Raw genomic sequence first — 115,343 nt, 5'->3', positions numbered from 1 at the left:
ACCAGCCCGATTACTCCCGTGCAGCACGGGTCGTTCACGAGACCATGGGCGGCCATGTCCCCGAGGTATGGATATCTGATCGGTATTCAGCCCAGCAATCTCACGGCCATCGACATCAAACCTGCCTTGCACATTTGGCGCGTGATACAGCCTTTGCGCTGGAACATGGCGAGGATGATCTCCCTCTTCGCTTCCAGCTTTGGTTTGGCCGTGTGTTTGATTTCGCCAGAGCCATAAGCACATTCGCTGCGTCTACCGTCGCAAGCAAGAAGCGCAAATTCGATAAACAGCTTGCCGGGCTTCTATGCGCCCCGACTTCGTGCGACCTGGCCCAAAAGCTCCAGGCCAAGATCGGGCGGGCCCGCGATCAGCTGCTGACGTTTTGCGACTATCCCGGAGAAGTCGATGTCACCAACAACACATCTGAGCGAAAGCTCCGTCCATGGGTCATTCAGCGAAAGGTGACAAACGGATATCGCGCCATGTGGGCCGCCCAAGCCGAGGCGGATGTACGCACGACCATCGACACCGCCCGCCTCAAAGGCGCAAACCCCTTCCAGGTCATCGCATCCGTCCTGGCATAGGCCGGTAGAAGAACCGGAAATCACGAATTCGGGGGTGGGTAATTACAAGATGAATCTTTCGGTTCAAAATAACCGACTCATGAAAGGCTTCTACCTTCTCGAACCCGGCGCGAACACTATCCGGCAGCTGAAATCCTACAGCATCGTAGAGCTTTTCCACGTCACTCAGCGTCGAAGGTGTCTCATTTTCAATGCTGGCCTCAATATGCCTAATCCTCGTTGCATATTGAACTGATTCCCGACTTAGTCGCTCTGCTACAATCTGGGCATCCGACGCCTCTTTAACTAAATCATTGTAATGATCTTCGACTTTGAATGATGATATTTGACTCTTCAGAGTCGGTCCGGAAAGTTGTTCATTTTGAACAGAGCCTTCGCAGCATGAGGCGGATAGACGCGAGTTTGAGAAAGGCGAGCGCGTTGCGCGACAGGTTCTCGAAGTCCTTGGCTAGCCTGCGGCATCGCCCAAGCCACGCGAAAGTCCGTTCGACCACCCAGCGTCTCGGCAGAACCTCAAAACCCTTGACGATGTCGGATCGCTTGATGATCTTGATCGCCAGCCCGGGCATGGCCTTCTTCTGACCCTTGGCGAAGACAGGTCCCTGATAGCCACCGTCCGCAAAGAGTTTCTTCAAAAACGGATAGCGCCCGAACAACGTCTTGATGACCAGCAGACCGCCGTCGCGGTCCTGGATGTCGGCTGGATGAACCAGCGCATGCAGCAGCAGACCTACCGTGTCGACAAGGATATGCCGCTTCTTACCCTTGACCTTCTTCCCCGCATCATACCCGCTCGGGTCGATACAAGCCCCCTTTTTCCGCGCCTTTGACGCTCTGGCTGTCGATGACCGCCGCCGTCGGGCTAGCCTCGCGTCCCATCGCCTCGCGGCATTTCACATAAAGCTCCTGATGAATACGGCCGAGTGTGCCGTCCCAGTTCCAAAGGTCGAAATAGCTGAACAGGGTGCTCTTCGGCGGCAAGTCCTTCGGAACAGCCCGCCATTGGCAGCCGGTGCTGAGAACATAAAGCAGGCCGTTAAGAACCTCGCGCACATTGACCTCACGCCTGCGGCCACCCCGCTTGGCAGGAGGTATCAAAGGCTCGACCAGCGCCCATTCCGCATCCGTCAGATCGCTGGGATAGCGCAGACCATCCCGATTGTATTTCCCACGGTTCGCTTTCGTCCACATAGCCTCCATCCCATCGTCGAATCAAATCAACGGCATCGAATCACAAACGATTCATATCATTCAACTTCTTTGCGGACCGACACTCAGGTCTTCAGCTCTTTGTACAGCCAATACATGCGCAGCAGTTATAGATGCGATAGATTTATGGCTTGGATTGTCCCTAATCGAAGCCTTTGCTTGTTCGGCGATTTCTTTTTGTTCGATTTTTGCCAATTCAAAATCTCGAACTATTGTCCAGTCCAAGCCAAAGAGATAACTCAATGCTGTATTTGCGGTCGAATCAGCAACTTTAGTGGATGTCTTGGAAGGTGACGCGAAACCGCCGTTGCCGCGTCGACGGGCAAAATATGGAAATAAAGTTCGAAACGTGGGACCACCCTTTGCAAAGATGGACCCATCCCAATGGATGGGAAGCTCGAACATCTCGTGTCCTAGCCAGAAATTCCAATCTCTGATCGGCGTAAAGGGCTCAAGGAGGTCACCCTCTGTGTGCAGCGGCGTATTTGGAGGCTCATCAAACTTCACAAAAACCCGATCACGCTGATGAACATTGCGGGTCACATGTGCAACCGTGCCCGAGATACGAAATGATCCATTGAATGACGCTCGCTTCAATTCTTTGGAAGTGAACGGAGTGCCTTTCGTTACATCAGCACCCAGCAAAAAATGAATTATCTCGATTACGCTGGATTTTCCTGCGCTATTTCGAGATTGCCTATCGGTGGAAACGTCACTTTGATCTGCGAGCAGGACATTGAAGCCAGGTTTGAACGTGATGGATTTAAATGAGGGAATTGAGCTACCGATAGAGATGATCATTTATCACCGTCTCTTCGCACTCGAAGTAAGCCATCATCTAATTCGATCATATTGACCGAATACAGGAACGTCAGTGCTAAAGTGAACCAGTCAAACCCAAGAACCTTATTCCTAGCTCTACGTGCTGCGCTCACACGTTCCCAAACCTCGCTAACTGAACGAGGCGTCTCGTTGATGATGTTCAGAATTTCTCCACCGACAGTGATAAGCGCTCGGTCTGCTGGCAAAAATTTACTGGGTAAAATCATCTTCAACTATCCGGATTACTACTCTTATCTTTATCCTCAAAAATAACGCATGATTCAAACATGCTGGATAAAACAATACAGCTGGCCTCATATCTAGAATCATGCTCAAGGATGTACCCCGCCAATTTTTCACTCAGATTATCCAAAATATTCTGTGGACTTAACCCTTGTAACTTCATGTCTTTATAACTTTTATTTAAGAATACCGGAACAAACTCAAGCACGTTTTCGTCTGGATAGTCTGCAAGTATCTTTTCCACTTCAAGAGTGAACATATTCCACATTCTAAATGTATTTCTCCACTTTATTGGAATATTGTTAAACTCCATTTTGTCTAAAGGTACTGGTCTAATTGATGAGTTGTCCGGTATATTATTATTATTATAATACTCAGATATTTTTCCAATTATTCCCATAATACATTCAGGCAGGCGATTGACATTATCTGTGCTCAATGAGCGAATGCCGAAGAGCTCATCCATGTCATCTGGAGACAGCTCCGTAAGTAACTCCCTGTATTTTTGAAGGCCGAAAACGCCAATTTCTATATCTTTAAATTTTTCCTTCATATCAACAATCTTTTTTGTGACATCTGAAGGAATTTCTATAAGATTATGAGTAAACACCCATTCTTTCATGTGTGGGTTTTTTTAATCGCTAAGTCAAAATCTTCGGTTATTTTCTTTATTACATACCTTACATTGAAACTTTTGCCATTATCAGCGCCGTAGCATTGGTAAACTGCGTTTTTGCTTTGGAGATAGCCGTCCATCCCTCCATCGCCTAAATTACCATGTGCGCCTACTGGTATGTAATCGTTTGGATATAAACGGCCCATGAAGTCTGCATGAAATTTCTGAAACTCCGTGCGGCTACTTCGTCTAAGTTTAAGCTCCAACATTTCACGCCAATTAATTCCCACAATATGCCTCACATTCTTATCCGCATAAAATAAGTATTAATGCGGGCTTTCTTGAAGGCAAGTGGGCGCAACACGAGAACATTGAGATAGACGGAATATCGTCCGTCTGACGCCGAGTCCCAACGTATGTGGCGATGAGTCCCAAAAACGTGGTGTTTGTCCCAACGTATGTGGCGAAAAACAAAAAAATGGCGCGCCTCTCCGGTTGAAGATATGAACACTTATGTTCTTGATGTCGCTACCCAATTATTCGCGGTGTAGATGTCCGTGTGATTTCCGACTTGGTGGTCGATTTGGGTAAACTTCTGGATCGGATCGCTCCATCAAATCGTGGGATCGAACAATCCGGAAGAGCCAGGCCGCCTCTCGTGACGAAATACCGTTGTCAATTGCTGCGACCGTTCGACGGTCGTCCGCCTTCATCCGTCGGATCGTTTCAGCGCCCTTGCCACGGTTTCTCGAGCATGAACCATGCAATGACGGCATGCGCTTCTCAAGCGGATCGCCAACTGCTCTTCTGCGAGCGATAGGCGGGACACGAGTGGGTTATGGGTATCCGCGCGTCCATGTTCTGTTCAGACGGGATGGGTGGCCGGTGTGTTCGCTGTTTTGCTCCGGATTAGTTGAAAATGGCGAACTGGCGGAGACATAGGCGCGAACCATTATCTCCTTAATATATCTATGTGAACAGACTTGCAGGAGCGCGCTATCGGGGCGGCAATGGCGGAAATTCAAAAAAATACAATTATTTCAAAATTTAAATTGTTGACATAACTACAAACAAAAATGATCCTCCATGTCAGTACAGGAAGTAACATTGCTTTGGGAGGAGCGCATGTTAGCCATCTCTTTAGCCCTGAATGGCATCGTTCTTGGCTCCGTCTTGTTGCTTTTCAGTCTGGGACTGACACTGATTTACGGCGTGGGCAGGATCGTGAATTTCGCGCATGGCGCTCTCTTCAGTATCGGCGCGATGCTCGGAGTCTGGATGTCGGGTCAAGGCATGCCACTCTGGGCGACGCTGATCGCCACCCCACTTGTGGTCGGACTCCTCGGCGTGGTCCTTGACTGGGCCATTCTCGCCCGGATCCGCGACCGGCCCATGGTCGACAGTCTGTTGCTGACCTTCGGATTGGCGCTTTTCATCACCGGCGTCCTTTATGAGTTTGGTGGACGCAACGTTCAGATCATGCCTATCCCGCAGTCGCTGGATGGCGCCATCGGCCTCTTCGGCCTCACACTACCGGTGTATCGCGCCTTCGTGTCTGTCCTTGGCATAGCCCTTGCCGCCGGCCTCTTCCTGTTCCTCAAGAACTCAGACTGGGGCTTGCGGGTTCGAGCAGCCAACGACGATCCTGAGATGGGCGCCTGTCTCGGCATCGATCGCGAGATGCTGATGCACTCCGTTGTCGGCGTCAGTGCCGCACTCGCCGCAATTTCGGGCGCCGCCGCCGCTCCCATCTTCACCGCCTACGCAACGGTTGGCGACAAGATCCTGATCCTGGCTTTCATGACCGTAATCCTGGGTGGGCTCGGAAGCCTACGCGGAGCCGTCGTCGCCGCCTATGTCGTCGGTTTGATTATCGTCTTCGGGGAGGGGTATTTCGGTGGCCAGATGGCGCTCATGCTCTTGTTCGTCCTCGTAATGGCCATGTTGATCAACTGGCCTCGTGGCTTTTTCGGGGAGGGGAGAACCGAATGAACAGTACCACCGTAGTGAAACAGCAAGCCCGGCCGTTGGGGCGACCGACTTCGCGTCGCCCGCTGATCGTTGCTCTTGTTGTGATCGCCGCACTCGGCGCGACCCTGCCGCTTTGGACCGCTGAAGAGCCGTTTTTGCTGATGCTGGCATCGCATGCCGTGATTGCCGCCGTTGTCGCGTTGAGCCTCGATCTTCTCACAGGCAACACCGGTCTGCTCTCCTTTGGCCATGCTGCCTGGTACGGTTTCGGCGCCTATGCTGCCGGGCTGATATCGAAGCTGCTGACGCCCGAGATGCTAATTATCCTCCCATTCGTGGTGCTTATGGCAACCGTGATAGCTCTCAGCATAGGAGCAATCCTCATTCGCCAGATCGGCAAGACCTTCGCCATCCTGACGCTGGCGCTCAGTCAAATATTTTATGCGATGGTCTTCGTCTTCTCGTCATCTACGGGTGGCGAGGATGGCCTTCAGGGTATTCCTCTGGTGACATTGGCGGGCCAGCAGATCGTCAGTTCCGACGCATGGTTCTGGCTGCTCTATACCGTCCTGGTACTGTCGCTTGCCGGAGTGCTATATCTGCGAACCACGCCGCTCGGGCGGGCGTGGCTGGCCATCCGCGAAAATACCGAGCGCGCCCGCTTCATCGGCATCGACACGGGTCTATTGAAGCTGATCGCATACACCGTCTCGGCGGCTATCGCATCACTCGCCGGTGCACTTTTCGTGCTTTTCAACGGCGCGGTCTCGCCGGACATTCTGCACTGGTTCGAATCCGGCAAGATCCTGATGTATGTGGTGCTCGGGGGCATGGGGACGATCATAGGGCCGGTCTTCGGCGCTGCAATCTTCACCTTTGCCGAGCACTATATTTCGAGCTTTACCGATGCCTGGCTCATCTATTTTGGCGGCCTGTTCGTCATCATCGTGATCGTTGCGCCCGGCGGCATCTTCGGAATATTCGGCAGTCTGTATCGCAAAGTTACCGGCAAAACGGGAGATGCGGCATGACTTTACAAATCAACGGAGTTTCCAAACGTTTCGGCGGGCTCAAGGCTGTCCATGAAGTGACCACTTCAATTGGCAATTGCACCATCCATTCCATCATCGGCCCGAATGGCGCTGGCAAGACCACGCTTTTCAATCTCGTCACCGGCGCGTTGGCTCCTGATGCGGGCAAGGTGTATTTCGACGGCAAGGACATTACCGGATGGGCTCCCAACAGGCTTGCCGGAATCGGCATCGCCCGCACATTTCAGCGCACCAGTATTTTCAAGGATCTGAGCGTACAGGAGAATGTAGCGTTGGCGGTCCGCTCTCGCAGGGGCATGAACCAGTCGATCCTGCGCTCCGCGAGCCTGGAAGCGGAAATCTCAGACGAAGTCTACGCTATTCTCGACAATGTCGGACTGATGGGTCGGGCAACCATGAAGGCCGGGGCTCTCGCCCACGGAATTCAACGAGCCCTCGATATCGCGATCGGCCTGGCGCTCAAGCCGCGAATAGTCCTGATGGACGAACCGCTGGCCGGCATGTCGCGGGGCGACCGCGAAACGGTCGCTGGCATCATCATCAAACTCAAGGAGGATCTGGGCCTGACCGTCGTTGTCGTCGAGCACGACGTGGGTATGGTCATGCGGCTCTCCGACACCATCACGGTCATGCAGCACGGAATGATTATTGCCGAGGGAACACCTGCGGCAATCCGAGAAAACGAGGCTGTCAAGAACGCCTATCTGCACGGGAGTTTCGCGGCATGAAACAGGCGCTGACTTACCAAGACGTATCGGCCTTCTACGGCAACAGCCAGATACTTCACGGGATCAATCTGGAAGTCCTCCCAGGCAAGGTCGCCTGCCTTCTCGGCCTCAACGGAATGGGCAAGACCACAACACTCCGCACGACCATGGGGCTCGTCGACCGCATAGATGGCGCGATCACCCTGAATGGAGTTCCGCTGACCGGGCCCACCCATCGCCGCTCCCGGCTGGGCGTGACCCTCGTGCCTGAGGACCGCAAGGTCTTTGCCAATCTCACGGTTGACGAGAACCTGCGCGTTGCCATCCGCAAGCCGGTGACCGGGACCGGTTTCACCATGGAGGATGCAATCCGCATTTTTCCGCGGCTTGGCGAAAGGCTCGCGCAAAAGGGTGGCACGCTGAGCGGGGGCGAACAGCAGATGCTGGTGGTCGCCCGTGCCATGCTATCCAATCCGCTTTACATGATGCTGGACGAGCCCACGGAAGGCCTCGCTCCGAGCTATGTCGACGCGATCCGCGATTCCATCATTGCTGCGCGCGAATTGGGCATCGGCATCATCCTGGTCGAACAAAGCCTGCCTCTGGCTCAAGCGGTGGGCGACGATTTCTACATTATCGAGAACGGGCAAATCATCGCGTCACTGACTCGCGCCGAGGTGGAAGCCGATCCTGAGCGCCTGTCCAACATGCTCACGGTGGAATGACGATGGCCAGCATCCGGGCAGACAGCCAAGAAAACATCCTTGTCCTGACAATCGACAACCAGCCGAGCCGCAACGCGTTCACCCATGCCATGACGGCGAAGCTGGGAGAGTGCCTTCATCAAGCCGAGAACGATCCGAAAACAAGGTGTGTTGTCATTACGGGTGCGGGAGACCGGGCTTTTTCCAGCGGCCATGACCTCAACGAAATGTTGGCTGACCGCGACAATGCCTCCGACGCAACTCTCAACGCCCCGTTCCTGCAGCCACGCACCATGCGCACCCCCACAATCGTTGCGATCAACGGCCACGCTCATGCCGCAGGCTTCATTTTGTCGCTGGCCTGCGACATCCGTGTCTGCGAGGAACACGCCGATTTCGCAGCCCCCGGGGCTCGCATCGGACTGCTGCCCATCGGCGGTCAGATCAGTTGGCTGCCGCACATCATCCCGCTCGGTGCGGCCTATGAAATCCTGGCGACCGGTCGTCGCGTCGGCGCGGAGGAAGCGCTGCGCCTCGGCCTCGTCAACCACGTCGTGCCAAGCGGCGCCGGAGTTGAAAAGGCAATGGAGATTGCTTCCGCTATTGCTGCAAACTCGTCGAACGTCATCGCCTCCATCAAGGTCGGCTTGGGGATACTGATGCGTCAAGGGACGGATGAGGCAGAACGCTTCGAGTGGTCCGAAGGCCGGAGGCTGCAAAGCGAACCAGACGCCGAGGAAGGCATGAGAGCTTTCCTCGACAAGCGATCCCCGAATTTCTCTTGATGCTCTATGGAATGGCGAAAACATGAAAACTGAAATCGAATCCAAGTCCCTCCTGGCAAAATATGGAATTACAACGACCAACCCACAGCTCGCCACTGTCGCGGCGGAGGCGGTCGCATTGGTGGGCCGCGTCGCGAAGCCCTGTGCGCTGAAGGTTGTCTCGCCCGATATCGCGCACAAGGTTGCTGCAGGCGGCGTCATGCTCTCGGTCACGACTGATTCCGCCGAAGCTGCATTCGACGCGATCGTCGCCAATTGCCGGCGCACGAATCCTGGAGCGCGGATCGACGGCGTTCTTGTCGAGGAGATGATAGAACATGGCCTTGAGGTATTCATCGGCGCGCGCGTCGACCCGCAATACGGGACGGTGATCCTTTTGGGGCCCGGAGGCTCCAATGTCGAACAGGGTCAGAAGCCCACGGCGGCGCTGGCTCCTTTGACGCCGGACCTCGCCGACGAAATGATCGACGCCGCATTCCCTGGCGCCTTCGACGGGGACATGGCGTTCTCGCGCAAGACACTCAAAGACTATGTCATGGCGGTGGCCGGCGCGAACGGCCTGATGATGAAGGAGGCAATCGGCGAGCTCGATATCAATCCGATCATCATCAATGGTGCCGGCGCGATCGCAGTGGATGCGGTCTGCGACGATCTGCCCGACGCACTCGGGGCGAGACGCATGTCGCAAGCCGACGTCGACGCGGCGCTTGACGCCAGGCGCGCCCGGCTCAATGACCTCGATGCCCTTTTCGATCCCGCCTCGATCGCCTTTGTCGGCGCGTCGACCCAGAAGGAAAAGCTCGGCTACCGGGTCATCCGCAATATGCTGGATTTTGGCTTCAAGGGAGACATCTACCCGATTCATCCCGCAGCAGAAGAAATCTGCGGTCTCAAAGCCTACAAATCGGTCTCGGACGTCCCCGGCAAGGTTGATCGCGCCTATGTCGCGGTGGCCAGCCACCAGGTGCCCGATGTTCTGCGCGACTGCCGCGAGAAGGGCGTCCGTGTTGCCCAGGTACTGACCGCGGGCTTCTCGGAATATTCGTCCGAAAGCGGCGACATCGAGCAACGGATGCTCCATGAAGTTCGAACCGGCGGCATGCGCATGGTCGGCCCGAATTGCATGGGGACCTTCTCCGCCGCAGCGCGTATTCCCCTTGCGGCGCCCCGCTATTGCCCCACAGAACCGGGAGGCATCACCTTCTTCTCTCAGAGCGGCACCTTTGCCGGGGACGTGAACCGCCGCGCCCAGGTGATGGGTCTGCCGCTCGGACGCGTGCTGTCCTGCGGCAACTGCGCCGACATGGATCTGCTCGACTATCTTTTGTATGCGGACCGCGACCCCAACACCGAAATCGTCGCGTTCTATGTGGAATCGCTCGCCGAACCGGGTCTCTTCTTTCGGGCGGCACAGGGGATGAACAAGCCGGTCGTCATGCTGCGCGGTGGGACCACGGAACAGGGACTGACGGCAGCGTCAAGCCACACCGCTGCGCTCGCAACCGACAGCGCTCTCTGGCAGGCGGGACTTGACCAATCTGGCGTGCTCCAGGTCGATACGATCGATGAGTTGATGGACGCGCTTCTGGTGCTTACGGCGCATCGCAGCCTTGCCGGCAACAGGCTCGGCATCTTCGGCTCGGGAGGCGGGGTCAGCGTCACCTCATCGGATGCCGCCGCGCGCGTGAACATGGCGATCCCTCAGCTCGACGCCACGACCCAGGAAGGCCTGCAGCGTTTTGGTGTGCCCGGTACCAGCGTGTCCAACCCCATCGACATCCCGGTCTGGGGGCTTCGCGAAAAAGGCCGCTACATCCTTGAGGAAATCATAAACCTCCTCAAGCTCGACCAGAATGTCGATGGCATCATCGTCTATGTCGAAATGGGGTCGATCATGGATTTCGCCGACAGTGACGAGGATGGTCTTGGCCAACTCAGGGAAATTTGCGCTTCGATCGCCCGCGCCCGGCTCGATGGGCCGGCCATTTCCCTGGCGCTGCGCAGTTCGGGCGACAAGCTGCAAGATGATTTTGTCCGCGATCAGAGGGTAAATCTGCTTGAGCATGGGATCGCCGTTTTCGCCTCGACCGGACGCGCGGTGTTGGCTCAATCCATGCTCCTGAGAGCAAGCAAACGGAGAAGATGATGCAAGGTGGTGACAACAACGTGACGTCGGTTCGCTTTGGACTTTCGCGGAGCGACGCCACGCAGACCGTCATGAATGCCTTTGTCGCACCCGCCACGAAGGTCCAGACGCTTCCCGAGCAACTCGCCGACGCGCTTGTCGCCATGATCGTCCGCGGCAGTTTCAAACCGGGCGACAGGCTTCATGAACTCACACTCGCAGCACGCTTCTCGGTGAGCCGGGGTCCCGTCCGCGAAGCGCTGCGCATTCTCGAGCGGGAAGGTCTTGTGACCATGCCCCCCGGCGCGGCGCGTCGGTTACCGTTTTTACCCGGAAGAGTGTTCGGGACATCTTCGCGGTTCGCGCCGCACTGCTTGCCCTGTGCGCCGAGGATGTGGCGAGGAGACGCCCCGCCAAAGTGTTGGAGGTCCTCGATGACGGAACCCGGGTGCTCACCAAGGCGCTCGAAAGTGGCAATGCCGACGAGTTCATAGTCGTAGTCTACCAGCTCAGCATGTATCTCTCCGACATGGCGGAAAACGATCTGGCGCGCCAGATCCTCACCTCGCTCGGTCGCCAGACACTCTCGGTCACCCGGCGGGCGCTGGAAAACGCAGAACATCGCCGAAGCTGGGCATCAAACTGGAATGGCATCGTGCATGGAATTCGCGATGGAGATCCCGTCCGAGCGGGCCACGCAACAAGTCATCTCGTTGAAACCATGCGCGATGCCGCGCTCGGCGCTTGCGACGACACCAATTCCGAATGCGCGATGAAGGAAACAAAGAAAGGCGCCTAGCGCGCGGCTTAACGATTCTGCGGGACGGATTGCCCCGCCTGCTTCCTGTCGGACCTCTGGGAGAGGCCGGCCAATAAGAAGACGAAAGTGTAACTTAAACAGGAGGAAACGATGAAATACGGAAATCCATTGAAAGGTGTGCTCGGAGCATTCGCCGCTGTCGTGGCAGCCACTGCGATCATGCTGCCTTCGACCGCCATCGCGGAAGATATTGTTATCGGGATTTTTGTCCCGACCACGGGTGCTCTCGCGCCTCTGGGGACTGACATGCTGAACGGATACGAACTCGCCGCCAAAGGCGCGACGGTCAACGGCAACGCCATACGCCTCGTCGTCGAAGATTCGGCTGCAAAAGCGGATGTGGGCTTGCGCAAGGCGCAAAAGCTCGTCCTTGAAGACAAGGCCAAAATCCTGGTCGGCGGCGCAAGCAGCGCCGTCGTGCTGGGGATCAACGCGCAAGGGGCCCGCCTGAACGTGCCGATCCTGAGCACCAATTCGCAGGCCGTCCAGACGACGGGTGAACAGTGCAGCAAATATCTTTTCCGCACTAACCCGAACGACGCAATGATGGCAAAGGCCAATGGCATCCTGATGGAGGAACGCCCCGAATATTTGCAGAAGAAATGGTTCGTGGTCTTCCATGATTTCGTCTGGGGACAGAGCAACAAGGCGGAATTTGCCAAGATCCCCGGCATCAACATCGTCGGAGAAGCAGGCAGGCCGCTGGGAACGGCCGACTGGTCCAGCGCAATTTCGCAGATTCAGTCCAGTGGCGCCGATGCCATCTATATGGCGCTGGCGGTCGGCGACGACATGCCGTCCTTCATCGGCCAGGTTCGCAGCTTCGGCATTGATGCGTTCATGCTGCCGCCGCTGGGTATGCCCGACTCGATGCTTCAGGCGGTTGGCGAAAATGCGGCCGGCATGACAGCAGGCGGATTGTTTGCAAGCTGGATGAGCGAAGACAAAAACCCGGCGATGAAGAAATTCGTCGAGGACTACGTTGCCGCTTACGGGATTGTGCCCGGTCCCCAGGCGATCCAGGCCTATGCCGGCATGCAGTTGACAATAGAAGCGCTGAAGCAGGCCGCCAGCCTTGACACCGACGCGATCATTTCGGCGCTCGAAACGACCAGCGTCGATAGCGTTATCGGCAAACTTCAGATCCGCAAGGAAGACCATCAGGGCATGGTCGGCACATATATGGCCGAAGCGACCATGCTTCCCGATGCGCCCCATGGGGCGAAAATCGGCTGGAAGGTCATCAAGGACATCCCCTGGGATGCCATAAAGATCGACCTGGCCGACACCGGCTGCAAAGGCCTCTGAACGAGCCGTTAAGGCGGAGATCATCATGTCTGACAAAGCCCGATCGATCTTTCTGATTGTGTTCTGCCAGGTCTCCGCCATGACCTTATGGTTTTCCTCGAGTTCTGCGTCGGCCTCCCTGTTGGAGGCCGGCCGGATTTCCGGTCAGCAGGCAGGCTTGCTGACCGGAGCCGTCCAACTGGGATTTGTCTCTGGCACTCTCGTGAGCGCCTGGTTCGGGCTTTCCGACAGGATCGATCCCCGGAGGCTGTTCTCAGCCTGCGCCCTGGCCGGCGCAATCGCCAATATCGCGCTTCTCCTGACAGGTTTCGACAACGCTGCCGCGATCCTGTTGCGGTTCATCACCGGCGTCGTTCTCGCCGGGGTCTATCCGGTTGGCATGAAACTGGCGGCCGGATGGGCCGGGCGCTCGATGGGGCTGATGATTGGCGCGCTTGTCGGCGCCCTGACCCTGGGCTCGGCGCTTCCCCACCTTTTTGCATCCGTGGGCGAGCTTGGATGGCGCGCGTCGTTTGCAATTTCATCCGCCTGCGCGACGCTCTCGGCAATCACCATACTGTTTGCAAAACTCGGCCCGGCGCACCAGACCAGCGCCCGCTTCGTTCCCGGTGAAGCGCTTCAGGAACTCCGCCGCCCGTCCGTGCTTCTCGCAAACGCCGGTTACCTCGGACATATGTGGGAGCTTTACGCAATGTGGGCCTGGATCGGCGTCTTCCTCACCTGGGGTCTCGATCAGGCAGGCAGCACGCAAACTGTCAATCCGGGACTTCTTACCTTTGTAGTCATCGCCAGCGGTACGGTCGGTTGCGTCGGCGCTGGCCTTCTTGCCGACCGGTTCGGCCGCACGGCGATCACCATCGTTGCGATGGTGATCAGCGGTCTTTGCGCAATCTCGATCGGCTTGTTGCCGGCTGCGGGCGTCTCCCTGCTGGTTTTTGTCGCAATCATCTGGGGCGTCACCGTGGTTGCGGATTCTGCTCAGTTCTCCGCTGCGATCGCCGAACTCTCTTCACCCCGGCTGGTCGGATCGATGCTCACCTTGCAAACCTCAGCCGGGTTCTTGCTGACCTTTTTCACCATTCAGGCCATGCCGATCCTCATCGATCTTCTGACCTGGCGCTACACGTTCGCCGTTCTCGCGATCGGCCCGTTCCTGGGCGCTCTCGCCATGTGGCGGCTGCGCCGCGAACCCGACGCGGCAATGATTGCCGGCGGCCGGCTTTAAACCCAACCAACCACGAAAGAACGCATCATGACCTGGGAAACTCTGCTTCTCGAAAAACCCGCCGATGGCATTGGCCTCGTCACGCTGAACCGTCCGAAACGGGCCAACGCCATGAGCCAGATAATGCTCAAGGAACTGAGCAGCCTTTGCGAGGAGATCGAAGCCGACGACGATATTCGTGCCGTGATCGTCACCGGGGCAGGCGCCGCGTTCACCTCGGGCTTCGATCTCAAGGATCAAGCGGCGGCAATGCCGACGGGTGTCAAGGATTGGGTACCGCTGCTTGAAGCCGACTTCAAAGGCATCATGTCGTTTTGGAATCTATCCAAGCCCAGCATCGCAGCCGTCAACGGTCCCGCACTCGCAGGCGGCTTCGAGTTGATGCTTGGCTGTGATCTTGCAGTCGCTGCCGAAGGCGCAGTCTTCGGAGAGCCGGAACTCAAGTTCGGCGCAGGAATCGTCTCGCTTTTGTTGCCGTGGTTTGTCTCCCCCAAGATCGCCAAGGGCGTAATCTTCACGGGGGAAGATTCGATCACCGCGCAACAGGCGCTGGATTGGGGGCTCGTCAACAAGGTGGTGACGCCGGAAAATCTGATGCCAGAGGCCATGGCCCTGGCGCATAAACTCGCGCAGATGGAGCCGATGGTCATCAGGCGCACGAAAATGGCCTTCAATCGAACCTATGAGATCATGGGCATGCAGGAGGCTTTGCGCGCCGCGCTGGATATCGACATCATAATAGAAGGCGAGGGTGCCGAGCTCAAACGCAGCTTCCTCAAGGTGGTGCGGGAGAAAGGCATGGCCGCAGCCCTCGCCTGGCGCGAAGAGCGCCTCGCCTCAGGCGCGAAATGACAACAGCGCTCAAGCTACGGGAACGCCGACCGCCGTTCGCCGGCGGGTTTATGGCTCTTGCAGTCCTTCTCGTGGCGCGGACGTCGGTGTCGTTCCAGTTCCAGAGCGTCGCACCGCTCAACGCGCTGCTGGAGGCGCGCTTTCCTTTGAGCTTGTCAGGGCTCGGGCTTCTGCTCGGTCTATACATGGCGCCGGGCGTTATCATCGCCCTCTTCCTACCCACTTTCACGGCCCGGTTTGGCAGGACGCCATCGATCTGTGCGGCGTTCGCCCTGATGGCGTGCGGCGAATTCCTCTTGTGGAGAGCGACTGGCCTCGAACAGGCAATGGTCGCCAGGCTGATCGCCGGGACCGGCGGATGCGTCATCTATATTGCCACGATTAACATGGTCGCAGACCTGAAAACCGTTATTCCAAGTGCTGCCCGAATGGGCCTCATCGCAGCCGCCTGGCCGTTCGGAAATGCCATGGCGCTTGCTCTTCTTGGCTGGCTCAGCCACATCGCCCCGGAGCTTTCAACCGAGGTTCCTTTCGCGCTGATCATTGTCTCGCTTGCCGCGACGGGTGTTTTGCTGATCCTCGACCGCGAGCAAGGTGCGCTCAACCATTCACCTCCCTCGATTGTCCGATGGAAAAGGATACTCGGGCAGATCTGGAAGTTCGCTCTTGCCTTCTCGCTCTACAATATAGCCTTCATTATCCTCACCGGATTTTCGGGCCGGATCCTTTTGGATAAAGGAATCCAGTCGTCGGTGGCCTCATCTATTGCTGGCATACCAATGTGGATGTTCCTCCTTTCCGTTCCCTTCGGCGGCGTCTTTGCGGGTAAAAGCCATGCCGGCGACCGGATGCTCGTCGCCTTGGGCTGTGTTGGAGGTGCGATTGCGGTTCTCGCTTCCTCCATCGGCAGCTACCAATTGCCACTTTATGCCATCGCGGGTCTTCTTGGCGGACTGCCGACTGCGCCGCTTCTGCAACGGGCGCGCACAGCGTCCGACGAGGGAACCGAGATGACCTACTCCGCTCTGTTCTTCGTATTTTTTGTCGTCCTCATTGTGCTTCCCCCGCTCGCAGGCCGCGTCGCCGACCTCACAGGCAGTTGGACCATTCTGTGGATCGTCGCAGCGCTGCTGTTCATCGCCGCCGCCCTCTTTCCGGCGGCCACCAGACAGCATCCCGGACCGGCAATTTAACTGTCAATCAAACCCTGAAAATCCGAAACGGAGCAATTTAGCATGACTGAACGTTTTGACGCGCTGGTAATCAGCAAGACCGACGAAGACAAGTCTCAATCGGTCGCATGGACGTCCCTGACGCTTGATGATCTGATGGAGGGAGACGTCACTGTCCGCGTCCGTCACACCACGATGAACTACAAAGATGCCCTCGCCATCACCGGCAAAAGCCCGGTTGTGCGCCGCTATCCAATGATCCCGGGCATCGATTTCGCAGGGGAAGTCGTCCAATCAAGCGATCCGGAATTCTCGCCCGGAGACGAGGTGATCCTCAATGGATGGGGTGTCGGTGAAACCCATATGGGCGGCTATTCGCGCTATGCGCGGGTCAGGGGCAAGTGGCTACTCAAGACCCCCGAAGGCCTTTCGGGCGCCGATTGCATGGCGGTGGGCACCGCCGGCTACACCGCTGCGCTTTGCGTGGAGCGGCTGCGAGTACTCGGCGTAACGGCGGACCGCGGGAAGATCCTTGTCACTGGCGCTGCCGGCGGCGTCGGTTCGTTCGCGATCGCATTGCTTGCTCAGCTTGGTTATTCAGTCACGGCCTCGACCGGCCGCCCCGATGAGAGCGCGTATCTGACAGAACTCGGCGCGTCGGAAATCATTGATCGCGCCGAGTTTTCAGACAAGGGTCGACCTCTCGGCAAGGAGCGCTTCGCAGGCGCCATCGATTCGGTCGGCAGCCATACGCTTGCGAGCGTAATTGCCCAGATCGGCTATGGCGGGAGCGTTGCGGCCTGCGGTTTGGCACAAGGTTTCGACCTGCCTACTACTGTCATGCCGTTCATCCTTCGTGGCGTAACCCTGGCCGGCGTCGATTCGGTGATGGCGCCGCGTGAAACACGCATCAATGCGTGGAGCCTGGTTTCCAGCACCATTGATCGAACGGTTCTTCAAAAGATAACGCAAACTGCAAATCTGGATGATGTGACTGATTTCGCTGACGATATGCTCGCCGGGAAAATCCGGGGACGCGTACTCCTTACCGTTGGATAAACGACCAAACATTAACCAGCACCTAGAAAGGAGCTGTCATAGCCAAAGCCACGGTAAAAATATCAAGGCAGCAGCGCAAGACAGTTGCGCGCATGCAACCCCGACTGAGAGTGTGGTTTGGCTGAAGGGCCTTCCGTAGTGCCAGATGAAAATGACGTATCGCGGGTTCGTAGTTTTGCACTGGAGTGGCTAGAAATTGGCGCACCTTGGCGAAGGAAAATGCGAACATCTATCTCATTGAACTCTTAAGGTGAATCCATGTGCCTGTAGGTCGTATTTCACGGACGATTATTCTACCTGTCGCGCGACACCGGTGAAAACTGGTGCCTTGGGTCACGAAGTCAGATCAGAGACGCCGGTCGAAATCGAACTGCGTGCCAATGCGACCGTAAGTCCATGATCTGGAAGGGACAACAGATAACCTGCGGGCATGGCCCGTTATTTGGTTCGGTTAAGCCGTTCCGTGAGTTTGCGGAAGATCGGGTTGCGGGCAACGCTGTAGCCAAGCTTCTGCCCGGCGCGCGACCCCATGACTAGATCCATCAGCGGTGCACTGCGCATCACTGCGTCGGTGCGCACGAGCCGTTCGTCCTGCCTTCCTTCGCGGTCGGCCAGGATGCGCTTGGCCGCGTTGTGCCCCGGAGCGCCGGAAACGCCGCCGCCAGGATGGCTTCCCGATCCGCACAGGTAGTAGCCTGCAATCGGGGTGCGATAGTGAGCGGCTTCCGGGATCGGTCTTTTGTCGAAATTGTTCTCCAGACCGATCATCGAGCTGTGGAAGATGTTACCGCCGGTAATGTTGTAAGTGCGCTCCAGATCGAGCGGCGTGATGATGTGCCGCCCGAGAATATGCTCGCGCATGTTGGGTGCGTAGCGGAAATACACCTCCAGCACCTTATCCGCCCATTCCTCCTTGCGACTGTCCCAGTCACCATGCGCCAGGTTGAATGGCAGTTGCTGGACACCGAGTGAGACCGTGTGATGGCCCGGTTCGCACAAGCTGGGATGAGTGACGGACGGGATCAGCGTCTCGACCACGAAATCCGATGGGAACTCACCTTTTTGCTGGGCTTCCCAGGCAGCTTCGTAGAGCGTTGGCGATGCGCCCATGATGATGAGGCCCTGATGCTGTGGGCCGGTCTTCCCCGGCTCGAAGCCTACATAATCCGGCAAGGCGTCGGCGAGCAGATGGATACGGGCCATCGAGCCGCGAACGTCAATACTTGCTGCCTTCTCCTGGATCGGGGAGGCGAGGACGCCGGGGGCGAGGAAATCACGCAAGGAGCGCAGAGGATCGGCATTGGACACTACGAGCCCGGCTTCAATGACCTCGCCCGTGTCAAGTTCCACCCCGCGAGCCTTTCCGTCCTCAACGACAAGCCGGCGGACCCGACAGCCGGTTCGAATGGAACCGCCATGAGCCTCGAGACTGTTGGCTAGGGCGTCTGAAATCATGCCCATGCCGCCTTTCGGCAGACCATACTGGCCGTAGTTGCCCTCGAATTCACCCTGCGCATGATAGCCATAGACATAGGCGGTGCCACTCGTACGCGGCCCCCCCAGGTGGAAACCATGCCCATGAACATCATAAAGCCGCGCAGCCGGTCGCTTTCAAAGTAGCGGCCGAGCAGGTCCTCCGCCGACATCACCACGAACTCTTCGAACAGGTCGGCTTCTCCTGCCTGTTCGAAGACTTCTCGCAATTCCTCGGCCGATGGCGGGTCGCTCATCAGCAGGGCGCCGGTCAGTTCACCGAAACGCCGCAACCGCAGGCCGAAGCGCATAAAGTTCTCGCCATCGCGCTTGTTGTGCTTTTCGATAGAGCGCAGGGTTCGGTCCACGTCACGCCACATCATCACATGGTCGCCGTCTTCCCACAGCCCCATTTCCAGCATGTCAGGCGCTACCGATTCGAGGCCGTACTTCTTCAGTTCGAGGTCGTCGACCACCTCGCGGCGCAGCATCATCTGGATATAGGAGCAGGATGAGAACGTTCCGCCGGGAACAAGCTCCTCGCTGACGCAAGCGCCGCCGATAATATCGCGTGCCTCCAGAACCTGAACGCGCAGCCCGTTCCGGGCCAGATAGTTTGCGCATACCAGACCGTTGTGGCCGGCCCCGATGACGATGGCATCCATTGGTGCAGAGCTGTTGTTTGCCGAAACCATGTGAGCAGTCCTTCCAAAGCGGCTATTCAAGCCGGGTATCACAATATATCGCCTAGTGAGGGTTAACGTCCGCTAAAATTGCCGTTTCTCCGGTTGAGACGCTCCAATACCGCGCGCTCTTTAGCCGCCATTTCAAGTGCTCCGCAGCTACACTGCGCCAGTACCGAAAAACGGATATCAAAAAGGTTGACCATATGCAGATGACAACAATGCTGATCGTATTTTCCGGCAAGGGCGAGCAGATCGGTCATGCCGAAGGTTTCGTTTCCTCGGCCGCCGATGGCATCGTCCTCGAAATCGATGTTCCCGGCATCCCCGGCGCCGAGCTCTCGGCCCCCTGCAAGAAGGCTCGTTTCGAAACTGTCGTGATGGCCCGCAACAACCGCACTGTCGAGGCCGGGCGTGTCCTTTTCCCGGAGATTGAGAGTTATCTCGACGTAGTCACGCCCGATACCGGCCTCGTCGTCGGCGTCGAGGACGGCAAGGAGATCGGCTCGATCATGTGGCACATTCGCGGCGGCGGCGGCATCTTCGCTGGTGCCAAGGGCGTCGTAACCGGTAATTTCATCGGATATCCCGACGGAACCTTTGTCGATCATCAGATCTATCGCGTCATTAAATCCTAGGACTGGTCCTGGAGTCCAAACCATCTGTTGCATAGGTGAAGGCGTCGGCTCTCAAAGCCGGCGCCTTTGCCTATGTGGCAAGGCGCCGGTCCACTAATGGTTCACTATACCGCCTCTTTTGCTGCCTCCGACCGCTTGCCGGTTGAATTATCGACATAACGATAGGCGATCAGGTAGAGCACCGTGAGAACGGCCATCATGACCAGGATAAGCCCGCCCACGGCAGCGGCGCGGTCAAAGCGATATTCCTGGAAAGCCAGTTTGTAGAGATGGGTCGCAAGCACTTCGGACGACCTCCCAGGCCCGCCCTTGGTCATGATCCATGTCATGTCGAAGAAGCGGAAGGTCCAGAAGAAATCCAGCAGGCATGCGGTCAGCATCACCGGCGCGAGATGGGGCAGGGTAACCAGGCGGAACTTGTCCCACGAGGAGCCACCGTCGACCTCCATCGCCTCGTAAAGCTCGTCAGGTACGTTCTGCAAGGCTGCCAGGAGCACCAGCGTGAGGAACGGATACCAATTCCAGATGCTTGCGGCGGTCACGGCGGCTAATGCGGTGGAGGGCTCTCCGAGCCAATTCAATGTCCAGCCGGCTAGCCCGACCTCCCTCAGGAACGAATTGAGAAGACCGAACTGGTCCTGATAGATCAGAATCCACAGGATCGAGACTGCCGCCGGCGGGAACAGCCAGGGAATGAACTGCATCCCGCGCCAGAACGATTGCCACGTCTTCGCCGAATTCAACAGCAGCGCGAAGGTCAATCCGATCATCAGATGGCCAAGCACGGTTCCGCCGGTGAAGATGAAGCTGTTCAAGGTCGACGTCCAGAACACGTCGTCACGCAACGCCCAATCGTAGTGCTTGAGTCCGACGAAGACTTGTTCGCCACGCCGGACCTGGAAAAAGCCGGTATAGACACTGGCGATGAGCGGAAAAATGCCGGTGATAATCAGAAACAGGAAGGTCGGGACGACGAAGAACGCCCATTCGCGCCGATACGCCTTGTCCAGGCGCTTTTTCGCGTTGCGGGTCTCGCCGGAAACGTCGCTCGGGCCAGCTGATGCCTGTGCCGTCATTTTACACCTCCCGCCACCATTCCGCGGATGAAGACGCCTTGGAACAGCCCGAACACCACGAGCAGGGGAAACGCCGACAGAAAGCTGGCGGCCATCAGCACTTCCCAACTGATCGTGTAGTGGCCGATCAGCAGGTTGAGGGCGACCGTGATCGGTCTTGCCGCCAGTGAGGCGGAAAACGTCAGCCCGTAGAGGAATTCCTGCCAAGCCATCAGGAAGGCGAAGATGAAGGCGGCAAGTATCCCGCCCCAGCTCAGCGGCAGCGTGATGCGGAAAAAGCATTCCAGCGAATTGCAGCCGTCGATGCGTGCGGCCTGCTCGATATCCTCTGGTACGCCGTCAAACATCGATTTCAGGATGAGGGTACAGAAGGGAACGGTCAGCGTGGTATCGAGGAAGACGAGGCCTGCCCAGGTGTCGATCAGCCCGACCGAACGCAGGAAGGGAAAGTAGCTTAGAACGAGGATTTCCACCGGAATGACCTGTGTGAACAGGAGGAGCACGATCATCGTTCCCGACAGGCCGACGCGGTAGCGCGACATGCCATAGGCCGCCGGCGCTGCGAGCAGGATAGTGAAAAAGGCCGTGAACGTGGAAATGCCGACCGAATTGCGGAAAGGAAGCACCAGTTCTTCGGTCGAGAAGACCTTCAGGAGATTCTGATAGGTGGTCCGCACGGGGATGATCTGCTTGAATAACAGATCCTGAGGCGTTATGGCGATGACGATCATGTAGGCGATCGGCAACATCATCACGCCGAGCAGAATGCCAAGCATGATGTAGGTATGGTAGTTGGCTCGAACCATCCGGCGAAAAAATCCGGTCCCCTGCGGGACGACGCGATCATCCAAGGCCACAGCTTATCACTCCCTTATGACTGGCGCGCATCCGGAAGGCTGCGCGCCTTGTTCTGCCTTGGCTAGCGCGTGTAGCGGTCGCCAAGTTCGCCGTAGCTGTCATCCCAATCCTGGTAGAGATCGGCCCACTGCTTGGCGACGCGGTCCATGCCTTCCTGTGCGGTCTGCTGGTTGGCGACGACCCCGTGAAGCTCGGTGCGGAATATATCGACCGCCTGGAGCACTTGCGGCGGCATCTCGGCATAGGTGTCGTAGGCATTGGGCCTGCGCGACTGCTCAAGGGCGACCTTGAGCGAATCCGAGGTGCGGATTGTGCCTTCGCCCACCTGTTCCCAGATATCCTTGCGGGTAATCAGGAACGGCCAGGCGTCCGCTATCGCCTTCTGGGTGTCGTGGCCGGCAAGCGTCTTGACGAATTCCCAGGCTGCCTTTTTGTCCTTGGCGTTGGCACTGATGGCATAGGTGCTGTCGCCGCCCATGAGCATGGCGCCGGTGGTCTTGCCTCTGGGTAGCGGAGCGATGGCCCATTCGAAAGTCGGATTGAGGCCTGCGATCACCGCCGGCACGCCGTTCCAGTCCGGCATCATCGCCACGCGGCCGGCTGCGAAAGCGCTGCGGAGCTTTTCGAAGTCGGTCGTGGTGAAGGAGGGAACGACGCCGTGCTTGTTCACCAGGTCGACGATGAACTGGACCGTTTCCACGGCCTTCGGCTTGTTGATCTGGAAATCGCCGCCAACGCGGCCAATGCGCGTATCGTTCGCGTAGAATAGCCATGCGAGGGCAAGCCACAGCTCGGGGCCGTTACCGTCTAGGCCGAGGCCATACATGTCCGGCGCCTTGGTCAGCTTCTTGGCGAACTCCAGCATCTCGTCGATGGTCTCTGGCGCGCGATCCGGCAGGCCGGCTTCCTTGAAAGCCGTCCGGTTCCACAGCATGACGTTGGTCAGGCCAAGCGACGGCAGCAGGTAGGTGGAACCCTTGTAGCCGGTGTCGGCCCACGGTTCGTAGGCTGCCATGATGTCGTTGCCGGACGCTTTGTCCGCCTCGACGAACTCGTCGAGCGGGGCAATCCAGCCCTCTTCGGCAAAGCGGGCAAGCTGCGTCGGCACCCAGAGTTCGAACGTATCGGGAAGCGCACCCGCCTGACCAGAAAGTTCCATCTTCTTGATGTATTCGATGAAGCCTATTTCCTCGACCTTCAGGTCTAGGCCGGGGTTCGCCTTGCGGTAGTCGTCGAACACCTTGGAGAAGATCTCCGGCATTTCGGTAGAGCGCCAGTTGGCGTGCGTGAGCACGGCGCCATCCTGCGCGAACACACCCGACGGCAAGGCCGCGGCACCGAGGGCTGCGACGCCGGACTGCAGAAGCATGCGCCGCGATATAAGTGGAACTGTAAACCGAGTGCTGATCTTGTTCTTCATGGATTTTCCCCTTTTCATTATCTGGTTGCTATCAGTCGAGCCGGTCGTCATCTGATCGTCATGTCCCACGCAGACCGGATGCGTGATCGAAATTTCCAGGCGAGGCGCAGGTTTCGGTTGCCGAACGCAAGCCGCCTCGATCCAGGTTTTTTGATCGTTTCAGGCCGCCGCAGCAGCTTTCACTTCCACGCGCCTTCCCGTTGCCTTGTCGAATGCGTGCATCTCCTTGTGCCGGATGCGGAACGAATGCCGTTCTCCTGGCGTGAAGCTGATCCCTGCCATCGCCGGGACGTCGGCAATGACCGGGGTTCCATCCTGGTCATCCAGCGTGCCGTAGACGAGCTGGGTGGAACCGAGCTGCTCGATGCGCTGGATTTCCATCCTGATCTCGGTGGTGTTCGCCTTGTCCGCCACCAGTTCGCTCGGCAGCAATTGCTCCGGGCGGAACCCTTCGAGGATGCCGCCGCGGGGAACCAGGTTCATCGCCGGCGACCCGACGAAGGTTGCCACGAAGGTATCGGCGGGCCTGTGGTATATTTCGTCAGGTGTCCCCACCTGGCGCACGACGCCGTCGGAGAGGACGGCGATCCGGTGGCCGAGCGACATGGCCTCGACCTGATCGTGCGTGACGTAGACCGTCGTCGCTTTCGTCTCGGCCTGAAACTGCTGGATTTCCTGGCGCGCAGTGGCGCGCAGCTTGGCGTCGAGATTGGACAGCGGTTCGTCCATCATGAAAACGGACGGGCTGCGCACTATGGCTCTCGCAAGTGCTACGCGCTGCCGCTCGCCACCCGACAATTGCTTCGGCTTGCGATCCAGATGGCGTTCGATCCGGAACATCCGGGCAGCCCACAGTGTACGCTCCCGGATCTGCTCGCGGCCGAGCTTCATCTTGCGCAACGGAAACTCGATGTTGGCGCGAACGGTCAGGTGCGGGTAAAGAGCATAGGTCTGGAATACCATTGCCACGTTGCGCTCGCGCGGCGTCAGGTGCGTCACATCTTTACCGTCGATCTTGATGGCCCCGGAGGTAACGGTTTCAATGCCGGCAATCATCCGCATCAAGGTGGACTTGCCGCAGCCCGATGGTCCGAGCAGGACGAGGAACTCGCCGTCGCGGACCTCGAGATCGATGCCCTTTATGGCCGAGTAGTTTCCGAACGCTTTCTTGACATTGCAAATCTCAACGAAGCTCATAGCTGGCCTCCCCAGTAATGCGCCGCGGCCGCTTGGTCGGACCGAAGGCGCGGTGTTTTCAACAGCCCGCCAGTTTCCGGAATTGCGGGGTCCGCACGACATCCCGGAACGCGTCGAGGAAAATGTCGGCATGTTCGATTCCGAAGGGCAAAGGCGGCCTGATCTTCAGGACGTTGCCTTCCACGCCGCTGGCGCTGATCAAAATGTTGCGTTCGCGCAAGGCGTTGACCACGAAAAGGCCAAGCTCTCCGTGCGGTTCCTTTGTGTCCGGATCCTTGACGAAATCGAGACCGACGAACAGGCCGGCGCCGCGAATATCTCCCGCTGCATCGATGCCGTTCGTAATGTCGCCAAGGCCGATCTTGAGATATTCGCCTACCTTGTGGGCGTTCTGCGCCAGCCCGTCCTCTTCGATCACCGTCAGCGTCGCCAGAGCGGCCGCGCAACAAACCGGGTTGCCGCCGAAAGTATTGAAATAGCGGGCATTTTCCGCGAACTTGGAAAGGAGTTCGGGACGGGCGACGACGCCACCTATCGGCAGGCCGTTACCCATAGGCTTGCCCATCAACACCAGGTCCGGCACGATGCCATGCCGCGCAAAGCCCCACATGACGCCGGTGCGGCCGAAACCGGGCTGAACTTCGTCGGCGATGAACAATGCGCCGGCCGCCCGCACCGCCTCGGCTGCGGGTTTGAGGAAGCCCGCAGGATCGGAGAAAATGCCGTCGGAGGAGAAGATCATATCGGCGACGAAGGCTGCGGGGGCGAAACCATGCCGTTCCAAATCCGCGAAGGCGTCCCTGATCGACTGAGCGAAAACCTCGCCCACCTGGTCCTTGCCTATCCGGTAGGCATCGGGAGCTGGAACCGTGCGCACGTTGGGCCAGAGCGGAACTCCCTTGCCGAGGGACGGCGACATGCGCGCGATCTGCTCGGTCAGGCCATGATAGGCATTCTCGGAGACGACAATGCCGCTGCCGCCGGTATGGGTCTTGGCGATCCGCATCGCGAGGTCCGAGGATTCGCTCCCCGTGCAGGTGAACATGACGTTCGACAGTTCGGAGGGAAAGTGGCCGAGAAGGCGCTCGGCATAGGTCAGAACCACATCGTTCAGATAGCGGGTGTGCGTGTTGAGGACCGCCATTTGCCGGGAGACAGCCTCGATCACCTTCGGGTTGCAGTGGCCGACCGAGGGCACGTTGTTGTAGACGTCGAGATGCCGCTTTCCCTTGCTATCCATGATCCAGACCCCTTCGGCGGAAGCGGCATGGACAGGGGTTTCGTAGAAAAGCTTATAGGAAGGGCCCAGGACCTTCTTGCGCCGCTCCAGCAGTGCCTGGACCTCCTCGTCCAGGTTCTCGGCAGCCTCCGGATTGAAGGAATTGATCATCAGGGGCCTAGTCATGTGAATTCTCCTTGTCGCAGGCGGCTCGGAACTGGTCCGCCACCCGGCTGTTTTCGATGCCTGAAAGATGCTGAAGGGCACGCCAGGCGTAGCCGGTATTCTTGAGTATCTGGGATGCGCGATTAGGTTGCTGGGCGGCGCGGAACTCGGTGATCGTCACGGCAAGGGCGAGCCTCACCAGAATGAGTGCCGGCAAAAGCGTGATCTCTTCTTCGCTCAATGGGGAAACGGAATCGTAGCCTGCTACCACATCGCAGGCACCGGCGAAGCCCGGTTCGCCGAAGCGAAGTTGATAGCAAGCGGCGATGGCAACGTCGTTGACCCGCTGGCTACGCGTCACATCGCCGAAGTCGATGATGCCGGTGATCGTGGTCACGTCTTGCGGATCCATCAGCAGGTTGTGGCCATTGAAGTCATTGTGGATGACTTGTGAAGGTAAATCCTTGAGCCTGTCCCAGGTATCGTTCTGGAAGCGCTCCAATATGAATGCGGGCATTGCCCAGCGGTCGGACGTGTCCGAAGGCAACAAAGGCCGTACTTCAGCGGCGTTGGCAAGATCCCAAACGAGATGACGCCGATCAGCCGGATGCTCGAAATCGGCGAGGGCATTGGCGGTTCGGGCCAGTGTTCGACCTATCATCAACGCCTGCTTGCTGCTGCGCGGAACATCGAATTGCGGGATGCCATCAAGGAACGTCATCAACTGGACGACGCGCGGGGCATCGCCGGGGATATTCGCCAACCCCTGCAGGTCGCCGTTTATGGGGATCACTTCCGGCACAGGAAGGCTCGGATCGTGCATGGCGATATGGGAGCAAGCGCGCGCGCGCAGGTCGGCGAGTTGCGGCGCTTCCGCCGAATTGTAGATTTTGAGCACGAAATGGCGACCGTCCTTGGCAAGGACCTCGAGGATTTCGTCGCGCTCCGCCACAAGGCTGGAGACCTGCCCGTGAATGGACCAGAACTGGTCGAGTATGTCTGCCGCGACCTTGGCGTCGACCTGCACGGCGGCTTTGTCGCCACCGCCGTCGAACCGGTTGAGCAGGTCGTCAGCGAGCATCGTCAACCGCCTTTACGTTCATGTCGTCGAACAGCGATATAGGAATGTCGGTCGTGTGCTTGACCGTGCGCAGCGCTATCGTGCAGCTATATCGGGCGACTGCTGCGCAGTGCTCGGTAAGCTCTTCCATCATGCTGTAGTAGTGCGCCACGTCACGGGCGACGACGCGGAGGACGTAGTCGAAGTCTCCGGTAACCGCGTAGCAATCGAGGAAATACTCCCTCGACGCCACATACCGCTCGAACGGCTGCACATGGGCCGTCAACCGGCTCTTCAAGACGATCTCGGTGAGAACCAGAAGGTGCGTGCCAAGCCGTGCGGTGTCGATGCGGGTACCACGGGACAGGATATATCCCTCGGCTTCAAGTCGGCGCAGCCGGCGCCGGCAAGGCGTCGCCGACAACCCGACCGCTTCGGCAAGGCGAGCGATCGACAACGATCCATCCTTCTGCAGCCTGGACAGGATGCGCAGATCGATCCTGTCCGGCCGCTTGACGGCCGCAGCCAGCGGCGGCTCTATCCGGATGAGGTTGTCTAGGCCCGTCGCCATTTTGACGATTCCCCGCTTTACGAGAAGTTCAGCATGACGTGACGAATGGAGGTGTAGTCCTCGAGGCTGTAGATCGATTGATCCTTGCCGTAGCCGGAGTGACGCAGGCCGCCGTGGGGCATCTCGCTGATGAGCGTGAAGTGCTGGTTCACCCAAACAGTGCCATAGCGCAATCGCGCCGCCACTTTGAGCGCCGTCGATGTGTTGGATGACCAAACGGAGGAGGCAAGCCCATAGTTGCTGTCATTTGCCCAGTCGACAACCTCTTCGGCAGTCTCAAAGCGAGAAACGGCCACCACTGGTCCGAACACCTCCCGGCGGATGATTTCGTCCTGGGTGTTGGCGCCGACCACGAGGGTGGGCTCATAGTAGAAACCATCGCCAGCCGCTGGCTTTCCTCCGGTCAGAATCTCGATGTGCTCCGACGTGCCGGCACGCTGGATGAAGCTTTCGACCCTGTCGCGTTGCCGCTGGCTGATAAGCGGACCCAGTTCCGTATCGTCGGCTTCCGGGGCACCGCTGCGAATGGTGGCGATTGCAGCATTGAGCTTTTCGACGACTTTGTCGTAGACGCCCGATTGTGCGTAGACGAGACACGCCGCACAGCAGTCCTGGCCAGCATTCTCGAAGCCGGCCGTGCGCACGGTCTCCACGGCGGCGTCGAGATCCGCGTCGTTGAAAATGATGACAGGCGCCTTGCCGCCGAGTTCCAGATGGGTGCGCTTCAGCGTGGTGACCGCCGACTGAAGGACTTTCTGTCCGGTGGTGATGTCTCCGGTCAGCGAGACCATGGCCACGCCGGGATGAGAAACGAGGGCGGAGCCGACCGACTCCCCGCGGCCGGTGATCACGTTGACGACGCCTCGCGGCAGCAGTTCCGCCAGGAACTCGCACAGCCGGAGCAATGTGAGTGGGGTTTGCTCGCTGGGCTTCACGACAACCGTATTACCGACCGAAATCGGCGCGAAAACCTTCCACGCGGCCATCATCAGCGGGAAATTCCATGGCGCAACCGAGCCAACGACGCCGACGGGATCGCGGCGAATAATTGACGTATGGTCCTGCACGTACTCGCCCGCCGCACTGCCGCTAAGAACACGACAGGCACCGGCAAAGAAGCGGATCGCATCGATGATGGCCGGCATTTCGCCGTTCAGCATGCCCGAGTACGGCTTGCCGCAGTTGAGCGATTCAAGGCGAGCATAGACCTCGATGTTCTTCCTGAGGTGATCCACGACTTCCAGCAGGAGTTCAGAGCGTTGGCGCGGCGTGGTGAGGGACCAGGACCGGAACGCCTCGCGCGCCGCCGCAACGGCTGCGTTCACCTGCTCGCTATTGGCTTCCTTGACGGTGATGAGGGTTGCGCCTGTTGCCGGGTTCAGAACCTGTTCAGTTGCGCCTGCCCCGTCAACCAGCTCGCCATTGATGAGCAGCTTCGTCGAGAACGTCGGTGTAGTGGTCATATCCATGCAATGTCTCCCTGACCGATTTCCTAGGAAGCGGCATTGGCGATTGCCGAATGACGCCACCCGATGCACTTAGTCTGGCTCGGTGGGGACAAAAGGGAAAATCCGAAATGCCTGCTACGAGGTATCGGTTTTATGGATAGGTCAGGAATCAGCGCCTGGCGTTGTAATCCTTGGCAACGGTCTTGAAAATTTCGGCCTGGTCCGTGTCGGGCGAACCTTGCCGCCACACGAGACCGACATCGAGCGTTGTAGACAGGCCATCGATCGAGCGGGCCTCCAGCCTGTCGCCCTCAAGAGTATAAGGGCGAAAAGCCAGATCGGGCATGATCGCGACACCCGCATCCGCACCAACGAGACTGCGCACCGCCTCTACCGAGGTTGTACGCAGGAACACCTTATCCATGAGTTGCTCGCGCCCCAGCCAACCAGATATCGATTCCATCAGGTCATCGACCGCTAGAAGAACGAGTTTTTGGCCACGCAAATCCGATGGCCGAACAAGGCTTTTATCAGCCAAAGGGTTTTTGGGAGAAACCCAAACCCTGTACCGCGAGCGCATGAGTGGATCGCGAGAGAGGGCGAAGGGCTCCTCGATATTGGAGGTGACCATGAGCGCCAATTGCAATTCGCCGCTTATCAGAAGATGCTCTATGAACCTTCGGTGGTCCTCTACCACCTCAACTGAAACATCAGGAAAGACACGCCGGAACCGGGCAAGAATATCTGTAAGAAAATAGCCAGCTACGAGACTGGTTACTCCAAGGCGCAACACGCCCGATACCTGCTTGCTCTGCACCGTAAAGGCGTCTTGCGCATCCTTGATCGTAGCAAGGATAAGTTTTGCGTAGCGCAGGAACCTGTGTCCCTCGTAAGTAAGGGCAATTCCGCGCGCATGGCGCTCGAAAAGCATGGTGCCGACTTGACCTTCGAGTTGGCGAATACTCTCAGTGATCGCCGACTGCGATATCCGCACCGCAGCAGCGGCCCCCGAGATCGTTCCAAGTTCAGCGGCATGAACAAAGTACTGCAACTGCCTAAAAGTGAAATGCATTGCATAGGCTCCATCAAACCGTTGACCGCTTTGGCGGGATCGACGCCCACGGGCAAGCGTCATCCTCAAGCTATCGGATCAGCCGATATATCGTCTCTTGTAAAAAATGCTACCCCCAAAGGGAATGAGGGCTTTACCCTCTTCAGAGTCGTTGGCGTCGGCAGCGAAGCTGGGACAGTCGCGCATGATGAAGGCGAAGTGACCGCAAAAGATATCCTTACGGTTGCGATCCTGCGCTTTGATCGATGCTCCCGACAAAATGGAGCCGGCAGGTCGCCTGCTCGATGGCGACCCCAATTCCTGGGGCGGCCACGGCAAATGCGTGTGGGGAGGCGATCTTGAACGAAGCAGACTACATCGTCATTGGAGCCGGCTCTTCGGGAGCTACCATTGCCGCGCGCCTGTCCGAGGATGGCCGTACTCGTGTCGTCCTTCTGGAAGCCGGCGGGTCGGATAAGAGCCTTTTCATCCAGATGCCGGCGGCCAGCTATCTCTATGCGATCGGAAACAAAAAATACGACTGGTGCATAAAGGGAGAAGCCGACCCCACGCGCCATGGCCGCCGCGATGACATGCCTCGAGGCAAGACGCTGGGCGGATCGAGTTCGATCAACGGAATGCTTTACGTGCGCGGCCAGCCGCAGGACTTCGACGACTGGGCCACACTGGGCAACCGCAACTGGGATTTCCAAAGCGTCCTGCCCTTCTTTCGCAAGGCGGAGGACAATGAGAACGGCGAGGATGAATATCACGGTGTCGGCGGGCCGCTCAAGGTTTCCAACCTACGTACCAGCCATCGTATCTCCGAGGCGTTTCTGGAAGCGGCAGTGCAGTGTGGGTTGCGCAGAACCGCCGATATCAACCGGCCGCCCAACGATGGGATCGGCTTCACGCAGGCGACGCAAATCCGCGGTCGCCGCTGCAGTTCGGCCCGTGCCTATCTGTGGCCCGCCAAGTCGCGCAAGAATCTCGATGTCCGCACCCATGCCTGGGTCAAGCGCGTCCTGCTCGACGGAAAGAAGGCGACAGGCGTCGAGTATGAGCAGGGTGGGCGCACCTGCACGCTCCGCGCACGGCGCGGCGTGATCCTTTCGGCCGGCGCATTGGCGTCGCCGCAGATTCTGATGCTTTCAGGCGTTGGCCCGGCGCAACACTTGCGGGAACATGGAATAACGCCGCTGCACGACCTTGCCGGTGTCGGCAAGAACTTTCAGGATCACCCCGGAACCAATCATACCGCATACGTCAACAGGCCGACCTACAACGTCCAGACGAACCTGATCCATAAGGCGATCTTCGGCGCACAGTGGTTGTTTCTTGGTCGCGGCCCCGGCAGTACGCCCGACACCCACGTCATAGGCTTTACCCGTTCCAAGCCAGAGCTAGCGCGCTGTGATATCCAGTATCATTTCACCCCGGTGGGATATGACTTCGGCGAAGACGGGCCGATCATGTTCGACCGACCGGCCGTGACCGGCATCACCAACATCCATCGGCCGTATTCTCGCGGTGAGATTACGCTTCGCTCCGGCGACTTCCGTGACCAGCCCTGTGTTCAATCGAACCTTTTTGGCGACGAGCGCGATATCGACACGCTAGTCGCCGGCGCCAAACTGATGCGGCGGATATTCAGCACGAATCCATTGGCGTCCTTCGTCACCGGCGAGATGTTCCCGGGCGCCCGGGTCCAGAAGGACGACGAATGGCGCGATCACGTCCGGCGTACGGCAATCGGCATTTATCACCCTGCCGGCACCTGCAAGATGGGCTCCGATGCAATGGCCGTCGTGGACGATCGCCTGGCGGTGCATGGGCTTGAGGGCCTCTATGTAGCCGACGCCTCGATCATGCCGATAATCGTCAGCGGGAACCTGAATGCCAACTGCATCATGATCGGGGAGCGTTTGGCACATTTCCTGCGAGAGGGCACCATCTGAGCGCTTTGATGGTGTCGGCAATCGACCTGCCCATCGAAGCCACACGTTAAACGGAAGTCATGGAAGGGAAAGAAAATGACAAATCTGGAGGGTAAGAAGGCCATCGTAACCGGGGCCAGTTCGGGCATCGGCAACGCTACGGCGCGTTATTTATCCGAGCAGGGCGTGGAGCTTGCCATCATCGGCAGAAGCGAGAAGAAACTCGCTGCGCTGGCAGGCGAGCTACCCGCAAAGGCCACGGCGATTGCCGGTGACATGGCCGATCCTGCGTCAATTGCCAAGGCCAGCGAACTGGCATGGGCTCAGTTGGGCAGCGTTGATGTCCTTGTCCATGCCGCAGGCGTCCTGACGCCCGCATCGATTGAAGACATGACGGTGGAGCGGTGGCGTGAGCAGATTGACGTTAATCTCTCGGGCTCTTTCTACATGATGCGGGAATCGGGCCTGCGCATGAAGCAGCAGGGACATGGCAGCATCGTCAGCATCGGCTCCGACCTGTCGTTCAAGGGCGCGCCTATGTATTCCCATTACTGTGCGGCCAAATCCGGCGTGGTGGGCCTGACACGCGCCTTTGCACTGGAACTCGCGCCAACCGTGCGTGTCAATTGCGTATGCCCCGGCCCGATCGACACACCGATGATGGAATCCGAATTCGAATGGTTCGGCGGCAGCCAGCAGACCCGCGACGAGATCATCGGCAAAATTCCGTTGAAACGCATGGGCGCTCCCGAAGAGATCGCCGCCTTCATCAGTTTCGTCGCATTTCAGGCAAGTTTCTCGACCGGTAATATCCTCAGCACGGATGGCGGAACGACTATCTGAACACCGACCAATCTCAAATCATCGAATTTAGCGAAGCCGCGCCGGAGACGGTCTCCAGCGCGGGAGAGGAAACGAAGACATGACGGCCTTGAACATAGCGATCATACCGGGCGATGGTGTGGGGGTTGAGGTAACCTCGATTGCCTGGGAGGTTTCGCTTGCCGCTGCCAGCAAGTGCGGGATTTCCTTGTCGAGCACGTCGTTTCCCTGGTCCTGCGACTACTACCTCAAGAACGGGTTCATGATGCCGGAAGACGGCATCGACACGCTGCGGCGTTTCGATGCGGTCCTGCTCGGTGCGATCGGCTGGCCGGCCAAGGTTCCCGACGACGTTTCCCTGCACGGACTGCTGCTGCGAATTCGCAAGGAGTTCGATCTTTACGCGAATATTAGGCCGCACCGCCTGCTGCCGGGAATAGTAGGTCCGTTGCGCTCGAAAGAAATCGATATCCTGTGCATCCGCGAGAACACCGAGGGAGAATATGCCGGCGCTGGTGGTCGGATCCATCGCGGCACTCGGGACGAGGTTGCCGTCGAAACCTCGATCTTCACCCGACAAGGCGTCGAGCGAATCCTCCGCTACGGATTCGAGATGGCACGCAAGCGCGGGAAGCGCCTTGCGTCGGTCACCAAGTCGAACGCACAGCGCCATTCGATGGTGTTCTGGGACGACGTCACCCGGCTTTTGGCCACTGAATATGCCGATGTCGAGGTGCATAGCTATCATGTGGACGCCCTGGCCGCGCGGATGATCATCGCGCCCGAGACATTGGATGTCGTCGTCGCATCCAATCTGTTCGGTGACATACTGTCCGATATCGGCGCGGCCATTCAGGGTGGCTTGGGTTACGCCGCTTCCGCCAATGTCGATCCGACCGGCCGATCCCCTTCGATGTTCGAGCCGGTTCATGGTTCAGCGCCCGATATCGCCGGAAAAGGACTTGCAGAATCCGATGGCGGCGATATGGTCTGCAGCCATGATGTTCGAACATCTTGGCCAGCCCGGTTTGGCGGCGACGATCACGGGGGCGTTGGAAAGGGTCTGCGCCCGTGGAATCGGAACGGGCGCCGAAACCGCCGGTACCGAAACCATTCGCGCCGAAATCCTCGGCGAAATATGATGCCCATACGGGATTTCTCAAAAACGTTATCGTGAAGGACAGACACCATGGCATTGAAGGATAAATCACTTTTCAGGCAGGCCGCACCGGTCGGCGGAAAATGGATTGAGGCCACCGCAGGCCCCGGCCTGGACGTGGTCAACCCGGCGACGGGTGCGGTGCTTGGGCGCGTGCCGCAACTGGGCGCCGGCGAGGCCCGCGAGGCGATCGAGGCTGCGAAGCGGGCCATGGAACCGTGGAGCGAGCGCACGGCCAAGGAGCGTTCAGGCCTGCTGCGGCGCTGGTTCGAACTGATCATGGCCAACAAGGACGACCTCGCCGAAATTCTCACCCTTGAGCAGGGAAAACCGCTGACCGAGGCGGCAGGCGAGATCACCTACGGAGCAAGTTTCGTCGAGTGGTTCGCCGAGGAAACACGCCGCATCTACGGGGATATCATCCCCGGCCATCAGAAGGATAAACGCATTCTGGTGATGAAGCAGCCGATCGGCGTGGTGGCGGCGATAACGCCGTGGAATTTCCCGAACGCCATGATCACGCGCAAGGTCGCGCCCGCACTCGGCGCGGGCTGCGGCGTGGTGCTGAAGCCGGCCTCACAGACACCGTTTTCAGCGATAGCGCTTGCCGTTCTAGCCGAGCGCGCGGGTATTCCCCTCGAGCTTTTCAGCGTAATTACTGGCCCGGCGCGTGAAATCGGTGGTGAAATGACCGCGAATTCCCTAGTGCGCAAAGTGACCTTTACCGGATCTACCGAGATCGGTGCGGAACTGATGCGCCAGAGCGCGGCCACGATCAAGAAGATGGGACTGGAACTGGGCGGCAATGCGCCTTTTGTGGTTTTCGATGACGCTGATCTCGATGCCGCGGTCGAAGGAACGCTGATCTCCAAGTTTCGCAACAACGGGCAGACCTGCGTTTGTGCGAACCGGATTTATGTTCAGGACAGCGTTTTCGAAGCCTATTCCGCCAAGCTATGCAAGGCGATTGCCGAACTGAAAGTGGGCGACGGAATGGAGCCCGGCGTAGTGTTAGGTCCATTGATCGACAAGGCAGCGGTCGAGAAAGTGGAGGAACACATCGCGGACGCACGATCCTTGGGCGCCAATTTGATGCTTGGCGGAGCGCGACACGAACGTGGCGGAACCTTCTTCCAGCCGACGGTGCTGACCGACGTGACAGCCGACATGCTCATTGCCAGGGAGGAGACATTCGGTCCCGTGGCTCCGCTGTTTCGTTTCACGGATGAAGCCGACGTCATCCGGCAGGCGAACGACACGGAGTTTGGGCTTGCTTCCTATTTCTATGCCAGCGACCTGTCGCGTGTATTCCGGGTCGCTGAAGCGCTCGAATACGGGATGGTCGGTGTCAACACAGGGTTGATTTCAACAGCCGAAGCTCCCTTTGGAGGCGTCAAGGCCTCAGGGCTCGGACGAGAAGGCTCCCGCTACGGAATGGAAGAATTTCTGGAACTCAAATACGTATGCCTAAGTGTTTAATGCCACGCGCGGTGGAGATTTTCCGTGAAGAAATAGGCGGCGAGCCCGAAGGGCGTCGAGGGGTGGGGCAATGGTGAGAGCGACGACGACATAACGGCAACCGGTCGAAGGACCAACGATCCGGGAAATCTGAACATGTGCACGTGCTTCGGGCACGACCAAGATGAATAGATCCAGATCAGCGGACTGCCATTAGGGCCCTGCGGACAATCGTTCCGCTTTAACGAGGCCGGAACGATGACCGCATCCCGACTTTGAAGGTTGCTAAACGTCGAAGAAGTTCCTGCCAGGCCGGCGCCATCCAATGATGCACAGGTGTGAATGTAACATTTTGAAGCAACTTGCAAATATTTGTAAGATTTTGAAAATCATAAATTCAATTAGACTACTTGTCGCCGATCAATTTGCGCGTCACAGTTTCTATATGAACAACATGAAGAATTTGAGAGCGCAAGCAAGATTAGTTGCGAGGGCCGCGCAAGGGATACTTGGGCCTCGCTCGTTGAGTCGAGTTGTCAGCGATCATATTGCTTTTTTCGAGTTCCTTAGGGAAGGCGGCGCAACGTGGGACCAGATTGCCTCGCTCATGGCAAGTGAGGGTTTGCGTTCGCGTAAGGGTAACGTCGTAAATGCCGGCGTGCTGCGGGCACTTTGCTCGCGGGCGGCGGCACATGCGTCATCTGGAAGACGCCGGTCTGAACCAAATCTACGAGCTTCCTGGCACGCTACAGTTGAACAGCGCGTCACTCCGCCAGTGGTGCCGACGGGCTCAAAATCAACAAGCGTTTCGCTGGCGGACACGATAGCTCGCACTGCACGAATTCGCGGAATTTCATCGAACGAAGGGGTTAGTAATGACGAAACTTGTGATCAAGGGAACGCTTTCAGGCCTCGAAATGGGGATTGGGAGCGATGCCCGGGAGTTCGGCTATACGCCGCGGGCGCTGGCTGAGCAGTTGCGGTTTGTTGCGATGGATTACCTTATCCTTGAACGGGACTATGCGGCGTCGCAGACGCGCGGAAATGTGTTGAAGAGCATCGCCAACGTCACGGAAGGTAATCCGGAGACGATCGGCCTGCGAGGCTTTGGCCTTGAGGGGGACGCATTGGCGGCGGTTTGCGGGCAATATCCGACCGCCTCCGTCAAGCTCCATGGCGTGGAAGACTATGAGGATATCTATGTGCCGGGACGGTTGGACCTGGAAATCGCCGCATTCAAGAAAATGGCAGCGATCCACGCAAGGAAAAGCGCGCCGGTGCTGTTCAAGGCGGAGAACATGGGGACGGGGCTTGAAGGGGCGCAGGCGCCGGATGCCTTGACCAGCAAGGAGAAACTCAAGGCGCTTGGAGAGGCGTCACCAGTCCAGTTCGCGGAGGCGATCGCCCATGCGGAAGCCTTGCTGAAGCGCACGCTTCAGGTTGGCGATGGTGCGGCGGGTCGCAATCTGAAGATGGCGGATCATGTCGAGGCGCCGCCGAAATGGAAACTGATCAACCGGGTGCTCGACCTGATCTGGCCGCTGGAGAAAGGTCCGATGCATTGGCGCACGATGGCGAAAGTGCGCAACATCATCAACCATGTGATCATCTATGTCTTCGAGACGGACGAAGAAAGCAGGCTGCGCGCGAAGAAATCCGAGCGGCTGATCAGTCTTGGAACTGACAGTGACAATGAGGACTTCCGGTTCGATCCGGGCATGCTGTCGACGATTCTGACTTACCGTCACCAGGTCAACACGCTGCGGGAAGCGGTCAAGTATGTGGAAAAGCGCAAGTTCGTAATTGAGGCGGCTCATCCCTATCCTCGGCCGGAGCATGTGATCCAGCGCATCCTGCGGTTGGAGGCAAAGGTCTTCTATCCGCTTCTCGACTGGCGGCGTGAACTGGAAGCGCGGCTTCGTCTTGGCGACTACCGGACCTCGGATGCGGGGGTGCGCCGCCCGACGGGCGGCATCTACGCCGTGCCCGGCGTGCCGACGATAACGAAAGGTCTGTCGCAGGCGGCGATCGTGGCCCGGCTTGTCCGCGCCTGGCGGGTCTTTCTAAGGGAGGGCCCGAAAGCGCCGCCGAACAAGGGCGTACGCAAGAAGCCGGCGTCGAAAGGCAAGAAGTCGATAAAAGTTGATTACCCGAAATAAGTCATTAAAAACAATATTTTGAAAAGACGTTTCGGTCGTTAGGCCAGCAAGTTTTCGCGGCCATGTCAGCCTTGTTCTTGTCGCAAAGAACAAGGAGACGGCAATGACGACAGCAACGAACAACACCCCCAAAATGAAGCCCGGCGCGAAGATGCGAGTCATCAGCTTATGCACGGGGATCGGCGGGGATGTCGCTGCATTCCGGCAGGCGGGAATTTCTCACGAGATGGTGGCAATGGCGGAATTTGATCCGCTGGCGGCTGCGGTCCTGGCGCAGAAGTTTCCCGATATCCGCAATCTCGGCGACATTACAGCAATTGACAATTGGAAGGATTATTATGGACAAGTCGATCTTCTCATCGCAGGTATCCCCTGCCAGCCCTATTCCGCAGCCGGCAGGCAGCGCGGAACCAACGACACCCGCGACCTCAGTCAGGAGGTCTTGCGCATCGTCAAGACGGTCGCGCCCAAAGTCATCCTCATCGAAAACGTCCCGCAATTCGCGACGGTCGATGAGGGAAGGCCCTTCCGGGCCTTCACCAACGGACTTCGTGACTCCACCTACACGACTGGTCATCGAGTCATCGACGCGAGCGACTTCGTCGCCCAGCGCCGCAGACGGTTGTTCCTTTGCGGACATCGCGGAGATGCCGGGACCTCACCTGATGCGCTACTCGCTCTCGCGGCGGGCAGCACAGGGAGTGCTCAGGCGGGCGGAGAGGCACCGGTATCGCCTTCATCCGTCTTTGCTGGAGGGACTGCTGTGCTGCATCCGGCGCGGCTCGGCACGCTGATGGCGAGCGGTTCAGGCATGAACCGCGCGGGTATGAAGGGCCACGAAATGGACTTTCTGGTTGTCCAGGAGTTCCCGGAACGCGGCCTTGTGGTCCGGCGACCGACGCCGCTGGAGGCGCTGAGGGCGCAGGGTTTTCCGGACAACTGGCTGGACGGCCTATCCTTCCGTGGACGGCCGTTACGCGATATCGAGAAATATCGCCTCGTCGGGAATAGCTGGCCGGTTCCGGTGACGGCGGCGATCCTTTCGCAGATGGACCGGCACTGGATGAACCCGGACTGATCGGACATTATCAGTACAAGGCATGAGGGGCCGGTGCGATTGCGCCGGCCTCTTTTCTTTCGTCTGCCGAAAAACTTTGAGATCATTAGGCCACCAACTGCGAGTGGCGCTGTTGGAATGGGACTCCATGCAAAGCAAAGGAGTTTCCCATGGGCAAGACATCATCATCTTCAAAAATATCACACCCGAAAGCAGCAGCGGGGTCTGAGCCTCCTCGCATTGTCTTCGTCGGCAGCGACAAGGGCGGCGTCGGCAAGAGCTTTGTGAGTGCTCTCGTCGCCGATCTCATGGAAATCAACGGTCGTGACTTCAGGATCGTGCAGATCGACGAACAGGACAGGCTTCCATCCCTGTTCGGCGACCGGGTGACGACCGTAGCCCCGGCGCGCCTCGATGACCTGAGACGCGACCCTGCGGCAATCGTGACGGCCTTCGATCCGCTTTATTCGGCGATAGAGCGTTCGCTTGAGGACGGTGTGGCGCTGATCGTCGACATCGGTGGCCCGCAGCAGCAACTTGTAGAAGAATATTGCGGCCTGGTCGATCTGGATGCCGACTTGCTGGAAGCCGGAGAGTCTGCGACATGGCTTGTACCAGCGACGGCGGAACCAGAGGCGATGCGTGGTGCGGTGCGAACGGCCAAGGCCGTCGAGCGGGTGCTGCCATCTGTCATGCGGGGGATTGTTCTCAACGGCCGCGACGGCCCGTTCCGATTCTATCCCGGCTCGCCTGCCGATCTGGTCTGGCGTGAGGGATTGGAACCACTCTGCCACCAAGTCAATCTTGTAAAATTGCCGGCGATCGCTCCAGGGTCGTGGCTGCCATTTGAGGCTGCGGGGAAGCGGTTTGTGGATGTGGTAGCCGCCGAAATTTCCGAGATCCAGGCATGGACCGGCCGCAGTCGTCCAGCGGCCAAAGTCTTGCGCGGTGACGTTGCCGCCTTCATCGCGCATGCCAGTCAGTCGTTCAAATCTCTGTCCCTGAATGCGCGAGGACTGAGCGATGAAGCATGATTCAAAAGCGCAGACTGACTTCGATGCGCTCGTGCAAAAAGCCATCCGCGACCGAAAAGACGGCCGGGCGGAAATCGTGCGACAGCTTTCGATTCTTCCACTCGAACAACTGGCGTCCGTGCCGCCCTCGGCACTTGCCATGATCGGTCCTGAGGGCCTGGCAGCTCTGGCCGCACAACGTGGCGAGTTTGTGGGGCTTGCCCCAAAACCCTATCCGGCAGCTACGAAGGCGATAACAACCCCTCCGTCTGTTGCAGCTACAAATCCCGGATTGTCAGCGAAATGGAGACTTCTGTCTCCAACGGCTCTGATCTGCATCGGGATCATTCTTGCCGCCCTGTCGTTCGATCGGGTCCTGGCAACGGTAGTGCCTTCAACGACCGGAGGAACGTTGTCGAGGAATGCGATGGAGTGGCCGCGCTGCTTGCGGCTCGACAGACGCACAGACGGCTGTGTTTACCGTACGGGCGGCAGCCGGCTTTCGCTCGTCAGCGCTGCTGAACTGCTGCACATCGATGTTCCCAATCTCGCTGACCTGAACCGGCATCTGGCAGGCAGCTCCAGTATGCCGCTCCCTGCAGGTTCGCTCATTGTTGTCTTGCGTGACCGGTCTCGCTTGTCAGGGAGGTCATCATGAAGCTTCATCCATTGACACCGCGCCAGCCGGTCCTGCTGGCCAACGTCTCACAGGCGGTCGCCACCATTGTTGTCACCTGTGCGCTCTTTGCAGCGATGATGACGGTGTTGCCACCTATTGCCTGGCTCGGACATCTGGACGAAGCAAGAGGTACCAACATGGCCTTTCTGTTTGGCCTCGTGCGAGACTACGTGGCGCATTCGTTCAACCGGAATGATCTGCTCGGCGCAATGATCCAACTGATCGATCTTCCGTTTGCGCTGGCCTCTGCGCTTTCCACATTCGGCGTCGGTTTGCCTGTTGGCGTCCGGGGTACCGCGGCTCTGCTGGTCGGGGCAATCGCCGGTCTGGAAGCAAGGCAGGCCGTGCTTGCCGATGTCCTCGCCGAGCCCCTCGTGTCCCACGTCAATGGGCCACAACTCGTTGCCGGAAAAGCTGCAATACGCAGCTTGTCAGCAGCCTGGGCAAAACGGTTTGGTGGCGCCGATTCCGGCGTCGAACTTGTTGCCGGTCTCACCATGCCGCGACCGCTCGAAGCGGAACATATACTGCTGGCCGGCGGGACGGGTGCTGGCAAGACGACGGTGATGGAAACCATCATGGACAGTGCGATCAAACGCGGTGACAAGATCCTCGCGCTCGACGTCAAGGGCGATGTAACCGCCCGCTTCCCTATCGACGATTTCTGTCTTCTGGCACTCGACGATGCCCGCAGCAGTCGTTGGATGCTTGGTCTTGACATAGTTACGCCGGAAGACGCGGCGGAACTGGCGACAGAAATCATCCGGGAGACGAACGATCCATCATGGTCGGCGGGTGCGCGGCAAGTGCTGACCGCGATCCTCGTTCGCCTTCAGAATGAAGCAGCTAAACGCGGAAAAGTCTGGTCATGGACAGACCTAGATCAAATCCTTTCGAAACCCGTCGCGGATCTGTTCAGGCTTCTGCGGCAAAGCGATCCGGTTGCCGCGTCACTGATCAATGTCGAGCAGGATCAAACACAGCGGCAGGCGATGTCCTTCTACTTCGTTCTGGCTGCCAATGCCGGTCAGATGGCAAAGGCCTTTGCCGCCATGGGCGGGTCTTCGCGAAATGTAACAAAATCACCGGGCGTCTCAATCCGGCGATGGGCTCGCGGAGCCGGCAGTGCAAACCTGATCCTGCGCCAATCACGGCGGCAGCCTGAGCTTTCTGCGTCGATGTTCCGGATCGTGTTGAAGATCGTTGCCGACAATGCCGGCTCAATATCTTACTCAGACGGCAAAAGTCCTCCGGCCACCTGGCTCTGCCTTGATGAGCTACCACAGCTTGGACATTCGCCCGCTATACCCCGTCTTGCAGCGATCGGTCGATCCCTTGGCGTAAGGATCGTGGCGGCAATCCAGTCTCCGGCACAGCTCAAGGAAATCTATGGGGCGGATGGTGCACAGCACCTGCTCGACAACATGACGACGAAGATCGTAGGTCGGCTCGCGAGCGGCAGCACCGCGTCAGAAATTTCCTCTATATGGATCGGCAACCGAACCGTCTCCTGGATGGAGGAGACAGGCCATGGCCCGGACGGAAAGCCGCGATCGGAGCGGAAGACACAGGGAATCCCTGTCGTCGATCCGCAATTCCTTTCCGACGCTCTCGGGCTCACCGCCCGCTCGGCCAAAAGTTCGCGCATCAGAGCCCTCGTCATAGGTCACGGCAATATAGCAATGCTCAGTTGGCCTGTTGGTCTCTGGAACGCGCGGAGACCTGCGGATGTCCCGCGACAAGGGCACGGCCGCTCATGAAGAACAACGTTGACCTGGCTCCGCGCAAGCTGGCCATGATCATCGTCGATGCCTCGGGAAAAGACAGCCCGATGCTGCCCCTGAAACAGACAGCACGTCTGCCATGCCCGGGGTCGATGCGACCCCGGGCATCGAAAAAGAGATGAGCATATCGGAGCGTCGAGCATGGCGGTGCTCCGCAAGGAGGACGACGCGGGAATTCGCGCATGTCGCGACCGGTTAGCCGGGTTGCCGCAGGAGCGTCAGCAAAGCGCCTTCGGAGAAGGGACGCGGGACCGACAGCCCCCGGCAAGGCATTCCGTTCCGGACACCACAGCGGGATGGGCCTCCTTTTGGATACTAAAAAATAGACAATAAAAACATACGCTTAAAAGTCTTCTGAGGTCATTAGGCCAGCAACCTTTTTGAGCCGGGCGACCATGGAGTCATCAAGGAGATGAACCATGGTGGCAACCTGGACCCCCGCGGCGAGCGCGGACTATTACACGAAGCAGACGGCATACTACACGGGCGAAACAGGTGTTGAGCCGCGCGGTGTGTGGTTTGCCCCGGCAGGCGATCATGGCCTTGTCGACGGAGCCGTCGTTGAGGCTGCTCTATTCGATCGCCTGTTCTCCGGCAAGGATGCCGAGGGGCAATCCCTTGTCACCAATGGCGGCGGTCGCATCAATCGGGTTCCAGCTTTCGATGTGACGCTGTCCGCGCCGCGGTCAGTGTCCTTGATGTGGGCGCTCGGCGGTGCAGATACGCGATCTGCCATCGAAGCCGCGCATGCGGATGCGGTTCGCCAGACGCTCCAGCTTGTGGAAAAGGAAGCGGCGTTTGCTCGGCGCGGCCGGGGCGGTAGCCGGATCGAACGGGTCTCTTTGTCGGCGGCGGTCTTCCGCCATGGCGAAAGCAGGCCGGCAGAGCATGCCGATGGCTTCACATTTGCCGATCCGAACCTTCATACCCATTGCGTTATTCTCAACCTGGCGACGCGGTCGGACAAATCGGTTGGAGCACTGCATTCCACCGTCTTGCGCGACTGGAAGATGGCCACAGGAGCCACCTATCACGCAGCTCTCGCTGCGGGGGTGATGAAGGCAGGTCTTCAGATCGACCGTATTGGCTCCAACGGCGTCTTCGAGATTGCAAGCGTGGCTGATGAAACGATCACCTACTTCTCCGCCCGTCGTCAGGAAATTGTGGAAGAACTGAAAACAGCGGGCGAGCACGCTGAGCGGTCGGCCGCCCTTGCTGCAGCGATTGCGCGGTCTAGTCGCAAGGTGAAGGACAAGGACGGAATTGACCGGGAACTGGCCTGGCGCGATGCAACACGCCGTATCGGTTTTACGGCAGTGGCTGTCATTGAAAACCAGCGCCGATCCTTTGACGACGCAGGCCAACACAATGAAGCTGTTGCCGAACGGCTGGCAGCCATTCCCGCGAAGCTGACTGAAACCAGAAGCGTGTTTGAGCGTCGCGATGTTGTGCGCGCCGTAGCAGAAGCCTTGGTCGGCTCGGGTCTCGGGGCCGAGCGCATTGACGTGGAAGTGTCCAAACTGCTGGAGACCGCAGAGGTTGTGGAACTTGGCCGCGACCGCATCGGCCTTCCACGTTATTCGACGCCGGAGATGGTCCGGATCGAGCGCGAAGTGGTCGATATGGCCGCTGGAATGGCGAAATCCCTCAGCTTCCAGATCGATGGCGAGCGTCTTGTTGCCGACTGTCGCAAGAGAGGGCTGAGCGAAGAGCAGCAGATTGCTGTCACATATGCGACCGGCAAAGCGGGGATCGCGGTTGTCGAGGGAGCGCCCGGGACCGGCAAAACGACCTTGCTTGCACCTGCGGTCACAGCCTGGAAGACGGCCGGATACCGCGTCGTTGGTGCTGCGAGCGCCTGGAGAGTTGCAAATACCCTTCGCGACGATCTCGATATTGAGGCGCGGGCCACAGCCTCCTGGCTTGCGCGGGCAGAACACGGGTTACCGTTCCTCGATGCGAAAACTGTTCTGATCATCGATGAAGCGGGGCTCTTGGCTTCGCGAGACATGCACGGTCTTCTAACCGCCGCTCGGGTTGCCGGGGCAAAAGTGCTTCTCACTGGCGATCGCGGTCAATTGCAAGCGATCGGAGCGGGGTCAGGCCTGCGGCTTGTTGCCGAGGCGATCGAGGCAGTCCGTGTTCAAACCATTGTCCGGCAACGCGAGGCCTGGGCCCGTGATGCCGTGGCAGCCTTCGGGCGGGGGCAGGCTGACAAGGCGCTTGCCGGGTTTGCCGAGCGGAACCTATTGATTGAAGCGGATGGTGAGAAGGCCGCAGTCAAGGCCGTGGTTGATCGTGTCGACCAATACCTCGGGTCGTCAAAGCCGAACTCCTTCCTGATCGTCGCGAAAACCAATGCTGAAGTGGCGGCAATCAGCCGAGAGGTCCGCACACGCCTGCGCGAAAAACACCTCATTCGGGGCGAGGACATCGGGATCGATGCCGTTACTCCGTCTGGACATGCAAACCGCGTCGACATTGCTGCAGGAGACCAGATTCGGTTCCTGGTCCGAAATGACAGGGTCGGTGTGATCAACGGTACAGTCGGCCGAGTGATTGCTGTCAAGCCTGTTGGTCCCGGCACGGACAGAGCATTCCGCAATCATGCAACCCTCACAGTGAGGATCGGTGACAGAACCGTCCAGTTCGACAGTTCCGAACTTACAGACGAGCAGGGCCGGGCGAGACTTGGGCTGGCCTATGCCTCGACAATCTACGGTGCCCAGGGTGCGACCGTCGAGCAGACCGCAGTTCTCGTTTCCCCCGCCTTTGACCGGCATGACATCTATGTCGCGGTAAGCCGCGCCAGGGGCGAAACCGCTCTGGTTGTGGATAGTCGACGGATCGACAAGGAGATGGCAGCGGCAGATTTGAGCCTGCCTGAACCGGACCAGGATAGCCGCAGGCGCTGGCTCGGCGAGCGCATGGCAATCGCGCATATCAAACAGACAACGCTCGACTATCTGCCGAGCGAACGCGATGCGCCCGAGCCAGTGCGAAGCAGGACCTGGGAGGCTGACCATGCGCTCTGATGCCGTCTCTCAGGATCGTCCTGTGCTTCGCTATCGCCCCGGCATTCCCGTGCCAGAGCGACGCAGAAAGCCACGTCCGCGCCGAAACCATGCCGCTGAGCGGGCCATGCCGGATCTCATTCTCGACATGTCCGAACGCCCGCGCGTGTCTGCCGACGAGGTCGCGGCCATCGAAACCCATCTCGCTGATCAGATCAGCGAGCTGCTTACCCGGTGCTCCAACTCATCAGGCTGTACCGCGAATACAAACCACACAACCAACAAAGGAAACTGAACATGAACACTGCTCAACCTACACCCGCATCGGTCGCTGCTCCGAAAAACACAATCGCCAAGTCGCTTCCCAAGTCCCAGTCGCTGACAAACTGGGGCTTGAAGGATGTCATCCACGACGTGCGAACGTCTGCATTCTGTGGTCCAACCGCGGTGGCTGCGATTACAGGGCAGCCCATATCGGTGGTGCGCGATGCCTACCGCTTTGTCCGCTTCGAACACCGCTGGATCGGCTTTCCTCGCCGTCCGCCAATAATGGGAACCACCAGCGAGGAACTCGCGTCTGTTCTCAGGCTATTCGGCTTTGATGGCCATTGGGAATACCACACCGATAAGCCGACCTTGGCTGCCTACCTCAAAGCTCGCCAAGGCTATTGTCGCACACACCCGACAGCCGTCTTTTTTGGACGGCACGTAGTTGCCATCAAAGGTTGGGAATTTTGCGACACCTTTACAGACGGGCAAGTTGTCGAAGCTGATGACGCTCCCCATCGCCGCAAACGTGTAAAAGCCGTTTTTGTCATCACCGAACAAATCGCGCCGACAACATTCCCACGAAAGTGGATCTTGTGAGTGGGTTGACATGTCAACTCGCCGAAGAAAATGCCGGACATCACAGAGGCTGTCCGGTAGTCAAAAACCAGGAACAAAGCGAAGAACAGGAGATTACGGGCATGGCAAAGACACTCATGAAACAATTGGCGGCCGGTGATGTGGCTCCCACATTGCGTGTCGCTGCCTACCTGCGTGTATCGACCGGACGCCAGGCCGACTCCGATCTGTCGATTCCGGACCAGAGAAAACAGCTCTCCGGTTTCTGCACATCAAAAGTCTGGCATATTGTCGAGGAGTTCGTTGAATCAGGCGCCTCTGCGACCGATGACAACCGGCCCGAATTTCAGCGAATGATTGAACGCGCAACGGATGCCGATCATCCATTTGATGTTATCGTCGTTCACTCATATTCTCGGTTTTTCCGTGATAGCTTCCAGCTGGAATTTTATCTCAGACGGCTTGCCAAGGCTGGCGTCCGACTGGTGTCAATTACCCAGGAACTCAATGACGATCCTGCCCAGGTCATGATGCGTCAGGTGATCGCGCTCTTTGACGAATACCAGTCAAAGGAGAACGCGAAACATGTTTTGCGAGCGATGAAAGAAAACGCGCGACAAGGCTTCTACAACGGGTCACCCGTTCCCCTGGGTTACCGCGCTGTCGAGGTCGAACGACGTGGCACGAAGGTCAAGAAGCAGCTGGAAATCGACCCTGTCGATGCCGAAACGATACGGCTTATTTACAGGCTCTATCTGTATGGCGATGGCAAATCCGGCCCGCTTGGCATCAAGGAAATCGTCAAGCGGCTCAACAGTGAAGGATACCGGACCAAGCGCAATTCGAGATTTGGCGTTGGCACCTTGCACGCCATTCTGACTAACCGCGTCTATATCGGCGAATGGGTCTTCAATAAACGGGATTCCAAGACATTCAAGGACAAGCCCGTTTCTGAACACATCATGGTGCCTGTGCCCGCCATTATCGAACGTTCGGAGTTTGAAATGGTCCAACAGACCCTCAGGCAGCGCAATCCCCGCGTGACGCCGCCTCGGGTTGTGACTGGGCCGATCCTCCTGACCGGCCTTGCCACCTGCGCGACCTGTGGCGGCGGCATGACGCTCAGAACAGGAACATCGCGCAGCGGCAAGATACACCGCTATTACACCTGCTCGAACGCGGCACGTGCCGGTAAGTCCGCATGCAAGGGACGCTCCATCAGGATGGATACACTCGACACGCTGGTCGTCGACAATCTATCCGAACGATTGTTCACCTCCGAACGGCTCGCCGACATCCTGTCAGCGATTTCGGCAAATCGTGCTGCCAAGTCGGCAGAAGTTGATCAACGCATCATCCGATTGCAGAGCGAACTAACTGACACGGAAACCCGATTGAAGCGGATCTATTCCATGGTCGAGGATGGCAGTGCCGAAATGGATGACATCCTTCATGACCGTATCACTTCGCTCAAGCTTGACCGCGATCGCCTGAAGGCCTCGCTGGAGCGGATCAAAACCCATGCAGTTCCGGCTGCCAATATTCCGCCGGCAGTGATCGAAGAGTTCGGGCGCATGATGCGGGAGAACATAGCGACCGGCGAAATTCCCTTCAGGAAAGCCTATCTCAAATCCGTCGTCGACCAGGTGATCGTCGACGACAAACAGATACGGATCGTCGGTTCAAAACACATGATAGAAAGCGCCGTATTCGGCGGCAAAAAAATTTCCCAGGGTGTTCGCAGTTTTGAACGGAAGTGGCGCGCCCGAAAGGATTCGAACCTCTGACCCCCAGATTCGTAGTCTGGTGCTCTATCCAGCTGAGCTACGGGCGCGCATGCAAAGCGAAAAATCGCCTGCGAGGCCGTTCTCCTAAAACGGACCGCCGGGGATTGCAAGCGGATTTGGCGAAAAAAGCGCCCCCCGCCAAATTCGATCGCTGCAACGCACTAAAGTTGCCCGGAAACGGCGATTACCGAGCTCTCTTGGCCATCAGCGGACTCTCAGCCGGCTTTGGTTAACGTCGCAATCGGGTTCAACAAACCCGGCATATGTCCGCACACCGGGCCGGAGAATCAGCACGGGCGGCCACATGTCAATCGAGTGATCCGGGCCCAGGCAAGAGCCTGTGTGGAACACGGCAAATGCCATGCACGCCCCTTGCCGGCTCAGGCGCGGACGCGGAACGTGTCGAGCGGGACCGGCTGGTCGGGTAATTCGATCCGGAACGCGGTGCCTCGGGTAACCGTGTCGTCGAGTGTAATCGAACCGCCATGGGCGAGCACCAGCTCGCGGGCAATCGCCAGCCCGAGCCCGGTGCCGCCGGAGCGGGCCGAGCCGCGAAACGGCTTGAAAAGGTATTCGCGGGCCTTGGCCGGCAGTCCCGGTCCGGTGTCGGCCACTCGAATTTCCACCACCGAGCCCGAACGCTTTGCTGACAGCGTGATGCGGCGAACCAGGGCAGCGTCGTCGCTGGGATCGGTTTCAAACGCCTGCACGGCGTTGCGAACCAGATTATAGATCACCCGGAACATCTGCTCGCTGTCGGCCTCGATTTCGAGCGCCGTGTCGACATCGAGGATGATATCGATGCCAGGATCGGATTCCTCGATGACAATGTCACGGACTTCTTCGACCAGCGCGGCCAGATTGATGAAACGCCGCCGCGGCTGCGCCTCGCGCGCCTTGCCATAAGCCATCACTTCGCTGGAATAGCCGACGGCGCGGTCGATGGTGCGCAACAGTTTGGGCGCGAAGCGTTTGACCAGCGGGTCATCAACCATCGACAGGCGGTCGGACATCAATTGCGCCGAGGTCAGGATGTTGCGCATGTCGTGGTTGATCTTGGAGACGGCAAGGCCGAGATCGGCGAGATGGCGCTGCTCTTTCAAGGTCTGCTGCAGCCTGGTCTGCATTTGCGCCAGGTGCCCTTCGGCCGCGGCCAGTTCATCAACCGGTGGTCCGGGCACAATGATGTTGGCGGGGTTTTCCGGATCCTCGGAATAGGCCTGCATGTTCTCCGTCACCCGCTTTACCGGGCGAATCAACATCCGGTTGATGGAGAAGAACATCAGGCTGGCGGTGATCACCGAGATCAATACCGAGAGCAGGAACACGTTGCGGCCGTAAATCAGCATGGCGTGACGCAGCGGCGCATCATCAAGCACCAGGTCGATGATCATGTCGGGATCACCGCCCACCGGGCCATAGACGCGCATGATGCGGTCGCCGCCGAACAGGATCGTGTCAAAAGCATCAATGACCGCCCGCAGCGGCGATATCGAGGCCAGGTTATATTGATGAGTGACCATCGGCAGCTTGTCGACGGAAGCGATCATCCGGAACATGCCGTCCTTGCGCAGCGCAATGGCCTTGGTACCGGTCGCCATCAGCGTGTCGTCCTGGATCGCCTGCGGCAACTCCATCTCGTTGACGCCTTCGATCACCACAGCCGCGGCGCCGGCTGTGTTGAGCCGGTCCTCGAGCCAGCGCACCCTGGTGTTGGCAACCGAGGGTACGAAGATCAGCACCTCGGCGATCATCACGAACAGGATTGTCAGCCACAACAGCTTCGAGGAGAAACTTGTCGCCCCTGGCCAGAACCGGCGGGCAGGCCGTTGGGTTTCCACGTTCGACATGATCCACTCTCTCCCGGTCAGTGTTAGCCGAAACGCCGCAGAAAACGCACGAGCCCACGCACCAACGGTTTACGTGTGATCGGGCTATAATAGGAGATCGCGGCGCGTTTTCCAATCTCGGCCATGGTCGGATAGGGCGGCACGTAGCCGCGCACGTCCTTGAGCCGGAGGCCATTGGTGACGGCAAGCGCCCACATGTTGATCATTTCACCGGCCCCGGCGCCGGCAATCGAGACACCGAGAATACGCCCCTTGCGATCGACCACCATCTTGATCAGGCCGGTGGTGCGGCGTTCGGCCTGGGCCCGGTCGTTTTCCGCATAGGGCCAGCGCAATACCGAAATCCGGCCGCGTTGGCGCTTGCTTGCTTCTTCCTCGGTCAACCCGACATGAGCAAGCTCGGGATCGGTAAAGGTGACCCAGGGTATGATGTCGCGGTTTTCCTTGGCCGGCAGCCGGAACAGGATCTGCTGTACCACCAGGCCGGCGTGATAGCCGGCAACATGGGTGAATTGCAGGCCGCCGGCAACATCGCCAATGGCGTAGACGCGGGAATTGGACGAGCGCAGATTGGCGCCGACCTTGATGCCGCGCCGGTCATGCTTGATGCCAGCCTTGTCGAGCCCAAGTCCATCCACATTGGCAAGGCGACCAACCGCAACGAGCACGTCGGTGCCATCGACAGAGCCTGCACCGCTGTCGCGTTCGTAATTGACCCGCACACCGGTCTTGCCGCGCTTTTCCACCGAGGTCACCTTGGCGCCCTCCAGGATAGCAACACCCTCGGCACGGATATTGTCGAGCACGATCGCCGCCAGTTCCGGATCATCCTTGCCAAGTGCCCTGGCGCCTTCAACAACCGTAACCTCAGCGCCCAATCGGCGGTGCGCCTGAGCCATTTCCATGCCGATCGGGCCGCCACCGATGACAATGAGATGTTTTGGTGCGCGGGTGCGTTCAAACAGGGTTTCGTTGGTCAGGTAATCAATGTCGTCGAGCCCCGGGATCGGCGGTACGAAAGCCGACGAGCCGGTGGCGACAACGTAACGGCGGGCGCGGATTTCGGTGTCGCCGGCAACGACCGTGTTCTTGTCGACAAAGCGGGCTTCGGCCTGGATCACGTTGACGCCCATGGCACGATAGCGTTCGACCGAATCATTGGGGGCAATGGCGCCGATCACCGACTGGACATGGTCATGGACCTTGCGGAAATTGACCTTGACCTCGCCGGCGGACACGCCGAAATCGGGTGCCTCGGCAATGGCGTGGGCGTGCTTGCCTGCGGCGATCATCGCCTTGGAGGGTACGCAGCCATAATTGAGGCAGTCGCCGCCCATCTTGGCCTTTTCAATCAGAACCACGTCGACGCCAAAGGCAGCGGCGGCGGCGGCGACCGACAGGCCGCCGGAACCCGCGCCAATCACGCAAATATCAGGTGTCAATTGGCTGGTCATGGTCTGGCTACTTTCGATTGGATGAAATCGTGCTGGTGGTTACGGGGCTATGCGGACCCGATGCTATCAGTGCTCAGGCGGCCCGCGAACGATCACGAACCTTGCGAACTATGGTGGGGATGGCCGCGACAATTGCAAGGCCAACAAAGGCAATGGTGATCTCGGGGGTTACCAGATCGGCCACTGAAACCTCGCGTCCGGCCTCTGCCGCCGCGACGATGACGCTGTCGAGACCCTGGCCAAGCCAGGCATAGGCGAAGGTGCCGGGCAGGATGCCGAAGAAGGTCGCCGCCACATAGGGCCGCAGCTTGACGCCGCAAAACGCGGGCGCGATGTTCATGATGAAAAACGGAAACACCGGCGCCAGACGCAGCACGAACAGATAGCCAAAGGCGTTGTCGGCAAAGCCGTCGGCAAGCTTGGCGGCGAAAGGACCGGCGCGCTTGCGCAAAACATCGCTGAAGGCCGACCGGGCGGCGAGGAAGATCACCGTGGCACCAGCGGTGGCCGCCACAGCGGTCAGGGCGCCACCGAGCAACCAGCCGAACAGGAAGCCTGAAAAAATGGTCAGGATCGACGCCGCCGGGAACGAAAAGGCAACAGCGGTGGCATAGATGACGACAAAGCCCAGCGCCGAGCCAATCCGGTGATCGGCGACAAACTGCTTGAGCGTATCGCGCTGTTCGGCAAGAACGCTCAGTGACAGATATTCATGAAGCCCGGCCGCATAGCCTGCGCCCAGTCCAGCCACCACCACGGCCAGCGGCAGATATTTGCGCCAGGCCGGCTTGGGTTGTTCTTGCAGCGCATCGTGATTGCTGGCCATCGATTGTTCCATCTGCCTTGTCGGGGAATGGGCGTTCATGTGCTGTCTCCGGGTTCGGATTGGCGGCGCCGTGTCCGCGTTCGCTCTCGAAGACTGGTTTAGAGGCTGGTCCACACAAGCGCCAATGACAATCCCTCGCTAAATCCCAAAGTCGTGTGAGGTTGGCACCGATCATTCTCACGCTGGCGTGAGAGCGGCGTCATCCCCCGGCCCGGTGTCCGGGGTCAGTTACAGTGCGTTGATGCTCCAGTCATAGTCATAGCCGGCGATCGACGCGCCGGCGATGCGGGCGGCCTTGTCAGCACTCGCCAAGCTCGACCAATGCGCCTTGAGTTTACCCTTGCCGCCGAAATCGGAAGCGTACCAGGAATAGATCTTGGAGGCTGTGATGCGGTTATTCTCGATCTTCACACCGCGCGGATGATTGACGTAATCGACTGCATTCTGATTCAGTTGCGCATCAAGATTGGCGCCGGTGAAAGCGCGCGCGCCCAGATTGGGGCAGGAGTAGGAAGCACAGTTGAGCCCGTAATGCGACATCGGGTTTTTAAACAGCGCGCGGACGATTTCATGTTCGATCTCGTCCAGCGACAGTTCGACGCCATTGACGGTCATCAGCTTGGCTTTCCACGGCCCCGAACCGAATAGAAACGATCCACCCAGATTGACCTTCTTGATCGAGCTGACCGGAAATGCCTCCGCAACCACCTCCAGCGTCTTGGCGTTGTAGAGATTGATCCAGTAGGCATGCGCCTCGTTGGGCGACAATGTGACCGGATTGGTAGCCTCGAGCGAAGCGACATAGGCCTTGAGCGCTCCAAGCTTTGATTTCACACCGCGATAATCGACCTGGTTGTAGTTTTCCGCATCGGCAATGACATGAGTCTTGAGCAGCGCATCATAGGCGGAGTGGTCAACACTGCCGCTGCCAGTGGGGCGAAACCCGACCAGTGCTGCGTGGGCGGGTAGCGGCGTCAATAGAGACGCGCCTGTGAGACTGACAATGCCGGACAGAATGGCGCCTGACAGGACGGTGCGGCGATCGAGGTTCATGGTGGGCGGCATCCTTTGCTGGTAACGCTGCGCAAGCGGCGCTATATCATCGGGGTAGGGGACGGTGACCGGTTTGTTGCTCAGGACTTTGCGCGGGCCTGTCCAAGAAGCAAGACAGATGCGGCCTGGGTCACCGGCTTGTGAATGGAAGTGACCGCGCACAGCCACTGATGGGCTCATTGACTTTTGGGCCGGAACCCGCCTATAAGCCCTGCGTCCGTGGTAGCTTCCGGTTTCCGGGAGCGCTTTTTGACGGACTGAACACCCAAAACGCAGATGTTCCAAGAAGGGCCGCACACCGCGGTATTAAAATAAATGCCAAAGCGTACTTACCAACCATCCAAGCTTGTTCGCAAGCGTCGCCACGGCTTCCGTGCGCGCATGGCCACAAAGGGCGGCCGCAAGGTCATCCAGGCTCGTCGCGCCCGTGGGCGTAGCAGTCTGTCGGCTTAATCGCCGACAGCGGGCCCGCGAAGAAAGAAAATCGCGTGGCGCAAGACGACACCATCAAGAAACCCGGGCGGCTTAAAATCCGTCCGGATTTCCTCGCCGTGCAGAAGGGGACCCGTCTGCGCGGACCCTACTTCCTGCTTGAAATGCTGGACCGCGGCAAACCGGGCGAAGCCCCGCGAATTGGCTTCACCGTGACCCGCAAGCAAGGCAATGCCGTGGAGCGCAATCGGATGCGCCGTCGCCTCAAGGAAGCAGTCCGTCTCATGACGGGGGTTCCATTCAAGCCCGGACATGACTATGTGATTGTCGCGCGACGGGACACGCTGACTGCCCCATTTGACAGACTTGTACGAGCGCTGCGCGAACGGGTCGGGGAAAGCGTCGACCGGAAGCGACCACGACCTATTCGCGACGGACACACTTCCGCCGTGCCAGACAACACCAGAACGCCAGGCGGAACCAGCCCGGCCATCAGGAATGAGTGATGGAAACCAATCGCAACTATTTCGTCGCAATCCTCTTGTCGGTGCTCGTCCTTGTCGCCTGGCAATTCCTTTATGTATCCCCGAAGATCGACCGCGAGCGTGAAGCCGCGCAGGCGCTGCAGACACAACAGGCAGCCCAGTCCGCCGCGACCGGAACGCAGGCAGTCACGCCCGGCGCTGTGAGCGGTACGGCGCCTGGCGGCGACGTGGCGAGCCCGACAGCCGGAACGCCGGTTGTTGCCGGCCTGTCGCGCGAAGACGCCCTTGCCCAGTCCAACCGAATCACCATCGACACGCCAGCCCTGATGGGGTCACTCAATCTCACCGGCGCGCGGATCGACGATCTGCTGCTGAAGGAATACCGCGAGACGATTGACCCAAAAAGCCCCAACATCTCGCTGTTCAATCCGGCAGCTCTCACTGACGGCTATTTTGCTGAAGTCGGCTTTATTGCCGACGCGCAATCGGGCCCGGCGCCCGGACCCGATACCGTCTGGACAGCCGCCGCAGGTCAGGTGCTGACACCGACGACACCGGTGACCCTGACCTACGACAATGGCAACGGGCTGATCTTCACCCGCGTCGTCTCGGTCGACGAAAACTATCTGTTCAGCTTCGAGGACACCATCGCCAACTCGGGCACCGCAACTGCTTCGGTTGCCGGTTATGGCCGGATCACGCGATTCGCCAAGCCGAAAACCCAGGGCATCTATGTGCTGCATGAAGGCCTGATCGGCGTCATCGGCGAAGCAGGGCTGCAGGAAGTCGACTATTCCGACGTCGAGGATTCACCGGCGATTACACCCGCCAAGGCAACCGCCGGCTGGATGGGAATTACCGACAAATACTGGGCCGCAGCGGTTGTGCCGCCGCAGGGCGCAGGGTTTGAAACCCGCTTTGCCTATTTCAGCGACGGCCGGACGCGCTACCAGTCGGATTTCAAATCCGACGCCCAGGCCATCGCGCCCGGCAACAGCGTGACGTCAACGACGCTGGTATTCGCAGGCGCCAAGGAAGTGCCGGTTATCGAAGGTTACGAGACCGAGCACAATATCCTCAATTTCGACCTGATGATCGATTGGGGCTGGTTCTACTTCCTGACAAAACCGATGTTCTGGCTGATCGACGCGCTCTACAAAATGTTCGGTAATTTCGGCGTGGCGATCCTGGCCACCACGGTTCTCGTCAAGCTCGTCTTCTTCCCGCTGGCCAACAAGTCCTATGTGTCGATGGCCAACATGAAAAAGGTGCAGCCCAAGCTTGAAGAGCTGAAAGCCAAGCATGGCGACGACAAGATGGCGTTGCAGCAGGGCATGATGGAGCTCTACAAGAAGGAAAAGATCAACCCGGTGGCCGGTTGCTGGCCGGTGCTGTTGCAGATCCCTGTGTTCTTCTCGCTCTACAAGGTGCTTTACGTCACCATCGAGATGCGCCACGCGCCGTTCTTCGGCTGGATCCAGGATCTGTCGGCGCCCGACCCGACATCGCTGTTCAACCTGTTTGGCCTGTTACCCTATGACGTGCCGTCGTTCCTGATGATCGGCGTCTGGCCGCTGATCATGGGCATCACCATGTTCCTGCAGATGCGCATGAACCCGACGCCGCCGGATCCGACCCAGGCGATGATCTTCACCTGGATGCCGGTGGTCTTCACCTTCATGCTGGCCACATTCCCGGCTGGTCTGGTGATCTATTGGGCCTGGAACAACACGCTTTCGGTGACCCAACAGGGCATCATCATGAAGCGCCAGGGCGCCAAGATCGAACTGTGGGACAACCTGGTAGGTCTGTTCAAACGCAAGAACAAAGCAACCTGATTACGGCACTGGAGCCGGAGCTATGAAATTACCGGCCGATCCGGCGCTCGCCGCCACAGAAGCGCATGCCTTCAATCTGTTCGCCAGGCCGTGGGTATTCATCCGTGGTGTGCCGTCGCTGAAATTCCTGCCACCGGAAGGACCGCCGGAGATTGCCTTTGCCGGCCGCTCCAATGTCGGCAAGTCGTCGCTGATCAATGCGTTGGTCGGCGTCAAGGGACTGGCGCGGACATCCAACACGCCGGGCCGGACCCAGGAGCTGAACTATTTCGTGCCCGAGGGCCATTCCGGTGAGGAAGGCGACCTGCCGCCGATCGCTCTGGTCGACATGCCCGGCTACGGTTATGCCAAGGCACCCAAGGATCAGGTCGATCTGTGGACCAAGCTGGTGTTTGATTACATGCGCGGCCGCTCGACGCTGAAACGGGTCTATCTGCTGATCGATTCGCGCCATGGCGTCAAAAAGAACGATGAAGGCGTGATGGACCTGCTCGACAAGGCGGCGATGTCCTACCAAGTAGTGCTGACCAAGACCGACAAGATCAAGGATGCGGGCATACCGCGACTGGTCACCGAAACGCTGGCGGTTCTGAAAAAACGGCCCGCCGCGTATCCGGAAGTGCTCGTCACCTCATCGGAGAAGGGCGAAGGCCTTACGGAATTGCGAACGGCTATCACCGTTGCTATCGGCACCTGAATCCGGCTTAATGCGACGGAAATTGGGGCGGCTCAGGCGGCCTGATCGGCAGCCGGTTTGAAAGTCAGAGCCAGGCCATTGAGGCAGTGGCGCTTGCCGGTCGGCGCCGGGCCATCGTCAAAGATGTGGCCAAAATGACCACCGCATCGGCGACAATGGACCTCGGTACGCGTCGAAAACAGCGATTTGTCTTCCTTGGTGCGAACCGCATCGGGTTCGGCCTGCCAGAAACTGGGCCAGCCGGTGCCACTGTCGTATTTCACGTCGGATGAATAGACCGGCAGATCACAGCCGGCGCAATGGAACATGCCCTCGCGCTTTTCGGTGTTGAGATCGGAAGAAAAGGCTCGTTCGGTGCCTTCTTCGCGCAGCACGTTGAACTGGGCGGGCGTCAGCTTGGCACGCCATTCAGCCTCGCTCAGCATGAACTCAAAATCGCCTTCGGAAGCGGTGGCGGGGGTGCGGCGGGCAAACACCGACAGCGCCAGCCCGGCCACACCGGCTGCAAGCAGTGCCCGGCGGGGAAGATCGGATGTGTTGGTCATCGGCGTTCTCCTGTGTTGATTTCAGCCTAGATCGACCGGCCGGAAATGGCCAAGCACGGTTTTTCACGGCTGCGTGAAATACCTCCCGCCCGACGGTCAGGCGGGAGGCCACCCGATTGGTGCGCGAGTAATCAAGGGGCTGCCGACGCACCCGGGCAAACGCTACGCGCGCTTCAGGGTATTAGCCCTTGGGCAGCAGCACCTTGTCGATGACGTGAATGACGCCGTTTGACTGATCGACATCGGCGATGGTGACATTGGCGACGCCGCCGGTTTCATCCTCGATCATGATCTTGTCGCCCTTGTAGGTGACGTTGAGCATGCAGCCACCGACCGTCTTGACCGGGTGCGCACCGCCATCATCGTCGACCATCTTCATGATGGCTGCAGACATCGCATCGGCGGCAACAACATGGCAGGTCAGCACCTTGGTCAGCTGATCTTTGTTTTCAGGCTTGAGCAGCGTGTCGACTGTGCCTTCCGGCAGCGCGGCAAAGGCTTCATTGGTGGGTGCGAACACTGTGAACGGGCCTTCACCCATCAACGTATCAACCAGACCGGCAGCCTTGACAGCGGCGACCAGGGTGGTGTGATCGGCCGAATTGACGGCATTTTCGACGATGTTCTTGTCGGCCATCATGGCGGCGCCGCCAACCATCGGGTTTTCGGCCTGGGCCAGGCTCACGCCGGAGAGCAGAATGGCGGAAGCGGCGAGCGTGCGAAGAATGGTTTTCATGGTTCAGCCTCTTGTGTTTTGGGCCGGATAGTCCGGGCCCTGATTATCAGCCGCTTCATTTCGGCGGCGGTTACACAAGAAGAGACGGGAGCCCGGAGAATTTAGTTTCAGCCATTCGTCGTTTTTTTCCGACGTGGCAGATTTCGGCCTATTTCGAAGCCAGCGTGCCGGACAGAACCACCGGGCCGGTCGCCACGCCAGTGGGTGATCCGCCGGCCGGTTCGAGGCTGACCGCAATCAAGGCGCCAGCCGACAACTGATCACTCAGGCTGCGGTCAAGTACCAGCCTGCCGCCGTCCTCGGGCACCAACCCAAGCGAGATCGCTGCACCCTCGCCCGGCACCAGCCACAGTTCCAGCGCCTTGCCGTCATCGGGCGAGAACGCCGCCGGGGTGATCTGCAATGTACCGCTTGCCGGATCGAGCGCTGCGACAAGACCAACGGCACTGCCGGGCGCACCAAGTTCGGCAACCAGCGCGGGGGCGGTGCCGGGCGTCGAACCGCCAACAAGATCGAGATTATAGGCGCCGATCGCCGCAGCAACGGCAACAGACGCCAAAGCCACGCCGCGCCAGAACAACAGCGAACCCCAAAGGCCCGCCGGTTTCGCGGCCTCGGCAAACAGCCGTGCATCAATGCGGGCCTTGACGCCGCGGGGCGGCGCTTCAGGCGCGTAAGCATCGTCCAGCGTCGCCAGCTCGGATTGCCAGAAGCTGACAAGCTCGGCAAAGGCCGGCTCGCTGGCAATTCGCTGTTCGACACCGCGACGCTCATCAAGCGGCAGCACGCCAAGCACGTATTCGCCGGCCAGGGCATTATCGTCGGAATGGGGGGCGCCGATGCTCATCGGTTCAGGCACTCTCTCAGTTTGATCAGGCTACGGCGCAGCCAGGTTCGCATTGTATTGAGCGGCACCGCATTCTGCGCGGCCAACTCCTGATAACTCAAGCCCTCTACATAGGCATTGACGACCGCGGCCGCCTTGTCGGCTTCCAGCTCGCCAAGGCAAGCCTCGATCCGCCGACCCTCGCCGGCAAGTGCTGCCCGCGCTTCGGGATCGAGATCCGGGTCAGCCATGTCCGGCGCCTGATCATACTCCAGCGTTGCCGGCTGGCGCGCCCTGATCATGTCGATCGCCTGGTTACGGGCGATCGCCACCAGCCAGGCCATGGCCGAGGCCTTGTCGGCGCGAAAGCTGCCGGCGCGACGCCAGATCCGGACATAGACCTCCTGAACAGCGTCCTCTGCCTGAGCCCTGTCCTTGAGAATACGAAGACAAACACCAAAAAGTTTCGCGCTGGTGCTGTCATACAGCGTGGAAAACGCCGCGCGGTTGCCGAGCGCGGTGTGAACAATCAGCCCTGAAAGATCTTGCTGGCTCATAACGGGTTCAGTTTCTCCACTGCGACGACCGCAGCAACACCGGTCAGAAGCGCTCACGAATGCGCGGCCGCGGGTTGCTGTATTGCTGCATACGCGAAAATCGACGGTTTGGTTCTGGCAATCATTGAAGCCGGCACGGATTGCCGTTAAACACCGCTCCAGTTCATATAAGTGAGTGAGCTCTGCGTGCCTGTCCTGGTTCATACGCGGCGCTCGAGCCTCAAGGGGACGCCGCGCCAATGACCGATGCCACCAGCGACACCGCCGCTACACAGGCCCGCTTGCTTGCCGAGGCGCTGCCCTACATGCAGCGCTACGAGAACAAGACGATCGTCGTCAAATATGGCGGCCACGCCATGGGCAACGCTTCGCTCGGCAAGGCATTCGCGCAGGACATCGCCCTGCTCAAGCAATCAGGTGTCAACCCGATTGTCGTGCATGGCGGCGGCCCGCAGATTGGCGCAATGCTTGCCAAGATGGGCATTGAATCGAAATTCGAAGGCGGGTTGCGGGTGACCGACGCCAAAACCGTCGAGATTGTCGAGATGGTTCTGGCCGGCTCGATCAACAAGGAAATCGTCGCCCTGATCAATGCCGAGGGCGAATGGGCGATTGGCCTGTGCGGCAAGGACGGCAACATGGTTTATGCCGAAAAGGCCCAGAAGACAGTGACCGATCCCGATTCCAACATCGAACGCGTTGTCGATCTCGGCTTTGTCGGCGAACCGGTGGAAGTTGACCGGACGCTGCTCGACCTGCTCGCCAAATCGGAAATGATCCCGGTGCTGGCGCCGGTGGCGCCGGGCCGCGACGGTCACACCTACAACATCAACGCCGATACTTTCGCCGGCGCGATTGCTGGGGCGCTGAATGCCACCCGGCTGCTGTTCCTGACCGACGTGCCAGGCGTGCTCGACAAGGACAGCAAGCTGATCGACGAATTGACGGTCAGCCAAGCCCGCGCACTGATTGCCGATGGGACGATCTCAGGCGGCATGATCCCCAAGGTTGAAACCTGCATCGAGGCGCTCGACCGGGGTGTCGAAGGCGTGGTCATCCTCAACGGCAAGACGCCGCACGCGGTGCTGCTGGAAATCTTTACCTCGCATGGCGCAGGCACCCTGCTGGTGCCGTAATACCGGCCTGAACAACCAGCCCCACCCAGCAATGGCCGGAATTAGCGGCGGGTACTGGTCGATTTCGGGATCACCGGCACCACGCCCTTGATGCTGTCGCCAAGATTCTGTTCGAAACGGCGCGACTGGTCGTCAAGCGTGGCGCGGGTCGAGGGATCGAGAATGGCAATCGGCACAGAGACCGCAAGACCTGCCGCCGAGCCCACCGTATTGGAGACCGACAGCGCCGTGGTGCCGAGTTCGGCGCCAAGCCCGAGATCCTGGTCGGTGACGGTCTGGCCATCGATCAGCCGTTGTCCCAAAAGCCGCACCACTTCGGGGCTTTCGGCGAATTTGGAATGGTTGAGGCTGTCGCCGACCTGTAATGCCGAGAGATCAAGGACGGTGATACCCTCCTTTTCCAGCAGTTGGCGGTAGGCCGGGTCGGTGATGTCGATCTGTCCGAGCCGGTCGACATTGCCGGAAATTCGCCGCGACAAGGTCAGCGCGCGGTCATCCTTGGACACGAACACCGTGAACTTGGGCCGGTCCGGTCCCATATCGGCCAATTGCTGGCGGAACACATCGATGTCGAGATCGGGAGATGCCAGGATCACGTTCTGGATCTTGGACGGAATGCCATCATTGCGGATCGCCATCTGGCGGAGCGATTCAACCGTCAGCCAGGTGCCCATCGAATGGGCCAGCACGGTGATTTCGCGGATGTTCTTCTCGTTGACGGCGGCGGTGAGCACTCCCTCTAGCGCTGAGCGGGAGTAATTCGTGCTTTCCTTGTCGTAGGGATAGGCGAACACCGATCCGCGTGACGGCCAGGTGAACATTACCGGCGCGGCATCGGTCTTGCTGTCATGGGCGATCTGGGCAAAGCGGTAGACGGCTTTTTCATAGCGATTGTTGAAGCCATGGACGAAGACCAGCAAGCGGCCGCTGGGCGATTTGTTGCGCCGGTACCAATCGCTCATCGCCGTCTTGCCTTCAACCGGGCTCACCGCCAGCGTCGCAAAATCCCGCGAAGGGTCCGCTGGCAACTTCTTCGGCCACTGCACTTCACCGATCTTGCGGCTCGCTTCGGGTGGAATTGAAACCACCAATTCGTTGAAATCGATCTGGTTGCCACGCTCACCGGTGTAGAGCAGGCCCGGATTATCAGACGGGGCGCGGGTGGTGGCGACCATGATCGAAACAGAAGTCGCGTCCGCCGAGGTCTGGGCCACGGGGGAGAGCACGCCTTCGGGTGCGCTGACGCAAGCCGACAAACCCAGGACTATCGACATCACCCCAACGCACAGTCGACTGGCTGGCAATCCCTGTTTCGGCATTTGCTGCGCAGACATGAGACAATCACCCGAATTGGAAGGAATGCAGGCGCTACTGGCCGGCCAGACGCATACTGCGCTCAGACGAGCAAAAGCACGACAATACCGGCAACAATGAGGATACAGCCGGAAATTTCAAGTCTGTTGACATGTTCGCGGAAAATCAGCACCGACGAGGCGAAGGTGAAAATCATCTCGATCTGGGCCAGCGCCTTGACCACGGCGGCGGTTTGCAGTGTCATCGCCATGAACCAGCCGAAGGATGCGGTGGCGCCAACCAGGCCGACCATGGTGGCGATTTTCCAGGCTGCGCGAATGCGAGCCAGTTCGCCGGGCGCCCGCATCCACATCCACACCAGCATGACGCAGGTCTGCAGGGTAATCGCCGCAAGCAGGGTGACCGCTGCCTGCATCATGAAGTTGGGTCCACCGAGCGACAGCGAGGCGGCGCGATAGCCGACGGCGGCGATGCCGAAGACAGTTCCCGACGCCAGCCCCAGCGCCGCAGTGCGCGAAAACACCGACCGCAGCAATGCCGCCGCACCGGTTGCAGAGCGGGCTACCGAAATCAACACCACGCCAACCAGGCTGATGCCGATAGCCACCAGCGTGCCCGGGCCAATGCGGTCGCCCAGGAAGATCAGACCGAACAATGCCGCCTGCGCCGGTTCCGTGCGCGAATAGGCAGTGCCAACAGTGAAATTGCGGTGGCTGAACATCTGGATCAGCAATGCCTGCGCGGTGATCTGCGCCAGCGCGGCGAGCACCACCCAGCCAAAAAATTCGGCGTTGAGGCGCGGCAACGGATTGTCCAGAACGAACACCAGCAGTGCGACGAAGACCACGGCGAACGGCAGACCGAAGCCGAAGCGCACAAAGGTGGCGCCGGTGGTGCCCATGACTCCCTTGAGGTGTTTTTGCAGCACTGAGCGGATGTTCTGCAAGAACGCCGCGGCGATGGTGATGAGTATCCAGGTTTCCATTAAGCTGCGGGTACCACGCCGACCGGCGGTCTCGCCACATTTTTTTACCCGGCGTGCCGCTACACCCTTTTCTTCGCGCACGGGCGTGCCATAACAACTCAATGACCGAAAAGAACCTGCCCCCCGAACCCGCCTCTTTTGCCCATGTGACCGAATGGGTATTTGATCTCGACAACACGCTGTACCCGCGTTCGATCGACCTTTTTTCGCAGATCGACAGGAAGATGACCGAGTATGTGCGCAAACTGTTGACGATGGACCATGACGCGGCGCGCACTATTCAGAAAAAATATTATCGCGACCACGGCACCACATTGCAGGGGCTGATGCTCAACCACGGAGTTGACCCCAACGACTTTCTGGAGACGGTCCATGATATTGATTATTCCTGGGTGAAACCGGATCCGGCACTGGGTGCTGCCATCAAGGCGCTGCCGGGACGCAAGTTCATCTTCACCAATGGCGATACCCTGCATGCCGAGCGCACCGCGCGGGCGCTCGGGATTCTCGATCATTTCGACGACATATTCGACATCATCGCCGCCGATTTCATACCCAAGCCAGCGCCGGAAACCTATGCACGGTTCCTCGACAAGCACGGTGTCAACACGGAACAGGCGGCGATGTTCGAGGATCTGCCACGCAATCTGCTGGCGCCGCATCAACTGGGCATGCGCACCGTGCTGATTGTTCCCAACAATCTCGATGTAGTGCTCGACGAAGTCTGGGAACATGAGGGCAAGGACGGCGCGCATATCCACCATGTCACCGATGATCTGGCGTCGTTCCTGAAGACGATTGCTGCCTGACCGACGCCCGCGGAAGCGTTGTTGCGCAACGGGTTAGGCCTCTACCTTTCCGATATTTAATCTACATTACAGGGCTTTAAGTGGTGGCGGCGACTGGCAGCCACCACATTGGGGAGGCAAACAGTTCTGCCCCCAAGGAAAGGTTATCCCATGAAAAATATACTTCTCGCCACCATCGCCGCGACGCTTGTCGCTTCCGTTGCCGTTCCCGCCATGGCTGCGCCGCAGGGCGAAGGCCATCGCGGCCCACGCATCGAACGCATGATGGAGCGGTTTGACGCCAATCGCGACGGCGCCGTCATGCTCGACGAGATTGCCGCGCACCGCACCGCCATGTTCGAAAGCGCGGATACCGACAAATCCGGCACGCTGAGCGAACAGGAGATCGCCGCATTTGGCGAGATGCACAAGGCGGAACGCAAAAAGGCCCGGGACGAGCGTCGCGCCGAACGCGGTGGTGACCAGAACCAGAAGATGGGCAAGCACCACGGCAAACGTGATGGTGAAGGCCGCCACGCCGACAGGCATGAAGGCAAGCGCGGCGAAGGACGCCACGCCGACAGGCATGAAGGCAAGCGCGGCGAAGGACGCCACGCCGGCAAGCATGACGGCAAACGTGGAGAAGGCCGCCATGGCGGACCCAGCCTCGAACGCCTCGACACCGACAAGAATGGTGAAATCAGCGTCGAGGAATTTGCCGCAATGGACACGACGATGTTCGAACGGTTCGACCGCAATGGCGACAACAAGATCGACATCACCGACTTCTACGGCAAGCGCGCCGACAACAACTAAGCCGCCACGCTCAGCCGAACAAGATCAGGCCGGACCTCGCGTCCGGCCTGTTTTTTATGCCGCCAAAGGCAGGCCGTAATGGGCGGCAATCAGTCCCCAGGCCTCTTCGGCGGTATCGACAATGCTGAACAGCTTGAGATCGTCGGGTGAAATGGTACCGAAATCGGCCAGTGCCTGAAAATTGACGATCGAACTCCAGAATTCCGACCCGAACAGAATGAACGGCACCGGTTCCATGCGGCCCGTCTGAATCAGCGTCAGGGACTCGAACATTTCATCAAGCGTGCCGAAGCCGCCTGGGAAAATCGTGACAGCCTTGGCGCGGACCAGAAAATGCATCTTGCGGATGGCGAAATAGTGAAAGTTCAGGCTGAATTCGGGCGTCACATAGATGTTGGGCGCCTGCTCGTGTGGCAACACGATGTTGAGACCGATCGAGGCGGCACCGACATCGTGGGCGCCGCGGTTGCCTGCCTCCATCACGCCCGGACCACCGCCGGTGACGATGACATATTCCTGCCCGTCGCAGGCCAGCGACTGGGTCGAACACAGCCGCGCAAAGGCGCGGGCCTCGTCATAATAGCGCGACGCGGCGGTCAGGTTCTTGGACTGGGTCTCGTTCTTGGCAGCCCAAGGCTCGGTGCCCGGCTCGGGAATGCGGGCGCCGCCGAACATGACCACCGTCGACTTGATCCCGGCTTCGCCAAGGATCACCTCAGGCTTGAGCAATTCCAGTTGCAGCCGGACCGGACGGAGATCCTCGCGGCAGAGAAAATCCTCGTCCGCATAGGCCAGCCGGTAGGACGGCGACGTGGTCTGCGGGGTCTTCGGTTGCCGGTCAGCCCGGCGCTTGTCTTCACCGCTGTCGGCTAGCGGATCCCAAACCTGATTGGTGCGTTTGGCGCTCATTTGCATGTCCCTATTGTGTCAATGGCGCTGGTGCCGGAATTGACCCCGCGTGCCACCTCGCTTAGGAGATGTGCAACGGCGAAGGCGGTCCGGCGCCCTGCGCTTTGTTTTGTCAACTCTAGACGTTGAACCTTAAGGAATCGCCACGATGAAGCATGACCTGGCAGCACTTGCCTCCACCATCGAAACCGCTTTCGAAGAGCGTGACAACATCTCCACGGCCACGCGCGGCGAGGTACGCGACGCCGTCGACCAGGCGCTCAACCTGCTCGATCGCGGCGAGGCGCGGGTCGCCGAGCGTGGCGAAGATGGCGCCTGGACGGTCAATCAGTGGCTCAAGAAGGCGGTACTGCTGTCGTTTCGTCTCAACCCGATGGAAGTCATCAAGGGTGGCCCCGGCGACGCGGTCTGGTGGGACAAGGTTCCCTCCAAGTTCGAGGGCTGGACAGCCAACGAGTTTGAGCGCTCGGGCTTCCGCGCGGTGCCGGGCTCGATTGTCCGGCGCGGTGCTTTCATCGGCAAGAATGTCGTGCTGATGCCATCCTTCGTCAATCTCGGTGCCTATGTCGACGAGGGTTCGATGGTCGATGGCTGGGCCACGGTCGGCTCCTGCGCACAGATCGGCAAGAACGTGCACCTGTCCGGCGGCGTCGGCATCGGCGGCGTTCTGGAGCCGTTGCAGGCAGGCCCCACCATCATCGAGGACAATTGCTTCATCGGTGCCCGCTCGGAAGTCGTCGAAGGCTGCATCGTGCGTGAAGGTTCGGTGCTCGGCATGGGCGTGTTCATCGGCAAGTCGACCCGCATCGTCAACCGGATGACCGGCGAGATCAGCTATGGCGAAGTCCCGCCCTATTCGGTGGTGGTAGCGGGCTCGATGCCGTCATCGGGAACCATGGGCAATGGCGCAGCAGCTCCCAATCTCTACTGCGCCGTGATCGTCAAGACAGTGGATGCCAAGACCCGGTCGAAAACCGGTATCAACGAGCTGCTGCGGGACTGACCGCGGCGATGGCGGCGCTCCCCCAATCCGGCATGCGCTGGCTGCTGTTCAGCGCGTCTGGCCGGTTGTCGCGCCGGACCTACGCCTGGGCGCTGCTGTTCTGGACAGCGGTATTTGCAGTGCCGGTGTCAGCTGCCGTTTCAGCTGGCGACGACTCATCGGCGCTGGCGACCGCCGGTCTGGGATTTATGCTGACTTTTGCGGTTGCGGCCTGGTCGGTCGCGGTGATGTCGATCAAGCGGCTGCATGATGCCGGGTTGCCAGTTATCCTCGTTGTCGTGCTGCTGGTTCCTGCGGCATCGCTTTTGATGCTGATCGCCATCATGGTCTGGCCTTCGGTGAAAGGCCCGAATGGCCACGGGCCGGGGCCGGACCAACCGGGCTACTGAAGGATCAGCCCTGTCCCTGCGGCAATGGCGATCAACCGCAAGCGTCTTCGGCTCTTCTCAACTTCAGTCCCTCCCTGCCATTTGCGGAGCCGGGCAAGACGTTTGAACCACCAATCTGGTGGCTACGCTGATGGGCTATTGGCATTTCCACATAGCCCTGCATCGGGACCAATAAAGCCCCCTCCCCCAATTCCCGAACAAGGGATGCGTCCGTTCACCGGAGTCCGCCATTGTGACGTGTTGCGCAACCTTTGGTTTTGCAATATGAATATCGCAACCTATAATTCCATTTCGAGTTGTTTCAACCAGAGCAAGGAGAGAGTGCGATGAATGATTTTTGGGTGGAGTTCACGGCGGGTACGACAATTGCTCAAATTACCGCGGGGCTTGCGGCTGTTCCGGCGATCAACCCGCAACTGCAAGGCGATACGTGGTTCTTCACCGCCAGATGGGGAACAACGCAACGTGACCTGAACAATCTGAGAGGGCGAATCGAGACCGGCTCGGGACGCAACAGCGTTTCGGATATCGGCCTCCAGGGCGATTCCAAGACACTGCACAAATAGGCTCGCCTGTTGCCGTAAGCGGCATCGCAAGGGTCCGAGCTTTTGGCGCGTTGGACAGTCGACAGATTCGGGGCAATCGTCTAATCACGAGATCATGACGCTAACCGATCCCACACAGACACTTGCCGCCCTGATCCGGTGCCCTTCCGTAACGCCAGACGAAGGCGGAGCGCTGACAACGCTTTCCGCGATGCTGGCCGAACTCGGCTTTACCAATGACCGGGTGACCTTCTCCGACACCGGCACGCCCGATGTCGACAATCTCTATTCGCGGCTTGGCACCGAGGGGCCGCATCTGATGTTTGCCGGCCATACCGATGTGGTGCCGGTGGGCGACGCCGGGGCCTGGACCCAGGATCCGTTCGCCGCAGAAATCATTAACGGCGAAATGTATGGCCGCGGCGCCGTCGACATGAAGGGCGGCATTGCCTGCTTCGTCTCGGCGTTGGCGCGGTTGATTGCCCGCCGCGGTGCGCCCGCAGGCTCGGTGTCGCTGCTGATTACCGGCGACGAGGAAGGCCCCAGCATCAACGGTACCGAAAAGCTACTCGCACATGCGACAGCCAAGGGCGAGCACTGGGATGCGGCGCTGGTGGGCGAGCCAACCAATCCCGACCAGCTCGGTGACATGATCAAGATCGGCCGGCGCGGCTCGCTTTCGGGTGTACTGACAGTAGAGGGCGTGCAAGGCCATGTCGCCTACCCGCATCTGGCCGACAATCCGCTGCGCGGAATGCTGACGCTGGCAAAGGCGCTGATGCAACCACCGCTCGATGCCGGCAACGAGCGGTTTCCGCCGTCCAATCTGGAAGTCACCTCGATCGACACCGGCAACCCCTCTTCAAACGTGATCCCGGCGCGGGCCACGGCGCGGTTCAACATTCGCTTCAACGACATCTGGACCGCCGACAGCCTGGCAGCGGAACTGCGCGGACGGCTCGAACGCGCCGCCGGCGAGAACGGGCTTCGCCAGGGTCGCGATCCGGTGCGCTACAGCATCGAGTTCAGCGATCGCCCCTCGCCCTCCTTCGTGACACGGGATACGGCACTGATCGAGGCGCTGTCGGCAGCGGTGCTGGAGGCGACCGGGCGCAGTTCGTCACTATCGACTACGGGCGGCACCTCCGACGCGCGTTTCATCAAGAACTATTGTCCGGTGGTCGAATTCGGGCTGGTTGGCAAAACCATGCACATGGTCGATGAACGGGTCGCGCTGACAGATCTCGAAGGACTGACGACGATCTATGAGGTGTTTCTCGAGCGCTGGTTCGACAGCGTCAGGACGGGCTGAACTTGACCTGGGCGCTGATCCCGTCACGACATGAAGCTGGCCAGGCACTGGCCGGGCTGTTCTACCTGATGCTAAAGCGCCCGGAAGGCCTGAAGCTGTTCGACACCACGCCTGTCGGTTTCTGGCGCTCGTTCGGCGCCTTCGTGTGGACCTGGCCGGTACAATGCTTCCTGTGGACAGGCGTGTGGCGCGCTGTGCCCGAGACCCGACCTGACGGCGCCGCCGAGACGCTGGGCTTCTTTCTGGTTTCGGGCGGCTTCGATCTGGCGGCGTGGCTGATCCCGTCGATCCTGCTGCTGGCGGTGTCGCAACTATTCGGACTTGGCGACAAGTTTGCGCGGCTGGTCGTGGTCAGCAATTGGTACGGGTTGTTTTCCGTCTATGTTGGCTTTTTCCCGGCCGCACTGCGCTATCTCGCGCCGGTTCCCGATGTGCTCAGCGCAACGCTGTCGCTGATTGCCTATATGGCGGTGATCGGGCTCTATTTCCGGGTGATACGGGGCTGCCTTGAAGGCGAGGTGCTGATCTCGGTGTTCATCACCCTGATGATGGTGATGACCGGATTGACCATTTCCGAATTGGCATTCACCGCGTTGGGTGGTTAGAGCGGCCCGGTTTCCCGCGGCCGGATGCAGGCTGGGCCCGGTCAGGCCGCCATTTCCTCGGTAACGGAGAACAAAGCGTCGAGATCAAGATAGCAGATCATCTGCGTGTCGACTGGAATGATAGCCTTGGTCAGCGCACGCTCGGCTGCCGGCAGCACATCGGGCGCCGGTTGCAATTCCGCCGTGCTGACAGTGATCATGTCGGACACATTTTCGACCAGCAGACCGACCAGCTTGCCGGCAATGGCTGTGACGATAATCGCCGAACGTTCGGTCGGCTTGATCGGCGGCAGGCCGAGGCGGATCGCCATGTCGATCACCGGAATCACCGAACCGCGCAGGTTGATGACGCCCAACACATGCGGCGGGGTATGCGGCAAGGTTGTCGCAGGGGCCCAGCCGCGGATCTCGCGAACCGACATGATGTTGACGCAGAAAACTTGCGCGCCGAGATGAAACGAGATGATTCTCAAACTGTCAGATTCGGTGGCGTTGTTCTGATTATCGTGCATCAAAATTCCTCCCAGTCGTCTTGTGACGCTGCAGTTGCCTTGGCGGCCGAACCGGACCCGAAGGCGCGGGCGACCGAATTGACCATTGTTCGGACCGGCGATTGAACCGGACGTGATTGCGTATCGGCTGCACCCAGTTTCCGGGGCGCTTGTCTGGCAGGCGCGACGGCAGCGTCGACCATGTCTCCGGCCCCGTTGCCAGCAGTTGAACCGGAAAGTGTGAACTGGCGGACCAGACCATCCAGCGCCGCAGCCCCGCTCGAAAGCCGGTGCGTGACGGCCGTGGTCTGTTCCACCATGGCCGCGTTCTGCTGCGTGACCTGATCCATCTGGTTGACCGCCGAGTTGATTTCCGTCAGTCCGGTCGACTGTTCGCGCGCTGCCGTGGCGATCGAATTGATCTGTGCGTTGATATCGCTGACATGCTGGGCGATCTGGGCCAGCGCCTCACCGGTCTGGCGGACCAGAGACACGCCTGTGGTCACCTCTTCGCCGGACTTGCTGATCAGGTTCTTGATGTCCTTGGCGGCCGTCGCCGAGCGCTGGGCCAGTTCGCGCACTTCCTGGGCGACGACAGCAAAGCCCTTGCCAGCTTCACCGGCACGAGCCGCCTCGACTCCGGCATTAAGCGCCAGCAGGTTGGTCTGGAAGGCGATCTCGTCGATGACGCTGATGATCTTCGAGATTTCACCGGAAGCTACCTCGATACGGCCCATGGCATCGACAGCATCGGCCACGACCTTGCTCGACTGGTCGGTAGACTGCTTGGCCTGGCTGACCTTGTCGGTGGCCTCGTCGGCGCGCACCGACGAGCTCTTGACGGTGGCGGTGATTTCGTCGAGCGCCGCGGAGGTCTGCTCCAGCGAAGCTGCCTGCTGTTCTGTGCGGCGCGACAGGTCATCAGCTGCCGCCCGCAATTCGCCGGTGTCGCCATTGATCTCGAGAATATTGTCACTGACTTCCGAAAGCGTGGTGTTGAGCTTTTCCACCGAGGCATTGAAATCGAGCCGCAAACGGTCGAGGCTCTGCATGAACGGGGTCTGCAGGCGGACCGACAAGTCGCCTTCCGACAGGCGGTGCAGACCACCGGCCAAGGCATCGACAGCCTGCTGCATCTGCTGGCTTTCCTCGGCCTTTGCCTGTTCGCGCTCGTGGCGTTCGCGCTCGCTGAGCACACGGCTTTCATCTGCCTGGGCTTCGAGGCTGACCTTTTCGATGGCCGCATCGCGGAACACAGCAACCGAGCGCGCCATTTCGCCGATTTCATCATTGCGCTGTTCGCCGGAAATCTCGATTGAAGTATCCCCCTCGGCGAGCCGGCGCATGGCAGCGACGATCTGGTCGATCGGCCGGGTCAGGGTGCGCGAGAACCAGACCGAAAGTGCCAATGCAGCGATCAGCAAGGCCAGCGAGAGCGCCAGAATGGTATTGCGCATGGTCACCACCGCAGCACCTGATTCGGCGCTGTCGACCACAGTCGCCACCACCCAGTCGGAACCCTCGAAATCGACCTGGGCGAGAGCGATATCGGCATCGATGCCACGATAGCCGTCATAGGTGCCCGAAATCACTTCGGCGCCGTTCATGCCAGCAACCAGGTCGGGAGCCACTTTGGCTGTAAGCGCATCGTTTTCTTCGGTCTTGGCGGAATCGGTGAGCAGGAAGCCATCGGCGTTGAGCAGCACGGTTTCGCCGGTCTCGCCCAAGCCGGTGTTGTTGGCCATGATCTCGGCAATCTTACCGGTGGGCATGCGGATCATGACGACGCCGACGATGCCCATTTCTGATTTCAGCGCGTGGCCCATGAAGGCCGCTGATCCGCCTTTGGCAGCCGCATAGGGCGCATAGTCGGCAAAGATAGTCTTGTCGGGCTGGTTGGCTTCGACAATGTCGGCGAACACCTTGCCTGCACCGGTGTCCTTCATCGGTCCGGATTTCAGGTTGGTGGCGAAGTCATCGTTCTTGTTGACCGAGTAGATGATGTTGCCGTTCATGTCGACAATGTAGAAATCTTCCCAGCCGCGGCTTTCGGCCATTTCACGGAATTTGGGATGGTAGCGTTCGTGGGTCTGATCATAGGAGCTGACCGCGGCGGTATCGAGCTTCTGGCGTTCACCCGCGGGGTTCGGGTTGTCGGTGATATAGCGCTTCTGGAGCTCTGCGGTGACACCGTCGCCAAGGAACCCCCAGTCGAACTTGAACCCTTCCAGCGCGATCCGCAGCAGGTTGTTCTGAGAGGTCGCCAGCAAATCCTGCTCGACACTGGCCAGATAGGTCTGCACCTGATTTCGACGGCCGTCAGCGATGGCGACCAGGGTCTCTGCCGACTTGGCGCCAAGCGCACCGGAGGCGATCTGGAGAGCGGCAACACTGGCGACGCCGATGGAGACAATTGTCATCACGGCTGCGGCCAGCGGCAATTTGCGCGAAATAAGCATGAGCGATCCTGAATGCGAAGTGATCAGACTGTCATGTCCCCGATGTGAGAGACGTCCAGAACAGGCTTCATGCACACCGCGACGGGACGCAGCTTCTGGCGTAACCAGTTTTCTGTGGTTTGGGTTACCTTCGGGTTAATCCGGAACGGTCAGATTCGGCCTGCGGGAAACGACAGAGTTTCCACCATCGTTGCCGGTGCGCTTGGGGGCGAATGTGATCCGCCCATCGATTTCTCTAGTAGTCGACCTGCTTGAAATACAGCCCGCCGGGTGCTGCCACCGGGCCGCAGGCCTTACGGGAGCGAGCGGCAAGCGCCGCCTCGACGTCGTCGGCCGTCCATTTACCTTCGCCGACCAGCCGCAAGGTCCCGGCAAAGGAACGTATCTGGTTGTGCAGGAAGCTGCGCGCCGTGGCATGAATCTCGACCAGCCCATCGGCGGCGCCGGAGACGACATCGAGCCGGTCGAGCGTGCGCACCGGCGAATTGGCCTGACACTGGATCGAGCGGAAGGTGGTGAAATCATGCCTGCCGACCAGCCGTTGTGCGGCTTCGTGCATGGTTGCGACGTCCAGCGGCCTGGTTGACCAGGCAGCACGGTTCTTCTCCAGCACCAATGGGGCACGACGGCAGAGGATGCGGTAGACATAGTGCCGGCGCAGGGCCGAAAAACGGGCATCAAAACCATCGGCAACGGGGCTCGCGGCAAGAATGGCGACGCGCTCGCGGGCCATCTGCAGATGCGCATTGATGGCATCGCGAACTGTGTCCGCTGGCCATTGTTTGGCGAGGTCGACATGAGCGACCTGGCCGAGTGCGTGAACACCGGCATCAGTACGTCCTGCGCCTTTGACGCTGACGCTCTCGCCGCTAAAGCCCTTAATGGCGGTTTCAATTGCCTGCTGCACCGACGGGTGCTCGTCCTGGCGCTGCCAGCCGACATAGCCGGAGCCGTCATATTCAATGTCGAGCCGGTAGCGCATCAGCCGATCATCGTGCCGGGCGCAATCGAAGTACCGCGCAAAAACTCATCGACCGCAAGCTGCTTGCCGCCGGCCTTCTGCAGGCTCAACAGCCACACGGCGCCCTCGCTGCAGGCGACCAGCAGCCGGTCATCAACCACCGTTCCCGGCACAATTGCCGACGAAGGGCCTGACGGTGACGTGGCGACGATTTCGGTTGCCAGCAGTTTGACCCGTTCGGCGCGATCACCGACGTCGAGTTCAAACCAGGCACCCGGCGTTGGCGCCAGGCCACGGACATGGTTGTGCACGTCCTGTGCCGGCCGATTGAAATCGACCCGCGTTTCGGCCTTCTTGATCTTGGCGGCGTAACTGACGTCAGTCTCGGCCTGGGGCGTTACAGGCAATTCGTCAGCTTCCAGCCTCTGCATTGCCTTGGTCATCAGTTGCGCGGTGATCTCGGAGAGCCGGTCGTGCAACTCACCGGTGGTCATGTCGGTGGCAATCGCGACGGTTTGCGTCAACGCCACCGGGCCGGTGTCGAGGCCTTCGTCCATTTTCATGATCATGACGCCGGTCTCATTGTCACCGGCCATGATGGCGCGCTGGATCGGCGCCGCACCGCGCCAGCGTGGCAACAGCGAGGCATGGCCGTTCCAGGCGCCTAGCCGCGGCGCATCGAGAATGGCTTTGGGCAAGAGCAGTCCGTAGGCGACAACCACCGCTGCGTCAGCTTCAAGCGCATCAAAGGCTTGCTGCTCCGCCTCGCCCTTCAGGCTCTTGGGCGTGAACACCGGAATGCCAAGTCGCTCGGCGGCGGCGTGCACCGGCGAGGGCAACACATCAAGGCCGCGGCGGCCAGCCGGGCGGGGCGGCTGCGAATAGACCGCAACGATCTCGTGTCCTGCCGCGGCAAGCGCTTCCAGCGTCGGTACGGCGTAAGCGGGCGTCCCCATGAAAATGATGCGCATCGGCAATTGGCCCGTCCGGTTATCGCGTTGTTCAACGCCCGTGTTCAAACGGGTTTTCCAGCCTCAGGTCAAGCCCGTCGAAGTCGCGGGTGTTTCCGAACCGACCCCCGAATGAGATCAGGCGGTCACCCGGGTTTTGGCGAGCTTGGTGAACTTGCGCACCACCATGTCGCGCTTAAGCTTGGAAATATGGTCGATGAACAACACGCCGTTGAGGTGATCAATCTCGTGCTGCAGGCAGGTAGCGAGCAGGCCGTCGGCCTCGGTCGTCTGCAGTTTGCCATCGCGGTCGAGATGTTTGACGGTAACCGATGCGGGCCGCTCGACATCGGCGTAGTAATCCGGGATCGACAGGCAGCCTTCCTCATAGACACTGGTGTCATCGCCGGTGGCGACAAGTTCGGGATTGATGAACACCTGCGGATTGGGGTCTTCATCCTTGCCCGCGATGTCGATTACCAGCAACCGCCGCGGCACCCCGACCTGGATGGCAGCAAGGCCAATGCCCGGCGCTTCATACATGGTCTCGAGCATATCCTCGACGAAGCCTTTGAGCTCGGAATCGACGCGTTCCACCGGCAGGCATTGCTGGCGCAGGATCGGATCGGGCAAATAGATGATCGGCTTGATGGTCATGACGCTGAAATAGTCACTGACAGCCGTCTCGTCAATCGCAGCTCACGGCAGTTTGAATTGCCGCCGGATCAGCTTGTTCCTGTTTTGATCTGACATTTGTGCCAGAATCAGCTAGGTCATCGTCATGGATAGCTCCACCGACGTGTTTTCGACCCGGCTTTTTGACCTTGGCGGCTCCGCAGTGACGCTCGGGCACGCGCTACTCGGCCTTGCCGTTGCATTGCTGCTGCTTTTTGGCTGGCTCGCACTGGCGCTTACCCGTGCCAACCGGCTGCGCGCGCAAGCTGACGCGGCTGCCGCTGCGCGCACCGCCCAGGCCGATGCGCGGCTTGCGGAAATCCTCAAGGCACAATCGGAAATGCAGGGCCGAATGGGGACGATGGCCGAATTGTTCGGCGCACGCCAGGCCGAACTCAACCAGTCGATCGGCCAGCGCCTCGATGGCATGACCCAGCGCATCGGCACCACACTGACCGATCAGACCCGCACCACCCACGAAAACCTGAGCAAATTGCAGGAGCGGCTGGCGGTGATTGATACCGCACAGGCCAACATCCAGTCGCTGGCGCGCGATGTGGTGGGGCTTCAGGCGATCCTGTCCAACAAGCAGACCCGTGGCGCCTTCGGGCAGTCGCGGATGGAAACCATCGTCCAGGACGGGTTGCCGATGGGCGCGTTCAGCTTTCAGCCTACCCTGTCGAATGGCATGCGGCCCGATTGCACCATCGCCATGCCGAATGATGCGCCGGATCTTGTCATCGACGCCAAATTCCCGCTGGAAGCATGGAACGCCATGCGCGCGGCGGAAACAGAGGGCAGCGGCGAGCAGGCCGCCCAGAGTGCACAACAGCGCTTCCGCCGTGATATCGAGGTCCATATCCGCGACATCTCGGAAAAATATCTGCTCGCCGGCGAAACCCAGGACACGGCATTTCTGTTCGTTCCGTCGGAATCGATCTTTGCCGAGATCCACGAGAATTTCGAGGCCATCGTGCACAAGGCGCAGCGGGCGCGGGTGGTGATTGTCTCGCCGTCGCTGTTGATGCTGTCGATCCAGGTGATCCAGGCGTTGCTGAAAGACGCGCGGATGCGCGAACAGGCGCATCTGATCCAGGGTGAAGTGCTGCGGTTGATGGAGGACCTGTCGCGGCTTGATGACCGGACCCGGAAACTGCAGGCGCATTTTTCCATGGCACAGAAAGATGTAGATCTGATCCTGACTTCGTCGGACAAGCTCAGCAAGCGCGGCGCCAAGATCGAGGCGCTGGAATTCGCCCAGATTGCCGATGATGCCAAACCCGCAGCCGCCACCCGTCCGGCCCAGGAAAGTGCACCCACCACCCAGCAAAATCCGAAATTCGAACCCCGCTCCACGACGCTAAAACTCCGCGTTGTCGACGAGGATGAATAGCTCTCAAAAGCTTAAATGCCGCAGCGTGGCTGGATGCCTTCTCGCTCTGCTTGCCCGGAAATGTCAGATTTCCGTTGCGCGGTCTCTGTGTCTCGTGTGATTTAAAACACCAATGAGCTGTCCAAACGGGCGGTTCGCATCGAGAGGAATATCATGACCATTCACGCCCGGCTTGCAGCCCTGCCGACATTTCCCGGTGCGATCAGCGGTGGCGTGATGCTCGCCGCCGTCCTCGGCTTCACCCTGGCGGCCTCCACCTCGGCCATGGCCGCAGAATGCGAAGTTTCGATGGAGCAGACCTGGCTGAGCGACCTTGTCGCATCCGCTCAAGTCAGTGGTCCATGCGCAAGTGCCAGCATTGAACTTGTGGTACGCAACGGTGTTGACGACGTCGTCTGGAGCGCTTCGCACGCCGCAGCAAATCTTTTTGGATTTGACGGTGTTGCGGACGCGGATTCGATGGGTGTTGCGCTGGGTGACTGGCTTGGCGATTACGCCGACAATTCCAGTTCCGGCCGATTGCCGGAATGGCCCGAAGGGGCGGACATGCCTGACGCCGGTGAATTCCCATTCTATGTCGAGGAAGGTGTCTCACGAGACGTTTACGAGACCTTGCGTACCGCTGATTATCCGATGATCTGCTACATTCAGGGCCACGAAAGCACCTTGTGCCTGGTCCAGCAGCCCGGCGTTAGCGTCCTGACCAATGTCGGCGCGCAGTCCTTTCCGGGCTAAGGTCGCCAAGCCGGGGAGACTGCCATGATTACCGTCATCGGATCCGTCAACATGGACCTGATCGCTACCACGCCGCGTCTGCCCGAACCGGGGGAAACCGTCAGCGGGACGGATTTCTCCACGGCCCAGGGCGGCAAGGGTGCCAATCAGGCGCTGGCGGCTCAGCGCGCCGGTGCTCAGGTCAGGATGACCGGGGCAGTTGGCGATGATGGCTTTGCCGCCGAGGCGCTCGCCTTGCTTGACGAGGCTGGCGCTGATCTGAGTTCAGTTCGCCACCTCGAAGGCCCCACCGGCACGGCGATGATCCTGGTCGGCGGCGACGGCGAGAACATGATCGTCATCATCCCCGGCGCTAACGGCCATGTCGCGGTAGAGGATGCCGAGCAGGCGGTGGCGCGCATGGCAGAGGGTGACACGCTGCTGCTGCAGATGGAAATCCCTCAAGCGGCAACAGAAGCGGCGCTGGTGGCTGCGCGCGCGGGCGGTATCACGAGCATTCTCAACATCGCCCCGTTGACCGACGCGGTCGAGCGGCTGGCGCCACTTGCCGATATTGTCATCGCCAACGAGACCGAGTTTGCCCGGCTATCGGGCCGACCGGCGGAAATGCTTGATGCAGCAAGAGCGGAACTTGAGGTGCTGCACAAAGCCACCGGTCAGTGCATGATCATCACGCTGGGTGGCGATGGCGTCCTCTGGGCCCGAGACGGCGCAATCGAGCACGTGGCTTCACTCAAAATCAAGCCGGTCGACACGGTTGGCGCGGGCGACACATTCTGCGGCTACCTGGCGCAAGGGCTCGACGCCGGCATGGACTTTGCCGCAGCCATCCGCCGCGCCGCAGTAGCTGGCGCGCTGGCTTGCCTGACGCCCGGCGCGCAGCCGTCGATCCCGTTGGCAAGCGACGTCACGGCCCGGCTTTAAAGCCGGGCGAGGCGCTCGATCAGCAGATCGAAAAAGCGATCGGAGTCGACATCGCCAGCCACAAAAGCATTGTCGGGTCGGTCGGTGACATTCCACCAATCAACCACCGTGGCGCCCAGCGTCAAGTCCGATCCGGTCTCGATCTCGACATTGCAGTGGCGGCCTGAAAACATTTCCGGGTCGATCAGCCAGGCAATCACTGTCGGATCATGAAGCGGGCCGCCATCGGTGCCATATTTGCGCTCGTCGAAGCGCTCGTAAAACTCCAGCATATCGGCCATGGCGCGCGAGGCGCGGTTGCCATTGGCCCTGAGCCTGGCAACCCGCACCCGGGTAGTCAGCACCTTGTGGGTAACATCGAGCGGCATCATGGTGATCGGCACGCCGGCGCCAAAGACGGCAGCAGCGGCTTCGGGGTCGACATAGATGTTGAATTCGGCCGAAGGGGTGATGTTGCCGCCCTCGAAATAACCGCCACCCATCAGCACGATTTGGCGCAGCCGAGCTGCGATGTCAGGAGCACGGGCAAATGCCATGGCAATATTGGTGAGCGGCCCCAGCGCGCAGAGGGTGACGCTCTTTTCCGGCTCGGTGCGCAGCGTTTCGATGATGAAATCAACTGCATGCCCGGACGCCAGCGGCTGGGCCGGGTCGAACAGCTCGACGCCATCAAGCCCGGTCTTGCCGTGCACATGCTCAGCGGTCACCAGCTTGCGCTTGAGCGGCGCCTCGGCGCCGGCGAAAACCGGGATGTCGGCGCGGCCGCAGATCTCCAGGACGATCCGCGCATTAAGCGCGGTGCGGGCCAGGGGCACATTGCCGGCGACGGCTGTAATGCCCACAACCTCGAGTTCAGGACTTGCCAGCGCCAGCATGATCGCCGCGGCGTCATCCTGTCCGGGATCGGTGTCGATGATGATCTTGCGCGGCGGCATGGCGGCTCCCTGAGGTGATGCGATTCGATTTTGCCAGATGATAAAGCACGTCAAACTCAAAAGGACCCGTCAGAATGTCCAGGGATGCTGATTATTTCCTCATATATGGCATGGCGGTGGCCCGAAATTGCTGCCGTCGTCTTGGTCCGCGCACCCCGCGTGGGTAGGTTCTTGCGTTGCGGCGATCAAGTTCCCATATTGAGGGCAAGCCGGATGCCGAATGCGGGTCCGGCGCCTGTCGCTTGAGAACGAGGACAAGCCATGTCACGCATGACGCCTTTTTCAAGCCCGCTGTTGCTGGGCTTTGATACAATGGAAAAGACCCTGGAGCGCATCGCCAAGGGGTCAGAGGGTTATCCGCCCTACAACATCGAACGAATTCGCGCCTCTTCGGACGGCACCAAGGTCGAACGGCTGAGGATCACGCTGGCTGTCGCCGGCTTCCGCGAGGAAGATCTCGACGTCACCACCGAAGAAAATCAACTGGTCATTCGCGGACGCCAATCCGATGCCGATGGGCGCGAATATCTGCACCGGGGCATTGCCGCACGGCAGTTCCAGCGCATGTTCGTGCTTGCCGAGGGCATGCAGGTGACCAGCGCAGAGCTCAAGAACGGCCTGCTGTCGGTAGACCTGATCCGCCCCGAGCCGGAACGCATGGTTCGAAAAATTAACATTTCGGTTCGAGACTGAACACCATGGTTCGATCCAACAGGACATTTCCTGCCACGAACAGGAGGAAATTATTATGATTGCCAAATCAGGAAAATCCCAATTATCTGCCCAGGATCTGGCGCTGCTCGGAGCCGGGAAAGTCGGCTACATCCGCAAGATGAACTCGGAAGACGTTACGGCCCGCTTCCCCGAAGCCCCGCAGCTTGACCCGGGACTTGAACTCTGGGCGCTGTTTGGCGCCGACGGCACGCCGATCCTGCTGACCGACAACCGTTCGAGCACGTTTTATCGCGCCGCCGAAGACGAGTTGAAAACCGTCAGCCTGCACTGATCTACAGCAGCGGCCGGGGCTATGGCGCCCCGGATGCAACGGCACGAAAAAACCAGTGGAATCCCGCTCAGGCGGCGTTGGAGGCCCGCTCTTCCGTCAGGAATGCGTAGAGCGAGGCTGCGTTGTCGGTGGCACGCAGCTTGGCGACCATGTCACTGTCGCGCATCACCCGGGCGATCCGTGACAGTGCCTTGAGGTGGTCGGCGCCTGCACCTTCGGGCGCCAGCAGCAGGAAGACCAGATCAACCGGCTGGTCGTCCAGCGATTCGAAATCGACCGGCTGGTCGAGCCGGGCGAACACGCCGACAATATGATCCAGCGTCGGCAGTTTGCCGTGGGGGATGGCAATGCCATTGCCAACACCGGTGGAACCGAGACGTTCGCGCTGCAGAATGACGTCAAACACCTCGCGCTCGGGAAGTCCTGTGACTTCCGAGGCTTTGGCCGCCAATTCCTGCAACAGCTGTTTTTTGGAGTTTGCCTTGAGCGCGGGCAGCACGGAGTTCTGCGCAATCAGATCAGCAAGCGCCATATCAAAATCCTCGTTTCAAGCCCGCTTTCCGGGCCTCGTGGTTGGCTCTGCGAAAACCACCGGCGGCGCGAAGTCCAAACTCCGCGCTGCCAATGGTCTGCTTTGTACCGGCCATAACGGTCAGGATTTAACGCCGCCAGCGTCAACCCATCCGATATTGCCGTCATTGCGGCGATAGACCACATTGAGGGCATCGTTGCCCGCATTGCGGAACATCAAGATCCGATCGTCTGTCATATCAAGCGCCATCACCGCGTCGGCCACACTCATGGTGACGAGCTGCTTGGTGCTTTCGGCGATAATCGCCGGAGAATAATCTTCAGGCACTTCTTCGGCGTCATCACCAGAGGAATCCACAACTGCATAGTGAAGCTGGGTCTGGTTCTGCTGGGCGTTGGCATAATGATCCTTGAGACGCCGCTTGTAGCGGCGCAGGCGCTTTTCAACCCGCTCTGCGGCGGCATCGAACGCCGGCTGCGGGTCCTGCGCTTCGCCGGTGGCGTGTAGCACCACACCGGTATCAAGGTGAATCTTGCAATCCGCCTGGAATCTTGATCCGGATTTTTCCACGGTGACATGGCTGGAAAAGCCGCCATCGTAGTATTTCCGGACGGCACCCGTGACGTGGTCCTCGATGCGGGTCCTGAAGGACTCGCCGATTTCCATATGTTTTCCTGACACTCGCACGTTCATGGATTGTCCCTTCTCATTGTCACTTGGGGAGTTCAGTCTAGGCCATGCTTCGCGCTCATCCAAGCGCCTGACGGCGGTCAATTGCCCCGGTCCATGCAATTTTTAACTTGACATAGCCGGGCTGACGGGCGGCGGATTTCCGTTTACCCAATGCGGGGCGGCTTCTACGCTGCACTGCACATAGTGTCAAGCGCAGCCCGATTTCTGGGCAATTCAGTTGCGTTATCAAGCAATTGCCGCAGGCCTATCAAAGTGCGGCTGCGCGCGCCCGGGCGCGTTTTTCGCGTCGGCGCTGAACCGAAGATGGAATAGCCATCGCCTCGCGGTATTTGGCCACAGTGCGACGGGCGATTTCCACACCTGACTGCTTGAGCAAACCTACCAGATCGTCATCCGAAAGGACCGCGGCAGGCTCTTCCTGCTCGACCAGAACCCTGATCCGGTGACGTACCGATTCGGCGGAATGAGCCTCGCCCCCGGCATCGGCCGAGGCGATCGACACGGTGAAGAAATATTTGAGTTCGAAAACCCCGCGTGGGGTGAGCATGTACTTGTTCGAAGTGACACGGCTCACAGTCGATTCATGCATCCCGATGGCGTCGGCTACCGCCTTGAGGTTGAGCGGCCGCAGATGGTCGACCCCGTTAAGCAGGAAGGCGTCCTGCTGGCGGACGATTTCAGTCGCGACCTTCATGATGGTGCGGGCACGCTGATCGAGCGAACGCGCCAGCCAGTTGGCCGTCTGCAGGCAGTCGGAGAGAAACTCCTGCCCAGCGTCGTTCTTCTGCATCTTACCTGTTACTGTGGCAAAATAGGTCTGATTGACCAGCACCCGCGGCAACGTGTCGGGGTTGAGCTCGACCTGCCAGCCGCCATCGGAGGCCGGTCTGACGGAAACATCAGGCACGATCATCTCGCTGGAACCAGTCTCGAACCGGGTTCCAGGCTTGGGGTCAAGCGCGCGGATTTCCGCCAACATCTCGAGCAAATCCTCCTCGTCGACGCCGCACAGCCTGGTCAGGCTGGCAAAATCACGACGGGCGAGCAATTCTAGGTTATCCACCAGCACCGCCATTGCCGGGTCAAGCCGGTCCTTGCGGCGCAGTTGCAGCGCCAGCGATTCAGACAGGGAACGCGCGAACAGCCCGGCAGGCTCGAATTCCTGAAGCTGGGCCAACACTGCTTCAACCCGGACCAGGTCTGCCCCCAACCGCTCGACGGTCTCGGCCAGATCAGCCGGTACATAGCCCGCCGGATCCAGGCGGTCAGCGATCTCGGTGGCAATCAGCCGATCTGCCGGATCGACAAAGGCGAAGGCGATCTGCTCGGTGACATGATCACGCAAGGTCGGTGTCCGGGCTGCGAAATCATCAAGATCATAACCTTCACCGGGCGAGGCGCGATCGCTGCCGGGCATCGACTTCCAATTGTCGGCAAATGCCGGCGCGGCGGCGCTCTCTGCGGCATGGTCATCGGGGAAGACATTCTCATAGCGTGCGTCGATTTCGTCCCGGATCCGGTCGCTGTCCTTGCTGGAGCCCTCGCCCCAAGCCACGTCGTCGCCGCCATCATAGGCATTGTCGTCGGCGCCCGATTCTGTGCGTTCATCGGCGGGTGCCGTGCGCACGGGGTCGGTTTCACTGGCGGCAACGGAGGCGCTGGATTCAGTTCCGTCTGCCTCCGAGGTGACCAGTTCAAGCAACGGATTGCGCTCGACTTCCTGCTCGATGAAGCGGGTCAGCTCGACATGACTGAACTGCAGCAGCCGGATCGACTGCATAAGCTGCGGCGTCATCACCAGTGATTGGCTCTGACGCAATTGAAGACCGGCTGACAAGGCCATGACGACGCAACACTCCCGCTCGGGCCACTCCGGAGGGCGGCGACGCTCGCGCCACCGGTCCTCTCCTGCTTGAACACATCTTTGAAGACGCGGCCCGGCCCATCTGGCCCGAAAATTGCTTTTTATTCGTTTCGGGTCAAGTGCGGCCTTCCGACAAGGTAAAGGGCGCAGCGCTTGCTATCGCCCGGACCGGCGGATCAACCCGGCTGAGGGAGCGTACAGGCAGGTGCCCGCGTCGCTGCATCGGAAGGAACGGACGAGCAAATACCTAAAGCGAAAATTGCTCGCCGAGATAGAGCCTGCGAACATCGGCGTTAGCGACGATTTCTGCTGGCCGGCCATGGGTCAGCAAAACACCTGCATTCATGATGTAGGCGCGGTCGATCAGCCCGAGCGTCTCGCGGACATTGTGATCGGTAATCAAGACGCCAATGCCGCGGCGGGTAAGGTGGCGAACCAGATCCTGGATATCTGATACGGCGATCGGGTCGACGCCGGCAAAGGGCTCGTCGAGCAACATGAAGGTTGGATCCGACGCCAGCGCGCGGGCAATTTCCAGCCGCCGCCGTTCGCCACCCGACAGCGAAATCGAAGCCGCCTTGCGCAAATGCGAAATGTGGAATTCCGACAACAGATTGTCGAGCTTGTCTTCGCGCTTGTCGCGGTCCTTTTCGACAACTTCGAGAACCGCGCGAATATTGGCCTCGACGCTCAGCCCGCGGAAAATCGACGCCTCTTGCGGCAGGTAACCGACGCCAAGCCGGGCGCGCCGGTACATCGGCAGGGTGGAAACATCGTTGCCGTCGATTTCAATCGTGCCTGAATCAACCGGCACCAGCCCGGTGATCATGTAAAAACAAGTCGTCTTGCCAGCGCCGTTGGGGCCGAGCAGGCCGACCGCTTCGCCGCGGCGAACACCAAGCGACACGCCATCAACCACCCGCCGCGATTTGTAGGCCTTGACCAGATCGCGGACGATCAGCGTGCCTTCATACCGGCCACTCGCCGACGGGGCGAGGTCTGCATCGCCCTTGCCATCCCGACCGCCCAGCGATGAAAACAGCGCCTTGATCACTTTTTAGGTCGCGACTTCGGGTCGAGCTGGATCATGACGCGGCCACCGCAGCTGTCGAGCGTGGCCTGGCCGGTCTTCATCAGCACGGTGAGCTTACAGCCGATAAAGACGTTGTCGGCGTCGGTGAGCACGACCTTTTCGCCAGTGAGCACCAACACTTCATCCGCCATGTTGAAATTGCCCGCGTCTGCCGTGGCAGTCTGGGTGCCGGACTGGATCAACACCTTCTTGAACAGCTCAATTTCGCGGATATCCGCGGCCCCCGATGCCACCGAACCGCCACTGCCGCTCTTGGTGTAATAGACGATCATTTCGCCGGCCTGCAGGGCGGTTTCGCCCTGAACCACCTTCACATTGCCGGTAAAAGTGGCCTTGCTGGCCTCTTCGTCGATTTTCAGCAGATCACTTTCAATCTGGATCGGCTCGTCGCTGGAGAGCGCAAGCCCGGTCATCCGTTCTGCCTGCTGCGCATGGGCGGCAGGCACCGCCATGATCAGGCCAACGGCGAACATGATCGCAATCATCCCCGGCAAACGTCGAGATTTTACTATCATATCAGTTGGTCGCTCCATTCCCCGACCGGACCGCCGACGGCTTGATGGTCATTCGGACCTTGTCCTCGAAGACAATGACGCGGCCGTTATCCTGCATATTCATGGATTGTGCAACAACCGATGCCTCTCCTGAACGGATTGAAACCGGGTCGGATGTACTCATTTCGTTGCTTGCCATGTCGATACTGGCAGAGTTCATCTCGGCTGAAAAACCGGTCTCGTCAGTTACCGTGAAAGGTTGATCGAAACGGAGTGTTTGGGCTGTGCGGTCATAGATGCCGCTGATTGCCTCAAGCCGCGCATTCTTGCCGTCGGCGGCAGGCAATTCGGCGACGATTTCCTCGAGCTGGACCACATTGGGGGTAGCCAGGTCCTGGATCGCCCGCAACGCCTCTATCCGGTAGGATCGGCCGTCAGACGTCTGGCCGCTCATCACCGGGTTTTGCATCACCAGCTTGCCGTCGCGCACCGCCACCGATTCAATCGCGATCCCCTCGGGCACCATCCCGTCCACCCAGGAGACGGTGACAAACGCCACCACGATCAAGGCCGAGGCGAGCGGCAGCAGAAACTTGAGCATCCGCACGCGGCGCGAATGGATCGAGGCACGCCGGTATTCTGCGTGCGAACGTCCCGCATAAGCGCCGGCGACTGGGATATCTGAAACTGTTGACGTTGCCATAGGTTCCCGCGGTCTCGTGGGCTGCCAGCACCGGTCATCCGCACCAGGTGGCTGTTGCAGCCGGCTTCGCATCCCAATATGGTTATATTGCGAAGCAGTCGATGCAATTTGCCATGGCGCGGCGATAATGGCAAAGCATCGCCGGGTCGTCGCGATCCAGAATCCCGGACGCAATCGGAGACGTGCTTTTGACCGACCCTGAAATTATTGCCGACCGTCGCCGCATTCGGCGCAAACTCAGTTTCTGGCGGATCATCTCCGTTGTCGCGGCGATCGCCCTGGTGACAGCCCTTGCGGTCAATATCGGGTTTCCCGAGACCCGTTCGGACCATATCGCCCGGATCGACATCTCAGGGGTGATCACAGATGACGAGCCGTTGCTCGAACTGATCGACAAAGCCGCCAAAAACCAGGCTGCGAAGGCGCTGGTAATCAGCATCTCCTCGCCCGGCGGCACCACTTATGGCGGCGAACGCCTGCACGAGGCGCTGGTTGCGGCCGGCGCGCTCAAGCCGGTGGTCGCCGATGTGCGCACGCTGGCAGCCTCCGCCGGCTACATGATCGCGGCGTCGACCGACCACATCGTCGCCGGGGAAAGCTCTATCGTCGGCTCCATCGGGGTGATCTTCCAATACGCGCAGGCCAGCGATCTGCTCGACAAGATCGGCGTCCGGATAGAGGACATCAAATCCTCGCCGATGAAGGCTGAGCCGTCGCCTTTCCACAACGCCAGTGAAGAGGCCAAGGCGATGATCCGGTCGATGGTGCTCGACAGCTACGACTGGTTTGTCGATCTGGTTGCCGAAAGACGGAAGATGGACCGAGCCCAGGTGCTGGCGCTCGCCGACGGCTCGATCTTCACCGGCCGGCAGGGATTGGCAAACGGTCTGGTCGACGCGGTTGGCGGCGAAGACGAGATCCGCACCTACCTGAAAGGCCGCGGCATCGATGAAACATTGAAAATCGTCAAATGGGAGCCTGACCGTGGCTCTCCCAGCGGCTTGCTCAACATTCAGGCGGCCAGCTTAGTCGAACGCTATCTGGGCATGCCGGGACGGGTTTCCGACGAGATCGACCGGCTGTCGGGCGGCAAGTTGTTCCTTGACGGTCTGTTGTCGGTTTGGCAGGTTGGCGGGCAGCCCGCGCGGGATAACTAGGGGAGATCTCATGATAAAATCGGAACTGGTTCAGGCGGTTGCGGCTCGCAATCCGCATCTCTATCACCGCGATGTCGAAAACATCGTCAACTCGGTGCTTGACGAGATCACCGAAGCACTGTCCCAGGGCAACCGGGTCGAACTGCGCGGCTTCGGGGCGTTTTCGGTGAAAAACCGTCCGCCGCGCTCAGGTCGTAACCCGCGTACCGGCGATCCGGTGTTCGTCGAGGAAAAATGGGTGCCATTCTTCAAAACTGGCAAGGAACTGCGCGAACGGCTCAATCCCGAAAACCCGGATTGACCGCGATGGCGCGGCACCCCACATAATTGATTTGACACGTCGATCGCCGCGCTCTGAAAGAGAACGGACCTAACCATGATCAAACGCATCATCGCACTGGTGATTTTCGTCCCGCTGGCCATTGTCCTCATTATGCTGTCGGTGGCTAACCGAACAGCGGTGACGCTGGCGCTCAACCCGTTCCAGCCGGAAGACCAGGTGCTGTCGCTGACCGCGCCGTTCTTCGTGTTCCTGTTCGTGGCGCTGATCGTTGGCATGATCCTCGGCTCGCTCGCCACATGGTTCAAGCAGGGCAAGCACCGCAAGCAGGCGCGGGTCAACGCCAATGAAGCGGTCAAATGGCACACAGAGGCCGACCGCGAAAAGGCAAAAGCCAAGCAGATCGCCGCCGCCCTGCCAATCGACGACAAGCACACCGCTGCGTGAAGGCGAGCTGGATCCGTTTTCTGCTAAAACTTAGGTAATTCCGGAGCGATGTAGTGCCGGCTCTCAAGTCGTCCACGCGACAGCAGAGGGTAGCAACCATTGGTCAGCCCGGAGGGCCGCATGCCTTCAAGTCGTGAGAAGGATTTTCGTCCCGAATACACTTTTTAGCACGATGCTTGATAGCTACATTCCTGTCGACAATACGATGCCGCCACGGCGCCACCCCTATTCAATCGGCAACTCCCCGTAATTACCCACCCCCGAATTCGTGATTTCCGGTTCTTCTACCGGCCTATGCCAGGACGGATGCGATGACCTGGAAGGGGTTTGCGCCTTTGAGGCGGGCGGTGTCGATGGTCGTGCGTACATCCGCCTCGGCTTGGGCGGCCCACATGGCGCGATATCCGTTTGTCACCTTTCGCTGAATGACCCATGGACGGAGCTTTCGCTCAGATGTGTTGTTGGTGACATCGACTTCTCCGGGATAGTCGCAAAACGTCAGCAGCTGATCGCGGGCCCGCCCGATCTTGGCCTGGAGCTTTTGGGCCAGGTCGCACGAAGTCGGGGCGCATAGAAGCCCGGCAAGCTGTTTATCGAATTTGCGCTTCTTGCTTGCGACGGTAGACGCAGCGAATGTGCTTATGGCTCTGGCGAAATCAAACACACGGCCAAACCAAAGCTGGAAGCGAAGAGGGAGATCATCCTCGCCATGTTCCAGCGCAAAGGCTGTATCACGCGCCAAATGTGCAAGGCAGGTTTGATGTCGATGGCCGTGAGATTGCTGGGCTGAATACCGATCAGATATCCATACCTCGGGGACATGGCCGCCCATGGTCTCGTGAACGACCCGTGCTGCACGGGAGTAATCGGGCTGGTGGACAACAGCATCCTTGCAATGAAAAACCCAGTGTTGGGCATTTGTGCCCTCGATACGCACACCGGTTTCGTCGCTGGCGACAACGCGGGCGGCTCGAAGGCTGGCCTTGGCGGCCTGTGCTGTGGCCTGGAAGCTCGGACGGGAGCGGGAAAACATGTTCATGATCGCGCCCTCGCTCACATTAAGGCCGAAGATATCCATGAACACACCGCTCAGGCGTTCGTAAGACAATGCATGGAAACTCTTGAGGTAGATCGCCAGCGCGTGAATGCCTGGCCCGAACGGCGTTGCGGTTGCCACGGCAGGTGCGGTGGCTTTTGTTGTCGTGCCGCATTGCGGGCAATGACAGGAAAAACGCCGATGCCGGGTGACATGAGGACGGATCGCAGGAATATCGATCTCGTCATAGGCCCCGGCCAGCACCATCGTATCATCACCGGAAAACGCATGGCCGCATCTCTTGCAGGCGGTCGGTTCATGATCGCGAAACATGTCGGCAAAATCCGCCAGCACCCTATTGTGGGGTTCATGCCCGGGCTTGGCTCCACCCGGTCGTGAGTTGACGCGTTTCTCTTTCTTGTCCGTCGAGGGCGGCTTGGAAGACGTCCGAGAATCCTTGGAAGGCCGTTGGAGCCGAAGCACCATCTCGATCAATTCGTCCTTGCTCAGCTGCTGCAAATCAGTCCGATCCATATCATCATGGATTCAGACATTGTGGTGCATGGCAAGGGGGTGGGTAATTACAACTCCCCTCACAATCGTAATCCCTGAAACTGCACATTCTTTCATGTGTTGCATTTTCACCGGGTTGAGGTTTCTCTAATAACGATTTAGCCAACGCGCCAATCAAAGCTTTATAGATATCGCTTGCTCCATCGCGACGGTCAGCATTACCTGAATTGGATGGACTGCGGCCTGATAAATACTTGCTATACGCCCAACCAACTTGTCCAGTCTCATGGCGCAGCTTTGACCATTTCCCCGACCGTGAGATGATTTGAACCGTAGAGCCGTGCTTCATCCTCATAATAACGAAATGATCACTACCGGCTCCATTTCTCAAGTTTAGAAATCCGTCATTGGGAGAATTTACGACCCCGATTCCAACAAACGTTTGCTGTTCGCCGGTCATGGACAGGTCTCGCTCAACGAGATATTTGCCAAAGGCCCAGCCCGCCAAACCTGTTTCATGCCGCACTTGAGACCAAGCGCCAGACTGCCCAATAAGCTGCACCTTTGAACCGTGATCCATCGCCATGACAACCGGATAGGTGGTCCCCGGCCCGCTTCTCAGGTTTAGATATCCATCTCCGGGAGAGTGGACGGTCCGTGTTTCAGCAATCACATTTACTGCAGAAAACAAAACCGCGCCTAAAAGCACGACAATCCTTAAAACAACAGACCCCAAACCCAACCACCTATATTTTGATCGACAACTATTTACCGCGATTATTCAGTATTGAATCTGACGTAAATTGTATTGCGCACTTCCATATGCATTATCCCTTAAAGTGCGTCGGATGGAGGGGTTCGCGTCCCTCAGTTGCCCGCTTCGCCTTTGCGCAGCCGCATAATTCGTCCTCGCCTTGTCAAAATCTACGGCTGTTCCAGCGTACCCACGGTGGTAAACAACCCCCATCCAGAACAATGCACTTGCATTGCCCGAAGCACCTAACTCTGACGCCACCCGTTTAAGTTCCGAGTATTCCTGATTCCAGGCAAGAAGGCGTAAAAACGCAAACTTAACATGGTCATTTTTCGGGCTTTGTCGAAGCGCCAGCCGACAGGAATCCAGTGGCCCACTTCCTTTTGCAAGAGACCTTGTTTTTACATCCACGCCACTTTGCGAAAGACAGGTATCAACAGCAGCCTGCGCTTTGGCTTCACTCGAAACGGACATGACGCCGAGTGCTAACAGGGAAAAAATGCACGCCTTTCTGAACATACCAACCTCCAAGTACAGGATCAGAACATACTTCACTTACCGTCTGGGACTGGACCTAATGTTGCCCACGCGACGGGGAAATCACTCACAAACCGTGTCCACTTGATCGTACCATTATCGAGTACGCGGACACCAATTTCCACATCCCGACACTCTCCTTTCTCCTTGTTGTTGTGGAAACGAATGCTGCCTCGAACAACACGGCTGTATTCACCTGAAGAGATGCAATCCAAATCGTAGTGTATGGTCCGCTGTGAATATCCGTCGTGCGATTTCATGATACTGAAATCAACAGAAATACCCTCTATCTCTCCCAAGGCGTCATAATTTCCCCAGGAGGTGACGCTAACCCACCTCCCACGCAGGTAAGCAGCCAAACTATTCATTTCACTGTTGTTTGTCGGAACAATCTCACGTGGAGTAATACCAGTGGCCCATTTGGCCATACCTTCCGCCCACGCCTTTGCCAGATCAACAATTGCCTGCTCCGCAGCACCAGGAGTAGAGGGACCATCATCCTCCCCCATGCAATCAAGAATTTCGCAGGTATGCTCCCACTGTTCGCGCGCAGCAAACAATTTTGCCTCGGTTACGGACCAGTCTTCTGCCTGAACCAGGCAAGAAGAGGTCAAAACCAAAACAGCTCCAACACATAACCCGACACAGTGCCTCACTGTGTAAAAATGATAAATCATGAAATTCTCTCAAATCCATAACTTCACATTTTATATAGTAACAAAATCAATAAACTAGGCAACATCTTTTTTTGAATAAACAAATAACGCCTTACATTTTCGAGATGCTGAAATCATATATATCATTTCTTGGTGAAAATACTCAAATGGCACCCAGCTCAATCTATCCCTTCCCTAAACCCCGGCAGCCTTGGCGCTCACCACCTCGTTGAACTTGGTGAAAAACTGGCCGGCGAGCTTTTTCGAGGTTGAATCGATCAGCCGCGAGCCGAGTTGGGCCAGCTTGCCACCGACCTGGGCCTTGACGGCGTAGCTGAGCACGGTTTCCGCACCATCTTCGACAAGCTTCACATCGGCGCCGCCATTGGCGAAGCCGGCGATGCCGCCCTTGCCTTCGCCAGAAATCGTGTAGCTTTCCGGCGCATTGATGTTTTCCAACGTCACCTCGCCCTTGAAGGTCGCCGATACCGGCCCGATCTTGATCTTGACGGTGGCAGACATCTCGGTGTCGGAGCTTTTATCAAGTGACTGGCATCCCGGAATGCACTCGCGCAGCACATCGGGATCATTGAGTGCTTCCCAGACCAGCTGACGGGGTGCCGCAATACGCTCTTCGCCGTTCATTTCCATCAGATATCTTCCTCCGTGATTGCCGCGCTATCTATGCAAATCGAAAACGGCTTTGCCAAGGGCATATCGGATTGCTATGTCCACACCACACGAAACCACGAGTTCGGCGGCACTTTGACGGTGTGGCACGAGCTCCAGACTGACGGGACGGCTTCAGCGTGGCGGACAAGCGCAATCAACAGGCCCGGCGCGGCCCTGGCGGCAAGCCCGCGCAAGGGACTAAACAGGCGCGTCCGCCTGCCAAACTGCGCGGCAAGCCGGGTCATGGTCCAAAGCCCGAGGAAAAGCCGTTCCGCGACAAGTCTCATCGTGCGCCCGAGACTACCTCGCGACAGATAAAGGGCAAGCGCCCCTCGGAACGACTGGCGGCTGAAGCACAGGCCGCCACCGACAAGCGCAGCCAATCGGCACAGTCCCCGCCGATCCGCCCGCTCAACAAGCGCAGCGGTGAACTGCCCCGTCAGGTGGCGCCGCTGATTCTGGAAATCGGCGACGAGGATGGCTACCGGCTGATCGACACCGGCCAGAACGAGGCCGGCGAGGGCGAAAAGCTCGAACAATACGGCACATTGCGAATTGTCCGCCCGGAAGCCCAGGCGCTGTGGGCGCGCGGGCTTTCCGATGCCGAATGGAACAAGGCCGATGCGCTGTTTACCGGCGACACCGACGAAGACGGGATCGGCCGCTGGGCGTTTCCCAATCTGCCGCTCGGCGAAACCTGGCCGATGCAATTGCTCGGCGTCGACTTTTACGGCCGGTTGACCTCGTTCCGCCATGTCGGGGTGTTTCCCGAACAGATCGCCCATTGGCGCTGGATGGCCGAGAAGATCGCCAACGCGAACCGACCGCTGAAAGTGCTCAACCTGTTTGGCTATACCGGCGTCGCCTCGTTGGTGGCGGCCAAGGCGGGCGCGGAGGTCACCCATGTCGACGCCTCGAAAAAGGCCATCGGCTGGGCCCGTGAAAACCAGGCATTGGCCGGGCTCGAAACCAAGCCGATCCGCTGGATCTGCGAGGACGCGATGAAATTCATCGCCCGCGAGGAACGCCGCGGTAGCCGCTACGACATCATCCTCACCGACCCGCCGAAATTCGGCCGCGGCCCGAATGGCGAGGTCTGGCAATTGTTCGAGCATCTGCCATTGATGCTCGACATCTGCCGCGAACTGCTAAGCCAGAAGCCGGTCGGGCTGGTGCTGACCGCCTATTCCATTCGGGCGTCGTTCTATGCCATTCACGAGTTAATGCGCGAGACCATGCGCGGCGCCGGCGGAGTGGTGGAATCGGGCGAACTGATTATCCGCGAGAGTGGCAAGACCGGCGCGGATGATTGCCGGGCGCTGTCGACATCGCTCTATTCAAGGTGGCTGCCGCAATGAGAGATCCGAACGCTTCCGGAAGCACGCCACGGGTCGGCCTGGTCAAGGAAATTACCAGCCTGTCCAATCCGGTGATCAAGGACATTCGCGCGCTGTCGATGAAAAAGCACCGCGACGAGACCGGAACCTTTCTCGCCGAAGGGCTGAAACTGGTGATCGATGCGATTGAACTCGGCTGGAACATCCAAACACTGATCTACGCTAAAGCGCGGACCAGCACCGAGCAGGTCGAAAGGATCGCTGCGCTGACCGTGGCGCGCGGCGGACTGGTTCTCGAAGTCAGCGAAAAGGTGCTCACCGCGATTACCCGCCGCGACAATCCGCAAGCGGTGATTGCCGTGTTCGAGCAGAAACTGACGCCGCTTTCAGAGATTGCGCCCAAAGCCGACGAAACCTGGATCGCGCTTGACCGGGTGCGCGACCCGGGCAATCTCGGCACCATCATCCGCACCGCCGATGCCGCTGGTGCTTCCGGCGTGATGCTGATCGGCGAGACTGTCGATCCGTTCTCGACCGAAACCGTGCGCGCCACCATGGGTTCGATCTTCGCGATGCCGCTGGTGCGCACGTCCGAAGTGGAATTCCTGAACTGGTCAGCCAAGGACGGAGCGTTGCTGGTCGGCAGCCACCTCAAGGGCAGCGTCGACTACCGCTCGATCGATTACAAGGACCGTGCCGTGGTGCTGCTGATGGGCAACGAGCAGGCCGGCCTGCCCGACAGCATGGCATCGGCCTGCGGCAAGCTGGCCCGTATCCCGCAGACCGGGCGGGCCGATTCCCTCAACCTGGCGATCGCCACCGGGGTGATGCTGTTCGAGGCTCGGCGCCATTTGCTTGCTCTGGGGGATCTAACACCGTGACCACTTCCCGCCTGAGCCGCGCCGGCCCGATGCTGGCCATGGTGACAAGCACCGTGGCCTTCGACCAGGTCGTCAAATGGCTGGTGGAAACACGGCTGCCTTTCAACGAGCTGATACCGGTGGTGCCGATGCTGGCGCTCTACCGAACCTGGAACGAGGGCATCGCCTTTTCACTGCTCAAGGGCCTGCCGGATGTAGCGCTGCTGGGGGTGACTGCGCTTGTCGCCATTTTTGTCGTGATCTTGTGGTGGCGCACGCCGCCGGAGCGCTCGATTGCCCATCTCGGTTATGCGCTGATCATCGGCGGAGCAATCGGCAATCTGATCGACCGCGCGGTCTATGGCCATGTGGTCGACTATATCCTGTTTTACACCGAGCACTGGTCGTTCGCGGTGTTCAACCTGGCCGACAGTTTCATATCGGTCGGTGCCGGGCTGATCGTGCTCGACGAAGTCATCGCCACCATTCGCGAACGCAAGACAAGAGCATAGACCATCCGGCTTTCGTCGCTCTTGATCTCAAGCCAATCGCGGGCCAGTCTGCGCCCAACAGCATATGAGGAGTTTTCATGCAAGACCGTTTCAAGGGCATCCTGCTCACCCGTGACGACAACAAGGTACTGTCGGTCAATGTCGCCGAGCTCGGTCTTGACGACCTGATGGAAGGCGACGTCGTGGTCGAGGTGGAATGGACTACCGTCAACTATAAGGACGGGCTGGCAATTACCGGCAAGGGTCCGGTGGTGCGGCGCTGGCCGATGATCCCGGGGATCGATTGCGCCGGCACGGTGGTAAGCTCTGAAAATCCACGCTTCAGCCCGGGCGACAAGGTGATCCTCAACGGCTTTGGCGTCGGCGAGGTGCATACCGGCGCCTATGCCACCTATGCCCGGCTCAACGGCGACTGGCTGATTCCGATGCCCGAGGGCATGGATGGCCGTTCGGCGATGGCAATCGGCACGGCCGGCTACACGGCCATGCTGTCGGTGATGGCGCTGGAACGGCACGGCATTGACCCCACGCGCGGACCGGTGGTCGTCACCGGCGCCAATGGCGGCGTCGGCACGGTGGCCATCGCGGTGCTGGGCAAGCTTGGCTACGAGGTGATCGCCTCGACCGGCCGCCCCGAGGAAGGCGAATTCCTCAAGCAACTGGGCGCTTCCGAAGTGATCCACCGCGATGAATTGTCAGGACCGGCCAAGCCGCTCAACAAGGAACGCTGGATCGGCGGCGTCGACGCAGTCGGCAGCCACACGCTGGCCAATGTGCTGTCGATGACCTCCTATGGCGGCGCGGTGACGGCCTGTGGCCTGGCCCAGGGCATGGACCTGCCGGGCTCGGTCGCACCATTCATCCTGCGCGGCGTCTCGCTGCTGGGCATCGATTCAGTGATGGCGCCCCTGGCGTTGCGGCAGGAAGCCTGGGCGAGGCTTGTAAGCGACCTCGACGTCTCGAAGCTGGAAGCGCTGTCGACCGAAGTCGGCTTTGACGGCATCATCGACGCTGCCCACGCCATCATCGATGGCAAAGTGCGGGGCCGCGTGGTGGTCAATATGAAGCAGTAAAGCGCCGGATCGGTAAAATTCGATGCTTTTGCTGAAAACTTTGCTCACCGGACCCGTGTATCCATGGCGTCATGAGCACAGAACCAAGCCGACTCCAAGAAGCACTCAGCCTGGCCCTCAATCAACAGGCTGAGACTTCGCGTGACACCCAGACGGTTAGCCCGGCGGTCCGTTACCCGGTCTCCGACACGGCAACCGTCAGCCCCGGCGTCGCGCATAGTACTGCGGCACGGCCGCTGTTTGCGGCCTCGGCGGCGATGGCCGCAGCCGCTATTTCGGTCTCGTTCAATGCACCGATGGTGCTGCTCGCCTCGGTGGCGGGGATTGCGGTGTTTGCGGCGTTGCCGCTGCTCCGGCGGAAGACTGTCGGGCCGAGCCAGCGCCCGGTCGCTGCCACAACTCCCGCCTCGGCGTCGGCCGGGACAGCAGCCAAGAGCGAGCAGGAGTTCGACCGCTCCTGGGAGCTGGGGGGATTTTCGGGCCAGCTCACGGCGGTGTTTGATACGCTTGGCGACATGGTCTCGGCCTGCAATCTCGATGGCCGCATCATCTATGCCAACGACACCTTCAGCAAGATCACCGGCTGTGACCGGCCGGTCGGACTGACGCTGGAAGCGGCCGGAATCACGCCCGGAAGCCACGACGACAACGGCAATCGCGAACTCACCCTCGGCGAAGGTTCAGAGCAGACGATCTGGACCTGGCACGAAAAGGCTGCGCGCGATCCCGCAACCGGACAACTGCTGGTCCATTGCATCGGTCGCAACATCACGGCAACCCGCCGGGCTGAAGTTGAACTGGTCGAGGCGCGGGAGAAGGCGGAAGCCGCTAGCCACGCCAAGACCCGTTTCCTGGCCGCTGTCAGCCATGAAATTCGCACCCCGCTCAATGGCATCATGGGCATGACCCATCTTCTCGAGCAGACCGAGACTACCCCCGAACAGGCGAGCTATCTCAAGACCGCGCGCGAATCCGGCCAGGCGCTATTGTCACTGATCGAGGACCTGCTTGATGTCACGTCGATCGAGGCGGGACGACTCAACTTGCGCCGCGAACAGGGCAATCTTGAGGAGTTGGTGCACGGAGTTTGCGAACTGATGGCCTCGCGCGCCCATGAAAAAGACATCGAAATCGCTGTCCACATTGCCCCCGATGCACCGCAACGCATCACCTCCGACATCGGACGGCTGCGGCAGGTGCTGTTCAATCTGGTCGGCAATGCCATCAAGTTCACCGAGGCCGGTGGCGTACTGGTGGAGGTGGCGCTTGAGAACAACAAGCTCAACTTTATCGTTTCCGATACAGGTCCGGGTCTCAAGGACGAAGACAAGACCCGCATTTTCGACGAATTCGAGCGCGCTGACAACGGCCCTACACGCAAGCATGGCGGCGCTGGTCTGGGGCTGTCGATCTCGGCGCGGATCGTCGAGGCGCTGGGCGGCGAAATCGGCGTCGTCTCCAAAGCGGACCGCGGCAGCGCTTTCCATTTCACCGTGCCGCTTCAGGATTTTGAGGCAACCGACACACCGGTGATGCAGCGCGGGCCGCTTGCCGACCGCGCCGTGCTGGTCATCGCGCCGCGCGGGCCGGTATCGACGGCGATGCTGTGGAGCATCCGCGATCTGGGCGGCTTTGCCGAAGCCGCCGACGACGCGGAAACAATTATCGCGGCGCTGACCCGGCTCAACCGCTCGGGCGCATTTCTGAGCGACATTCTGGTTGATCGCCGCATCGCCGAGCACGCCGACAGTCTGCTGGCCGCGGCCCCGACCGTCCTGCCCGACACGGTAGCGCGGACGCTGGTGATTGCACCCGAGGACAGCCGCGATCTCGAAGGCCATGGCGCCCACGGTGCGGATGCATGGCTGGTGCGGCCAGTGCGTCGCACCTCGCTGATCAACGTGCTGACCAGACGGGACGACCGCGACGACCGCGACAGGCTGGCCAGCAAGCCGCGACCGCCGGTTTTGGTACGCAGCTCCGAGCATCCGACGCTCGACATTCTTCTGGCTGAGGACGATCCGGTCAACGCACTGGTGGTACGCACCGTGCTGGCCCGCCAGGGGCACCGGGTAACGGTGGTCGACAATGGTCGCAAACTGATCGAAAAGGCAATGGAGCGGCCCGGCGGCGTGGCCGGATACGACCTGGTCATCACCGATCTGTCGATGCCCGAGGTAGATGGCCGCACCGCCATCACCAGGATCCGCAGCGAGGAGGAGGTAAACCAGCTCGCCCGTCTGCCAATAATTGTACTGTCAGCGGATGGCCAGGCCTCAACCCGCGACGATCTGCTGGCCGCCGGCGCCGACGGGCACGCGGAAAAGCCGGTCGATCCGGAATGGCTGGTCTCGCTCGCCTCGGTCACCGCGCGCAAACGGGAACGCGCCACCGGCTAACCGGCTGCGAAAGCGGCTTCGAGGCACCGACACGCGGGAACCGGCATCGCTCCCTTACCCCACCCTTTTAGGGGGATGAATTGACCTGTGGAGGGGCAGTCACAATATTACCCAGAAATGGCCACAACCGGGATGGCAAATGTCACCGGGATGTCGCAGAATCGTGGTTGAACCCGTGCATCCATTAGCGGGAGAAGACCCATGGAAACGCACGTGCAACAGCCCCTGTCCACCCCTTTCCACGTACCTTTGGCCAAGAGCCAGCCGGCCGACCGAGCGCTTGGCAAAATTGGCTCGCTGGAAGTGCGGCTGGCGGCCACCAACGCCGAGATCGAAGCCGCCCAATGTCTGCGCTACCGTGTATTCGCCGAGGAAATGGGCGCGCAATTGCCGGCCGAGGCGGTGCGCGCCAAACGTGATTTCGATGCCGTTGACCGTTACTGCGACCATCTGTTGGTGCTTGACACGGCATTGACCGGCACCGCCGAAAACCAGATTGTCGGCACCTACCGGCTGCTGCGCCAGGAAGTGGCCGAGCGCCATGACGGATTTTACTCGCAAAGTGAATTCGACGTGGTCGACCTGGTCGGGCGCAATCCCGGCAAGCGCTTTCTCGAGCTTGGACGCTCCTGCGTTCTCAAGGAATACCGTACCCGCCGCACGCTGGAAGCCTTGTGGCAAGGCAATTGGGCCTATGCGCTCAATCACGGCATTGACGCGATGTTCGGATGCGCGTCGTTTCCCGGTGACAAACCGCATGCCCATGCGCTGGCGCTGTCGTTCCTCAACCAGGCTGCCGCCACCGGCGACAACTGGACGGTCAACGCCATTCCCGGACGCGGCGTGTCGCTGGACATGATGCCGGTGGAAGCAATCACCCCGCGCGCGGCGCTGGGCGCCATGCCGCCGCTGGTCAAGGGCTATCTGCGGCTCGGCGCGCTGGTTTCCAGTGAGGCTGTGGTCGACCGGGAATTCCGTACCACCGACATTCTGGTGATCCTGCCGGTCAAGCAGATCCGCGGCCGCTACATCAATCACTATGGCGCCGACGCTTCGCGGTTTTCGGCGTAAAAGCTGCCGGCCGGGTCCGTTCACCCGGCCCTGTTTTTCCCGCTCCGGGTCCGTTCACCCGGCCCTGTTTTTTCCCGCTTCAGCTCGAGGCGTTGTAAGCGGCAATTGCCGCCATGTTGACAATGTCGGAATCCTTGGCGCCCATCGAAACGATCTGGATCGACTTGTCGAGGCCAACCAGCAACGGGCCGATGACTGTGGAGCCACCCAGCTCCTGCAGCATCTTGGTCGAGATCGAGGCCGAGTGGAAGGCCGGCATCACCAGCACGTTGGCGGTGCCCGACAACCGGCAGAACGGGTATTGCTCGAGCACCTTGGTGTTGAGCGCCACGTCGGCGGCCATTTCACCGTCATATTCGAAATCGACCCGGCGCTTGTCGAGAATCTTTACCGCATCGCGCACCCGCTCCGACCGCTCACCGGTGGGATGGCCGAAGGTCGAATAGGCCAGCATCGCCACCCGCGGCTCATAACCCAACCTCCGCGCCATGCCGGCGGCTTCCTCGGCGATGTCGGCCAGTTCCTCGGAGTTCGGCATGTCGATGACGGCGGTGTCGGCGACAAACACGGTGCGCCCGCGGCACAGCGCCAGCGAAACGCCGATCATCCGGTGGCCGGGCTTGACGTCGACGCAGCGGCGGATGTCCTCAAGGGCTGTGGAATAATTGCGTGTGGTGCCCGTCACCATCGCATCGGCATCGCCGAGCGCCACCATGCAGGCGCCGAAATGGTTGCGATCGGTGTTGATCAGCCGCTGGCAATCGCGGTGCAAGTAGCCCTTGCGCTGCAATCGCGCATAAAGATAATCGGTATAGGCCTCGACCCGACGCGAGACCCGGGCATTGACCAGCTCAATGCCCGGGCGCTCGAGGTCGATACCGGCCAGCTTGGCGGTTTCGCGCATCTGCTCTTCGCGTCCCAGCAGATAGGCAGTGCCCAGCTTCTGGTTCACATAGGAAACGGCGGCGCGCATCACCTGCTCTTCCTCCCCTTCGGCGAAGACAACACGGCGCGGATGGCGGCGTACCCGCTCATAGAGCCTTTGCAGGGTGGAGGCGATCGGATCTCGCCGGGCGGACAATTCCTGGGCGTAGGCTTCCATGTTGAGGATCGGTTTTTGCGCCACGCCCGACTCCATCGCCGCCTTGGCAACGGCGACCGGAATCGCCGAAATCAGCCGCGGGTCGAAGGGAACCGGAATGATGTATTGCGCGCCAAAACGCGGCCGCACACCCTGATAGGCGGCAGCCACATCGTCGGGCACGTCCTCGCGGGCAAGATTGGCCAGCGCATGGGCGGCGGCGATCTTCATGTCCTCGTTGATGGTGGTCGCCCGGACATCGAGCGCGCCACGGAAGATATAGGGGAACCCCAGAACATTGTTGACCTGGTTGGGATAATCAGAGCGGCCGGTGGCCATGATGGCATCGTCGCGGATGCGCGCGACTTCCTCGGGCGTAATCTCCGGATCGGGGTTGGCCATCGCGAAGATGATCGGCCGCGGCGCCATCGAACGGATCATGTCCTCGGTCAGTGCGCCCTTGGCAGAGAGACCGAAAACAACATCGGCACCATCCATGGCATCAGCCAACGACCGCGCCTTGGTTTCAACCGCATGGCCCGACTTCCACTGGTTCATGCCTTCGGTGCGACCCTTGTAGATCACCCCCTTGGTGTCACACAGGGTGATGTTTTGCGGGGTGAACCCCATCGCCTTGACCAGTTCGACACAGGCGATCGCCGCAGCACCTGCGCCGTTGCAGACCAGCTTGGTGGACTTGAGATCGCGGCCGGTGAGGTGCAGCGCATTGATCAGCCCGGCCACGGCGATGATCGCAGTGCCATGCTGATCGTCATGAAACACCGGAATGTCCATGACCTCGCGCAGGCGCTGCTCGATGATGAAGCAATCGGGTGCCTTGATGTCCTCGAGATTGATGCCACCGAAGCTGGGGCCGAGAAAGCGGACGCAATTGACGAATTCATCGACGTTCTCGGTATCGACTTCCAGGTCGATCGAATCGACATCGGCGAAGCGCTTGAACAACACCGCCTTGCCTTCCATCACCGGCTTGGCTGCCAATGCGCCGAGATTGCCCATGCCGAGAATGGCGGTGCCATTGGTGATCACCGCCACCATGTTGCCGCGCGCGGTGTAATCAAAGGCGCGGGAAGGATCCTCGGCAATGGCTGTTACCGGTGCCGCCACACCGGGCGAATAGGCCAATGACAGATCCCGCTGGGTGGCCATCGGCTTGGTCGGGTTGATTTCCAGCTTGCCGGGCCGGCCGCGGGAATGGAAATCCAAAGCCTCCTGATCGGTTACCGCGGAAATCGAGCGATCTGACTTGTCCGTACCTGGCATTTTTTCCATCCCGTTGTGGGCGACCTTGTGTACGGCGCCTCATCCTGTTGTGTTTCCTGCTCTCCCACCGTTAGGGTGGTTGCTCAGGGCTGTAAAGCCGACTATCCGCAGAAGCTTACATTCCAAACGCTTGAAAAACCAAGACAGGCATCCCCTTTGAACGCCGAAAATCCGCTTACCTCCAGCATCCTGACCACCGCTGAACTCGCCACAGCGGAAAGCCGCGCCACGGCGACGCCGATGATGGAGCAATTCATCGAGATCAAGGCTGCCAATCCGGATTCGCTGCTGTTTTACCGGATGGGCGATTTCTACGAGCTGTTCTACGAGGACGCGGTGGACGCCTCGCGGGCGCTCGGCATCACACTGACCAAGCGGGGGCAGCATCTTGGCCGCGACATCCCGATGTGTGGGGTGCCGGTTCATGCCGCCGACGATTATCTGCAAAAGCTGATCTCGCTGGGGTTCCGGGTGGCGGTGTGCGAGCAGACCGAAGATCCGGCGGAGGCGAAAAAGCGCGGCGGCAAATCGGTGGTGCGCCGCGACGTGACCCGGCTGGTGACGCCGGGAACGCTGACCGAAGACAAACTGCTCGACCCGTCACAATCGAACTATCTGATGGCGCTGGCGCGGGTAAAGGGCCCGGGCGAGGCCCGATTCGGGCTTGCCTGGATCGACATTTCCACCGGCGCCTTTCATGTCGGAGAAAGCCGGCTGGTGCGGCTCTTGGCCGACATTGCCCGGGTCGAGCCGCGCGAGCTGATCCTGGCCGACAACGTATTTCATGATCCCGAAATCCGGCCGCTGATCGATCAGCTGGGCCGGGTCGCGGTGCCACAGCCCGGTGTGCTGTTCGACAGCGCCACGGCGGAAAACCGGATTGCGCGGTTTTTCGATGTCGGCTCACTCGATGGCTTCGGCAGTTTCTCGCGCGCCGAACTGGCGGCGGCGGCGGCGGCGGTCGCCTATGTTGAAAAGACCCAGATTTCCGAGCGTCCGTCGCTCGGCCGGCCCGAGCACGAGCGCGACGGCGCGCGGCTGTTCATCGACCCGGCGACGCGGGCCAATCTGGAACTGGTGCGCACGCTTTCGGGCGAGCGCCAGGGCAGCCTGATCAAGGCAATAGACAGGACCGTGACCGGCGGCGGCGGTCGCAAGCTCGCCGAATGGCTGATGGCGCCGCTGACCGACCCTGCCGAGATCAACGCCCGGCTCGACGGGGTGTCCTATCTGATCGCCGAACACCAGCTTTCCGAAGCGCTACGGGTCGCGCTCAGGGCGGTGGCGGACATGCCACGGGCACTGTCGCGGCTGGCGCTCAACCGCGGTGGGCCGCGCGATCTCGGCGCCATTCTAGCCGGGGTGACAGCGGCGCGCGACATTGCCGCGCTGTTTGATGCAAAAACCCTCCGGCGCAGTTGCGGGCGGCGGTCGACACGCTTGCCGCCCTGCCCGAAGAGATTGCAGCACGGCTTTCGCAGGCACTCGATGACGAATTGCCGCTGATGAAGCGCGACGGCGGTTTTGTACGCGCCGGCTTCTCAGCCGAGCTCGACGAACTCCGGGCTCTGCGCGACCAGTCGCGGCGGGTGATTGCCGGACTGCAGCTCTCCTATGCTGAGGAAACCGGGGTCAAATCACTGAAAATCAAGCACAACAACGTGCTGGGCTATTTCATTGAAGTGACGGCGCTCAACGCCGCGCCGCTGACCGAGAGTGACGCGGCCAAGGCGCGGTTCATCCATCGCCAGACCATGGCCAACGCCATGCGCTTTACCACCACCGAACTGTCCGATATCGAGACCCGGATCGCCAATGCCGCCGGTGAGGCTTTAACGATCGAACTGGCCGCCTTCGATGATATGGTGGGGATGGCGATTGCCAATGCCGACAGCATCAAGGCTGCGGCCAACGCGCTGTCGGTGATCGATGTGACGGCGGCACTGGCGCACCTGGCCCAGGAACAGGGCTATGCCCGGCCAAAAATCGACGACAGTCTGGCGTTCGAGATCGTCGCCGGCCGCCATCCGGTGGTCGAACAGGCGCTCAGACGACAGGCCGCACAACCGTTTGTCGCCAATGATTGCGATCTTTCGCCTCCCGACGAGAGCCATGACGGCGGCGCGATCTGGCTCTTGACCGGGCCCAACATGGGCGGCAAGTCGACCTTTCTGCGACAGAACGCGCTGATCGCCATCATGGCGCAAATGGGCTCTTTCGTGCCCGCCGGAGCGGCGCATATCGGCGTTGTCGATCGGTTGTTTTCGCGCGTCGGCGCCTCCGACGACCTGGCTCGCGGACGCTCGACCTTCATGGTCGAGATGGTGGAAACCGCCGCCATCCTCAACCAGGCCACTTCCCGTTCGCTGGTCATCCTTGACGAGATCGGCCGTGGCACGGCGACCTTTGACGGGTTGTCGATTGCCTGGGCGGCAGTCGAGCACCTGCATGCTCAAAATCGCTGTAGGGGCCTATTCGCCACACATTTCCACGAGTTGACCGCGCTGTCGGAAAAACTTCCGCGGCTTTCCAACGCCACCATGAAAGTCAAGGAATGGCAGGGCGAAGTGGTGTTCCTGCACGAAGTTGGCCCCGGTTCGGCTGATCGCTCCTATGGCATCCAGGTGGCGCGGCTGGCGGGGCTTCCCGACGCCGTGGTGGCCCGTGCCCGCGACGTGCTCACACTTCTGGAAACCACCGAGCGGGAAAACCCGGCAACACGGCTTGTTGATGACCTGCCGCTGTTTGCCGTTCCCGTCAACCGCGAACCGGTCAAATCCGCCAGCGGGCCGTCGGACCTGGACCTCCTGCTGGCGGAACTCGACCCCGACGACATGACGCCGCGCCAGGCCCACGAGGCGTTGTACGAGTTGAAAAAACGACTTGGGCAAAAAGAAAAAAGCCACCGAACCGGGCAATGACTGGTTGTGCCGGGGTTTATTCTCCAGCAAAAATCAGTAAAACAGGCGCGACTGCGCGCCCGGTCGCAGTGAGGAAAAGGAATCCTTTATGAGCCGTTTTGATGTCCTGTGCATCGGCAATGCGATTGTCGATATCATTGCCCGCTGCGACGAAGAATTTCTTGTCGACAATACAATTATCAAGGGCGCGATGAACCTGATCGACGCAGAGCGCGCCGAACTCTTGTATTCGCGTATGGGACCAGCGATCGAAGCCTCGGGCGGCAGCGCCGGCAACACCGCAGCCGGTCTCGCCAGCTTCGGTAGCCGTTCGGCCTATTTCGGCAAGGTCTCGGCCGATCAACTCGGCAAGATCTTCAGCCACGACATCCGTACCCTGGGCGTGCATTTCGATACAAAACCGCTCGACGGCACACCACCAACCGCGCGGTCGATGATCTTTGTCACGCCGGATGGTGAGCGGTCGATGAACACCTATCTCGGCGCCTGCGTCGAACTTGGTCCGGAAGACATTGAAGCCGATGTCGTCGCCGAAGCCAAAGTCACCTATTTCGAAGGCTATCTGTGGGACCCGCCGCGGGCCAAGGATGCGATCCGGCTCGCCGCCGGGATCGCCCACAAGCACAACCGCGAAATGTCGATGACGCTATCAGACCCGTTCTGCGTCGGCCGCTACCGGGAAGAGTTTCTCGAGCTGATGCGCTCGGGCACCATCGACATCGTGTTCGCCAATGCGGAAGAAGCCAAATCGCTTTATGAGACCGACAATTTCGAACATGCGGTGTCGCAGCTGCGCAAGGACTGCAAACTCGCGGCCATCACCCGCTCCGAGCACGGTTCGGTCATTGTTCGCGGTGATAAGCGCGTTGATATTGACGCCATTGAAATCGACGAGGTGGTCGACACCACCGGCGCCGGCGATCTCTATGCAGCGGGCTTCCTGCATGGTTACGCGGCCGGAAAGCCGCTTGACGTCTGTGGCAAGCTGGGCAGCCTCGCTGCCGGGCTGGTGATCCAGCAGATCGGACCAAGGCCGCAGCTCTCGCTCAAGGATGCAGCCAGCAAGGCCGGGTTCATCTGAACCAGGTTGCCTCATGCGCGTCACGTTCAAATCGCCTTAATTTGACGTGACTGCGCCTGCATTGATTGAAGCTGATTACTACTGCGTGCTTCGTGCATCCAGTCGGATGCCTGACGCGATAGGTTGAGGTGAGGTCGCGTCTCTCTACATCACATCTTCGGGCGGGCGACCAGGCCGCGGCCGGTAGGGTGAGAAGGCCCACCCAAAGCGGATCGCGCCGCCGCGCACGGCAAAGGCCGAAACCACGCCGATGGCCGAGGCTACAACCAGCGGCGCGCCAAACAGGCTGGCTGCTACAAACACGCCGGCACCGGTCAATGCCGCGGAGACATAGATCTCCGGGCGCATCAGCACCGAGGGTTCGCCCGCAAGCAGATCTCGCAGGATACCGCCGAAGGTCGCCGTCATCATGCCGGTGACAATCGCCGTGATCGGCGAGCCGGTCAACGCCAACCCCTTGGCCGCGCCCATCACCGCGAAGGCGGCAAGGCCAATGGCATCAAGCCAGAGCAGGAGGCGATAGCGGGATTCAACCAGGTGGGCAGTGAAATAGACCAGCGCGGCCATGGCGACGCAGACGACCAGGTAGGCCGGCTTTTGCACCCAGAACACCGGGGTCTCGCCGAGAATGAGATCGCGGAAGGTGCCGCCGCCAATGCCGGTTACGGCAGCCAGGAAACCGAAACCGATCATGTCGAGCTGCTTGCGCGACGCGGCAAGCGCGCCGGTGGCGGCGAATACCGCGACACCGGCATAATCAAGGCCTTCAAGCGGGGTCATGGGTCTCTCCTGCCCCGCCGTTCGGCCGGGCCCTGATCAGGCGTCTTTTTCGGCTTGCGGGTTGGGCGCGCCGGGTTCGGGAGCCATCTCCCGGGGGCCGCCCTTGGCGACACCGACCATGGCAGGCCTGAGCATCCGATCAGCAATCACGTAGCCGGGCTGAACCACCTCGATGACGGTGTTGTTGGGCACCTCCGTGTTGGGCACCTCGAACATCGCCTGGTGGAAATTCGGATCGAACTTCTGACCTTTGGGATCAAGCTTCTGCACGCCATGGCGCTCCAGCGAGGCAAGCATAGCGCGTTCGGTCAGTTCCACGCCTTCAACCAGGCTCTTGAGCCCGTTGTCGACAGCGCCGTCCTGCTGTTCCGGCACGGCGGCCAGCGCGCGTTGCAGGTTATCGGAAACCTGAAGCATGTCGCGGGCGAAGCCGGAAATCGCATAGGCCTTGGCGTCCCTGACTTCGCGGGCGGTGCGGCGACGCAGGTTTTCCATTTCGGCAGCCATGCGCAGACGCTGGTCCCTCAGATCCTCGATTTCGGCCACAAGTACCTGAATGGAGTCAGCCTCGGCGGACTGAGACGCCTCGGCGGGGTTTGCTGACTGCGGTGCGGTAGCCTCCTCCGGCTTGTCCTGTTCGCGGCCTTGGCTTTCATCGCTCATCATGTGGATGTCCTGTTCGTTACGATTGTTTTCTCAGGGAGTTGCACCGCATATCGACGTTCGGGCGGTAAAAATCAAGGCCCGACGGGATTGTTCGCAGGTTTGAAGGCGACATCTGCCGCGGCTGGGCCGGATCTAGTTGCGCACCAGCCTGGACACCAGTTGCGCGGTGTAATCGACCATCGGCACGATCCGGGCATAATTCAGCCGGGTGGGGCCGATAATGCCGACCGCGCCGACCACCTTGTCCTCGGCATCGCGCCAGGGAGCAACGATCAGTGACGATCCCGACAGCGAGAAAAGCTTGTTCTCTGAGCCGATGAAAATGCGCACGCCCGGACCCTGTTCGGCCAGCGTCATCAGTTCAACCAGGCTTTCCTTGCGCTCAAGCTCGTCAAACAGCATCCGCAGCCGGTCAAGTTCGTCGCCGGCGGTCAAGCCATCGAGCAGATTGCCACGACCGCGCACGATCAGCCGCGCTGCGCCCTTGTCCTCGGTGCCTGCCCAGACGGCGAGGCCGCGCTCGACAAGATCGCGTGACAGCACATCGAGTTCATTGCGCACTTCCTCGGAAATGCGTTCGAGCTCGCTACGCACTTCCGACAATGTGCGGCCGGCAAGGTGGGCATTGAGGAAATTGGCGGCTTCGGTCAATTGCCCGGCGGTCACGCCCTCGGGCAATTGCATGACCCGGTTTTCGACCTGGTCGTTGCCGCCCACCAGCACGACCAGAGCCCGGACCGGATCCAGCCGTATGAATTCGATGTGACGGATCATCGTGTCCTGCTTGGCGGCGATCACAAGGCCCGCGCCCCGGGTCATGCCCGAGAGCATTTGGCTGGCTTCGGTCAGCAGCGTCTCGACCGGCCGGCTGGGATCCTCGGGGCGGACCTGGCGCTCGATGTTCTCGCGCATTTCCGGTTGCAGATTGCCCACCTGCATGAAGGCGTCGACAAAGAACCGCAGGCCTTTCTGAGTCGGCAGCCGTCCGGCGCTGACATGCGGCGCGTAAATCAGGCCGAGTTCTTCAAGGTCGCTCATCACATTGCGGATCGATGCCGGCGACAGCGACATCGGCAACATTCGCGATAGGCTGCGCGACCCGAGCGGATCGCCTGAATCCATGTAGCTTTCCACCAGCGCGCGGAAAATCTCCCGGGACCGTTCGTCGAGCGTTCCGGCGAGTTCGGCCGATGTAGATGTGCTGATCATGGTCATACGCTGTGTCCTTGAGGGGTCGTCGATGCCGCTCGTCCATCTCTGAATATAGGGACATGCGGGCAAACACGGAAGGGGCATGCCACGCATGCCCGGCAGTGTACGAATTACCGGGCTCGGCGGCTACCGGCGTGGGCGCTGTTTTGCTTTGCATAATGGCGTCGGCACCGATAGAACCCGGAAAAATCAAATTCAGGAGACACATCATGCGTCCATCGGGCCGGAAAACAGATCAGATGCGGGCGGTCAGCTTTGAACGCGGCGTATCAAAACATGCCGAGGGCTCCTGCCTGGTCAAGTTCGGCGATACCCATGTGCTGTGCACCGCGAGCCTCGAAGAGCGGGTTCCGCCATGGCTGCGCAACGGTGGCAAGGGCTGGGTGACGGCCGAATACGGCATGCTGCCGCGCTCCACCGGCGATCGCATGCGCCGCGAAGCAAGCTCCGGCAAACAGGGCGGACGGACGCTGGAAATCCAGCGGCTGATCGGACGCTCGTTGCGCGCCGTGGTCGATCTGGAAGCGCTCGGCGAGCGTCAGATCACGGTGGATTGCGATGTCATCCAGGCCGATGGCGGCACCCGCACGGCGGCCATCACCGGCGCCTGGATCGCGCTGCATGATTGCCTGAAGTGGATGGAAGAGCGCTCCATGGCCAAGGTCGACCGGGCGCTCAAGGACCACGTCGCCGCCATTTCCTGCGGCATCTTCGCCGCCCAGTCGGTGATGGATCTGGATTATCTGGAGGATTCGTCAGCCGAGACCGACGCCAATTTCGTCATGACCGGGTCCGGCGGCATCGTCGAGATTCAGGGCACCGCCGAGGGCGAGCCGTTTTCGGAAGAGCAGTTGCATCAACTGATGGCGCTGGCCAAGACCGGCATCGCCGATCTGGTGGCGTTGCAGAAGTCTACTGTCGCCTGACACTGGGGAATAGAGAATGGCACACGCACCGCTGAGCGAGATTCTGGTCGCCAGCCGCAATGCCGGCAAGATCGCAGAGATCCGCGATCTGTTCGGCCCACTCGGCGTCTCGGTCACATCGGCAGCAGAGCTTGGCCTTTCCGAACCCGAGGAGACCGGTGATACCTTCGAGGCCAACGCCGCCACCAAGGCGCTGGCCTCGGCCCGGGCATCGGGCAAGATGGCGCTGTCGGATGATTCCGGCCTGGTGGTCGATGCGCTCGACGGCGCGCCCGGCGTCTATACCGCCGACTGGGCGACCATGGCTGATGGCACACGCGATTTTGCTGCGGCCATGCAGAAAGTGGAAGATGCGCTGCAGGCTCGCGGGATAACCACCGATGCCGAGCGCACTGGCCGCTTTGTCAGCGTGCTGTGTCTGGCCACGCCCGAGGGCGAGGTCAGCTTCTACCGCGGCGAGGCGCCTGGCGTGCTGGTCTGGCCACCGCGTGGAAACTCCGGCTTTGGCTATGACCCGGTGTTCAGGCCTGATGGTCATGAGCGCACCTTTGGCGAAATGACCGCCGAGGAAAAGCACGGCTGGAAACCCGGCCAGAGCCAGGCGCTTTCACACAGGGCGCGGGCCTTCAAGCTGTTTGCCGAACAGTGCCTGGGTGTGCCCGCAACGTGAGCACTCTCCTGTCGCCATTGCCAGCAACGGCGCCGAATTCTGGTTCGACGCTGGCGCCGGACACCGGCAAGCCCGGATTCGGGATTTATCTGCACTGGCCGTTTTGCGCAGCCAAATGCCCCTATTGCGATTTCAACAGCCATGTCCGGCATGCTGGTGTTGATCAACAGGCCTATATCGCTGCGTTCCGCGCCGAGATCGCTGCCATGCGTGCGCTCTCCGGCCCGCAGGTCGTTACCAGCATCTTTTTTGGCGGCGGCACGCCGTCGCTGATGGCGCCGGAAACGGTGGGTGCCATTCTCGACGCGGTGCGCGCGGCCTGGGTGGTGCCCGACGGCATCGAAATTACGCTGGAAGCCAATCCCTCAAGCGTCGAAGCGGGCCGCTTTCGCGGCTATCGCGACGCCGGCGTCAACCGGGTATCGATGGGCGTGCAGGCGCTCAATGACTCCGACCTGAAACGGCTCGGACGGCTGCATGACCGGGCTGATGCGCTCAAAGCCATCGGTCTGGCTCGGGATATCTTTCCGCGGATGTCGTTCGACCTGATCTACGCCCGTCCCGACCAGACACCGCAGGCCTGGGCCGCGGAATTGGAAGAGGCGATCTCGCTGGCCGCCGACCACCTGTCGCTCTACCAACTGACGATTGAGGAAGGCACGCCGTTTTATGGCCTGCACAAGGCCGGCAAGCTGATCGTGCCGGATGGCGATCTGTCGGCCGAACTTTATGAACTGACCGGTCAGGTTTGCGACAGCCATGGGTTGCCTGCTTATGAGGTGTCTAACCACGCCCGGCCGGGCGCCGAAAGCCGGCACAATCTGACCTATTGGCGCTACGGCGATTACGCCGGCATCGGTCCCGGCGCGCATGGGCGGTTGTCGACCGCCGACGGCAAGATTGCCACCGCAACCGAACGGACTCCGGAGAAATGGCTGTCGCTGGTTTCAGAAACGGGCCACGGCATGATCGAGACCAGCGAACTCACCCTATCCGAACAGGCCGACGAATTGCTGCTGATGGGTCTGCGATTGCGCGAGGGCATTGACCTGAAGCGCTGGCAGGCGTTGTCGGGCCGCGAACTCGACCCGGAGCGAACCAGTTTTCTGGTCCAGCACGGCATGATCGAGGAAATGGGGCCGGAGCGGCTGCGCTGCACGCCGCAAGGCATGTTGGTGCTGGATGCGGTGGTCGCAGATCTGGCTATCTGAACACTTGCATACACGGCACCGTGCGGGACGGTGATCAGCCCGCCATCCGGGCTGGACCGGTTGTTTGCGGAAGAAAACGTTCAAGCTGGCTGGCGGGCACCGGAGGCGAGTAGAAATAGCCCTGGACCAGCCTTCCTCCGAGCTTTTTCAGCGCGGCAAGCTCTTCACTGGTCTCGACACCCTCAACCACGCAGCCGAGCCCCATGTCGGAACTGAGTGCCAGCAGGGATTTGACGATCTTGTAACTGGCGGGGTTCTGGTCGAGATTGGAGACGAAACTGCGGTCGATCTTGATCTTGGTCAGCGGCAGGGCATGAAGCTGGCTGAGGCTGGAGTAGCCGGTTCCGAAATCATCCAGAGCGATCCCGCATCCAAGCAATTGCAGCATCTCGATGGCCGCCTTGGCCTGGGCGAAATCATGGAGCATCGCGGTTTCGGTGAGCTCCAGATCCAGCCGCTGCGGATCGACGCCGCTTGCCAGGATGGTACCGACAATGAGCGACACTGCCTTGGAGGAGCTGATGTCATGGGCCGACAGGTTAAATGACAACCCCACATTATCGGGCCACTGAGAGGCCGTCGCCAGGGCCTTTTTGAGCAGAATGCGGGTCAGCTCGCTGATCAGGCCTGCCCGCTCGGCGACGGGGATGAAGTCAGAAGGCGGCACATTGCCGAGCACCGGACTGGTCCAGCGCGCCAGCGCCTCGAAGGCCATGGTCTTTCCTGTGTCGATGGCGATGATCGGCTGATAGAAAACCGTCAACTCGGTATTCAGATCGGCATTCAAAAGCGCCTGTTCAATCCGGGTGTTCTGCTCGATCTCAACCATATGCTGCTTGGTAAACAGCAGCGGGTGGCCACGGTTGGTGCGCTTGCTGCAATAAAGCGCATAATCGGCACGCTCATAAAGTTCCTGCGCATGACCTGCGGTTTCCGGATAGACCGAAAAACCGATCGACCCGGATATCTGCACGGTAGCTTCGGCCAGCACGAAGGGAGCGCGCAGCGCCGCGCATATCCGTTCGCCCAGAGCCAGCAATGCGCCATCATCAGGACAATCAACGACGGTCAGGGCGAACTCGTCACCACCGAGCCGGGCGATATGGTTGCCGTCTCCTGCCTCATCGGCAAGCCGTTTGCCGACCTCGACCAGCAGCCTGTCGCCGACCTTGTGTCCGTAAAGATCATTGACGGGTTTGAAGCCATCGAGATCAATCACACCGACAGCGAGTCGCTTGCCTTCGGCCTCGCCAAACAAGCCTTCAAGGCGGGTGAAGAATTCACGACGGTTGGCGAGCCCGGTCAGGCTGTCGAGATTGGCCAGCCGGGCATTCTCCTTGCTGATCGTCTCCAGTTCGGCGCGGGCACTGACGGCGCCGGAGAAATGCCGGAACTGAACCGCCACCACCAGCAACAGCGCGACGGAAACCAGCACCAGGTTGACCGCCATGCCCATGAACGAGGTGATATCGGCGAGAGCGAAATAGGTCACGAAAACGCAATTGACGACGATGGCGACCATGATGGTCGCCGACCGCAATTGCTGCAGACAATTGATGACGCCGAGGCCGGTTATGGCGATGAAAAAGGCAATCGAGCCCTGCATATAGGGATCGCCATAGGGAAACAGCGCCAACGCCCAGCCGGTCATCAACACGGTAAGCAGAAATGCGAGTCGGGTGGTGAGCGTGAGCGCCCGATGCGCGTATTCGGCGGTCGGAACCATGTGCCGCAACCGCCACCAACCAACAAGGCGAGCACCGCAAACGGCGGTAAACCCGAGCGGAATGTAGAGCGAAAGCCACAATGGCGCGGTCGACAGGAATGTGATGGAGAGCGCCCAGGCATTGATGAGCACAATACTGTACATCAACGGAACCTGACTGGAGACAACCTCAAACTGGGCCCGGAGCAGATCGGTATTTTCCGAGGGAACCGCAATGGAACTGGAGATGCGGTCAAGTATTTTCCTGATCAAAACTGAACCGCCATCACTCTGGTGCCACAAGGAATTATTTTCGATATTGCTTTGACTATACTTTTAGTTTGTTAAGTTGAGGTTTCATGTGCGCTACGATACGCCGCCAGATTGTGCAGCCAGGGGCGTAAAACTTCCAGAACACGGCGGCAGATGCGGTCATAGAGGCAACAGACAACTGTTTGATAAAACCTGCTTCGCGTTGCATCAAAACCCGAAACATATCTTCCTTGCAGTAAGTCGCCAGGGCTACGCGCCTTCCCATGGTTAACAATTGAGGGTGGCTGAGAACTGACTCATCTTAATTATTGCCTAATAATCACTTGTTACAAAAGCCCACCAATACATGGGAGTAATAGCGAATGCTCAGAGCCTTTCAGCTGCTCAACGGCATAACCGGCAGAATCACAACGCGACTGGTCGTCATTGTTTCAATCTCGATCCTGATCACCGCTACCCTTGGATACGTCAAACTCTACGAAGTGACGGCAACCAATTCCGCCGTGCGTATCGACCGTGCGGCGCGCGCGGCAACTGCGCTTTTTGCCGAACAGCTCAACAACGAGTTTGTGGAAATCCACGCCCCCGACGGCGCCCCGCTGGCACTAAGGCTGAAAGCCGATACCGCCGACGTTTCGCTGTCTTTCCGCACTCAACACGACGCACTGCTGAAAGACATCGGTCAGATAAACCAGGGTGCTGCCAACCTGTTCAAGTTCAATCCGCATACCAGGGCATTCGACCGCTTTGCCACCACCTTTCGCAAGCCTGACGGCTCGATGCCCCCGCCGATGTCGATCAAGGCTGGTCATCCGGCTTACGAAGACCTGAACAACAACCGCCCCCACCTTGGCGAAGTGCCGGTGATGGGGCGGATGCGTCTTGCCTACCTGACCCCGATCCAGACATCACTCGGCGCGGTCGCGGGAGCGCTGGCTGTCGATGTCGGTTGGGTGGACGACCTGATTGCAGCGCGCGACGAGTTACGCACACAGGTCACGATCGCCGCCGGGCTCGTGCTGGTGCTGGTCGCCGCGCTGGGCGCCTGCTTCATGAGCACCGAATTGAAGCCGTTGCGTGTACTGGCCAAACTCGCCGACGATCTCGTCGCTGCCGGACCATCCGGCACGGTGCCCTACATGGAACGAAACGACGAAGTCGGCGCTCTGGCGCAGGGGCTCGACCGGGTTGTGACCTTGCAAGGCAAGCTTGCGCAGCTGGCCTATAGCGATGATCTGACCGGGCTAAGCAACCGCTGCCGGCATCTCAACGAACTCGAAGCCGCGCTGCGCGAGAGCCACTCAGGCGCCGGCAAATGGACGCTGGCGCATCTCGATATCGACAATTTCAAACAGATCAACGATGCCTACGGACAAACCACCGGCGACGACCTGCTGAAGCTCGCGGCTGCGCAGATCAAGGATGTTTTTGGCCCCGATGTGCTGGCCGCACGGCTGACATCGGACCATTTCGTGGTCCTGATTGGTGGCGACAATTCAGCCTCGAGGGCCTGCGCACTCACCGAAAAGCTGCTTGATGGCTGGCGGCAGCCGCACCAGTTGCCCGCCGGAGAAATCCACATAACCGGCTCTGCCGGCATCGTGCTTTTGCATCAGGACGCCGAGGACGCTGATCAAGCCAATCGGAACGCCGAACTGGCGCTGCGCAAGGCCAAGGCCAGCGGCGGCGATCAAGCTGTGTTCTTCACATCTGATCTCAACGACGCGTTCCAGGAACAGATACAGATGGAACGACTGCTGCGATCAGCAATCGAAGCCCGCGAAATCGAGATCTACTTCCAGCCGCAAATCAACCCAACTTCACGTGCTTTGACCGGCCTTGAGGTCCTGGCCCGGTGGACCCATCCGAACGAAGGGCCGATTTCGCCCGCCCGGTTCATTCCGGTAGCCGAAGCCAGCGGACAGATTGTCGAGCTGGGAACACTGATACTCGATCTCGCCTGCGAGCAGGCGGCGAAATGGCGCCGGATGCAGTTCGAGTTCAAACATATTTCCGTCAATGTTTCGCCGATCCAGCTGTGGCAGAGCAATTTCGTCGGCCTGGTCAAAGAGACGCTCGCGCGCCACGGCCTGTCGGGGCACGATCTCTGCATCGAGATCACCGAAAGCGTGTTCGTCGATCACAGTGAACACCGCATCGCAGCGGTGCTTTCCGCCATTCGGGCGCTGGGCGTCTCGCTGTCGCTTGATGATTTCGGTTCGGGGTATTCTTCGCTGGGCTATCTCAACCGGCTGCCGTTCGACCAGCTCAAAATCGACCGTAGCTTCGTCTCCGATGCCGACACCGATTACCGCAAGCAGCGGGTCCTGCGCGGCGTGCTCGAGCTTGGCCGCGGCCTCGGCTTCAATCTGGTGGTGGAGGGAACGGAAACCCTTGAAGAGGTCAAGGTGGCGACAAGCACGGGCTGCGATTCGGTTCAGGGTTTCTATTTCGCCAGGCCGGCACCGGCCTTGCTGATTCCGGAACTGGTGAACAGGATCGCCCGCACGCGACCAGCCCCCAAGGCGATCCCGGCCTGACACCCGACATCTTGCCGTTGTTTTTTGCCCCGTTCCGGCCTATCCCGTTAGGGCACGCTCGAACCCGGATACCGGCTGGCCCGCATCCAAAAAATTCAGATGGCGGCGGAGCGAAAATGACACGCAAGCACACACAGAGCCGAGCCGAAACAGACGCCGGCAAAGCCAGTGATCCGGCTGCGCAGCCTGAGCGACAATTCCGCATCGGCGCGCATGAGGTGGACGCTCGACCGCTGTCGCCGGGGCTTTATCTGGTAGCCACACCGATCGGCAATCTCGGTGACATCAGCATCCGCGCGCTGGAAACGCTCGCCGGCGCCGACATCATCGCCTGCGAGGACACCCGCGTCAGCCGGGTGCTGCTCGATCGCTTCGGCATCACCACCCGGCCTTACGCCTATCACGAGCACAATGCGGAGCGCGTCGGGCCGAAACTGATGGCCGCGCTTGATGCGGGAAAGAGCGTGGCGCTGATATCTGACGCCGGTACGCCGCTAATTTCCGATCCCGGCTACCGGCTGTCGCAAACCGCAATCGAGGCCGGCGTGCCGGTGATTCCGATCCCAGGCGCCTCGGCGCCGATGGCAGCGCTTGTGGCTTCAGGCCTGCCCAGCGACGCGTTCCTATTTGCAGGGTTTCTGCCGTCCAAGGACAAGGCCCGGCGCGACCGGCTTGGCGAATTCAAGACGGTAGCTGCGACGCTGATGTTTTTCGAAAGCCCGAACCGGCTGGCCGCCTGCCTAAAATCCGCCGCCGACGTACTCGGAACGGACCGGCCGGCCGCCGTCTGCCGGGAGCTGACCAAGGCCTTTGAGGAAGTGCGGCGCGGGCCGCTTGGCGAACTCGCCGCAC

107 protein-coding genes, 1 tRNA gene and 3 pseudogenes (2 of these 111 only partly in view) are annotated in these 115,343 nt (G+C 59.8%); 61 read left to right on the top strand and 50 right to left on the bottom strand.

Annotated features, from left to right (window positions below; genetic code table 11):
* Window positions 1-584, top strand: the 3' end of a protein-coding gene (tnpC, locus tag OEG84_RS18485) for an IS66 family transposase (RefSeq protein WP_267651873.1). 694 nt of this gene lie to the left of the window's left edge; 584 of the gene's 1,278 nt are visible here — the last part of the coding sequence; the start codon falls outside the window, past its left edge; it ends in the stop codon at window positions 582-584.
* Window positions 585-940: 356 nt separating this feature from the next.
* Here the strand turns inward: tnpC (OEG84_RS18485) and OEG84_RS18480 are convergent.
* From OEG84_RS18480 to OEG84_RS18460, 5 genes are all read right to left on the bottom strand, one after another.
* Window positions 941-1,775 (bottom strand): IS5 family transposase gene (locus OEG84_RS18480; RefSeq protein WP_267655090.1). Its coding sequence is split into 2 segments (ribosomal slippage): window positions 941-1,391 and window positions 1,390-1,775, totalling 837 coding nucleotides; the frame shifts between segments, so codons are not numbered across the junction.
* Between the two features lie 60 nt (window positions 1,776-1,835).
* Window positions 1,836-2,594 (bottom strand): hypothetical protein, encoded by a 759-nt coding sequence (locus OEG84_RS18475; protein ID WP_267655089.1) that lies wholly within the window; start codon window positions 2,592-2,594, stop codon window positions 1,836-1,838.
* Window positions 2,591-2,842 carry an ABC-three component system middle component 6 gene (locus tag OEG84_RS18470; RefSeq protein WP_267655088.1) on the bottom strand — a complete coding sequence of 84 codons (252 nt, stop codon included), beginning with the start codon at window positions 2,840-2,842 and terminating at the stop codon, window positions 2,591-2,593. The genes OEG84_RS18475 and OEG84_RS18470 overlap by 4 nt, the downstream gene beginning before the upstream one ends.
* Before the next feature lie 2 nt (window positions 2,843-2,844).
* Window positions 2,845-3,480 carry an ABC-three component system protein gene (locus tag OEG84_RS18465; protein WP_267655087.1) on the bottom strand — a complete coding sequence of 212 codons (636 nt, stop codon included), beginning with the start codon at window positions 3,478-3,480 and terminating at the stop codon, window positions 2,845-2,847.
* Window positions 3,477-3,776 (bottom strand): hypothetical protein, encoded by a 300-nt coding sequence (locus OEG84_RS18460; protein WP_267655086.1) that lies wholly within the window; start codon window positions 3,774-3,776, stop codon window positions 3,477-3,479. Before OEG84_RS18460 ends, OEG84_RS18465 begins: the two co-directional genes overlap by 4 nt.
* Window positions 3,777-4,599: 823 nt before the next feature.
* Between OEG84_RS18460 and OEG84_RS18455 the strand changes: the two genes are divergently transcribed.
* From OEG84_RS18455 to acuI (OEG84_RS18395), 13 genes and pseudogenes are all read left to right on the top strand, one after another.
* Entirely contained in the window at window positions 4,600-5,466 is an 867-nt protein-coding gene (locus OEG84_RS18455) for a branched-chain amino acid ABC transporter permease (RefSeq protein ID WP_267655085.1), read from the top strand.
* Window positions 5,463-6,476 carry a branched-chain amino acid ABC transporter permease gene (locus tag OEG84_RS18450; protein ID WP_267655084.1) on the top strand — a complete coding sequence of 338 codons (1,014 nt, stop codon included), beginning with the start codon at window positions 5,463-5,465 and terminating at the stop codon, window positions 6,474-6,476. The genes OEG84_RS18455 and OEG84_RS18450 overlap by 4 nt, the downstream gene beginning before the upstream one ends.
* Complete coding sequence (locus tag OEG84_RS18445; protein WP_267655083.1) at window positions 6,473-7,225, top strand: ABC transporter ATP-binding protein; 753 nt, start codon at window positions 6,473-6,475, stop codon at window positions 7,223-7,225. Before OEG84_RS18450 ends, OEG84_RS18445 begins: the two co-directional genes overlap by 4 nt.
* Window positions 7,222-7,929, top strand: coding sequence for an ABC transporter ATP-binding protein (locus OEG84_RS18440; RefSeq protein WP_267655082.1), 708 nt, complete (start codon window positions 7,222-7,224; stop codon window positions 7,927-7,929). The genes OEG84_RS18445 and OEG84_RS18440 overlap by 4 nt, the downstream gene beginning before the upstream one ends.
* Window positions 7,930-7,931: 2 nt before the next feature.
* Window positions 7,932-8,693 carry an enoyl-CoA hydratase/isomerase family protein gene (locus OEG84_RS18435; RefSeq protein ID WP_267655081.1) on the top strand — a complete coding sequence of 254 codons (762 nt, stop codon included), beginning with the start codon at window positions 7,932-7,934 and terminating at the stop codon, window positions 8,691-8,693.
* Window positions 8,683-10,839: an acetate--CoA ligase family protein gene (locus tag OEG84_RS18430; RefSeq protein WP_267656252.1), complete on the top strand. Its 2,157-nt coding sequence runs from the start codon at window positions 8,683-8,685 to the stop codon at window positions 10,837-10,839. The genes OEG84_RS18435 and OEG84_RS18430 overlap by 11 nt, the downstream gene beginning before the upstream one ends.
* Window positions 10,836-11,111: pseudogene (locus tag OEG84_RS25400) on the top strand (GntR family transcriptional regulator); the annotation flags it as partial. The gene OEG84_RS18430 and the pseudogene OEG84_RS25400, both read left to right, overlap by 4 nt.
* 56 nt (window positions 11,112-11,167) lie before the next feature.
* A complete protein-coding gene (locus tag OEG84_RS18420) occupies window positions 11,168-11,617 on the top strand; it encodes an FCD domain-containing protein (RefSeq protein ID WP_267656251.1) in 450 nt (149 codons plus the stop codon).
* A gap of 111 nt (window positions 11,618-11,728) precedes the next feature.
* Complete coding sequence (locus OEG84_RS18415) at window positions 11,729-12,946, top strand: ABC transporter substrate-binding protein (protein ID WP_267655080.1); 1,218 nt, start codon at window positions 11,729-11,731, stop codon at window positions 12,944-12,946.
* Window positions 12,947-12,971: 25 nt separating this feature from the next.
* Entirely contained in the window at window positions 12,972-14,171 is a 1,200-nt protein-coding gene (locus OEG84_RS18410; protein WP_267655079.1) for an MFS transporter, read from the top strand.
* A 27-nt stretch (window positions 14,172-14,198) separates the two neighbouring features.
* Window positions 14,199-15,023: an enoyl-CoA hydratase/isomerase family protein gene (locus OEG84_RS18405; protein WP_267655078.1), complete on the top strand. Its 825-nt coding sequence runs from the start codon at window positions 14,199-14,201 to the stop codon at window positions 15,021-15,023.
* The gene (locus OEG84_RS18400; protein ID WP_324288224.1) at window positions 15,020-16,216 is read left to right on the top strand and encodes an MFS transporter; all 1,197 of its coding nucleotides are present in this window, start codon (window positions 15,020-15,022) and stop codon (window positions 16,214-16,216) included. Before OEG84_RS18405 ends, OEG84_RS18400 begins: the two co-directional genes overlap by 4 nt.
* A 42-nt stretch (window positions 16,217-16,258) precedes the next feature.
* The gene (gene acuI, locus OEG84_RS18395; RefSeq protein ID WP_267655076.1) at window positions 16,259-17,254 is read left to right on the top strand and encodes an acrylyl-CoA reductase (NADPH); all 996 of its coding nucleotides are present in this window, start codon (window positions 16,259-16,261) and stop codon (window positions 17,252-17,254) included.
* Window positions 17,255-17,692: 438 nt separating this feature from the next.
* Here acuI (OEG84_RS18395) and OEG84_RS18390 read toward each other — a convergent pair whose 3' ends face one another.
* Together OEG84_RS18390 and OEG84_RS18385 are read right to left on the bottom strand one after the other, a co-directional pair.
* Window positions 17,693-18,715 (bottom strand): phytoene desaturase family protein, encoded by a 1,023-nt coding sequence (locus OEG84_RS18390; protein WP_267655075.1) that lies wholly within the window; start codon window positions 18,713-18,715, stop codon window positions 17,693-17,695.
* A complete protein-coding gene (locus OEG84_RS18385; protein ID WP_267655074.1) occupies window positions 18,706-19,422 on the bottom strand; it encodes a phytoene desaturase family protein in 717 nt (238 codons plus the stop codon). Before OEG84_RS18385 ends, OEG84_RS18390 begins: the two co-directional genes overlap by 10 nt.
* Window positions 19,423-19,616: 194 nt before the next feature.
* Between OEG84_RS18385 and OEG84_RS18380 the strand changes: the two genes are divergently transcribed.
* The gene (locus OEG84_RS18380) at window positions 19,617-20,048 is read left to right on the top strand and encodes a hypothetical protein (RefSeq protein ID WP_267655073.1); all 432 of its coding nucleotides are present in this window, start codon (window positions 19,617-19,619) and stop codon (window positions 20,046-20,048) included.
* A 104-nt stretch (window positions 20,049-20,152) separates the two neighbouring features.
* On the opposite strand, the gene OEG84_RS18375 is transcribed toward OEG84_RS18380, so the two are convergent.
* From OEG84_RS18375 to OEG84_RS18335, 9 genes are all read right to left on the bottom strand, one after another.
* On the bottom strand, window positions 20,153-21,124 hold the full coding sequence (locus OEG84_RS18375) for a carbohydrate ABC transporter permease (RefSeq protein ID WP_267655072.1): 972 nt from the start codon (window positions 21,122-21,124) through the stop codon (window positions 20,153-20,155).
* Window positions 21,121-21,981, bottom strand: coding sequence for a carbohydrate ABC transporter permease (locus tag OEG84_RS18370; RefSeq protein WP_267655071.1), 861 nt, complete (start codon window positions 21,979-21,981; stop codon window positions 21,121-21,123). Before OEG84_RS18370 ends, OEG84_RS18375 begins: the two co-directional genes overlap by 4 nt.
* Before the next feature lie 62 nt (window positions 21,982-22,043).
* Window positions 22,044-23,402, bottom strand: coding sequence for an ABC transporter substrate-binding protein (locus OEG84_RS18365; protein WP_267655070.1), 1,359 nt, complete (start codon window positions 23,400-23,402; stop codon window positions 22,044-22,046).
* Between the two features lie 159 nt (window positions 23,403-23,561).
* Window positions 23,562-24,599: an ABC transporter ATP-binding protein gene (locus tag OEG84_RS18360; RefSeq protein ID WP_267655069.1), complete on the bottom strand. Its 1,038-nt coding sequence runs from the start codon at window positions 24,597-24,599 to the stop codon at window positions 23,562-23,564.
* 58 nt (window positions 24,600-24,657) lie between these two features.
* Window positions 24,658-26,004 (bottom strand): aspartate aminotransferase family protein, encoded by a 1,347-nt coding sequence (locus tag OEG84_RS18355; RefSeq protein ID WP_267655068.1) that lies wholly within the window; start codon window positions 26,002-26,004, stop codon window positions 24,658-24,660.
* The gene (locus tag OEG84_RS18350) at window positions 25,997-27,010 is read right to left on the bottom strand and encodes a phosphotransferase (protein WP_267655067.1); all 1,014 of its coding nucleotides are present in this window, start codon (window positions 27,008-27,010) and stop codon (window positions 25,997-25,999) included. Before OEG84_RS18350 ends, OEG84_RS18355 begins: the two co-directional genes overlap by 8 nt.
* 43 nt (window positions 27,011-27,053) lie before the next feature.
* The gene (locus OEG84_RS18345) at window positions 27,054-27,614 is read right to left on the bottom strand and encodes an Lrp/AsnC family transcriptional regulator (protein WP_267655066.1); all 561 of its coding nucleotides are present in this window, start codon (window positions 27,612-27,614) and stop codon (window positions 27,054-27,056) included.
* Between the two features lie 17 nt (window positions 27,615-27,631).
* On the bottom strand, window positions 27,632-29,083 hold the full coding sequence (locus tag OEG84_RS18340; protein ID WP_267655065.1) for a gamma-aminobutyraldehyde dehydrogenase: 1,452 nt from the start codon (window positions 29,081-29,083) through the stop codon (window positions 27,632-27,634).
* A gap of 148 nt (window positions 29,084-29,231) precedes the next feature.
* On the bottom strand, window positions 29,232-30,134 hold the full coding sequence (locus tag OEG84_RS18335; protein WP_267655064.1) for a LysR family transcriptional regulator: 903 nt from the start codon (window positions 30,132-30,134) through the stop codon (window positions 29,232-29,234).
* A 338-nt stretch (window positions 30,135-30,472) separates the two neighbouring features.
* Here OEG84_RS18335 and OEG84_RS18330 point away from each other — a divergent pair, with 338 nt between their 5' ends.
* The 13 genes and pseudogenes from OEG84_RS18330 (at window position 30,473) to OEG84_RS18270 (ending at window position 47,828) form a co-directional block, all read left to right on the top strand.
* Window positions 30,473-32,071, top strand: a complete 1,599-nt coding sequence (locus OEG84_RS18330; protein ID WP_267655063.1) for a GMC family oxidoreductase — start codon at window positions 30,473-30,475, stop codon at window positions 32,069-32,071.
* A 75-nt stretch (window positions 32,072-32,146) separates the two neighbouring features.
* Complete coding sequence (locus OEG84_RS18325) at window positions 32,147-32,893, top strand: SDR family NAD(P)-dependent oxidoreductase (RefSeq protein WP_267655062.1); 747 nt, start codon at window positions 32,147-32,149, stop codon at window positions 32,891-32,893.
* A gap of 79 nt (window positions 32,894-32,972) precedes the next feature.
* Window positions 32,973-34,014: pseudogene (locus OEG84_RS18320) on the top strand (tartrate dehydrogenase).
* Window positions 34,015-34,061: 47 nt separating this feature from the next.
* Window positions 34,062-35,510, top strand: a complete 1,449-nt coding sequence (locus OEG84_RS18315) for an NAD-dependent succinate-semialdehyde dehydrogenase (protein ID WP_267655061.1) — start codon at window positions 34,062-34,064, stop codon at window positions 35,508-35,510.
* An 854-nt stretch (window positions 35,511-36,364) separates the two neighbouring features.
* Window positions 36,365-37,648 carry a hypothetical protein gene (locus tag OEG84_RS18310; protein WP_267655060.1) on the top strand — a complete coding sequence of 428 codons (1,284 nt, stop codon included), beginning with the start codon at window positions 36,365-36,367 and terminating at the stop codon, window positions 37,646-37,648.
* Window positions 37,649-37,751: 103 nt separating this feature from the next.
* Window positions 37,752-38,726, top strand: a complete 975-nt coding sequence (locus OEG84_RS18305; protein ID WP_267655059.1) for a DNA cytosine methyltransferase — start codon at window positions 37,752-37,754, stop codon at window positions 38,724-38,726.
* A 149-nt stretch (window positions 38,727-38,875) separates the two neighbouring features.
* Window positions 38,876-39,739, top strand: a complete 864-nt coding sequence (locus OEG84_RS18300) for a P-loop NTPase family protein (protein ID WP_267655058.1) — start codon at window positions 38,876-38,878, stop codon at window positions 39,737-39,739.
* A complete protein-coding gene (locus tag OEG84_RS18295) occupies window positions 39,729-40,376 on the top strand; it encodes a hypothetical protein (protein WP_267655057.1) in 648 nt (215 codons plus the stop codon). Before OEG84_RS18300 ends, OEG84_RS18295 begins: the two co-directional genes overlap by 11 nt.
* Window positions 40,373-42,157 carry a type IV secretion system DNA-binding domain-containing protein gene (locus OEG84_RS18290; protein WP_267655056.1) on the top strand — a complete coding sequence of 595 codons (1,785 nt, stop codon included), beginning with the start codon at window positions 40,373-40,375 and terminating at the stop codon, window positions 42,155-42,157. Before OEG84_RS18295 ends, OEG84_RS18290 begins: the two co-directional genes overlap by 4 nt.
* A gap of 443 nt (window positions 42,158-42,600) precedes the next feature.
* A complete protein-coding gene (gene mobF / locus OEG84_RS18285; protein ID WP_267655055.1) occupies window positions 42,601-45,216 on the top strand; it encodes a MobF family relaxase in 2,616 nt (871 codons plus the stop codon).
* On the top strand, window positions 45,206-45,490 hold the full coding sequence (locus OEG84_RS18280) for a hypothetical protein (protein WP_267655054.1): 285 nt from the start codon (window positions 45,206-45,208) through the stop codon (window positions 45,488-45,490). Before mobF ends, OEG84_RS18280 begins: the two co-directional genes overlap by 11 nt.
* A gap of 2 nt (window positions 45,491-45,492) precedes the next feature.
* Complete coding sequence (locus tag OEG84_RS18275) at window positions 45,493-46,062, top strand: hypothetical protein (protein ID WP_267655053.1); 570 nt, start codon at window positions 45,493-45,495, stop codon at window positions 46,060-46,062.
* 101 nt (window positions 46,063-46,163) lie between these two features.
* Window positions 46,164-47,828, top strand: coding sequence for a recombinase family protein (locus OEG84_RS18270; protein ID WP_267655052.1), 1,665 nt, complete (start codon window positions 46,164-46,166; stop codon window positions 47,826-47,828).
* On the opposite strand, the gene OEG84_RS18265 is transcribed toward OEG84_RS18270, so the two are convergent.
* The 5 genes from OEG84_RS18265 to OEG84_RS18245 all read right to left on the bottom strand — a co-directional run bounded on the left by OEG84_RS18265 (window position 47,799) and on the right by OEG84_RS18245 (window position 53,011).
* A tRNA-Arg gene (locus OEG84_RS18265) sits at window positions 47,799-47,875 on the bottom strand. The two genes, OEG84_RS18270 and OEG84_RS18265, sit on opposite strands and share 30 nt — an antisense overlap.
* Before the next feature lie 333 nt (window positions 47,876-48,208).
* On the bottom strand, window positions 48,209-49,678 hold the full coding sequence (locus tag OEG84_RS18260) for a sensor histidine kinase (RefSeq protein ID WP_267655051.1): 1,470 nt from the start codon (window positions 49,676-49,678) through the stop codon (window positions 48,209-48,211).
* A gap of 23 nt (window positions 49,679-49,701) precedes the next feature.
* Entirely contained in the window at window positions 49,702-51,132 is a 1,431-nt protein-coding gene (locus tag OEG84_RS18255) for a dihydrolipoyl dehydrogenase family protein (protein WP_267655050.1), read from the bottom strand.
* A gap of 73 nt (window positions 51,133-51,205) precedes the next feature.
* Entirely contained in the window at window positions 51,206-51,997 is a 792-nt protein-coding gene (locus OEG84_RS18250) for a TVP38/TMEM64 family protein (protein ID WP_324288223.1), read from the bottom strand.
* Between the two features lie 189 nt (window positions 51,998-52,186).
* Entirely contained in the window at window positions 52,187-53,011 is an 825-nt protein-coding gene (locus OEG84_RS18245) for a DUF547 domain-containing protein (protein WP_267655049.1), read from the bottom strand.
* A gap of 315 nt (window positions 53,012-53,326) precedes the next feature.
* On the opposite strand from OEG84_RS18245, the gene rpmH reads away from it, so the two are divergent.
* From rpmH to yihA, 4 genes are read left to right on the top strand one after another with little or no spacing between them, the layout of a single operon-like run.
* On the top strand, window positions 53,327-53,464 hold the full coding sequence (gene rpmH / locus OEG84_RS18240; protein WP_267655048.1) for a 50S ribosomal protein L34: 138 nt from the start codon (window positions 53,327-53,329) through the stop codon (window positions 53,462-53,464).
* A gap of 35 nt (window positions 53,465-53,499) precedes the next feature.
* Window positions 53,500-53,949: a ribonuclease P protein component gene (gene rnpA / locus OEG84_RS18235; RefSeq protein WP_267655047.1), complete on the top strand. Its 450-nt coding sequence runs from the start codon at window positions 53,500-53,502 to the stop codon at window positions 53,947-53,949.
* Window positions 53,949-55,766, top strand: a complete 1,818-nt coding sequence (gene yidC / locus OEG84_RS18230) for a membrane protein insertase YidC (protein WP_267655046.1) — start codon at window positions 53,949-53,951, stop codon at window positions 55,764-55,766. The genes rnpA and yidC overlap by 1 nt, the downstream gene beginning before the upstream one ends.
* 22 nt (window positions 55,767-55,788) lie before the next feature.
* Complete coding sequence (gene yihA / locus OEG84_RS18225; protein WP_267655045.1) at window positions 55,789-56,463, top strand: ribosome biogenesis GTP-binding protein YihA/YsxC; 675 nt, start codon at window positions 55,789-55,791, stop codon at window positions 56,461-56,463.
* A gap of 32 nt (window positions 56,464-56,495) precedes the next feature.
* On the opposite strand, the gene msrB is transcribed toward yihA, so the two are convergent.
* The 4 genes from msrB to OEG84_RS18205 all read right to left on the bottom strand — a co-directional run bounded on the left by msrB (window position 56,496) and on the right by OEG84_RS18205 (window position 59,127).
* Window positions 56,496-57,008 (bottom strand): peptide-methionine (R)-S-oxide reductase MsrB, encoded by a 513-nt coding sequence (gene msrB / locus OEG84_RS18220; RefSeq protein WP_267655044.1) that lies wholly within the window; start codon window positions 57,006-57,008, stop codon window positions 56,496-56,498.
* A 181-nt stretch (window positions 57,009-57,189) separates the two neighbouring features.
* Complete coding sequence (locus tag OEG84_RS18215) at window positions 57,190-57,744, bottom strand: fasciclin domain-containing protein (RefSeq protein WP_267655043.1); 555 nt, start codon at window positions 57,742-57,744, stop codon at window positions 57,190-57,192.
* A gap of 148 nt (window positions 57,745-57,892) precedes the next feature.
* Window positions 57,893-58,591: an anti-sigma factor gene (locus OEG84_RS18210; RefSeq protein ID WP_267655042.1), complete on the bottom strand. Its 699-nt coding sequence runs from the start codon at window positions 58,589-58,591 to the stop codon at window positions 57,893-57,895.
* Entirely contained in the window at window positions 58,588-59,127 is a 540-nt protein-coding gene (locus OEG84_RS18205; protein WP_267655041.1) for a sigma-70 family RNA polymerase sigma factor, read from the bottom strand. Before OEG84_RS18205 ends, OEG84_RS18210 begins: the two co-directional genes overlap by 4 nt.
* 239 nt (window positions 59,128-59,366) lie before the next feature.
* Between OEG84_RS18205 and argB the strand changes: the two genes are divergently transcribed.
* Entirely contained in the window at window positions 59,367-60,263 is an 897-nt protein-coding gene (gene argB, locus OEG84_RS18200) for an acetylglutamate kinase (protein ID WP_267655040.1), read from the top strand.
* Window positions 60,264-60,304: 41 nt separating this feature from the next.
* Here argB and OEG84_RS18195 read toward each other — a convergent pair whose 3' ends face one another.
* Window positions 60,305-61,597 (bottom strand): alpha/beta hydrolase, encoded by a 1,293-nt coding sequence (locus OEG84_RS18195; RefSeq protein ID WP_267655039.1) that lies wholly within the window; start codon window positions 61,595-61,597, stop codon window positions 60,305-60,307.
* A 62-nt stretch (window positions 61,598-61,659) separates the two neighbouring features.
* Window positions 61,660-62,562, bottom strand: a complete 903-nt coding sequence (locus OEG84_RS18190) for a DMT family transporter (RefSeq protein WP_267656249.1) — start codon at window positions 62,560-62,562, stop codon at window positions 61,660-61,662.
* Between the two features lie 101 nt (window positions 62,563-62,663).
* Here OEG84_RS18190 and OEG84_RS18185 point away from each other — a divergent pair, with 101 nt between their 5' ends.
* Both OEG84_RS18185 and OEG84_RS18180 read left to right on the top strand, forming a co-directional pair.
* On the top strand, window positions 62,664-63,371 hold the full coding sequence (locus tag OEG84_RS18185; protein ID WP_267655038.1) for a pyrimidine 5'-nucleotidase: 708 nt from the start codon (window positions 62,664-62,666) through the stop codon (window positions 63,369-63,371).
* A 150-nt stretch (window positions 63,372-63,521) separates the two neighbouring features.
* The gene (locus tag OEG84_RS18180) at window positions 63,522-64,166 is read left to right on the top strand and encodes an EF-hand domain-containing protein (protein WP_267655037.1); all 645 of its coding nucleotides are present in this window, start codon (window positions 63,522-63,524) and stop codon (window positions 64,164-64,166) included.
* Between the two features lie 54 nt (window positions 64,167-64,220).
* On the opposite strand, the gene OEG84_RS18175 is transcribed toward OEG84_RS18180, so the two are convergent.
* On the bottom strand, window positions 64,221-65,075 hold the full coding sequence (locus tag OEG84_RS18175; RefSeq protein WP_425602870.1) for an LOG family protein: 855 nt from the start codon (window positions 65,073-65,075) through the stop codon (window positions 64,221-64,223).
* 148 nt (window positions 65,076-65,223) lie between these two features.
* Here OEG84_RS18175 and dapD point away from each other — a divergent pair, with 148 nt between their 5' ends.
* The 5 genes from dapD to OEG84_RS18150 all read left to right on the top strand — a co-directional run bounded on the left by dapD (window position 65,224) and on the right by OEG84_RS18150 (window position 68,929).
* Window positions 65,224-66,078 carry a 2,3,4,5-tetrahydropyridine-2,6-dicarboxylate N-succinyltransferase gene (gene dapD / locus OEG84_RS18170; protein ID WP_267655035.1) on the top strand — a complete coding sequence of 285 codons (855 nt, stop codon included), beginning with the start codon at window positions 65,224-65,226 and terminating at the stop codon, window positions 66,076-66,078.
* An 8-nt stretch (window positions 66,079-66,086) separates the two neighbouring features.
* Window positions 66,087-66,467 (top strand): DUF805 domain-containing protein, encoded by a 381-nt coding sequence (locus OEG84_RS18165; RefSeq protein ID WP_267655034.1) that lies wholly within the window; start codon window positions 66,087-66,089, stop codon window positions 66,465-66,467.
* A 326-nt stretch (window positions 66,468-66,793) separates the two neighbouring features.
* Window positions 66,794-67,033 (top strand): hypothetical protein, encoded by a 240-nt coding sequence (locus tag OEG84_RS18160; protein ID WP_267655033.1) that lies wholly within the window; start codon window positions 66,794-66,796, stop codon window positions 67,031-67,033.
* 94 nt (window positions 67,034-67,127) lie between these two features.
* Window positions 67,128-68,324: a succinyl-diaminopimelate desuccinylase gene (gene dapE / locus OEG84_RS18155; protein ID WP_267655032.1), complete on the top strand. Its 1,197-nt coding sequence runs from the start codon at window positions 67,128-67,130 to the stop codon at window positions 68,322-68,324.
* Window positions 68,325-68,326: 2 nt separating this feature from the next.
* Window positions 68,327-68,929, top strand: coding sequence for a hypothetical protein (locus OEG84_RS18150; protein WP_267655031.1), 603 nt, complete (start codon window positions 68,327-68,329; stop codon window positions 68,927-68,929).
* 41 nt (window positions 68,930-68,970) lie between these two features.
* Here OEG84_RS18150 and OEG84_RS18145 read toward each other — a convergent pair whose 3' ends face one another.
* The 5 genes from OEG84_RS18145 to def all read right to left on the bottom strand — a co-directional run bounded on the left by OEG84_RS18145 (window position 68,971) and on the right by def (window position 74,447).
* Window positions 68,971-69,441 (bottom strand): chemotaxis protein CheW, encoded by a 471-nt coding sequence (locus OEG84_RS18145; RefSeq protein WP_267655030.1) that lies wholly within the window; start codon window positions 69,439-69,441, stop codon window positions 68,971-68,973.
* Window positions 69,441-71,879: a methyl-accepting chemotaxis protein gene (locus tag OEG84_RS18140; RefSeq protein WP_267655029.1), complete on the bottom strand. Its 2,439-nt coding sequence runs from the start codon at window positions 71,877-71,879 to the stop codon at window positions 69,441-69,443. Before OEG84_RS18140 ends, OEG84_RS18145 begins: the two co-directional genes overlap by 1 nt.
* Window positions 71,880-72,114: 235 nt before the next feature.
* Window positions 72,115-72,864, bottom strand: a complete 750-nt coding sequence (truA, locus tag OEG84_RS18135) for a tRNA pseudouridine(38-40) synthase TruA (RefSeq protein ID WP_267656248.1) — start codon at window positions 72,862-72,864, stop codon at window positions 72,115-72,117.
* Entirely contained in the window at window positions 72,861-73,811 is a 951-nt protein-coding gene (gene fmt, locus OEG84_RS18130) for a methionyl-tRNA formyltransferase (RefSeq protein ID WP_267655028.1), read from the bottom strand. Before fmt ends, truA begins: the two co-directional genes overlap by 4 nt.
* A 117-nt stretch (window positions 73,812-73,928) precedes the next feature.
* Entirely contained in the window at window positions 73,929-74,447 is a 519-nt protein-coding gene (def, locus tag OEG84_RS18125; protein WP_267655027.1) for a peptide deformylase, read from the bottom strand.
* A gap of 124 nt (window positions 74,448-74,571) precedes the next feature.
* On the opposite strand from def, the gene OEG84_RS18120 reads away from it, so the two are divergent.
* From OEG84_RS18120 to OEG84_RS18110, 3 genes are all read left to right on the top strand, one after another.
* Entirely contained in the window at window positions 74,572-75,858 is a 1,287-nt protein-coding gene (locus tag OEG84_RS18120; protein ID WP_267655026.1) for a DNA recombination protein RmuC, read from the top strand.
* Between the two features lie 153 nt (window positions 75,859-76,011).
* On the top strand, window positions 76,012-76,593 hold the full coding sequence (locus OEG84_RS18115; protein ID WP_267655025.1) for a hypothetical protein: 582 nt from the start codon (window positions 76,012-76,014) through the stop codon (window positions 76,591-76,593).
* Between the two features lie 24 nt (window positions 76,594-76,617).
* Window positions 76,618-77,517: a ribokinase gene (locus OEG84_RS18110; RefSeq protein WP_267655024.1), complete on the top strand. Its 900-nt coding sequence runs from the start codon at window positions 76,618-76,620 to the stop codon at window positions 77,515-77,517.
* Here the strand turns inward: OEG84_RS18110 and OEG84_RS18105 are convergent.
* The gene (locus OEG84_RS18105) at window positions 77,514-78,452 is read right to left on the bottom strand and encodes a nucleoside hydrolase (RefSeq protein WP_267655023.1); all 939 of its coding nucleotides are present in this window, start codon (window positions 78,450-78,452) and stop codon (window positions 77,514-77,516) included. The two genes, OEG84_RS18110 and OEG84_RS18105, sit on opposite strands and share 4 nt — an antisense overlap.
* A gap of 261 nt (window positions 78,453-78,713) precedes the next feature.
* On the opposite strand from OEG84_RS18105, the gene OEG84_RS18100 reads away from it, so the two are divergent.
* Window positions 78,714-79,145, top strand: coding sequence for an Hsp20 family protein (locus OEG84_RS18100; protein WP_267655022.1), 432 nt, complete (start codon window positions 78,714-78,716; stop codon window positions 79,143-79,145).
* A 55-nt stretch (window positions 79,146-79,200) separates the two neighbouring features.
* Window positions 79,201-79,458: a BQ00720 family protein gene (locus OEG84_RS18095; RefSeq protein WP_267655021.1), complete on the top strand. Its 258-nt coding sequence runs from the start codon at window positions 79,201-79,203 to the stop codon at window positions 79,456-79,458.
* A gap of 67 nt (window positions 79,459-79,525) precedes the next feature.
* On the opposite strand, the gene ptsN is transcribed toward OEG84_RS18095, so the two are convergent.
* The 6 genes from ptsN to lptC all read right to left on the bottom strand — a co-directional run bounded on the left by ptsN (window position 79,526) and on the right by lptC (window position 84,837).
* Window positions 79,526-79,990 (bottom strand): PTS IIA-like nitrogen regulatory protein PtsN, encoded by a 465-nt coding sequence (ptsN, locus tag OEG84_RS18090; RefSeq protein ID WP_267655020.1) that lies wholly within the window; start codon window positions 79,988-79,990, stop codon window positions 79,526-79,528.
* A 120-nt stretch (window positions 79,991-80,110) separates the two neighbouring features.
* Entirely contained in the window at window positions 80,111-80,683 is a 573-nt protein-coding gene (hpf, locus tag OEG84_RS18085; protein ID WP_267656247.1) for a ribosome hibernation-promoting factor, HPF/YfiA family, read from the bottom strand.
* A gap of 247 nt (window positions 80,684-80,930) precedes the next feature.
* On the bottom strand, window positions 80,931-82,526 hold the full coding sequence (rpoN, locus tag OEG84_RS18080; protein WP_267655019.1) for an RNA polymerase factor sigma-54: 1,596 nt from the start codon (window positions 82,524-82,526) through the stop codon (window positions 80,931-80,933).
* A 268-nt stretch (window positions 82,527-82,794) separates the two neighbouring features.
* Window positions 82,795-83,577, bottom strand: a complete 783-nt coding sequence (lptB, locus tag OEG84_RS18075) for an LPS export ABC transporter ATP-binding protein (protein WP_267656246.1) — start codon at window positions 83,575-83,577, stop codon at window positions 82,795-82,797.
* Between the two features lie 20 nt (window positions 83,578-83,597).
* A complete protein-coding gene (locus OEG84_RS18070) occupies window positions 83,598-84,155 on the bottom strand; it encodes an LptA/OstA family protein (RefSeq protein WP_425602869.1) in 558 nt (185 codons plus the stop codon).
* A gap of 1 nt (window position 84,156) precedes the next feature.
* Entirely contained in the window at window positions 84,157-84,837 is a 681-nt protein-coding gene (lptC, locus tag OEG84_RS18065; protein ID WP_267655018.1) for an LPS export ABC transporter periplasmic protein LptC, read from the bottom strand.
* Window positions 84,838-85,025: 188 nt separating this feature from the next.
* Here lptC and sppA point away from each other — a divergent pair, with 188 nt between their 5' ends.
* The 3 genes from sppA to OEG84_RS18050 all read left to right on the top strand — a co-directional run bounded on the left by sppA (window position 85,026) and on the right by OEG84_RS18050 (window position 86,721).
* The gene (gene sppA, locus OEG84_RS18060; RefSeq protein ID WP_267655017.1) at window positions 85,026-85,994 is read left to right on the top strand and encodes a signal peptide peptidase SppA; all 969 of its coding nucleotides are present in this window, start codon (window positions 85,026-85,028) and stop codon (window positions 85,992-85,994) included.
* Between the two features lie 10 nt (window positions 85,995-86,004).
* Window positions 86,005-86,295, top strand: coding sequence for an integration host factor subunit beta (locus OEG84_RS18055; RefSeq protein WP_267655016.1), 291 nt, complete (start codon window positions 86,005-86,007; stop codon window positions 86,293-86,295).
* 75 nt (window positions 86,296-86,370) lie between these two features.
* Entirely contained in the window at window positions 86,371-86,721 is a 351-nt protein-coding gene (locus tag OEG84_RS18050; protein ID WP_267655015.1) for a LapA family protein, read from the top strand.
* Between the two features lie 292 nt (window positions 86,722-87,013).
* Here the strand turns inward: OEG84_RS18050 and tnpC (OEG84_RS18045) are convergent, their stop codons facing one another.
* From tnpC (OEG84_RS18045) to OEG84_RS18025, 5 genes are all read right to left on the bottom strand, one after another.
* Window positions 87,014-88,291: an IS66 family transposase gene (gene tnpC / locus OEG84_RS18045; protein ID WP_267651873.1), complete on the bottom strand. Its 1,278-nt coding sequence runs from the start codon at window positions 88,289-88,291 to the stop codon at window positions 87,014-87,016.
* Between the two features lie 4 nt (window positions 88,292-88,295).
* A complete protein-coding gene (locus OEG84_RS18040) occupies window positions 88,296-89,006 on the bottom strand; it encodes an SH3 domain-containing protein (RefSeq protein WP_267655014.1) in 711 nt (236 codons plus the stop codon).
* Between the two features lie 45 nt (window positions 89,007-89,051).
* A complete protein-coding gene (locus OEG84_RS18035) occupies window positions 89,052-89,543 on the bottom strand; it encodes a hypothetical protein (protein ID WP_267655013.1) in 492 nt (163 codons plus the stop codon).
* Window positions 89,544-89,575: 32 nt separating this feature from the next.
* On the bottom strand, window positions 89,576-90,238 hold the full coding sequence (locus OEG84_RS18030) for a hypothetical protein (RefSeq protein ID WP_267655012.1): 663 nt from the start codon (window positions 90,236-90,238) through the stop codon (window positions 89,576-89,578).
* Window positions 90,239-90,412: 174 nt separating this feature from the next.
* Complete coding sequence (locus OEG84_RS18025) at window positions 90,413-90,868, bottom strand: SRPBCC family protein (protein ID WP_267655011.1); 456 nt, start codon at window positions 90,866-90,868, stop codon at window positions 90,413-90,415.
* Between the two features lie 245 nt (window positions 90,869-91,113).
* On the opposite strand from OEG84_RS18025, the gene OEG84_RS18020 reads away from it, so the two are divergent.
* The 6 genes from OEG84_RS18020 (at window position 91,114) to olsB (ending at window position 98,141) form a co-directional block, all read left to right on the top strand.
* Window positions 91,114-92,247, top strand: a complete 1,134-nt coding sequence (locus OEG84_RS18020) for a class I SAM-dependent methyltransferase (protein ID WP_425602926.1) — start codon at window positions 91,114-91,116, stop codon at window positions 92,245-92,247.
* A complete protein-coding gene (locus tag OEG84_RS18015; RefSeq protein ID WP_267655009.1) occupies window positions 92,244-93,107 on the top strand; it encodes a TrmH family RNA methyltransferase in 864 nt (287 codons plus the stop codon). The genes OEG84_RS18020 and OEG84_RS18015 overlap by 4 nt, the downstream gene beginning before the upstream one ends.
* 29 nt (window positions 93,108-93,136) lie before the next feature.
* On the top strand, window positions 93,137-93,598 hold the full coding sequence (gene lspA, locus OEG84_RS18010) for a signal peptidase II (protein ID WP_267656244.1): 462 nt from the start codon (window positions 93,137-93,139) through the stop codon (window positions 93,596-93,598).
* A 77-nt stretch (window positions 93,599-93,675) separates the two neighbouring features.
* On the top strand, window positions 93,676-94,671 hold the full coding sequence (acuI, locus tag OEG84_RS18005; protein ID WP_267655008.1) for an acrylyl-CoA reductase (NADPH): 996 nt from the start codon (window positions 93,676-93,678) through the stop codon (window positions 94,669-94,671).
* A 71-nt stretch (window positions 94,672-94,742) separates the two neighbouring features.
* The gene (locus tag OEG84_RS18000) at window positions 94,743-97,070 is read left to right on the top strand and encodes an ATP-binding protein (protein WP_267655007.1); all 2,328 of its coding nucleotides are present in this window, start codon (window positions 94,743-94,745) and stop codon (window positions 97,068-97,070) included.
* 201 nt (window positions 97,071-97,271) lie between these two features.
* Entirely contained in the window at window positions 97,272-98,141 is an 870-nt protein-coding gene (gene olsB, locus OEG84_RS17995) for a l-ornithine N(alpha)-acyltransferase (protein WP_267655006.1), read from the top strand.
* A gap of 79 nt (window positions 98,142-98,220) precedes the next feature.
* Here olsB and OEG84_RS17990 read toward each other — a convergent pair whose 3' ends face one another.
* Entirely contained in the window at window positions 98,221-100,506 is a 2,286-nt protein-coding gene (locus OEG84_RS17990; RefSeq protein ID WP_267655005.1) for an NADP-dependent malic enzyme, read from the bottom strand.
* A gap of 156 nt (window positions 100,507-100,662) precedes the next feature.
* Here OEG84_RS17990 and mutS point away from each other — a divergent pair.
* Window positions 100,663-103,427 (top strand): annotated as a pseudogene (mutS, locus tag OEG84_RS17985) (DNA mismatch repair protein MutS).
* An 88-nt stretch (window positions 103,428-103,515) separates the two neighbouring features.
* A complete protein-coding gene (locus OEG84_RS17980) occupies window positions 103,516-104,508 on the top strand; it encodes an adenosine kinase (RefSeq protein WP_267655004.1) in 993 nt (330 codons plus the stop codon).
* Between the two features lie 144 nt (window positions 104,509-104,652).
* Here the strand turns inward: OEG84_RS17980 and OEG84_RS17975 are convergent, their stop codons facing one another.
* The 3 genes from OEG84_RS17975 to hrcA all read right to left on the bottom strand — a co-directional run bounded on the left by OEG84_RS17975 (window position 104,653) and on the right by hrcA (window position 107,169).
* On the bottom strand, window positions 104,653-105,288 hold the full coding sequence (locus OEG84_RS17975) for a trimeric intracellular cation channel family protein (protein ID WP_267655003.1): 636 nt from the start codon (window positions 105,286-105,288) through the stop codon (window positions 104,653-104,655).
* Window positions 105,289-105,324: 36 nt separating this feature from the next.
* Complete coding sequence (gene grpE / locus OEG84_RS17970; protein ID WP_324288266.1) at window positions 105,325-105,960, bottom strand: nucleotide exchange factor GrpE; 636 nt, start codon at window positions 105,958-105,960, stop codon at window positions 105,325-105,327.
* A 126-nt stretch (window positions 105,961-106,086) separates the two neighbouring features.
* The gene (gene hrcA / locus OEG84_RS17965; protein ID WP_425602868.1) at window positions 106,087-107,169 is read right to left on the bottom strand and encodes a heat-inducible transcriptional repressor HrcA; all 1,083 of its coding nucleotides are present in this window, start codon (window positions 107,167-107,169) and stop codon (window positions 106,087-106,089) included.
* Window positions 107,170-107,375: 206 nt separating this feature from the next.
* Between hrcA and rph the strand changes: the two genes are divergently transcribed.
* The 3 genes from rph to hemW are packed head-to-tail and all read left to right on the top strand — an operon-like array spanning window position 107,376 to window position 109,973.
* The gene (rph, locus tag OEG84_RS17960; RefSeq protein WP_267655001.1) at window positions 107,376-108,092 is read left to right on the top strand and encodes a ribonuclease PH; all 717 of its coding nucleotides are present in this window, start codon (window positions 107,376-107,378) and stop codon (window positions 108,090-108,092) included.
* 16 nt (window positions 108,093-108,108) lie between these two features.
* Window positions 108,109-108,762: an RdgB/HAM1 family non-canonical purine NTP pyrophosphatase gene (gene rdgB, locus OEG84_RS17955; RefSeq protein WP_267655000.1), complete on the top strand. Its 654-nt coding sequence runs from the start codon at window positions 108,109-108,111 to the stop codon at window positions 108,760-108,762.
* Window positions 108,759-109,973 carry a radical SAM family heme chaperone HemW gene (hemW, locus tag OEG84_RS17950; protein ID WP_267654999.1) on the top strand — a complete coding sequence of 405 codons (1,215 nt, stop codon included), beginning with the start codon at window positions 108,759-108,761 and terminating at the stop codon, window positions 109,971-109,973. Before rdgB ends, hemW begins: the two co-directional genes overlap by 4 nt.
* Window positions 109,974-110,007: 34 nt before the next feature.
* On the opposite strand, the gene OEG84_RS17945 is transcribed toward hemW, so the two are convergent.
* Window positions 110,008-111,843 carry a putative bifunctional diguanylate cyclase/phosphodiesterase gene (locus tag OEG84_RS17945; protein ID WP_267654998.1) on the bottom strand — a complete coding sequence of 612 codons (1,836 nt, stop codon included), beginning with the start codon at window positions 111,841-111,843 and terminating at the stop codon, window positions 110,008-110,010.
* Window positions 111,844-112,313: 470 nt separating this feature from the next.
* Between OEG84_RS17945 and OEG84_RS17940 the strand changes: the two genes are divergently transcribed.
* Both OEG84_RS17940 and rsmI read left to right on the top strand, forming a co-directional pair.
* Complete coding sequence (locus tag OEG84_RS17940; RefSeq protein ID WP_267654997.1) at window positions 112,314-114,491, top strand: putative bifunctional diguanylate cyclase/phosphodiesterase; 2,178 nt, start codon at window positions 112,314-112,316, stop codon at window positions 114,489-114,491.
* Between the two features lie 116 nt (window positions 114,492-114,607).
* Window positions 114,608-115,343, top strand: the 5' portion of a protein-coding gene (rsmI, locus tag OEG84_RS17935; protein WP_267654996.1) for a 16S rRNA (cytidine(1402)-2'-O)-methyltransferase. It continues 227 nt past the right edge of the window; only the first 736 of its 963 coding nucleotides appear in the window; it begins with the start codon at window positions 114,608-114,610; its stop codon lies beyond the right edge, outside the window.

The sequence above is a fragment of the Hoeflea algicola genome, from assembly GCF_026619415.1.
GTDB lineage: Bacteria > Pseudomonadota > Alphaproteobacteria > Rhizobiales > Rhizobiaceae > Hoeflea > Hoeflea algicola.
The sequence above is the reverse complement of the archived record's forward strand: the minus strand, read 5'-3'. Positions and strand labels throughout refer to the sequence as shown.

Bases quoted from the DNA above. Each gene is read 5' to 3' on its own strand.
- dapE (WP_267655032.1), top strand. From the start codon at position 67,128: ATGACGCTAACCGATCCCACACAGACACTTGCCGCCCTGATCCGGTGC.
- OEG84_RS18290 (WP_267655056.1), top strand. From the start codon at position 40,373: ATGAAGCTTCATCCATTGACACCGCGCCAGCCGGTCCTGCTGGCCAAC.
- acuI (WP_267655008.1), top strand. From the start codon at position 93,676: ATGCAAGACCGTTTCAAGGGCATCCTGCTCACCCGTGACGACAACAAG.
- OEG84_RS18030 (WP_267655012.1), bottom strand. From the start codon at position 90,238: ATGATTTATCATTTTTACACAGTGAGGCACTGTGTCGGGTTATGTGTT.
- OEG84_RS18205 (WP_267655041.1), bottom strand. From the start codon at position 59,127: ATGAGCCAGCAAGATCTTTCAGGGCTGATTGTTCACACCGCGCTCGGC.
- OEG84_RS18410 (WP_267655079.1), top strand. From the start codon at position 12,972: ATGTCTGACAAAGCCCGATCGATCTTTCTGATTGTGTTCTGCCAGGTC.
- OEG84_RS18360 (WP_267655069.1), bottom strand. From the start codon at position 24,599: ATGAGCTTCGTTGAGATTTGCAATGTCAAGAAAGCGTTCGGAAACTAC.
- mobF (WP_267655055.1), top strand. From the start codon at position 42,601: ATGGTGGCAACCTGGACCCCCGCGGCGAGCGCGGACTATTACACGAAG.
- OEG84_RS18110 (WP_267655024.1), top strand. From the start codon at position 76,618: ATGATTACCGTCATCGGATCCGTCAACATGGACCTGATCGCTACCACG.
- rph (WP_267655001.1), top strand. From the start codon at position 107,376: ATGCGTCCATCGGGCCGGAAAACAGATCAGATGCGGGCGGTCAGCTTT.
- OEG84_RS18120 (WP_267655026.1), top strand. From the start codon at position 74,572: ATGGATAGCTCCACCGACGTGTTTTCGACCCGGCTTTTTGACCTTGGC.
- ptsN (WP_267655020.1), bottom strand. From the start codon at position 79,990: ATGGCGCTTGCTGATCTGATTGCGCAGAACTCCGTGCTGCCCGCGCTC.
- OEG84_RS18175 (WP_425602870.1), bottom strand. From the start codon at position 65,075: ATGAGCGCCAAACGCACCAATCAGGTTTGGGATCCGCTAGCCGACAGC.
- msrB (WP_267655044.1), bottom strand. From the start codon at position 57,008: ATGACCAACACATCCGATCTTCCCCGCCGGGCACTGCTTGCAGCCGGT.
- OEG84_RS18180 (WP_267655037.1), top strand. From the start codon at position 63,522: ATGAAAAATATACTTCTCGCCACCATCGCCGCGACGCTTGTCGCTTCC.
- OEG84_RS18405 (WP_267655078.1), top strand. From the start codon at position 14,199: ATGACCTGGGAAACTCTGCTTCTCGAAAAACCCGCCGATGGCATTGGC.
- dapD (WP_267655035.1), top strand. From the start codon at position 65,224: ATGAAGCATGACCTGGCAGCACTTGCCTCCACCATCGAAACCGCTTTC.
- argB (WP_267655040.1), top strand. From the start codon at position 59,367: ATGACCGATGCCACCAGCGACACCGCCGCTACACAGGCCCGCTTGCTT.
- OEG84_RS18310 (WP_267655060.1), top strand. From the start codon at position 36,365: ATGACGAAACTTGTGATCAAGGGAACGCTTTCAGGCCTCGAAATGGGG.
- OEG84_RS18355 (WP_267655068.1), bottom strand. From the start codon at position 26,004: ATGACTAGGCCCCTGATGATCAATTCCTTCAATCCGGAGGCTGCCGAG.
- OEG84_RS18365 (WP_267655070.1), bottom strand. From the start codon at position 23,402: ATGAAGAACAAGATCAGCACTCGGTTTACAGTTCCACTTATATCGCGG.
- OEG84_RS18210 (WP_267655042.1), bottom strand. From the start codon at position 58,591: ATGAGCATCGGCGCCCCCCATTCCGACGATAATGCCCTGGCCGGCGAA.
- OEG84_RS18435 (WP_267655081.1), top strand. From the start codon at position 7,932: ATGGCCAGCATCCGGGCAGACAGCCAAGAAAACATCCTTGTCCTGACA.
- OEG84_RS18245 (WP_267655049.1), bottom strand. From the start codon at position 53,011: ATGAACCTCGATCGCCGCACCGTCCTGTCAGGCGCCATTCTGTCCGGC.
- OEG84_RS18145 (WP_267655030.1), bottom strand. From the start codon at position 69,441: ATGCACGATAATCAGAACAACGCCACCGAATCTGACAGTTTGAGAATC.
- OEG84_RS17945 (WP_267654998.1), bottom strand. From the start codon at position 111,843: ATGTACAGTATTGTGCTCATCAATGCCTGGGCGCTCTCCATCACATTC.
- OEG84_RS18315 (WP_267655061.1), top strand. From the start codon at position 34,062: ATGGCATTGAAGGATAAATCACTTTTCAGGCAGGCCGCACCGGTCGGC.
- OEG84_RS18400 (WP_324288224.1), top strand. From the start codon at position 15,020: ATGACAACAGCGCTCAAGCTACGGGAACGCCGACCGCCGTTCGCCGGC.
- OEG84_RS18255 (WP_267655050.1), bottom strand. From the start codon at position 51,132: ATGACCAGCCAATTGACACCTGATATTTGCGTGATTGGCGCGGGTTCC.
- OEG84_RS17990 (WP_267655005.1), bottom strand. From the start codon at position 100,506: ATGCCAGGTACGGACAAGTCAGATCGCTCGATTTCCGCGGTAACCGAT.
- OEG84_RS18000 (WP_267655007.1), top strand. From the start codon at position 94,743: ATGAGCACAGAACCAAGCCGACTCCAAGAAGCACTCAGCCTGGCCCTC.
- OEG84_RS18295 (WP_267655057.1), top strand. From the start codon at position 39,729: ATGAAGCATGATTCAAAAGCGCAGACTGACTTCGATGCGCTCGTGCAA.
- OEG84_RS18475 (WP_267655089.1), bottom strand. From the start codon at position 2,594: ATGATCATCTCTATCGGTAGCTCAATTCCCTCATTTAAATCCATCACG.
- OEG84_RS18465 (WP_267655087.1), bottom strand. From the start codon at position 3,480: ATGAAAGAATGGGTGTTTACTCATAATCTTATAGAAATTCCTTCAGAT.
- OEG84_RS18380 (WP_267655073.1), top strand. From the start codon at position 19,617: ATGCAGATGACAACAATGCTGATCGTATTTTCCGGCAAGGGCGAGCAG.
- OEG84_RS18055 (WP_267655016.1), top strand. From the start codon at position 86,005: ATGATAAAATCGGAACTGGTTCAGGCGGTTGCGGCTCGCAATCCGCAT.
- OEG84_RS18415 (WP_267655080.1), top strand. From the start codon at position 11,729: ATGAAATACGGAAATCCATTGAAAGGTGTGCTCGGAGCATTCGCCGCT.
- hpf (WP_267656247.1), bottom strand. From the start codon at position 80,683: ATGAACGTGCGAGTGTCAGGAAAACATATGGAAATCGGCGAGTCCTTC.
- tnpC (WP_267651873.1), bottom strand. From the start codon at position 88,291: ATGGATCGGACTGATTTGCAGCAGCTGAGCAAGGACGAATTGATCGAG.
- rpoN (WP_267655019.1), bottom strand. From the start codon at position 82,526: ATGGCCTTGTCAGCCGGTCTTCAATTGCGTCAGAGCCAATCACTGGTG.
- OEG84_RS18305 (WP_267655059.1), top strand. From the start codon at position 37,752: ATGACGACAGCAACGAACAACACCCCCAAAATGAAGCCCGGCGCGAAG.
- OEG84_RS18185 (WP_267655038.1), top strand. From the start codon at position 62,664: ATGACCGAAAAGAACCTGCCCCCCGAACCCGCCTCTTTTGCCCATGTG.
- def (WP_267655027.1), bottom strand. From the start codon at position 74,447: ATGACCATCAAGCCGATCATCTATTTGCCCGATCCGATCCTGCGCCAG.
- OEG84_RS18035 (WP_267655013.1), bottom strand. From the start codon at position 89,543: ATGTTCAGAAAGGCGTGCATTTTTTCCCTGTTAGCACTCGGCGTCATG.
- OEG84_RS18025 (WP_267655011.1), bottom strand. From the start codon at position 90,868: ATGGAAATGAACGGCGAAGAGCGTATTGCGGCACCCCGTCAGCTGGTC.
- OEG84_RS17980 (WP_267655004.1), top strand. From the start codon at position 103,516: ATGAGCCGTTTTGATGTCCTGTGCATCGGCAATGCGATTGTCGATATC.
- lptC (WP_267655018.1), bottom strand. From the start codon at position 84,837: ATGGCAACGTCAACAGTTTCAGATATCCCAGTCGCCGGCGCTTATGCG.
- OEG84_RS17975 (WP_267655003.1), bottom strand. From the start codon at position 105,288: ATGACCCCGCTTGAAGGCCTTGATTATGCCGGTGTCGCGGTATTCGCC.
- yidC (WP_267655046.1), top strand. From the start codon at position 53,949: ATGGAAACCAATCGCAACTATTTCGTCGCAATCCTCTTGTCGGTGCTC.
- OEG84_RS18160 (WP_267655033.1), top strand. From the start codon at position 66,794: ATGAATGATTTTTGGGTGGAGTTCACGGCGGGTACGACAATTGCTCAA.
- OEG84_RS18300 (WP_267655058.1), top strand. From the start codon at position 38,876: ATGGGCAAGACATCATCATCTTCAAAAATATCACACCCGAAAGCAGCA.
- yihA (WP_267655045.1), top strand. From the start codon at position 55,789: ATGAAATTACCGGCCGATCCGGCGCTCGCCGCCACAGAAGCGCATGCC.
- acuI (WP_267655076.1), top strand. From the start codon at position 16,259: ATGACTGAACGTTTTGACGCGCTGGTAATCAGCAAGACCGACGAAGAC.
- OEG84_RS18390 (WP_267655075.1), bottom strand. From the start codon at position 18,715: ATGGGCATGATTTCAGACGCCCTAGCCAACAGTCTCGAGGCTCATGGC.
- OEG84_RS18385 (WP_267655074.1), bottom strand. From the start codon at position 19,422: ATGGTTTCGGCAAACAACAGCTCTGCACCAATGGATGCCATCGTCATC.
- OEG84_RS18445 (WP_267655083.1), top strand. From the start codon at position 6,473: ATGACTTTACAAATCAACGGAGTTTCCAAACGTTTCGGCGGGCTCAAG.
- OEG84_RS18450 (WP_267655084.1), top strand. From the start codon at position 5,463: ATGAACAGTACCACCGTAGTGAAACAGCAAGCCCGGCCGTTGGGGCGA.
- OEG84_RS18375 (WP_267655072.1), bottom strand. From the start codon at position 21,124: ATGACGGCACAGGCATCAGCTGGCCCGAGCGACGTTTCCGGCGAGACC.
- fmt (WP_267655028.1), bottom strand. From the start codon at position 73,811: ATGCGCATCATTTTCATGGGGACGCCCGCTTACGCCGTACCGACGCTG.
- OEG84_RS18115 (WP_267655025.1), top strand. From the start codon at position 76,012: ATGACCATTCACGCCCGGCTTGCAGCCCTGCCGACATTTCCCGGTGCG.
- OEG84_RS18095 (WP_267655021.1), top strand. From the start codon at position 79,201: ATGATTGCCAAATCAGGAAAATCCCAATTATCTGCCCAGGATCTGGCG.
- OEG84_RS18280 (WP_267655054.1), top strand. From the start codon at position 45,206: ATGCGCTCTGATGCCGTCTCTCAGGATCGTCCTGTGCTTCGCTATCGC.
- OEG84_RS18100 (WP_267655022.1), top strand. From the start codon at position 78,714: ATGTCACGCATGACGCCTTTTTCAAGCCCGCTGTTGCTGGGCTTTGAT.
- OEG84_RS18195 (WP_267655039.1), bottom strand. From the start codon at position 61,597: ATGTCTGCGCAGCAAATGCCGAAACAGGGATTGCCAGCCAGTCGACTG.
- OEG84_RS18105 (WP_267655023.1), bottom strand. From the start codon at position 78,452: ATGCCGCCGCGCAAGATCATCATCGACACCGATCCCGGACAGGATGAC.
- OEG84_RS18470 (WP_267655088.1), bottom strand. From the start codon at position 2,842: ATGATTTTACCCAGTAAATTTTTGCCAGCAGACCGAGCGCTTATCACT.
- OEG84_RS18070 (WP_425602869.1), bottom strand. From the start codon at position 84,155: ATGATAGTAAAATCTCGACGTTTGCCGGGGATGATTGCGATCATGTTC.
- OEG84_RS18250 (WP_324288223.1), bottom strand. From the start codon at position 51,997: ATGAACGCCCATTCCCCGACAAGGCAGATGGAACAATCGATGGCCAGC.
- hrcA (WP_425602868.1), bottom strand. From the start codon at position 107,169: ATGACCATGATCAGCACATCTACATCGGCCGAACTCGCCGGAACGCTC.
- rpmH (WP_267655048.1), top strand. From the start codon at position 53,327: ATGCCAAAGCGTACTTACCAACCATCCAAGCTTGTTCGCAAGCGTCGC.
- OEG84_RS18335 (WP_267655064.1), bottom strand. From the start codon at position 30,134: ATGCATTTCACTTTTAGGCAGTTGCAGTACTTTGTTCATGCCGCTGAA.
- OEG84_RS17940 (WP_267654997.1), top strand. From the start codon at position 112,314: ATGCTCAGAGCCTTTCAGCTGCTCAACGGCATAACCGGCAGAATCACA.
- lspA (WP_267656244.1), top strand. From the start codon at position 93,137: ATGCTGGCCATGGTGACAAGCACCGTGGCCTTCGACCAGGTCGTCAAA.
- OEG84_RS18325 (WP_267655062.1), top strand. From the start codon at position 32,147: ATGACAAATCTGGAGGGTAAGAAGGCCATCGTAACCGGGGCCAGTTCG.
- OEG84_RS18015 (WP_267655009.1), top strand. From the start codon at position 92,244: ATGAGAGATCCGAACGCTTCCGGAAGCACGCCACGGGTCGGCCTGGTC.
- OEG84_RS18140 (WP_267655029.1), bottom strand. From the start codon at position 71,879: ATGCTTATTTCGCGCAAATTGCCGCTGGCCGCAGCCGTGATGACAATT.
- olsB (WP_267655006.1), top strand. From the start codon at position 97,272: ATGGAAACGCACGTGCAACAGCCCCTGTCCACCCCTTTCCACGTACCT.
- OEG84_RS18215 (WP_267655043.1), bottom strand. From the start codon at position 57,744: ATGAAAACCATTCTTCGCACGCTCGCCGCTTCCGCCATTCTGCTCTCC.
- OEG84_RS18440 (WP_267655082.1), top strand. From the start codon at position 7,222: ATGAAACAGGCGCTGACTTACCAAGACGTATCGGCCTTCTACGGCAAC.
- rdgB (WP_267655000.1), top strand. From the start codon at position 108,109: ATGGCACACGCACCGCTGAGCGAGATTCTGGTCGCCAGCCGCAATGCC.
- OEG84_RS18455 (WP_267655085.1), top strand. From the start codon at position 4,600: ATGTTAGCCATCTCTTTAGCCCTGAATGGCATCGTTCTTGGCTCCGTC.
- OEG84_RS18340 (WP_267655065.1), bottom strand. From the start codon at position 29,083: ATGGATATGACCACTACACCGACGTTCTCGACGAAGCTGCTCATCAAT.
- OEG84_RS18345 (WP_267655066.1), bottom strand. From the start codon at position 27,614: ATGGCGACGGGCCTAGACAACCTCATCCGGATAGAGCCGCCGCTGGCT.
- OEG84_RS18275 (WP_267655053.1), top strand. From the start codon at position 45,493: ATGAACACTGCTCAACCTACACCCGCATCGGTCGCTGCTCCGAAAAAC.
- OEG84_RS18190 (WP_267656249.1), bottom strand. From the start codon at position 62,562: ATGGAAACCTGGATACTCATCACCATCGCCGCGGCGTTCTTGCAGAAC.
- OEG84_RS18270 (WP_267655052.1), top strand. From the start codon at position 46,164: ATGGCAAAGACACTCATGAAACAATTGGCGGCCGGTGATGTGGCTCCC.
- OEG84_RS18165 (WP_267655034.1), top strand. From the start codon at position 66,087: ATGGCGGCGCTCCCCCAATCCGGCATGCGCTGGCTGCTGTTCAGCGCG.
- OEG84_RS18050 (WP_267655015.1), top strand. From the start codon at position 86,371: ATGATCAAACGCATCATCGCACTGGTGATTTTCGTCCCGCTGGCCATT.
- OEG84_RS18260 (WP_267655051.1), bottom strand. From the start codon at position 49,678: ATGTCGAACGTGGAAACCCAACGGCCTGCCCGCCGGTTCTGGCCAGGG.